107 protein-coding genes and 1 riboswitch (1 of these 108 running past the window's edge) are annotated in these 115,343 nt (G+C 34.8%); of the genes, 75 read left to right on the top strand and 32 right to left on the bottom strand.

All coding sequences use genetic code 11. The features are described 5' to 3' along the window. From CD036_RS06625 to CD036_RS06590, 8 genes are all read left to right on the top strand, one after another. On the top strand, positions 1-151 hold the 3' portion of the coding sequence (locus tag CD036_RS06625) for an NADPH-dependent assimilatory sulfite reductase hemoprotein subunit (protein WP_002509056.1). 1,559 nt of this gene lie to the left of the window's left edge; 151 of the gene's 1,710 nt are visible here — the last part of the coding sequence; the start codon falls outside the window, past its left edge; it ends in the stop codon at positions 149-151. 25 nt (positions 152-176) lie between these two features. Continuing rightward, complete coding sequence (gene cobA, locus CD036_RS06620; RefSeq protein WP_002509055.1) at positions 177-950, top strand: uroporphyrinogen-III C-methyltransferase; 774 nt, start codon at positions 177-179, stop codon at positions 948-950. Positions 951-969: 19 nt separating this feature from the next. Further along, positions 970-1,704: a sirohydrochlorin chelatase gene (locus CD036_RS06615; protein WP_021459439.1), complete on the top strand. Its 735-nt coding sequence runs from the start codon at positions 970-972 to the stop codon at positions 1,702-1,704. Between the two features lie 15 nt (positions 1,705-1,719). After that, entirely contained in the window at positions 1,720-2,331 is a 612-nt protein-coding gene (locus CD036_RS06610; protein WP_002509053.1) for an NAD(P)-binding protein, read from the top strand. Between the two features lie 21 nt (positions 2,332-2,352). Next, positions 2,353-3,246, top strand: coding sequence for a sulfite exporter TauE/SafE family protein (locus CD036_RS06605; RefSeq protein ID WP_103388243.1), 894 nt, complete (start codon positions 2,353-2,355; stop codon positions 3,244-3,246). 33 nt (positions 3,247-3,279) lie between these two features. Then, complete coding sequence (gene sat, locus CD036_RS06600) at positions 3,280-4,464, top strand: sulfate adenylyltransferase (protein ID WP_002509051.1); 1,185 nt, start codon at positions 3,280-3,282, stop codon at positions 4,462-4,464. A gap of 15 nt (positions 4,465-4,479) precedes the next feature. Next, entirely contained in the window at positions 4,480-5,079 is a 600-nt protein-coding gene (gene cysC / locus CD036_RS06595; protein WP_103388242.1) for an adenylyl-sulfate kinase, read from the top strand. A gap of 481 nt (positions 5,080-5,560) precedes the next feature. Continuing rightward, positions 5,561-7,384, top strand: a complete 1,824-nt coding sequence (locus tag CD036_RS06590) for an assimilatory sulfite reductase (NADPH) flavoprotein subunit (protein WP_103388241.1) — start codon at positions 5,561-5,563, stop codon at positions 7,382-7,384. A 125-nt stretch (positions 7,385-7,509) separates the two neighbouring features. Here the strand turns inward: CD036_RS06590 and CD036_RS06585 are convergent, their stop codons facing one another. Further along, entirely contained in the window at positions 7,510-7,692 is a 183-nt protein-coding gene (locus CD036_RS06585; protein ID WP_002509048.1) for a hypothetical protein, read from the bottom strand. An 88-nt stretch (positions 7,693-7,780) separates the two neighbouring features. Here CD036_RS06585 and rbsR point away from each other — a divergent pair, with 88 nt between their 5' ends. The 4 genes from rbsR (at position 7,781) to rbsK (ending at position 11,423) form a co-directional block, all read left to right on the top strand. Further along, positions 7,781-8,791 (top strand): ribose utilization transcriptional repressor RbsR, encoded by a 1,011-nt coding sequence (rbsR, locus tag CD036_RS06580; RefSeq protein ID WP_103388240.1) that lies wholly within the window; start codon positions 7,781-7,783, stop codon positions 8,789-8,791. Positions 8,792-9,162: 371 nt separating this feature from the next. Next, complete coding sequence (gene rbsU, locus CD036_RS06575; protein WP_103388239.1) at positions 9,163-10,044, top strand: ribose/proton symporter RbsU; 882 nt, start codon at positions 9,163-9,165, stop codon at positions 10,042-10,044. Positions 10,045-10,067: 23 nt separating this feature from the next. Continuing rightward, the gene (rbsD, locus tag CD036_RS06570) at positions 10,068-10,472 is read left to right on the top strand and encodes a D-ribose pyranase (RefSeq protein ID WP_021459267.1); all 405 of its coding nucleotides are present in this window, start codon (positions 10,068-10,070) and stop codon (positions 10,470-10,472) included. A 36-nt stretch (positions 10,473-10,508) separates the two neighbouring features. Then, positions 10,509-11,423, top strand: coding sequence for a ribokinase (gene rbsK / locus CD036_RS06565; protein ID WP_103388238.1), 915 nt, complete (start codon positions 10,509-10,511; stop codon positions 11,421-11,423). 55 nt (positions 11,424-11,478) lie between these two features. On the opposite strand, the gene mmuM is transcribed toward rbsK, so the two are convergent. Then, positions 11,479-12,384 carry a homocysteine S-methyltransferase gene (gene mmuM, locus CD036_RS06560; protein ID WP_021459269.1) on the bottom strand — a complete coding sequence of 302 codons (906 nt, stop codon included), beginning with the start codon at positions 12,382-12,384 and terminating at the stop codon, positions 11,479-11,481. After that, positions 12,381-13,727, bottom strand: coding sequence for an amino acid permease (locus CD036_RS06555; protein WP_021459270.1), 1,347 nt, complete (start codon positions 13,725-13,727; stop codon positions 12,381-12,383). The genes mmuM and CD036_RS06555 overlap by 4 nt, the downstream gene beginning before the upstream one ends. A gap of 344 nt (positions 13,728-14,071) precedes the next feature. Between CD036_RS06555 and CD036_RS06550 the strand changes: the two genes are divergently transcribed. The 6 genes from CD036_RS06550 (at position 14,072) to CD036_RS06525 (ending at position 19,356) form a co-directional block, all read left to right on the top strand. Beyond that, complete coding sequence (locus CD036_RS06550; RefSeq protein ID WP_002509039.1) at positions 14,072-15,247, top strand: FtsW/RodA/SpoVE family cell cycle protein; 1,176 nt, start codon at positions 14,072-14,074, stop codon at positions 15,245-15,247. Between the two features lie 82 nt (positions 15,248-15,329). Further along, on the top strand, positions 15,330-15,839 hold the full coding sequence (locus tag CD036_RS06545) for a phosphatase PAP2 family protein (RefSeq protein WP_002509038.1): 510 nt from the start codon (positions 15,330-15,332) through the stop codon (positions 15,837-15,839). Next, positions 15,817-16,728, top strand: a complete 912-nt coding sequence (locus CD036_RS06540; protein WP_002509037.1) for an LCP family protein — start codon at positions 15,817-15,819, stop codon at positions 16,726-16,728. The genes CD036_RS06545 and CD036_RS06540 overlap by 23 nt, the downstream gene beginning before the upstream one ends. 32 nt (positions 16,729-16,760) lie before the next feature. Continuing rightward, a complete protein-coding gene (locus tag CD036_RS06535) occupies positions 16,761-17,546 on the top strand; it encodes a sulfite exporter TauE/SafE family protein (RefSeq protein WP_002509036.1) in 786 nt (261 codons plus the stop codon). Positions 17,547-17,715: 169 nt separating this feature from the next. After that, positions 17,716-18,336, top strand: a complete 621-nt coding sequence (locus tag CD036_RS06530; protein ID WP_037579571.1) for a nitroreductase family protein — start codon at positions 17,716-17,718, stop codon at positions 18,334-18,336. Between the two features lie 171 nt (positions 18,337-18,507). Next, a complete protein-coding gene (locus CD036_RS06525; RefSeq protein WP_225975826.1) occupies positions 18,508-19,356 on the top strand; it encodes a YitT family protein in 849 nt (282 codons plus the stop codon). A gap of 416 nt (positions 19,357-19,772) precedes the next feature. On the opposite strand, the gene CD036_RS06520 is transcribed toward CD036_RS06525, so the two are convergent. The 5 genes from CD036_RS06520 to larA all read right to left on the bottom strand — a co-directional run bounded on the left by CD036_RS06520 (position 19,773) and on the right by larA (position 25,289). Beyond that, positions 19,773-20,966, bottom strand: a complete 1,194-nt coding sequence (locus tag CD036_RS06520; protein WP_103388361.1) for a M20 metallopeptidase family protein — start codon at positions 20,964-20,966, stop codon at positions 19,773-19,775. Between the two features lie 246 nt (positions 20,967-21,212). Continuing rightward, positions 21,213-22,391, bottom strand: coding sequence for a nickel pincer cofactor biosynthesis protein LarC (larC, locus tag CD036_RS06515; RefSeq protein WP_103388237.1), 1,179 nt, complete (start codon positions 22,389-22,391; stop codon positions 21,213-21,215). A 15-nt stretch (positions 22,392-22,406) separates the two neighbouring features. Next, positions 22,407-23,165: a nickel pincer cofactor biosynthesis protein LarB gene (gene larB, locus CD036_RS06510; RefSeq protein ID WP_103388236.1), complete on the bottom strand. Its 759-nt coding sequence runs from the start codon at positions 23,163-23,165 to the stop codon at positions 22,407-22,409. Between the two features lie 23 nt (positions 23,166-23,188). Beyond that, the gene (gene larE / locus CD036_RS06505) at positions 23,189-24,010 is read right to left on the bottom strand and encodes an ATP-dependent sacrificial sulfur transferase LarE (RefSeq protein WP_002509031.1); all 822 of its coding nucleotides are present in this window, start codon (positions 24,008-24,010) and stop codon (positions 23,189-23,191) included. A gap of 16 nt (positions 24,011-24,026) precedes the next feature. Further along, positions 24,027-25,289 carry a nickel-dependent lactate racemase gene (gene larA / locus CD036_RS06500; RefSeq protein ID WP_103388235.1) on the bottom strand — a complete coding sequence of 421 codons (1,263 nt, stop codon included), beginning with the start codon at positions 25,287-25,289 and terminating at the stop codon, positions 24,027-24,029. A gap of 413 nt (positions 25,290-25,702) precedes the next feature. Here larA and coaA point away from each other — a divergent pair, with 413 nt between their 5' ends. The 13 genes from coaA (at position 25,703) to CD036_RS06435 (ending at position 44,687) form a co-directional block, all read left to right on the top strand. Next, positions 25,703-26,602, top strand: a complete 900-nt coding sequence (gene coaA / locus CD036_RS06495) for a type I pantothenate kinase (protein WP_002509029.1) — start codon at positions 25,703-25,705, stop codon at positions 26,600-26,602. Between the two features lie 268 nt (positions 26,603-26,870). Beyond that, positions 26,871-27,953: a GntR family transcriptional regulator gene (locus CD036_RS06490; protein WP_002509028.1), complete on the top strand. Its 1,083-nt coding sequence runs from the start codon at positions 26,871-26,873 to the stop codon at positions 27,951-27,953. A gap of 138 nt (positions 27,954-28,091) precedes the next feature. Continuing rightward, a complete protein-coding gene (locus tag CD036_RS06485) occupies positions 28,092-29,714 on the top strand; it encodes a xylulokinase (protein ID WP_021459682.1) in 1,623 nt (540 codons plus the stop codon). Then, on the top strand, positions 29,692-30,387 hold the full coding sequence (locus CD036_RS06480) for an L-ribulose-5-phosphate 4-epimerase (RefSeq protein WP_021459681.1): 696 nt from the start codon (positions 29,692-29,694) through the stop codon (positions 30,385-30,387). The genes CD036_RS06485 and CD036_RS06480 overlap by 23 nt, the downstream gene beginning before the upstream one ends. A gap of 12 nt (positions 30,388-30,399) precedes the next feature. Beyond that, positions 30,400-31,821 (top strand): L-arabinose isomerase, encoded by a 1,422-nt coding sequence (araA, locus tag CD036_RS06475; RefSeq protein ID WP_103388234.1) that lies wholly within the window; start codon positions 30,400-30,402, stop codon positions 31,819-31,821. A gap of 51 nt (positions 31,822-31,872) precedes the next feature. Continuing rightward, entirely contained in the window at positions 31,873-33,276 is a 1,404-nt protein-coding gene (locus CD036_RS06470; RefSeq protein WP_002509024.1) for a sugar porter family MFS transporter, read from the top strand. Between the two features lie 328 nt (positions 33,277-33,604). Beyond that, positions 33,605-36,241: a pyruvate, phosphate dikinase gene (gene ppdK, locus CD036_RS06465; RefSeq protein WP_103388233.1), complete on the top strand. Its 2,637-nt coding sequence runs from the start codon at positions 33,605-33,607 to the stop codon at positions 36,239-36,241. Beyond that, a complete protein-coding gene (locus CD036_RS06460) occupies positions 36,231-37,049 on the top strand; it encodes a pyruvate, water dikinase regulatory protein (protein WP_002509866.1) in 819 nt (272 codons plus the stop codon). Before ppdK ends, CD036_RS06460 begins: the two co-directional genes overlap by 11 nt. Positions 37,050-37,174: 125 nt before the next feature. Continuing rightward, entirely contained in the window at positions 37,175-38,662 is a 1,488-nt protein-coding gene (cls, locus tag CD036_RS06455) for a cardiolipin synthase (RefSeq protein ID WP_103388232.1), read from the top strand. Positions 38,663-38,854: 192 nt separating this feature from the next. Further along, complete coding sequence (gene gabR / locus CD036_RS06450; protein WP_103388231.1) at positions 38,855-40,240, top strand: MocR-like transcriptional regulator GabR; 1,386 nt, start codon at positions 38,855-38,857, stop codon at positions 40,238-40,240. 186 nt (positions 40,241-40,426) lie between these two features. Further along, positions 40,427-41,740, top strand: coding sequence for a 4-aminobutyrate--2-oxoglutarate transaminase (gene gabT / locus CD036_RS06445; protein ID WP_103388230.1), 1,314 nt, complete (start codon positions 40,427-40,429; stop codon positions 41,738-41,740). Positions 41,741-41,833: 93 nt separating this feature from the next. Then, the gene (locus CD036_RS06440) at positions 41,834-43,213 is read left to right on the top strand and encodes an NAD-dependent succinate-semialdehyde dehydrogenase (RefSeq protein ID WP_103388229.1); all 1,380 of its coding nucleotides are present in this window, start codon (positions 41,834-41,836) and stop codon (positions 43,211-43,213) included. A gap of 94 nt (positions 43,214-43,307) precedes the next feature. Further along, entirely contained in the window at positions 43,308-44,687 is a 1,380-nt protein-coding gene (locus CD036_RS06435; protein ID WP_103388228.1) for an APC family permease, read from the top strand. An 885-nt stretch (positions 44,688-45,572) separates the two neighbouring features. Here the strand turns inward: CD036_RS06435 and CD036_RS06430 are convergent. Together CD036_RS06430 and CD036_RS06425 are read right to left on the bottom strand one after the other, a co-directional pair. Beyond that, positions 45,573-46,466 carry a fructose bisphosphate aldolase gene (locus tag CD036_RS06430; protein ID WP_103388227.1) on the bottom strand — a complete coding sequence of 298 codons (894 nt, stop codon included), beginning with the start codon at positions 46,464-46,466 and terminating at the stop codon, positions 45,573-45,575. Between the two features lie 150 nt (positions 46,467-46,616). Further along, complete coding sequence (locus tag CD036_RS06425; protein WP_002509873.1) at positions 46,617-47,342, bottom strand: class I SAM-dependent methyltransferase; 726 nt, start codon at positions 47,340-47,342, stop codon at positions 46,617-46,619. Positions 47,343-47,552: 210 nt separating this feature from the next. Between CD036_RS06425 and CD036_RS06420 the strand changes: the two genes are divergently transcribed. Beyond that, complete coding sequence (locus tag CD036_RS06420; RefSeq protein WP_103388226.1) at positions 47,553-48,536, top strand: Gfo/Idh/MocA family protein; 984 nt, start codon at positions 47,553-47,555, stop codon at positions 48,534-48,536. Positions 48,537-48,664: 128 nt separating this feature from the next. Here CD036_RS06420 and CD036_RS06415 read toward each other — a convergent pair whose 3' ends face one another. Continuing rightward, a complete protein-coding gene (locus CD036_RS06415) occupies positions 48,665-49,126 on the bottom strand; it encodes a DUF805 domain-containing protein (RefSeq protein WP_021459668.1) in 462 nt (153 codons plus the stop codon). 636 nt (positions 49,127-49,762) lie between these two features. Between CD036_RS06415 and CD036_RS06410 the strand changes: the two genes are divergently transcribed. Further along, on the top strand, positions 49,763-51,367 hold the full coding sequence (locus CD036_RS06410) for a BCCT family transporter (protein WP_103388360.1): 1,605 nt from the start codon (positions 49,763-49,765) through the stop codon (positions 51,365-51,367). Between the two features lie 265 nt (positions 51,368-51,632). Here CD036_RS06410 and cudC read toward each other — a convergent pair whose 3' ends face one another. Further along, a complete protein-coding gene (cudC, locus tag CD036_RS06405) occupies positions 51,633-52,190 on the bottom strand; it encodes a choline uptake/conversion transcriptional regulator CudC (RefSeq protein WP_103388224.1) in 558 nt (185 codons plus the stop codon). Between the two features lie 205 nt (positions 52,191-52,395). Between cudC and betB the strand changes: the two genes are divergently transcribed. Next, complete coding sequence (betB, locus tag CD036_RS06400; protein ID WP_103388223.1) at positions 52,396-53,886, top strand: betaine-aldehyde dehydrogenase; 1,491 nt, start codon at positions 52,396-52,398, stop codon at positions 53,884-53,886. A 38-nt stretch (positions 53,887-53,924) separates the two neighbouring features. Then, on the top strand, positions 53,925-55,610 hold the full coding sequence (gene betA / locus CD036_RS06395) for a choline dehydrogenase (RefSeq protein ID WP_103388222.1): 1,686 nt from the start codon (positions 53,925-53,927) through the stop codon (positions 55,608-55,610). A gap of 124 nt (positions 55,611-55,734) precedes the next feature. Here betA and CD036_RS06390 read toward each other — a convergent pair whose 3' ends face one another. Continuing rightward, the gene (locus CD036_RS06390) at positions 55,735-56,601 is read right to left on the bottom strand and encodes an oxidoreductase (protein WP_002508878.1); all 867 of its coding nucleotides are present in this window, start codon (positions 56,599-56,601) and stop codon (positions 55,735-55,737) included. A gap of 71 nt (positions 56,602-56,672) precedes the next feature. Here CD036_RS06390 and panB point away from each other — a divergent pair, with 71 nt between their 5' ends. The 4 genes from panB to CD036_RS06370 all read left to right on the top strand — a co-directional run bounded on the left by panB (position 56,673) and on the right by CD036_RS06370 (position 59,962). Beyond that, positions 56,673-57,482: a 3-methyl-2-oxobutanoate hydroxymethyltransferase gene (gene panB, locus CD036_RS06385; protein WP_103388221.1), complete on the top strand. Its 810-nt coding sequence runs from the start codon at positions 56,673-56,675 to the stop codon at positions 57,480-57,482. Positions 57,483-57,486: 4 nt separating this feature from the next. Continuing rightward, the gene (panC, locus tag CD036_RS06380; RefSeq protein WP_103388220.1) at positions 57,487-58,341 is read left to right on the top strand and encodes a pantoate--beta-alanine ligase; all 855 of its coding nucleotides are present in this window, start codon (positions 57,487-57,489) and stop codon (positions 58,339-58,341) included. Continuing rightward, positions 58,341-58,727: an aspartate 1-decarboxylase gene (gene panD, locus CD036_RS06375; RefSeq protein ID WP_103388219.1), complete on the top strand. Its 387-nt coding sequence runs from the start codon at positions 58,341-58,343 to the stop codon at positions 58,725-58,727. Before panC ends, panD begins: the two co-directional genes overlap by 1 nt. Positions 58,728-58,822: 95 nt before the next feature. After that, positions 58,823-59,962: a CapA family protein gene (locus CD036_RS06370; protein WP_103388218.1), complete on the top strand. Its 1,140-nt coding sequence runs from the start codon at positions 58,823-58,825 to the stop codon at positions 59,960-59,962. Positions 59,963-60,427: 465 nt separating this feature from the next. Here CD036_RS06370 and CD036_RS06365 read toward each other — a convergent pair whose 3' ends face one another. Beyond that, positions 60,428-61,369 carry a nucleoside hydrolase gene (locus CD036_RS06365; RefSeq protein WP_021459661.1) on the bottom strand — a complete coding sequence of 314 codons (942 nt, stop codon included), beginning with the start codon at positions 61,367-61,369 and terminating at the stop codon, positions 60,428-60,430. 253 nt (positions 61,370-61,622) lie between these two features. Here CD036_RS06365 and CD036_RS06360 point away from each other — a divergent pair, with 253 nt between their 5' ends. From CD036_RS06360 to argB, 6 genes are all read left to right on the top strand, one after another. Beyond that, the gene (locus tag CD036_RS06360) at positions 61,623-63,020 is read left to right on the top strand and encodes an MFS transporter (protein ID WP_021459660.1); all 1,398 of its coding nucleotides are present in this window, start codon (positions 61,623-61,625) and stop codon (positions 63,018-63,020) included. Positions 63,021-63,599: 579 nt separating this feature from the next. After that, positions 63,600-65,243, top strand: coding sequence for an APC family permease (locus tag CD036_RS06355; protein ID WP_103388217.1), 1,644 nt, complete (start codon positions 63,600-63,602; stop codon positions 65,241-65,243). 467 nt (positions 65,244-65,710) lie between these two features. After that, entirely contained in the window at positions 65,711-66,907 is a 1,197-nt protein-coding gene (gene rocD / locus CD036_RS06350; protein WP_103388216.1) for an ornithine--oxo-acid transaminase, read from the top strand. Between the two features lie 41 nt (positions 66,908-66,948). Continuing rightward, positions 66,949-67,980, top strand: a complete 1,032-nt coding sequence (gene argC, locus CD036_RS06345; RefSeq protein ID WP_021459657.1) for an N-acetyl-gamma-glutamyl-phosphate reductase — start codon at positions 66,949-66,951, stop codon at positions 67,978-67,980. Positions 67,981-67,994: 14 nt separating this feature from the next. Further along, the gene (gene argJ / locus CD036_RS06340; RefSeq protein ID WP_103388215.1) at positions 67,995-69,233 is read left to right on the top strand and encodes a bifunctional glutamate N-acetyltransferase/amino-acid acetyltransferase ArgJ; all 1,239 of its coding nucleotides are present in this window, start codon (positions 67,995-67,997) and stop codon (positions 69,231-69,233) included. A gap of 10 nt (positions 69,234-69,243) precedes the next feature. Next, entirely contained in the window at positions 69,244-70,002 is a 759-nt protein-coding gene (gene argB / locus CD036_RS06335; protein ID WP_103388359.1) for an acetylglutamate kinase, read from the top strand. Positions 70,003-70,238: 236 nt separating this feature from the next. Here the strand turns inward: argB and CD036_RS06330 are convergent, their stop codons facing one another. Beyond that, complete coding sequence (locus tag CD036_RS06330; RefSeq protein WP_103388214.1) at positions 70,239-71,468, bottom strand: ArgE/DapE family deacylase; 1,230 nt, start codon at positions 71,466-71,468, stop codon at positions 70,239-70,241. A 375-nt stretch (positions 71,469-71,843) separates the two neighbouring features. Between CD036_RS06330 and xylB the strand changes: the two genes are divergently transcribed. The 18 genes from xylB (at position 71,844) to ulaA (ending at position 90,851) form a co-directional block, all read left to right on the top strand. Beyond that, complete coding sequence (gene xylB, locus CD036_RS06325) at positions 71,844-73,355, top strand: xylulokinase (RefSeq protein ID WP_103388213.1); 1,512 nt, start codon at positions 71,844-71,846, stop codon at positions 73,353-73,355. Between the two features lie 103 nt (positions 73,356-73,458). After that, positions 73,459-73,568: riboswitch (TPP riboswitch) on the top strand. 72 nt (positions 73,569-73,640) lie between these two features. Beyond that, on the top strand, positions 73,641-74,225 hold the full coding sequence (locus CD036_RS06320; protein ID WP_002508864.1) for a thiamine phosphate synthase: 585 nt from the start codon (positions 73,641-73,643) through the stop codon (positions 74,223-74,225). Beyond that, positions 74,218-75,333: a glycine oxidase ThiO gene (thiO, locus tag CD036_RS06315; protein ID WP_103388212.1), complete on the top strand. Its 1,116-nt coding sequence runs from the start codon at positions 74,218-74,220 to the stop codon at positions 75,331-75,333. Before CD036_RS06320 ends, thiO begins: the two co-directional genes overlap by 8 nt. Beyond that, positions 75,317-75,517, top strand: a complete 201-nt coding sequence (gene thiS, locus CD036_RS06310; protein ID WP_002508862.1) for a sulfur carrier protein ThiS — start codon at positions 75,317-75,319, stop codon at positions 75,515-75,517. Before thiO ends, thiS begins: the two co-directional genes overlap by 17 nt. Positions 75,518-75,519: 2 nt before the next feature. Continuing rightward, positions 75,520-76,287: a thiazole synthase gene (locus CD036_RS06305; RefSeq protein ID WP_002508861.1), complete on the top strand. Its 768-nt coding sequence runs from the start codon at positions 75,520-75,522 to the stop codon at positions 76,285-76,287. After that, positions 76,287-77,285: a ThiF family adenylyltransferase gene (locus CD036_RS06300; RefSeq protein ID WP_172606433.1), complete on the top strand. Its 999-nt coding sequence runs from the start codon at positions 76,287-76,289 to the stop codon at positions 77,283-77,285. The genes CD036_RS06305 and CD036_RS06300 overlap by 1 nt, the downstream gene beginning before the upstream one ends. A gap of 577 nt (positions 77,286-77,862) precedes the next feature. Next, complete coding sequence (locus CD036_RS06295; protein WP_037579531.1) at positions 77,863-79,122, top strand: MFS transporter; 1,260 nt, start codon at positions 77,863-77,865, stop codon at positions 79,120-79,122. Between the two features lie 391 nt (positions 79,123-79,513). Further along, a complete protein-coding gene (argF, locus tag CD036_RS06290; RefSeq protein WP_103388358.1) occupies positions 79,514-80,515 on the top strand; it encodes an ornithine carbamoyltransferase in 1,002 nt (333 codons plus the stop codon). Positions 80,516-80,706: 191 nt separating this feature from the next. Beyond that, positions 80,707-81,555: an AhlS family quorum-quenching N-acyl homoserine lactonase gene (gene ahlS, locus CD036_RS06285; RefSeq protein ID WP_021459651.1), complete on the top strand. Its 849-nt coding sequence runs from the start codon at positions 80,707-80,709 to the stop codon at positions 81,553-81,555. A gap of 29 nt (positions 81,556-81,584) precedes the next feature. Next, a complete protein-coding gene (locus CD036_RS06280) occupies positions 81,585-82,718 on the top strand; it encodes a zinc-dependent alcohol dehydrogenase family protein (RefSeq protein ID WP_103388210.1) in 1,134 nt (377 codons plus the stop codon). 131 nt (positions 82,719-82,849) lie between these two features. Next, the gene (gene bioB / locus CD036_RS06275) at positions 82,850-83,833 is read left to right on the top strand and encodes a biotin synthase BioB (RefSeq protein WP_103388209.1); all 984 of its coding nucleotides are present in this window, start codon (positions 82,850-82,852) and stop codon (positions 83,831-83,833) included. A 535-nt stretch (positions 83,834-84,368) separates the two neighbouring features. Next, positions 84,369-85,160, top strand: a complete 792-nt coding sequence (locus CD036_RS06270; protein ID WP_021459648.1) for an amino acid ABC transporter substrate-binding protein — start codon at positions 84,369-84,371, stop codon at positions 85,158-85,160. Then, positions 85,144-85,863, top strand: coding sequence for an amino acid ABC transporter permease (locus CD036_RS06265; RefSeq protein WP_021459647.1), 720 nt, complete (start codon positions 85,144-85,146; stop codon positions 85,861-85,863). The genes CD036_RS06270 and CD036_RS06265 overlap by 17 nt, the downstream gene beginning before the upstream one ends. After that, complete coding sequence (locus CD036_RS06260; RefSeq protein ID WP_103388208.1) at positions 85,860-86,594, top strand: amino acid ABC transporter ATP-binding protein; 735 nt, start codon at positions 85,860-85,862, stop codon at positions 86,592-86,594. The genes CD036_RS06265 and CD036_RS06260 overlap by 4 nt, the downstream gene beginning before the upstream one ends. Before the next feature lie 208 nt (positions 86,595-86,802). Continuing rightward, positions 86,803-88,758 (top strand): BglG family transcription antiterminator, encoded by a 1,956-nt coding sequence (locus tag CD036_RS06255; protein ID WP_308446716.1) that lies wholly within the window; start codon positions 86,803-86,805, stop codon positions 88,756-88,758. Further along, on the top strand, positions 88,749-89,189 hold the full coding sequence (locus tag CD036_RS06250) for a PTS sugar transporter subunit IIA (RefSeq protein ID WP_103388206.1): 441 nt from the start codon (positions 88,749-88,751) through the stop codon (positions 89,187-89,189). The genes CD036_RS06255 and CD036_RS06250 overlap by 10 nt, the downstream gene beginning before the upstream one ends. A gap of 5 nt (positions 89,190-89,194) precedes the next feature. Continuing rightward, on the top strand, positions 89,195-89,479 hold the full coding sequence (locus tag CD036_RS06245; protein ID WP_002508848.1) for a PTS sugar transporter subunit IIB: 285 nt from the start codon (positions 89,195-89,197) through the stop codon (positions 89,477-89,479). A 22-nt stretch (positions 89,480-89,501) separates the two neighbouring features. After that, a complete protein-coding gene (gene ulaA / locus CD036_RS06240; RefSeq protein ID WP_103388205.1) occupies positions 89,502-90,851 on the top strand; it encodes a PTS ascorbate transporter subunit IIC in 1,350 nt (449 codons plus the stop codon). A gap of 220 nt (positions 90,852-91,071) precedes the next feature. On the opposite strand, the gene panE is transcribed toward ulaA, so the two are convergent. From panE to CD036_RS06220, 4 genes are all read right to left on the bottom strand, one after another. Continuing rightward, a complete protein-coding gene (gene panE, locus CD036_RS06235; RefSeq protein ID WP_103388204.1) occupies positions 91,072-91,989 on the bottom strand; it encodes a 2-dehydropantoate 2-reductase in 918 nt (305 codons plus the stop codon). A gap of 335 nt (positions 91,990-92,324) precedes the next feature. Continuing rightward, entirely contained in the window at positions 92,325-93,914 is a 1,590-nt protein-coding gene (locus tag CD036_RS06230; RefSeq protein ID WP_103388203.1) for an ABC transporter permease, read from the bottom strand. A 2-nt stretch (positions 93,915-93,916) separates the two neighbouring features. Further along, positions 93,917-94,813, bottom strand: coding sequence for an ABC transporter ATP-binding protein (locus CD036_RS06225; RefSeq protein ID WP_002508844.1), 897 nt, complete (start codon positions 94,811-94,813; stop codon positions 93,917-93,919). A 14-nt stretch (positions 94,814-94,827) separates the two neighbouring features. Further along, a complete protein-coding gene (locus CD036_RS06220) occupies positions 94,828-95,454 on the bottom strand; it encodes a TetR/AcrR family transcriptional regulator (protein ID WP_103388202.1) in 627 nt (208 codons plus the stop codon). A gap of 276 nt (positions 95,455-95,730) precedes the next feature. Between CD036_RS06220 and manA the strand changes: the two genes are divergently transcribed. Beyond that, positions 95,731-96,666, top strand: a complete 936-nt coding sequence (gene manA / locus CD036_RS06215; protein ID WP_021459639.1) for a mannose-6-phosphate isomerase, class I — start codon at positions 95,731-95,733, stop codon at positions 96,664-96,666. Positions 96,667-96,686: 20 nt separating this feature from the next. Next, on the top strand, positions 96,687-97,577 hold the full coding sequence (locus CD036_RS06210; RefSeq protein WP_021459638.1) for an ROK family protein: 891 nt from the start codon (positions 96,687-96,689) through the stop codon (positions 97,575-97,577). Between the two features lie 56 nt (positions 97,578-97,633). On the opposite strand, the gene CD036_RS06205 is transcribed toward CD036_RS06210, so the two are convergent. From CD036_RS06205 to CD036_RS06185, 5 genes are all read right to left on the bottom strand, one after another. Continuing rightward, positions 97,634-98,089 carry a threonine/serine exporter family protein gene (locus tag CD036_RS06205; RefSeq protein WP_002508840.1) on the bottom strand — a complete coding sequence of 152 codons (456 nt, stop codon included), beginning with the start codon at positions 98,087-98,089 and terminating at the stop codon, positions 97,634-97,636. 15 nt (positions 98,090-98,104) lie between these two features. Next, on the bottom strand, positions 98,105-98,857 hold the full coding sequence (locus CD036_RS06200; protein WP_002508839.1) for a threonine/serine exporter family protein: 753 nt from the start codon (positions 98,855-98,857) through the stop codon (positions 98,105-98,107). A gap of 336 nt (positions 98,858-99,193) precedes the next feature. Further along, complete coding sequence (locus tag CD036_RS06195; protein ID WP_103388201.1) at positions 99,194-100,474, bottom strand: homocysteine synthase; 1,281 nt, start codon at positions 100,472-100,474, stop codon at positions 99,194-99,196. 321 nt (positions 100,475-100,795) lie between these two features. Beyond that, entirely contained in the window at positions 100,796-102,007 is a 1,212-nt protein-coding gene (locus tag CD036_RS06190) for an MFS transporter (RefSeq protein ID WP_103388200.1), read from the bottom strand. Between the two features lie 108 nt (positions 102,008-102,115). Continuing rightward, positions 102,116-102,667 carry a TetR/AcrR family transcriptional regulator gene (locus tag CD036_RS06185; RefSeq protein WP_002508836.1) on the bottom strand — a complete coding sequence of 184 codons (552 nt, stop codon included), beginning with the start codon at positions 102,665-102,667 and terminating at the stop codon, positions 102,116-102,118. Between the two features lie 155 nt (positions 102,668-102,822). Here CD036_RS06185 and CD036_RS06180 point away from each other — a divergent pair, with 155 nt between their 5' ends. The 3 genes from CD036_RS06180 to CD036_RS06170 are packed head-to-tail and all read left to right on the top strand — an operon-like array spanning position 102,823 to position 105,316. Continuing rightward, entirely contained in the window at positions 102,823-103,527 is a 705-nt protein-coding gene (locus CD036_RS06180) for an ABC transporter ATP-binding protein (protein WP_103388199.1), read from the top strand. 2 nt (positions 103,528-103,529) lie between these two features. Next, positions 103,530-104,660: an ABC transporter permease gene (locus CD036_RS06175; RefSeq protein ID WP_103388198.1), complete on the top strand. Its 1,131-nt coding sequence runs from the start codon at positions 103,530-103,532 to the stop codon at positions 104,658-104,660. 11 nt (positions 104,661-104,671) lie between these two features. Beyond that, the gene (locus CD036_RS06170; RefSeq protein WP_021459633.1) at positions 104,672-105,316 is read left to right on the top strand and encodes a TetR/AcrR family transcriptional regulator; all 645 of its coding nucleotides are present in this window, start codon (positions 104,672-104,674) and stop codon (positions 105,314-105,316) included. Between the two features lie 168 nt (positions 105,317-105,484). On the opposite strand, the gene CD036_RS06165 is transcribed toward CD036_RS06170, so the two are convergent. Then, positions 105,485-105,955, bottom strand: coding sequence for a thioesterase family protein (locus CD036_RS06165; protein WP_103388197.1), 471 nt, complete (start codon positions 105,953-105,955; stop codon positions 105,485-105,487). 179 nt (positions 105,956-106,134) lie between these two features. Between CD036_RS06165 and CD036_RS06160 the strand changes: the two genes are divergently transcribed. Further along, on the top strand, positions 106,135-106,341 hold the full coding sequence (locus CD036_RS06160) for a hypothetical protein (RefSeq protein WP_002508830.1): 207 nt from the start codon (positions 106,135-106,137) through the stop codon (positions 106,339-106,341). Between the two features lie 51 nt (positions 106,342-106,392). On the opposite strand, the gene CD036_RS13025 is transcribed toward CD036_RS06160, so the two are convergent. Then, positions 106,393-106,578, bottom strand: coding sequence for a hypothetical protein (locus tag CD036_RS13025; RefSeq protein ID WP_133173731.1), 186 nt, complete (start codon positions 106,576-106,578; stop codon positions 106,393-106,395). On the opposite strand from CD036_RS13025, the gene CD036_RS06155 reads away from it, so the two are divergent. Continuing rightward, the gene (locus tag CD036_RS06155) at positions 106,535-107,170 is read left to right on the top strand and encodes an ATP-binding cassette domain-containing protein (RefSeq protein WP_103388196.1); all 636 of its coding nucleotides are present in this window, start codon (positions 106,535-106,537) and stop codon (positions 107,168-107,170) included. The genes CD036_RS13025 and CD036_RS06155 overlap by 44 nt on opposite strands. A gap of 135 nt (positions 107,171-107,305) precedes the next feature. On the opposite strand, the gene CD036_RS06150 is transcribed toward CD036_RS06155, so the two are convergent. Then, positions 107,306-107,521 carry a YozE family protein gene (locus tag CD036_RS06150; protein ID WP_082435637.1) on the bottom strand — a complete coding sequence of 72 codons (216 nt, stop codon included), beginning with the start codon at positions 107,519-107,521 and terminating at the stop codon, positions 107,306-107,308. A 230-nt stretch (positions 107,522-107,751) separates the two neighbouring features. On the opposite strand from CD036_RS06150, the gene CD036_RS06145 reads away from it, so the two are divergent. From CD036_RS06145 to CD036_RS06135, 3 genes are all read left to right on the top strand, one after another. Then, entirely contained in the window at positions 107,752-108,168 is a 417-nt protein-coding gene (locus CD036_RS06145) for a transcriptional regulator, SarA/Rot family (RefSeq protein ID WP_103388195.1), read from the top strand. A gap of 137 nt (positions 108,169-108,305) precedes the next feature. Beyond that, positions 108,306-108,692 carry a VOC family protein gene (locus CD036_RS06140; RefSeq protein ID WP_103388194.1) on the top strand — a complete coding sequence of 129 codons (387 nt, stop codon included), beginning with the start codon at positions 108,306-108,308 and terminating at the stop codon, positions 108,690-108,692. 43 nt (positions 108,693-108,735) lie between these two features. Then, positions 108,736-109,545, top strand: coding sequence for a Cof-type HAD-IIB family hydrolase (locus CD036_RS06135; protein ID WP_021459616.1), 810 nt, complete (start codon positions 108,736-108,738; stop codon positions 109,543-109,545). Between the two features lie 84 nt (positions 109,546-109,629). On the opposite strand, the gene CD036_RS06130 is transcribed toward CD036_RS06135, so the two are convergent. From CD036_RS06130 to CD036_RS06125, 3 genes are all read right to left on the bottom strand, one after another. Further along, complete coding sequence (locus CD036_RS06130) at positions 109,630-110,052, bottom strand: universal stress protein (RefSeq protein ID WP_103388193.1); 423 nt, start codon at positions 110,050-110,052, stop codon at positions 109,630-109,632. Between the two features lie 167 nt (positions 110,053-110,219). Next, positions 110,220-110,396, bottom strand: coding sequence for a hypothetical protein (locus CD036_RS13145; RefSeq protein ID WP_021459614.1), 177 nt, complete (start codon positions 110,394-110,396; stop codon positions 110,220-110,222). 342 nt (positions 110,397-110,738) lie between these two features. After that, positions 110,739-111,803 (bottom strand): quinone-dependent dihydroorotate dehydrogenase, encoded by a 1,065-nt coding sequence (locus CD036_RS06125; RefSeq protein ID WP_103388192.1) that lies wholly within the window; start codon positions 111,801-111,803, stop codon positions 110,739-110,741. A 201-nt stretch (positions 111,804-112,004) separates the two neighbouring features. Between CD036_RS06125 and CD036_RS06120 the strand changes: the two genes are divergently transcribed. Beyond that, positions 112,005-112,868: a fructosamine kinase family protein gene (locus CD036_RS06120; RefSeq protein ID WP_021459612.1), complete on the top strand. Its 864-nt coding sequence runs from the start codon at positions 112,005-112,007 to the stop codon at positions 112,866-112,868. A gap of 94 nt (positions 112,869-112,962) precedes the next feature. Here the strand turns inward: CD036_RS06120 and CD036_RS06115 are convergent, their stop codons facing one another. Next, complete coding sequence (locus CD036_RS06115) at positions 112,963-113,193, bottom strand: DUF896 domain-containing protein (protein WP_002508821.1); 231 nt, start codon at positions 113,191-113,193, stop codon at positions 112,963-112,965. After that, entirely contained in the window at positions 113,177-114,148 is a 972-nt protein-coding gene (locus CD036_RS06110; RefSeq protein WP_002508820.1) for an LLM class oxidoreductase, read from the bottom strand. Before CD036_RS06110 ends, CD036_RS06115 begins: the two co-directional genes overlap by 17 nt. A 267-nt stretch (positions 114,149-114,415) precedes the next feature. Between CD036_RS06110 and CD036_RS06105 the strand changes: the two genes are divergently transcribed. After that, positions 114,416-115,168, top strand: a complete 753-nt coding sequence (locus tag CD036_RS06105) for a trypsin-like serine peptidase (protein ID WP_021459610.1) — start codon at positions 114,416-114,418, stop codon at positions 115,166-115,168. Positions 115,169-115,343 lie beyond the last annotated feature (175 nt).

Below are 115,343 nucleotides of genomic sequence, written 5' to 3'. Positions count from 1 at the left end.
AAATATTGGTGAAGACGAGATATTAGAAACATTGAAACCAATATTTATACATTATGGTAAAGAACGCGAAGAAGGCGAACGTTTTGGAGATTTTGTTATCCGTGCAGGTTATGTAGAAGCTGTAACAGATGGACAAAAATTCCATAGTTAATATATATCAAAAATGAGGTGGCAGAATGGGCAAGGTATATTTAGTTGGAGCAGGACCTGGAGACCCAGATTTAATAACGGTCAAAGGGGCAAAAGCAATAGAACAAGCAGATGTGATTTTATATGATCGACTCGTCAATAAGGCGTTACTAGATTATGCAGCTGATGGTGCGAGGTTTGTATATTGTGGAAAGCATCCTAATCATCATTCGATGCCTCAAGAAGATATTAATGCCTTACTTGTTGCTTTAGCGCAAAAAGGTAATACAGTCACTAGATTAAAAGGTGGAGATCCTTTCATCTTTGGTCGAGGTGGTGAAGAAGCAGAAGCACTTGCAGCAGAAGGATTAGCATTTGAAGTAGTACCAGGTATTACTTCAGGTGTGGCTGCACCTGCTTATGCTGGTATTCCTGTAACACATCGTGATTATAGTTCTTCTGTGGCTTTTGTCACTGCAGTTACAAAAGATGATGTAGACAATGATGAATATTGGCATAGTTTAGCACGTGGACCAGAAACGTTGTGCATTTATATGGGAGTGAAAAAATTACCAGAAATTAGTCAGCGTTTAATTAATCACGGTAGATCGAAAGAAACACCAGTTGCGTTAGTACATTATGGTACGACAGAACAACAACAAACTGTGACTGGAACACTAGACGATATCGTGGAACGTGCGAAAGCAATTAAAAATCCGGCGATGATTATTGTAGGTGAAGTTGTTAACTTACGAGACAAAATTAGTTGGTTTGAGCAAGAGCAAACACCTGCACAATTATTAGCTGCAACAAACCAATAAGCATTGGAGGTAGAGACCCATGCAAGGTGTGTTATATGTAAGCCATGGTAGTAGAGTGCCTGAAGCTACTCAAGAAGCCATAGAATTTATTACAGATGTTCAACAACAAGTTGATATATCACTACAGACAATATGCTTTTTAGAGTTAGCAGAACCTACGATTGCGGAAGGCGTGGAAACACTTGTCAAACAAGGTGCCACAACAATTGCAGTAATACCAGTATTGTTACTAAGTGCAGGGCATTATTTTAAAGATATACCTCAAGCAATAACTACAATACAACAACAATATCCGCATGTTTCATTTACATACGGTCAACCTTTAGGTGTTCAAAGTAGATTAACACAAATATTACAGACGCGTATTAATGAAACAGCAATACCTATCAACGAAGATGCGCAAATTCTAGTAGTGGGTAGGGGAAGTTACAATCCTCAAACGCAAGTTGATATTACTGCCATTGCACAAGAATTACAAACACTGTTGCCCGTAAATGATATTGAAGTATGTTATTTAGCAGCATGTAAGCCGTCGTTTGAAGATGCATTATCATCAGCATTAGAGTCAGAATATTCACAAATTTTTGTGGTGCCCTATATTTGGTTTACTGGTATTTTAGAACGTCACATAGCACAAACAGTTGACACTACAAAGAGCTCGAGTGACATCGTATTATGTGATCACTTAGGGCATCATCCAGCAATTAAAGAAGCATTGAAAGATAGAGTACTAGAAGCAGTAACGCAAGTGTAAGTTAGGAGTGAGGCTATGGCACATATGCCGATATTATTAGATTTAACAAATAAATCAATAGTCATAATTGGTGGAGGTGCTATTGCCGAACGCAGAGTTAACAAGTTGATGCAGTTTGATGCATATATCACGGTAATGAGTCCAACACTAACTGCGAAACTACAAAAGTTGTATGAACAACAGCAAATTCAATGGCTAGCACAAGACTATAGTATACATCAATTGCCACCTGCTGCATTAGTTGTCGTAGCAACTAATAATAAAGCAGTAAATCGTATGGTTAAGCAAGAATTACCACAACAGACGTTGTTAAACATGGCCAGTGATAGCGAGCAAGGTGATGTAGTATTTCCTGGGATATTAAAGCGAGGTAAATTATCGATTAGTGTCTCGACTTCGGGTGCTAGCCCCAAATTAACTACTGCTATCTTAGCAGAATTACAACAACAATTTCCGCCAGATTATGAACAGTATGTAGACTTTTTATATACCTGTCGGCAACAAATAAAGCAATCAAATATCTCACATGCGGAACAGCAAAAGTTATTAGCCACAGTACTAGATGACAAGTATCAATATAAGCAATTTCAACAACAACTGCTGTCCTGGCTAGCTGAAAACATATAACACGAAAGGAAGGTATTGCTTTTGAAAAAACTACTAATATTTGCACTTGCAGGTTTTTTTGCACAAATGATTGATGGTTCATTAGGTATGGGATTTGGGGCAACATCTTCCTCAATTTTATTAGCAGCAGGTGCTGCACCAGCAATTGTTTCAGCAACAATTCACTTTTCTGAAATTGCTACTACAGCGGCTTCAGGCGTGTCACATTATAAATTTAAAAATGTTGATAAGCGCATGGCTATTAAACTAGCAATACCTGGTGCAATTGCTGCATTTATTGGCTCAGCAGTGTTAAGTAATATACACAGTGATTTAATCAAACCATTTATTTCACTATTTTTACTGACGATGGGGCTATTTATTATTTATCAATTTGTCTTTAAAAAACAACATCAACAACAACTTAAAGAAGGAAAGTTTTCTAAATGGCAAATCATACCACAAGGTATTGTAGCAGGATTTTTAGACACGATAGGTGGCGGTGGCTGGGGACCTGTTAATACTCCATTATTATTATCACGAAATAAGATCGAGCCTCGATATGTTATAGGCACCGTATCTGCTAGTGAATTTTTCATCACATTATCTGCTTCTCTTGGCTTTATTATTTTTCTAGGGTGGGAACAAATTAGCTTGGGCTTAGTCGTTGCCTTAGCAATTGGTGGTGCAATTGCAGCCCCATTTGCAGCATGGATTGTGAAAGTAATGCCTGTGTATATATTAGCAGTATGTGTCGGAGGTATTATTATTTTCACTAATATTAGTACTTTCTTAGGTACTTTTGTAGATAATGCGACAGTTGTTATCAGTGTCAAAATAGCAGTAGTCATCCTGTGGTTTATTTTATTAATTTATACATTATATCAAAATAAACAATTACCATCTGTCATTACGAAAAAACAAACGAACAACTAACATAAATGAAATAAATATAAGGAGCTGAATAAAATGACTTTATCAACAGAACTTTTGGAAAATACTATTAAACCACACGGTGGCGAATTGGTTAATAGACAAGCAGTAGGTGCACAGCGTGAACAACTTATTGAAGTGGCACCACAATTAGCGTCATTAACATTAAACCCTTGGAGTTTATCAGATTTAGAATTAATTGCGATTGGTGGTTTTAGCCCATTGACTGGATTTATGGGGGAAAAAGATTACCATAGTGTTGTAGAAAATTTACATTTAAGTAATGGTTTAGTATGGAGTATCCCTATTACTTTACCTGTTACTGAAGCACAAGCAGATGAGCTATCTATCGGAGATAAAGTAGCATTATACGGAGAAGATAAGCAATTGTATGGTGTGCTCACATTAGAAGAAAAATTCACCTATGACAAAGAAAATGAAGCACAAAAAGTTTATGGCACAACAGAAACAGCTCATCCAGGTGTCCAAAAAGTTTATGAAAAAGGGAACGTATACTTAGCTGGCCCGATAGAGTTAGTAAACCGACCGAAACATGATGAATTTGATGAATTCCATCTAGACCCAAGCGAAACACGTCAATTATTTTATGATTTAGGTTGGAAGACTGTAGTAGGATTCCAAACTCGTAACCCTGTGCATCGCGCACATGAATATATTCAAAAAATTGCATTAGAATCTGTAGATGGGTTGTTACTTAATCCATTAGTTGGTGAAACTAAATCTGATGATATTCCAGCAGACGTTCGCATGGAAAGTTACCAAGTAATTTTGAAACATTATTACCCTGAAGAACGCAACAGATTAGTTATTTATCCGGCTGCTATGAGATATGCAGGACCAAGAGAAGCAATACTGCATGCAACAGTGCGTAAAAACTATGGATGTACACACTTTATTGTCGGACGTGACCATGCAGGTGTCGGTGATTATTATGGTACGTATGAAGCGCAAGAATTAATTAGTGAATACGAAACTGAGCTAGGTATTCAAATATTCAAATTTGAACATGCTTTTTATTGCACAAAGTGTGACAACATGGCGACAGCAAAAACTTGCCCACATGACAAGACAGCACATGTACATTTAAGTGGTACGAAAGTACGTGAAAAATTACGTAATGGCGAACAGTTACCAAAAGAATTCTCACGTCCAGAAGTAGCAGAGGTATTAATCAAAGGTTTACAAGTTACAGAAGCTTAAAAAGGAGACAGGAACATGACGACATCAACAAATATTACATGGCACGATTCAGAAGTTACTAAAGCACAGCGCCAGCAACGCAATCGCCATAAAAGTGCAGTGATTTGGTTTACTGGATTATCAGGTTCTGGTAAGTCTACAGTATCAGCAGCATTAGAAAAAGCACTTTTCGAACAACAAGTACAAACTTATCGACTTGATGGTGACAATATTCGACATGGTTTAAATAACAACTTAGGGTTCAGTCCAGAGGATCGTACTGAAAATATTCGTCGTATCGGTGAAGTAGGTAAACTTATGGTCGACGCTGGCGTATTAACGACAACAGCATTTATTTCTCCTTATGCAGCGGATCGTAATGTAGTACGTGACACTTTAGCGCAAGGTGAGTTCATAGAAGTCTATACAAAATGTAGTTTAGAAGGTTGTGAATCTCGAGACCCTAAAGGTTTATATAAAAAAGCACGTGCAGGAGAAATCCAAGGCTTTACTGGTATCAATGCACCATATGAAGCACCAACAAATCCAGAAATTGAAATTGATACAGAAGCCTTATCTGTAGATGAAGCGGTTGCTAAAATAGTAGCTTATTTAACAAAACATCAATACATTTAAAATAGTAGCAAGACAAATAGGAGACTGGGACAGCGTTGATTCATCCTAGTCTCTTTTCATATTCTCAGTAGATGACTGAACTGAAAATGCGCTGCAAATTAAGCTTTTTCAATTTTAGTCATCTTTGTCGGAGTGGTCGACGAAATCTTTGTAATAAAATTAGATTTCTGCCCCACTCCTATTTTTATGTATTTTGGTAGCTATAGGGCATTGATGTTCGCACCATGAAGTATAGATACTTGTAAAATTTATTTTATAGTAAATTTATATGGTGGTTATTTTGAATGTTTGCTTAATAATGAGTTAAATAATAAAATTATATAAGTGGGATAGATGAAAAACATATGTGTAGAGTGAAAATAACACATATGCTAATAAAAAGTATGGTAATAGTAACAATATAATAAGCGGGCGATATTCAAGGGACTAATAGTAGTTAAATTGTAACAGATAGATTAATCATACGAGAGGTGATGTTCCTTTGCATATCAATGATCAAAACAGTCCATTAACAGAAACCGAAGCGCAACAACTTACTGAAATAATAGCAAAATTAACTCCTGAACAGCGCGCATGGGTTGGACAATATTTAGTAGAAAATAGTAATAATACAACGATTCCAAGTAGTAACGAAGCTACAGAATCTTCACATATAACGAATAGTCCAGATGAAGCAGATAAACCGCGTAGTATTACTATATTATATGGTACTGAAACGGGTAATGCACAAACTGTGGCCGAGACATTAAATGAAAGATTAGTGGAAAATGGTTTTACAGTGACTATATCGGAAATGGACGATTACAAGTTTGATACGTTAGCACAATCCGAAGACTTGTTCTTGATTTCGTCAACTCATGGTGAAGGGGAACCACCAATAAGTGCGATTTCATTTTATGAATTTTTATATAGTGAACAAGCTCCAAATTTGGCAGACGTACGTTATTCAGTTTTAGCACTTGGCGATGAGTCATTTGAATTCTTTTGCCAAGCAGGTAAAGATTTCGATGAGCGTGTTGCTGAATTAGGTGCGACTCGCCTTGTTGAACGTGTGGATTGCGACTTTGACTATGAAGAATCTGCCGAATCATGGATGCAACAAGTATTGTCTGCAGTAGGTGACCAAGACGACAATCGCGTTGCTGCTACAGACAGTACAGAATCTGTACTGTCTATGAAAGAGCGTAAATATTCAAAATCCAATCCATACTATGCAGAAGTGTTAGAGAACATCAACTTAAATGGTGAAGGTTCGAATAAAGAAGTTAGACACATCGAATTATTGTTAGATAATTATGGAGAAGGATTTGAACCTGGCGATAGTTTAGATATCTTTCCAGCAAATGATGACCAACTTGTCATGCAACTCATTGCTATGTTGGGTTGGGATCCATATGAAGATATCATTTTAGATAATGGGGATGCAGTATCTGTAGTAGATGCGTTGACACACCATTTTGAAATCACTAAATTAACGCCAACATTACTGAAAAACATGGCAGTTTTAATAAATGATGATGAGTTGAATAACTTAGTTTTAAATGATACATGGGTTAAAGATTATATTTATGGTAGAGATCTTATCGACTTATTTAGTGAATATTATCCACCAGCTGTTAGCCCTGATATTGTAATAGAAAATTTACGGAAATTGCCACCACGTACTTATTCTATAGCAAGCAGTTATAAAGCAAATCCTAATGAAGTGCATATTACCGTAAAAGCTGTAAGATATGAATCTTACGGTCGTGCACGAAATGGTGTATGTTCTACGCAATTAGCAGATCGTGTGAAACCCGGTGAAAGCGTGAGAATGTGCTTGAAGAAAAATCCAAGTTTTAAATTCCCATTTGATGAAGATACAAAAGTTATTATGATTGGTCCTGGTACTGGAGTAGCACCATTCCGCAGTTTCTTAGAAGAACGAGAAGATTTGAATTTAAAAGGAAATACATGGTTATTCTTTGGAGATCAAAAACGTACTACAGACTTTTTATATGAAGCTGATTGGCAAGCATGGTTAGCAAATGGTACGTTAGCGAAATTAGATTTAGCTTTTTCTAGAGACACTGCTTCAAAATTATATGTGCAAGATAAAATTAAAGAAAATAGTGAATTATTTTATCAATGGTTAGAATCAGGTGCAGCTATTTATATTTGTGGTGATGAAACGTATATGGCCAAAGCAGTTCATGAAGCAATAAGAGAAGTGATAGCAACTGAAAGTAAGTGCAATGAAGAAGAAGCAGAAGCGTATTTAACACAATTAAAAGTAGACAGACGATATCAACGTGATGTGTACTAAAGTACTTAAGCCTCGAAATAGTCGATTTCGAGGCTTATTGTATAAGTTTTTTAAGTAAATAGTAGTCATATAGTTAGTAAACTATATAATTATTTACAAGTGTATTTTATACAGAAATTTGAGCGTTAACTGCATTGTTCATTATATTTCATCATGTTATTTCTAACGACGATCATAGCGACATTAATAAAACAGGCAAGTATGCCAATCAATATGACATAGTTAGAACCTAATGTAGCTATGAATAAACCAGCAATAAAAGTGCCAACAGTAGTACCTAAATTAACAGAAGATAAAAAAGATACCATTAGATAAATCTGGAGTCTCTGTTGCAAGTGTATAAGTTTTAAAGTTATCATTAAATGGACAATTGGAAGATAAGGAGGGTGTTACTACATGAAAAAGGTCTCTATCAAAGATGTAGCTAAAGAAGCAGGTGTATCTTTAACAACAGTATCGCAAGTATTAAACGACAAGCGTGATCGCTTTACTACTGATACTATCGAAAAAGTACTTGCTGCTAAACAAAAGCTAGGTTACTTGCCAAATAAAAATGCGCAACAATTAAGAGGCAGTAAAACTAAATTAATAGGTGTGTTATTACCGAATTTGGCTAACCCATTTTTCTCTACGATGATGCAATCGATGGATGCAAACAAAGAATCTGATGTAGATTTATTCTTTTTGACAGCGCCTGAAGAAGATATTGAAGCAGGTATCATGCATTTAGTAGAACGTGGGATGGATGGTTTGATTATTGCGCAAATGATTAAAAACCCTGAACGTTTAAATAATTATTTAACTACGCATAGAATACCATATGTAGTATTAGACCAAAGTGATGACCATGGCTTTACAGACATTGTACGTACGCATGAAACAGGTGGTGGAGAGTTAGCAGCACGTCATTTGATTGAGTTAGGTCATAAGCAGCTTACAATCGTCCAACCTGCTCATCTAACGAGTAATATGAACTTGCGTATGGAAGGCTTTAAACACTATTGCCAATCACATAATGTGGCAACACCTAAAGTGATTGAAAGCACTTTATCGAAAGCAGGAGGATATGCAGCCGTCGACGATATTATTGCATCACATTCTACGGCAGTGTTTGCAACGAATGATGAAATGGCTATTGGTATTATTAGAGGCTTGGCTGATAAAGGATGGCAAGTGCCTCAAGATGTATCGATTGTAGGCTTTGATGATATCGATATTGCTCAATACATGACACCTGCACTGACTACGGTTGCACAACCGATAGAAACAATCGGAGAAGTGGCTTTGCAATTAATTATGGACAAGTTAGACAGCACATTAACTCACCGTGACCAACAATCTATAGTCTTGCCGAGTGAACTTATAGTAAGAGCGACTACGGCACGTGCCAACTTGGATAACAGTTAAGATAAACACGTATTTATACATAATTAACGCTATTACAAATGAGGTTAAAGGAATTTACATAAAATGTGGTCGTAAATTGAATAATGTAATTGTGCAATAACCTAGTCGTCTATAACGACTAGGTTATTTTTATTACTACAAATTAAATGTTTTTGTGAGCAAAAAACAGTGCGCAAACATTTAGTTTAAGACCCTGTGTGACAACAAAAATAAGCACGATGTAACGTAAAATCAACATGGTAAAATTGAAAAATATTAATGAAAGCGTATACAAAAAATAAAAATAGTGGTATTATAAATCTAGTAAAACGTTTTACTAAATCGTTTTACCTAATAATAAATACACATAATTTTAGATATAGAGGTGTCATATGGATATTATAGCGTTGTTAGTCGGATTAGGTCCGTTACTAGGTTGGGGGTTATTTCCAACGATTGCATCATTATATGGCGGGAAACCAGTAAACCAAATTTTTGGTGCAACTGTAGGAACATTGATTTTTGCAGCAGTTTTTGCATTAATTCAAGGAATGTCGCTGCCGACAGGAATGGATTTAGTATTTTCTTTAATTTCAGGTGCAGGTTGGGCATTTGGACAAATTATTACATTTAAAGCTTTTGCATTAATAGGATCATCAAAAGCAATGCCTATTACTACAGCTTTCCAATTATTGGGAGCTTCATTATGGGGCGTGTTTGCATTAGGCGACTGGCCTGGAGTAACGAATAAAATTATTGGTTTTACTGCATTGCTTGTTATTTTAATAGGTGCGCGAATGACAGTTTGGAAAGAAACACAAGAATCACAATATAGTAAGAATTTAAAACGTGCAGTTATTTTACTACTAATTGGTGAAATTGGTTATTGGGCATATTCTGCTGCGCCACAAGCAACAGATATTGGAGGTATGCAAGCCTTCTTACCACAAGCGATGGGAATGGTAATTGTAGCAGTAGTATACGCATTGATGAATTTAAAACACCAAAATGCATTTACAGAAAGTGTCAGTTGGAAGCAAATTATTTCTGGTTTCTTCTTCGCATTTGCTGCATTAACATATTTAATTTCTGCTCAACCAGATATGAATGGCTTAGCTACAGGATTTGTCTTGTCACAAACTTCTGTCGTATTAGCTACATTAACAGGTATTTATTTCTTAAAACAGAAGAAAACGCCAAAAGAGCTAGTAATTACTATTATAGGTTTAGTATTAATTTTAGCTGCAGCAACTGTTACGGTATTTATAAAATAGTATAATCTAAGGGAGAGAGTGTAATGAAAAAAAATCGAGTATTAAATAGTCATGTGTCACATGCAATAGCAACATTAGGTCATTTTGATTTAATTACAATAAATGATGCGGGCATGCCGATTCCGAATGATGATCGTCGTATCGATTTAGCGATAGAAAAAGAATTACCGACATTTATTGCTATGTTGAGTAATGTGTTAAGTGAAGTTAAAGTACAAAAGGTTTATTTGGCCGAAGAAATTAAAACAGCGAATCCAGATCAATTAGTAGCAATAAAAGAGTTGTTAGACGAAGATGTAACAATTGAATTTATTCCACATGATGAAATGAAACAAAATTTAACACATACTTTAACAAAAGCCAATATTCGTACAGGAGAAATAACACCATTTTCTAATATTGCTTTGGAATGTAATGTAACATTTTAATAGGGATTAAGTTTGAACAGTAAAGGAGAAAACACTATGACGAATAAAGTAGTAATTATCGGTTCTACAAATGTAGATAAAATTATCAATGTAGCACGATTTGCTAAACCTGGTGAAACATTACATGTAGATAATGCGCAAAAAATATATGGTGGGGGCAAAGGTGCGAACCAAGCATTAGCGACAGCACGTTCTAATGCACAAACTACATTCATCTCAAAAATTGGCAGTGATGGAGATGCTAATTTCATGTTAGAAGATTTCCAAGCTGCACAAATGAATACAGATTATATTATTACAACGGATGAAGCAGAAACAGGACAAGCATTTATTACTATAGATGAAGCTGGTCAAAATACAATTCTTGTTTATGGTGGAGCTAACATGACTTTGAATGAACAAGATGTAGAGCAAGCTGAAGCGGCTATTGCTAACGCTGACTATATTATCGCGCAATTAGAAGTACCGGTGCCAGCTATTATTAAAGCATTTACGATTGCACGTCAACATGACGTAACAACAATCTTAAATCCAGCGCCTGCAAGTGAATTATCTAAAGCACTCTTGCAATTAACAGATATTATTATTCCTAATGAATCAGAAGCAGAATTATTAAGTGGTATTCCAGTGACTGATCGTGATTCAATGCATAAAAATGCTGATTATTTCTTATCATTAGGTATGCAAGTAGTATTAATTACATTAGGTGAGCAAGGTACTTATTATGCTACAAAAGAGGATGCTAATTTAATTCCAGCAGTTAAAGTACATGCTGTAGATACTACTGCAGCAGGGGATACTTTTATTGGTGCATTTGCAAGCCGATTGAATATGGAAAACTTTAATATTGAAGAAGCTATTACTTATGCTAATAAAGCGGCCTCTATTGCAGTACAGACAGAAGGAGCTCAAAAATCTATTCCTGAGGAAGTTACTGTGTTAGAGCAATAATAATTAAATAAATAAAGTCCGAGGTAATATGCCTCGGACTTTTTTATTATGAAATTTAACGATTTAATTTTGCAACAATACGTTCGATGGTTTGAGGTGTTGTCTGACAACACCCTCCAATAATAGCTACATTTTGTTGTGCCCAGCTCGTAACACAATCCAAAATTGCTTGTTCATTACTGTCAGAAGACCAAGTTTTCGACTCAGCATCATAATGTGCGCCACCATTAGGATATAAGGCGATAGTTTGCGGTAATGACAATAATCCTCTAGCTATAGTGTTATTAATTCCAGTAACAGTAGAACAATTAATGCCAAATATAGGTAATATAGGGTCGTAATCTTGTAAGTAATCTCGCAACGTTTCGAAAGCTGTTCCGTCTGATAAATTACCGGCATCATCCACTGTTACAGATAACCAAAATGTCTGTTTTTGATTATAAAGAGGGATGATTGCTGTCACAATGGCTTGGATTTCTGCAAAGCTTGGTATAGTTTCGAAAACAAAATCATGCACGCCTTGTGCAATTAGGCTGTCGATGCGCTGACGATGAAAGTCGACATAATCTGACCTAGAGATATTATAAGTGCCAGTGTACTCAGAGCCATCGCTCAAATAAGCACCATAAGGACCTAAGCTACCTACAATAACTTGTTGTTCTGTAGTTGCTTGTTTAACTTGATAAACAGCATCAGCGATTAATGCATCGATAGCGGCATCACTCAAACCTATAGCTGAAAATGTAGCATAACTAGCTTGATAAGTACTTGTCAGCAATATATCCGCACCTGCTTGTGTAAAATCAGCATGGGCTTGTTGGATTTTTGCTGGATCATTTTTTAATATTTCACTCGACCACAGTGAGGTGTTTAAGTTACAACCATATGATTCTAACGTAGTTGCTAGACCACCATCTAAGATTAACGGGCGTTTTAGTAATAATTTATCTTTTAGTCTCATAGATTTGTCGACTCCTTACGGTTGTATTTAAAGTAATAGTAAAGTAGTGCTAGTACAGCAAATGGTATACCGAAATACAATGCTGGCGCTTGATTACTATCAAAAATCATTCCAATACATGAAATGAAACAAAGAATAAAGGCAATGATAGGGACACTTTGATGTATTTTAAGTGAAGGTTCAAGGCGTTTAGCATTAAAGTAAGAAATACAAATACTCATCCAGACAATAACGACTGCCAACCCGGCTATTGAGACTAAAACGACATACAGTGTATCAGCGACATAAACACTAGATAATAATGACAGTAAGCCACCGAGCATACTAAAAAGTATAGCGCGAATAGGTAATTTAGCTCGGTTTAAGACTCCAAACCATTGCGGGAACATGCCCTCATTCGCTAAGCTCCAAATCATTCTACTAGCTGCATATAACCCTGAATTAGCAGCAGACAGTAAGGCTGTAATAATAACGATATTCATAATATCACCAGCAAATGGAATACCAATACGTTGAAAAATCACAACAAAAGGACTTTCTAATGATTTTCCTTGGTAACTAGGAATCAAAATTGAGATGACTACCATTGTGCCTATGAAGAAAATAATAAGACGCCATAGTGTTGCACGAATGGCTTTAGGAATAACTTGTGCTGGAGCTTCAGTTTCTCCAGCAGCAATACCTATTAATTCTGTTCCACTAAAAGCATAATTTACTGCTAACATAGTTAAAAATACTGCGCCTAAACCATTAGGGAAAGTTGGTTGTGTATAACGTTCTATAATAGTGCTACTACCTTGGTAGCCATCATAGTTAATCAAACCAATAATTACAGCAATACCTAAAATAATAAACGCAATGATAGCTATAACCTTAACTAAAGAAAAGTAAAATTCCACTTCGGCATAAAAGCGTGTAGAAATGATATTAAACACTAATACTAGAATAATGGCAATCGTAGAAAAAATATAAACGGGAACATCGGGTAACCATTTTTGCATTAATAGACCGACAGCAGTAAATTCTGAACCTAAAGCTACTGTCCAAGTTAGCCAATAAAACCAAGCTACAATGTAACCTACAGCTGGGTGGATATAACGACTCGCATAAACATGAAAACCTCCGGTAACGGGGTGTTTAATTGCTAGTTGTCCCAAGCACAGCATAACTAGATATACGAGTACAGCACCAATTATATAGGAGAGAACTGTACCTAATGGTCCTGCTTGTTGCAAAGTATAACCTGAACTTAAAAATAATCCTGTACCAATTACGCCACCAAAACTAAGTAACATTAAATGTCGTTGTTTCATGGTGCGTTTAAAACTATCGTGTTGTTGCATAACAGTGCTCCTCACATCGTAACTTAATTAAAAAACGTAATTTTAAATATAATCATCAATTGTATTGTTTTCTGAAAATTTAGTCAATCGCTTTTTGAAAATATTTTTTAAGAAAATAAATTTATTAAGTATATAAAACAATTAAGTTTTTTGAATAATGCAGTATGGGGTGCCACTGATTAGACGAACAGTAGAAATAGTAGTTGTATTGAATAGAGTAGATATATGGTGCAAAACTAATTTTAGCCTATGTTTATAAAAAAGTTAGGTAGTCCTAAAGTATGATTGTGCTAAAACTTGCATTTTGTTTTACTAAAGTATAGCAAATGTACTGAGGTGAGCATATGAAGCAAGTCATTTTGAAAATTTGGGAGAAGGTGAAGTATTTAGATTTTAGTTTAATCCTGTGTTATATCTTATTGGGCTTAGTAGGTGTTGTAATGGTTTATAGTGCGAGTATGGTTGCAGCATCTAAAGGAACATTAACTAATGGATTACCAATTAAAGCCAATCATTTTATGACCAGACAATTAATCTTTTTCGTATTAGGTTTAGGCATTGTGCTATTTTTTAGTTTGTTTTTAAATTTAAATGCGTTCAAACGGAGTGGGACTCAACAATTCATCGTATTAGCAACATTAGCCCTATTATTAATTACAGTGTTGGTTGGTAAAGAAATAAATGGTTCTCGCAATTGGATTAATTTAGGATTTTTTAGTTTACAATCCTCAGAGTTTTTAAAACTAACTTCTATTTTTTATCTTTCTTACATTATTGATCGACGCTTATCATTAAAAATAGATTATAGCGTAAAGCAATTAATTCCTCCATTAGCACTGTTAGGAATTGGACTATTTTTAGTATTATTACAAGGCGATTTAGGTGGAACGCTTTTAACCGTAGCAATTATTGCTTGTATATTGTTGTATTCTGATATCAAAAATAAAATAAAGCTACAAATATTGGGCGTAACGTTAGTTCCTATGTTGTTATACATAATTTACACATTAATCTTTGATGTTAAAAATGTTTACCGTTTAAGGCGTTTACAAGTCGTTATTGATCCCTTCAAATATGAAAATAGTGATGGTTATCAACTTACCACTGCTTTAACTTCTATTGCCAATGGAGGGCTGACGGGACGTGGTTTGGGTAATGGCATTTCTAAACTAGGTTATTTACCTGAGCCACATACAGATTTTATTTTTACAGTTATTTCCGAGGAAATGGGATTGTTAGGAGTGGTCTGTGTATTAATTATTTATGCTGTTATTTTGGTGAAAGGACTTATTTATGCCAATAAAACAACAGATCATTTTTATAAATTAGTCTGTATAGGTATTGTGAGTTACATCTTTGTTCAAGTGTTTATCAATTTAGCAGGTGTCTCAGGGATGATTCCATTAACTGGTGTAACACTGCCAATGCTAAGTTATGGTGGTTCATCCATGTTAAGTATCAGTTTAGCAATTGGCACATTAATGGCAGTTGCCAGAAAAATAAATGCAGGAGGCGCTTAAATTGAAAAACTTTTATTCCATGCTTTCGTTGTGTGCATTACTAATTTTATTACTGATGTGCATTATTACTGGAGTAAGTGACATGATTGATCGTTACGCACATCAACTTGCACTGCACTTACTACCGAATCCATTTTTCAAACAAGGGCTTAGTATTTTGTCCGATATCTTAGCGCCAGTGCATTGTTTGATTTTAGTATTATTAATTTTAACAGGTCTGTACTTTTATCGACGCAAAACATTTTGGTTATATGGTTTTTGGTGTTTTAGTGTGTTTCTTATTGGTACCGTTATGAAATATGCTATTGCTCGACCTCGACCATCAGTTGCTTTTGATGGGTATAGCTTTCCGAGTATGCACGTATTAAGCGTAAGTATTTTAGTAAGTTTAATCATATTAATTACGCATCATAAAGGGGTTAAAGTTATTGGTATTGTGTTAGTTTGTGCAATGATACTGTCACGTGTTTATGTTAATGCGCATTATCTTACTGATACTGTAGGAAGCTTGTTAGTCATAGCTATTATGTTAATATCATTAGCTATGACAGAAACGGAGGAATACCGTCATGAATATAACCAAGAGAAGTAAAATAATAATGATATTATTGATATTATTAATCGTCATAAGTAGTTTTATAATATATAAAATAATTCATTTTAATAATGCGATTCAAGATTCACAACATAGTAAACAAACTGTAGCGACACAGCACAAAATTAAAGCACAAAAACCAATTTCAATAGCCATTTTTGGTGTGGATTCTGATGCTACTCGCGCAAAAACACATACGGGTCAACGTACAGATACTATAGTAATAGCATCTATAAATCCACAGAATGAGAAGACTGAACTAATCTCCGTGCCAAGAGATACATATAGTGAAATACCAGGTATAGAAGGTCATGAAAAAATGGCACACGCTTATGCATATGGTGGGCCTAAATTAGCAATGGAAAGTTTGCGTCAAAATTTAAATGTGCCAATAGATGGATATATGACAGTCGATATGGATGGTTTCCAACAACTCATTGATCTTTGTGATGGTGTAACAGTTACTAGTAATGCAACTTTTAATTACAATGGTTCTAATTTTAAGGAAGGTAAGAAAGTTACATTATCCGGTGATAAAGCATTAGATTACGTACGTAGTCGTAAGGAAACAGGTGCTGGCGGAGATGAAGGACGTACTGCAAGACAGAGACAAGTTATTGAAGCATTAGGTAAAAAATTAAACCAGTCCAACAGTTTGATAACGTTGAACCGTATACTGAAAGTGACAGAAAATAATGTACAAACAAATTTAAGCTTAGGAGATTTAAAATCATTGTATAGTAACTATAAACCTGCACTTAAAAATATGCATAAAGCAACAATAGATGGTGAAAACTTAATTGAAGATGATGGAATTTGGTATTTTGAAGCAAATGAAGATGATAAAAGTGTTAAAATTAATAATTATAAAAATAATTTAAAATAAATTAATGCTATACATATTGAAAGGGTGTAACTATGGCGATTATCATATTGCTTTTAATTGGAGTCGTATCCTCAATTATTGGATCACTGATTGGTGTAGGTGGTGGCATTATTATTGTGCCTACATTAGTATTTATCGGGGCTAATTCTGATATATTATCAGGTATTACAACACAAACCGCAATCGGTATATCATCATTAACTTTAGTATTTACAGGGTTATTTTCCATTTTAAGATATCGTGCGAGTGGTAAAAACTCAATTGATTTTAAACACGGAATAATGTTTTCAATCGGCATTATTCCGGGCTCATTATTTGGCGCATATTTAAGTCGCTTTTTAAATGATGTTTACTTTAACATCATATTTGGCGCATTTTTACTAATTATTTCTATCATTTTAATTATTAAGGATCGTTTAGCAGCAAAAACTGAAGATAAAGAGAAAAATGTACATATACCATTAGCGATTGGTTTTTCTTTCTTTGTTGGTATAACAGCTGGTTTGTTTGGCATAGGTGGTGGAGTTTTAATGACACCGTTAATGATTATCGTCTTTAATTTCACACCACATGTTGCTGTGGCTACGAGTATGATTATTATATTCACTTCCAGTTTATCTAGTTCCGTAGGTCATATTGTCCAAGGGCATGTGTTGTGGGGGTATGGTATCATTTTAATTCTTGCGAGTTTCGTAGGTACGCGAATTGGAGTTAAAATCAATCAAAGTATAGATGCTGCTAAATTATCCAATTTATTAAAAATAGTGTTAATTCTTATGAGTATTTATCTTATTTTTAAAGGTGTGAATGCTTTATAATAACTGAAATATTAAGTTAATTAACACTTTGCTATATGTGTTGTATAGACAACGTATAATGAATCTTGATAGCTGCTTTCTGAACCGAATATATTTATTATACTGATTATGTGAAAAATAAGTAGTTGAGCTACGCATAATTAGAAAGAAGGAAAGTATAGTGACAAAAATGAATGATTTTAAAGATATTTTAGCTGGTCGCAAATCTGTGAAACTTTTTGATGAACAATATAAAATTCCACACGAAGAAATGGAAGATATGATTCGCCAGGCAACGATGGCACCATCTTCGGTAAATATGCAACCTTGGCGCTTTATGGTTGTTGAAAGTGACGAAGGAAAAGCTAAGTTACGTCCGTTAATTAAATTTAATACTAATCAAAATGATACATCTTCTGCCATGGTAGTTATTTTTGGAGATATGGCATGTCATGAAAATGGTGAATTTATTTATAGTAAAGCCGTAGAAAATAACTATATGCCATTAGAAGTTAAAAACCAAATGTTACCGACCGTAACAGAGTTTTATAATAGTATTTCAACGCAACAAATGAATGACATCGTTAAAATTGATAGTAGTCTTGCTGCTATGCAATTTATGTTAGTAGCTAAAGCACATGGTTATGATACGAATCCAATTGGTGGTTTTGAAGCGGATCAAATCGCAGAAACATTAGGCTTAGATGCGACACGTTATGTCCCAGTTGTAATTATCGCTGTTGGTAAAGGTGTTAAAGAAGCTCATGCTTCATATAGAATGCCTGTAGACAAAGTTATGCAATATGTTTAAAGGACTTAATTTGATCTTACAAAAAGCACTTCCACTATAGTGGGGAGTGCTTTTTATTATGTAAATATTATTTTAATATTGCGACTTTATTTTCTTGGGAAAATAAGGTTTTACAGTATCTCTAAATCAGTTATAATTTAAAGCTGTGTGTTAAAAATGAATTAAAGGAGGCTGAAAAATAGTATGAATGAGCATTTAAAAAATATTATCTTTATTGCTTTAGGCGCTTTTTTAGCAGCAGTAGGTATCAATGCATTTGTCATTCCAACAAATTTAGGTGAAGGTGGTTCAATTGGTATTTCATTGATTTTGAAATATACGTTGTCTATTTCTCCGGCATTATCTACTCTAATAATTAATATCTTTTTAATTATCATCGGTTGGAAATATTTAAGTAGAGTAAGTGCGATTTATACTATTTTTACGATTACTTTTATTTCTTTATTTTTAACGTTGACTGAACGGATAAATTTAGGTATTGATTCCACATTTATTGCAGTGATTTTTGGTGGTGTACTTATTGGGATTGGCACAGGTCTGATTTTAAATACAGGAGGTACATTAGGTGGTACATCGGTTATCGCAATGATTATTTATAAGTATTTTAATGTGAAACCTGCCAAAGGATTATTAATATTAGATATCATTGTTGTAGTGTCTGCATTGGTAGCAATTAGTTTTCAAAATGTGTTGTTTACAATTGTGATGCTTTTCATGGTAGAAAAAGCAATGTCTTTCGTCTTAGAAGGTTTCAATCCACAAAAGGCTGTAACTATCATTTCGCATCAGCATAAAGCGATTAGTGAAAGTATTTATCAAGCTACTGGAAGAGGCGCGACGCTATTAAATGGTAAAGGGCAATATTCGCAAAAAGATATGGAGGTCATCTATGTGGTGATTTCTCAAAATCAATTAACACCATTAAAACAAATTATTAATGATATTGATCAAGATGCCTTTGTTGTTGTACATGATGTTCGAGATGTATTTGGTAATGGCTTCTTAAGATTTAATAACTAAAAAGTAACTGGTTTTGTTGGCAGTTTTTGTGCACGCTTTCCGCGGGCACAGCTCAGCCTGTAGTCTTCGCTTGTGCTATTTCCGCAGGAGTCGGCTCAAAAGACTGCCAATATTGAATTAAAGTTCAAACGAATTATCATTTAAAATTTGCCCGTGTTCTAAAACAAGGAAATGGGACATCATTGAATCGTTTCACTCCATGACGATCGATAAAATAATTGGTTTTGTTGGCAGTTTTTGTGCACGCTTTCCGCGGGCACAGCTCAGCCTGTAGTCTTCGCTTGTGCTATTTCCGCAGGAGTCGGCATAAAGCCCTGTCAATATTTGGCCTAAAAGACCATTGGTATTTAATAAAATTAACTAATAGATATAAAAACAAACCTTAGGGGCTCTCTCCTAAGGTTTGTCTGCGTTTGTTATGCGTTTTGTAAACGATCTAATGTGATATCAATGAGTGATTTTGCTGCTACGAGTAAACAATCTTCATTGACTTCAAATTTAGGGTGATGATTCATATAAGGTGTGTCTACATTATATGGTTTGCTACCTATGAAATAAAAGGTACCAGGTATTTGTTGTAAATAATACGCAAAATCTTCTGACCCTGTGACTTGCGGTATTTCTATTAGGTGTTGGAAGTAATCACCTTTGCTTTGTGTTAATACTTTTGCAGCATTATCAGTTTGTGTTGGATGATTATATAACACCGGATAACCAAATTGATAATCAAGGTCATACGTAACGTCAAAGCCAAGCGCAACACTTTGAGCAATTTTTTCGATTTCTTGATACATAAACTGCTCTAAGTCATCATTTAAATAACGGGCTGTTCCTTTTATTGTCACTGTATCTTGAATAACATTAGCAGTTCCCGGTGCGTCAAACGCTCCAATTGTTATTACGCCGGTATCTAATGGGTCTATTCTACGAGAAACTATAGTTTGGATGGCATTGACAAACTGTGTCCCAGCAATTAAAGCATCATGTGTTTTATGTGGACTGGCTGCATGACCGCCTAAGCCTTTAATTGTTAATGTGAATGTTGAACTACCAGCAAATGCATTATTTTTATTATAGGCAATGGTATCAGGTTCTACAGCTGGTACAATATGGATACCATAAATTTCATCAACATCTGTTAAAGCTCCAGTAGCTAAAATTTGTTGAGCGCCACCTGGTGGTAGTTCCTCGGCATGCTGATGGATAATTTTTATAGTGCCAGAAAGTTCTTCTTTAACCTCGATTAGTGCATTTGCAACACCTAATAAATAGGCAGTATGGGCATCATGACCACACGCATGCATGACACCTTCATTTTGTGATTTGAAGGGCACTTCTGTTTCTTCTGAAATTGGTAAAGCATCAAAATCAGCACGTAAACCAATCGTTTTACCAGGTTGACCTCCTTTAATTTCAACGATAATCGCATGTGCATCTGATACAGGTTGTTTGAGTGATACATCCTTATTGTGATAAAAGTTTTTGATATACTCTGCGGTATTACTCTCTTGAAATGATAATTCAGGATGTTGATGTAAATGTCGACGTATCTGAATCATTTCTTGTTCTTGATCTTCCACTAAATGGAATAACTTGTCTTTCAAATTCATAAACATACACGCTTCTTTCACTTTTGAATAACTGCACAATCAATAATTTAATAGTTTGTTATTTAATTATGCATGATATAAATATTAAATTAAATCTTTTATTATTTCAATTATGAAAACAAATGTATTTTTTAATAGTTTGAATTTAATGGGGGATTTATCTCAGTTAAATGTAAAAAACAGACGTACCTCTCATTCAATTATTGGGTACGTCTGTGTTCTAATATATTATTGATATGAAGATATTTAGTTAAGGTGACCATAGTGTTGATGAATTTCAGCACTAATTTCTGAATATAATTGGTGTAACGGCTGTCCAGTTTCATGCGCAATACGGCGCATGTCACTAAATTCAGGCTTTATTTTTATTGTTTTGGACCCAAGCTTAGCAATTTTAATAGTTATATCCCCGTATTGTGTTGACAGCGTGTCGAAATCACGTTCGAGTACACGTCTTTGGACAGTACTGCTTCGTACGCCCAGTGTTGTAGTATGTAGCAAAAGGTAGTCTTCGAAAAAAGGCTTGTTTGCTAGTTCGCATATTACGGTTAAGGCGATAGCAGGGCGATTTTTCTTCATAGAAATTGGCGTGTAATATACGTCTAATGCACCTTTTGCTAATACACTATCTAAAAAATCTCCTAATGTTTCGCCTGTCATATCATCAATTTGGCATTCTAACACTTGCACTGTATCTTGTTGTGCAGCTGATGCTGTGAATTGAACAAGCCTTAACACATTTGGAAAGTCAAAATCTTTTGTACCTGCGCCATAGGCTATATTTGTTGGTATGATAGCAGGCATAGGACCGAAATGTGTAGCTAAACTTTTAACTATAGCCGCTCCCGTAGGTGTAGTTAATTCGCTTTCAACGTCAAAATTTGCCAGCGGTACACCTGTTAATATTTCGAGGGTTGCTGGTGCAGGTACAGGGTAGATACCATGTGCAATATGTATTCTACCATGGCCAGTTGGAATGGTTGAGCAATATATTGAATCTATATTTAAATCTTCTAAAGCCAGACAACAACCGATAATATCGATGATAGAGTCCATTGCTCCTACCTCATGAAAGTGTACTTCTTCTATTGGCATGCCATGTATTTTAGCTTCTGCTTGTGCAATTTCAGTAAAGATTTGTGTACTACGTGTTTTGACACGTTCAGGTAATGTACTTTCTGTTATAAGTTTATAAATATCAGCAGCTTTACGATGGTGGTGTGCTTCGGTAAAGTCGATAGTTAAAGTTTGGGCATTGATACCTTGTTTGACTTGTTTGGTAAAGCTTAAATCAAATGTATCAATAGGTAACTTCTGCAATTCAGCAGTAATATATTCAGGATCTGCACCTAAATCTACTAAAGCAGCTAAAAACATATCACCGGCAATACCAGCATGGCAATCAATATAAATTGCTTGTGTCATACTAAAACTCCTCTTTTAATCTTTTTCGAGCATCTTTATAAGTTGGGCAGCATTATAGCCACCACCAAAACCATTATCGATATTTAAAACACTTGTGCCTGGTGCACAGCCATTGAGCATAGCTAAAAGTGTAGTTACCCCTGATAGGTTTGCACCGTAACCAACACTGGTCGGGATTGCATAGACTGGATGGTCTACTAAACCTGATACGACGCTACTTAAGGCGCCTTCCATACCCGCTACGACAACGGATACTGAACTATTACGAATGTCTTCGATACTTTCAAATAGACGATGTATACCTGAAACACCAACATCATAAAAACGCTTAACTGCAATGCCCATGACTTCTGCAGTGAGTGCAGCTTCTTCTGCGACTGGCAAGTCAGAAGTGCCAGCACAGATAATAGCAGCATAATGCGTAGAAGGAGTGATAGTTTCAATGGGTGTACATATAATATTAGCCTGTGCGTGATATGATAATTCTGGATGACGTGCTAATACATACTGTGCTTTGCTTTCAGATACACGTGTAGCTAATATCGTTTGGTCGTTGGACTTTAAACTGTGTATAATATCATCAATTTGTTCAGCACTTTTTCCATCGCCGTAAATAATTTCGGGAAAACCTTGACGTTGTGAACGATGTAGGTCTATTTTAGCGAAGCCCAAATCATCAAATTGTTTAAGCTGACTTTTAGCATCGTTAATCGATAATTGCTTCGATTGTACTTGTTGTAAAATTGCATCTAGATCGTTTGTCTTATCGGTCATGTTCTAACGCAGCCTTTCATAACTTAATGTGATGCAGAGGAATTTAAAACTTCATTCATACTACCTACACGATAACCGTCCATGTCGATTGTTACATAGTCAAAACCTAATTCTTTTAACTGTAAACTAATAGCTTGACGGTGTTGTACTAAAGTCGCAATATCTGCGTCAGCAACTTCAATACGTGCGATATTGTTATGGTAACGTACACGTACATGATTGATATTTAAATTTAAAATGATTTTTTCTGCTTCATTCACTTTAGTTATTTTGTCCATAGTTAAAGTTTCTCCATAAGGTATGCGTGATGCTAAACTACATAATGCTGGTTTATTCCACACTGGGAGGTCAGCTTGTTTGCTTAATGTTCTGACTTCATACTTGTAGAGTTCAACTTCTTGTAAGACACTGCGAACGGAGAAATCATCACGAGCTTGTAGTCCAGGACGATAATCATCTAGGTCATCCATAATCATACCGTCTAACACATAAGCACAATGATATTTATGTTTAAGGTCGTCTAATTGTGCATACAATAAACGTTTGCTGTAATACCAACTTTGTGGAGTATTGTTGACAATATTTGCGTCTTGTAATTCTTCAATTTCTGTTTCAATTACGTGCGCACCTAATTGTTGTGCTAGCTCTGTAGCTTGTGTGAATTCTTCATGGCGGAAAAGTTCTGACTTCACGATTACACCAATAACATTATCTGATCCTAAAACTTCAATCGCTTTATGCAATACTAATGTGCTATCGACCCCACCTGAAAAAGCGACTATAACACGTTTCATTGATTGTAAGACTGTTGTTAGTTGTTTGTTTTTTTCTTCTAATGTTAGCATTTTTAATCCTCCTCTTTTATGATTCAACGTAAGGTATCGTAAGTGGACCTTGTGGCATGACACCGATAGTTAAAGGTTTGCCTTTTTCTCTTGCTAATGACTCCAAGGTTTTCTCAATATTATCAGTAGGTTTCAACATGGAATCTAGTAACTGTTGGTCTGTCAATTTTGAATAAACATAAACGTTAGCGAATGTTTGAATGCTAGCTTGTTTTTGGACTTGCCATTGATCCATTTCTTGGAAATTAGGGTCATGTATTATGTCTAAAATACCTTGTGGCGTTTCTGCTAATTTGAAAATTTCAGCAAATTTACCATGATCTGGAAAGCCATCAGCACATTCGGATACCATGATGATGGTACCACCTTCTTTCACTATTTTATGAGCAGCACTCATACCTTTTACAGTTTGATATAAGTTTTGGTCAAGCGGGTAACCTGAGTTGGAAGCTATGACAACATCAAAACGTTCGTCACATTTAAACATAGCGTGGTTTTTGACGTAGTCACATCCTGTATCGTGTGCTTCATATAACTCACCTGCAAAGACTTTGGTAATTGCTTTATCTTTGTTAAGTGCTACATTGAGCATGAAATCTGGTTTACACATTGCATTAATTTCACGAGTCATATCTTGAACAGGGTTATCAATCATATTGCCCCATGTAGAACGAATATCACCAATCATTTGAGCATTGTGAAAGGTCATGATTGTTTCGAAACCAGCAATACCTGGCATAATACCTTTAGGACCACCTGAAAATCCGGCGAAAAAATGCGGTTCGATAAAACCAGTGACAATTTTAAAATCAGCTGCTACATAATCCTTGTTTAAATAAACATCACAACCGTACTTACTGTGACCAACTTTGGTCAAACTATCATAGTCGTGGCAATGGTTATGCACAATGCGTATGTTTGCTACAATATCTTCACCTAACATTTGGACCAGCTCTTCTCTTGTTTGGTCTCTATGTGTACCTGTTCCATTAATAATGACGAAATTTTCTTTAGGAACATGACTTAATGCGCGCAACAAACATGGTACTAAAATGTGATTAGGCGTAGGTCGTGTAATGTCACTAATCACAATAGCTACTGTATCTGTTGCTTTAACCATAGTATGTAGTGGTGGTGAGGCAATGGGTTGCGTTAAAGCGTCCATAATTGACTCAACATCATTATCTAGTGGTGGTATAGTGCTAGGTTCAATAAGAGTACTGTGATCTGGTACATCGATCTCTACGTCAGATTTACCATATAGAACTTTTGTCTTCACATTCATCACTCCAGTAATGTAGTTGTTAAAAATGTAAGTGTTTACATTATAGTACTAATTGCACTAATTTTAAAACTTTAGTATTTCTCATAATTTGATATTGCAAGAAAAACAAAATATAAATAGCAGCGATTTTGAAACGTGCTGACGCCCGGGGAAGTAGTATGAGTGAGAAACTACAGGCTCAAACTATGCCCTAGGCAAGCATGCACGTTCAAAATAGTATTAACCATTAGTGAAAATATGAGTTTCTGTTCTCTCTATACTAGATTAAAGCGGATACATTAAATTTCGAAATTATCATTGAAACCATGAGAATGTTACATTATACTTGTTGAGATTGATTATATTGAAGTGAGTTATGTCAAAGTGAATGAATTGGTATAACAGTTTGTATAAAGGGAGCTAGGCTTGTGGAATTTTCTAAAGAAGAATGGCAAAAAGTGCAAAGTTCAACAAATATAGAGTTAGATGATATTAACTTAGAAGAAATACTTAGTTTCAACGATTATGCAACAAAACAGGAAATTAAATCCTTGTATTTTCCTCTAATAGATTTATTGTCAGAAAAAGCACAGCGCCATATGGATTATATTAGTTATGTACATAATAAATTACTTAATAAACACCACAAAACACCATTTATTATTGGGGTTTCTGGTGGGGTGGCTGCTGGGAAGAGTACGATAGCGCGATTATTATTGGAATTATTAAAAAAAGAAAATCCAACGTGGAAGGTAGATCTGATTACGACAGATGGTTATATTTTACCTAAGCAACAACTGTTAGAGCAAAATATAATGTCAAAAAAAGGTTTTCCAGAAAGCTATGAAACTAAAACACTCATCCAACACTTAAAAGCTATTAAAGCTGGGGAAAAAGTTGCAACTTATACGTATTCCCATTTAACGTATGATCGGTTAGTCGAGCAATTTCATTATATTCATCAACCGGATATTTTAATTATTGAAGGAGTGAATATATTTCAAGTTCATAGCCAAGCATCAGAGCTTGTAACTGATTATATAGATTATAAAATTTATCTTGATGTCGCTTTAGAAGTAATGAAAAAGTGGTATATCGAACGGTTCTTAAAACTACAGCAAAGTGCTTTCCAAAAACCAGAATCACATTTTTATCAATATAAAGATTTAACGGAAACAGAAGCAATAGCAATTGCTAAACAATTGTGGACAAATGTAAATGAACCTAATATTTTGCATAATATCTATCCTACTAAAAATAGAGCTGATTTAGTGTTACACAAAGCTGAAAATCATACGATTACGCGCTTAACTTACAATAAATTTTAGTTACTATTTTGACTTATAGCAAAGTGCACGCATTACGTGAACATATTAAATTTAAATTGCTATTGGTTCATACAAGTAAGCAGACTTGAACGCCTTTTTAAAAAGGTAGTCAATTCTGCTTACTTTTTCTTTTCGTGCATTTATGACACAATATTAACTATCTGTCATATTTTATATAACGTGCTAGATAAATATAAAAGTGCGTTAAATAGTTATGCTATACTAAATGTGTATGAGAAAATTAGGTAATACTAGGAGATCGTCAGATATGAATAAGCCCAAATATCAAGTAATAGCCGATGAAATTAAAGGCAAAATTCTCGATAAGAGTTATCACGTGGGTATGTTGTTACCGACGGAAAAACAATTTCAAGATAATTATCAAGTTAGCCGTTATACAATTCGACAAGCAATGGATATCCTTGTGGCAGAAGGCTATATAAAAAAAAGAAAAGGTGCTGGCTCATATGTGAGCTATAGTTTTTTAAATGCGCAGCAAACAACAGGAACTAAAAAAATTGGTGTTATTGTGACGTACTTATCCGACTATATTTTTCCCAGTATTATAAGAGGTATTGAACACGTGTTACGTGATAATGGTTATTCTTTAATATTAGCGAGTACAAATAATAACCATGATGAAGAGCGCAAATGCTTAGAAATGATGTTAAATCAAGGCGTGACAGGATTAATTATCGAACCGACGAAAAGTAATGTTTATAACCCTAATCTATCTTATTATTCTATGTTCAAACAACGGGATATACCAATACTTATGATTAATGCTACGTATGATGAGCTAAACTTACCGTATATTGCAATTGATGATATTAAGTCAGGCTATTTAGCAACACAATATTTAATTGATCATGGTCATGAAGATATCGCATTAATTACTAAGATTGATGATAATCAAGGAAAATTACGAATGAAAGGTTATTTTAATGCCTTCGAACATAATAATATTATTTTCAAGGGTGAGCATATTTACACTTATGATACTGAAAATAAACGCCAAGTAGTAGAACAGATAGTCCAACACATTCAACAACAAAAAATATCAGTTTCTGCAGTTGTCTGTTATAACGATGAAATCGCGTATCAAATCATTCAACGTTTAAGACAACTTGGATTTAGTATACCGAATGATATTTCGGTTGTTGGGGAAGACAATTCTGTATTGAGTAGATTAAGCGATATGAATTTAACAACCACATCACATCCGCAAGAGTTGTTAGGAGAAAAGGCAGCTAACTGGATGATAGAGACTATTGACACAGATAAAATACAGCCAGAAGAACGTATCGACACATATATTATAGAACGTAATTCAGTTAAAAAAATAAATTAAGCCCCCAAATCAACAGCCGCGTTGGTTTGGGGTTTTAATTAGCTGATATTTGTACGGACAAAAATATAATTATATTGACATGTACGGACAAATGTTTTATATTTATATTGAAAACGGTTACAGTAATGGGGTGTTGAAATGAGAGTAAGTACGCAAGAATTAAAGCAAGAAGATATATCGATTGGTATTGAATTAGGATCGACTAGAATTAAAACTGTAGCAATAGATAGTCACTTGCAAGTAGTAGCATCAGGTAATTTTGATTGGGAAAATCAATTGAAAGATGGTTACTGGACTTATTCGCTTAACGATGTATGGGTTGGGTTACAACAAAGCTATCAAATGATGGCAAAAGAGTTAAAAAGCACATATGATATTACGTTGAAGCGAGTTAAATCTATAGGCATCAGTGCAATGATGCATGGTTATTTAGCTTTTAACGAACAAGAAGATATCCTTGTACCATTTAGAACTTGGCGTAATGGTAATACTACTGCAGCAGCAAAGGAATTAAGTAATGCATTTAACTTTAATATTCCTGAACGTTGGAGTATTGCTCATATTTATCAAGCGATGTTGTCAGCAGAACCACATACACATCAACTAGATTATGTGACAACTTTAGCAGGATATGTTCATTGGTATTTAACAGGAGAAAAGGTCATAGGTATTGGTGATGCATCAGGAATGTTTCCAGTAGATCCACAAGAAAAAGCTTATAGACAAGATTTATTAGAAATTGCGAATAAGCTATTTGCAAGTCATGGCTACACACAACAATTAGAACAACTGTTGCCAGAAATACGATTAGCCGGCGAACAAGGTGGAACATTAACTGACATAGGTGCCAAATTACTAGATCCAACAGGTGAACTTGAAGGTGGTTGTATCTTATGTCCACCTGAAGGAGATGCTGGCACAGGTATGGTTGCTACAAATGCAGTAACAGTTAATACTGGCAACATCTCAGCAGGTACAAGTTCTTTTGCGATGATAGTGTTAGAACAAAGTTTGCAAGCAATGTATCCAGAAATTGATATTGTAACGACGCCAGCAGGTGATGAAGTTGCTATGATTCATACAAATAATTGCACATCAGATATCAATGATTGGATGCGACTGTTTAACGAAGTCTTACAGACTTTAGGTATCGATATTTCACATGAACAGTTGTACGGACAACTTTTTGAAGCATCATTAGCTAGTGATGATGATGTTGGTGGTCTATTATCTTACAACTATATTTCTGGTGAGAATATTACTGATGTTGCAACTGGATATCCTTTATTCTTACGGGAACCAACAAATAATTTTAATTTAGCTAATTTTATGAAAATGCATTTATATAGTGCTTTTAGCACATTGAAAATAGGAATGGATTTGTTGCAAACGCAAGAATCAGTCACTGTAAATAAGTTAATTGCACATGGTGGTATTTTTAAAACGAAAAAGATAGCTCAACAAGTATTAGCATCGGCTGTAAACAATGATATTACAGTTATGGATACGGCGAGTGAAGGTGGTGCATGGGGCATTAGTATTTTAGCTTATTATAGTGCAGTACAAGAGCCAATATCATTGGAAGCATTTTTAAATGACTATGTATTTGAAGATGCAAGTGAAGTGACAATGACGCCTTCACCACAAGGGGTTGTTAATTTTAATAACTATGTAGCAAAAGTAAAACAAGCATTACCGATTGAACAAGGTATTGATAAATACTTAGGAGGCGAAGCAGATGCTCGAACAATTAAAAGCTGAAGTTTATCAAGCAAATCTAGAATTACCTAAGCGTGGATTAATTAAATATACATGGGGAAACGTCAGTGCATTCGATACTGAAACACAATTATTTGTTATTAAACCAAGTGGTGTAGATTACGCAACGATGCAACCAGCTGATATGGTGGTTTGTAATTTACAGGGTGAAGTTGTAGAAGGCAGCTTGAGACCTTCATCAGATATGCCTACACATGCAGTGTTATATCAACAATTTGGAGATATCGGCAGTGTGGTACACACACATTCACCGTGGGCTACTACATGGTCACAATCTGGATTAGATGTACCTGCTATGGGAACGACGCACGCTGATACATTTTATGGTTCCATCCCATGTGCACGATTTTTAAACTCCGATGAAATCAACAATGATTATGAATTGGAAACTGGAAATGTCATCGTTGAAACGTTTAAGAATCAAGGTATTAATCCACATGATGTACCTGCAGTATTATTACATGGACATGCACCATTTGTCTGGGGAGAAGATTGTGAGCATGCAGTAATGAATGCAGTTGTGTTAGAAGAAGTATGTAAAATGAATATCTTTACACGACAATTAAACCCATTTGCGGAAGCGCTTCCTCAAGAAATATTAGACAAACATTTTGAGCGCAAACATGGGGCGAATGCTTATTATGGGCAAAATTAAGGAGGAATAATAATGGCAGAGAATAAAAAATTTTGGTTTGTGGTAGGATCACAAGCTTTATACGGTGAAGATGCATTAGACCAAGTTAAGAGCAACGCACAAGATATAGCAAATGAATTGAATAATAAAGCAGACTTGCCGTTTGAAATTGAATTACAACCACAGTTAGCAACTTCTGCAGATGTAATTACTCAAATTATGAAAGAAGCTAATTACCGAGATGATATTTTAGGTGTTATTACATGGATGCACACATTTTCACCAGCAAAAATGTGGATTAGAGGTACACAATTATTACAAAAACCTTTACTGCATTTAGCGACGCAATATCGTAATGATATAGATTGGCAACATATCGATATGGATTATATGAATTTACATCAATCAGCACATGGCGATAGAGAATATGGCTTTATCAATCGTCGTTTAAATAAGCAAAATGAAATTATTTTTGGTGATTGGCAGAACACCGAAATTCAAAGCCAATTAAAGGCATGGATGCATGTGGCATATGCTTATAATGAAAGCTTTGGTCTGAAAGTAGCACGATTTGGTGATAATATGCGTAATGTTGCTGTTACAGAAGGCGATAAGATAGAAGCACAAATTCAATATGGCTGGACTGTAGATTATTATGGAATTGGTGATTTAGTTAGCTATGTTAACGAAGTTAAAGAAGAAGAAATAACTCAATTATTTGAAGTATATCAACAACAATATGATTTTGACTATCGTAATTATAGTGAAGACGATTTTAATGCATCTGTTATTGAACAAATCAAATATGAGATTGCGATAAAACGATTTTTAGATGATGGCGGTTATAGCGCGTTTACGTCAAATTTTGAAGATTTACATGGCATGAAACAGTTGCCTGGCTTAGCGGTACAGCGTTTGAACGAACAAGGTTATGGATTTGCAGGTGAAGGTGATTGGAAAACGGCTGCACTAGATAGATTATTGAAAATCGCTGCACAAAATGAAGCGACAGGGTTTATGGAAGACTACACATATGATTTAAGAAAAGATCAAGCACATATTTTAGGGTCACATATGTTAGAAGTAGATCCTACACTGGCAGCTACTAAACCTAAAATTGTAGTTAACCCTTTAGGAATTGGTGACAAAAACGATCCAGCGCGATTAGTTTTTGATGGTAAAGCAGGTGATGGTGTAGTAGTCACGATGGTTGATTTAGGAACACATTATAAGTTTATTGTGAATGATATTACCGCCAAACAGTTAGATGAACCTGCCCCACATTTACCAGTTGCACGAGTGTTGTGGGAAGTGAAACCGTCGTTAACAACTGGTGTGAAAAGATGGCTTGAAGAAGGTGGCGGGCATCATACGGTTTTATCTTTAGCGTTAACTAAAACACAAATTTTAATGCTATTAAAAATGTTTAATGCTGAATATACGATAATAGATTAATTTCACTTATTACGCATAGCACTTGGCTTATTAAAAAAGAAGGTGAATGGGATGAAAGTACAAAGTAAAGTATCAAATCAATTTATTTATTTTTTCGGTGCATTTGGGGGTATTCTGTTTGGTTATGATATTGGTGTTATGACCGGAGCATTGCCATTTTTACGTGAAGATTGGGGCATTAATAGTGGGTTTATTATTGGCCTTATAACATCTTCAGTCATGTTAGGAGCAATATTTGGTGGTATTTTAGCAGGACGTTTATCAGATAAATTAGGCAGACGGAAAATGATTTTACTGTCAGCAATCGTGTTTATTATAGGGTCAATTTTATCAGGTATTGCACCTCATAATGGCAACTATTTCTTGACGATTTCACGTGTCATATTAGGTTTAGCTGTAGGGGCAGCATCTGCATTGGTGCCAGCTTATATGTCTGAAATGGCACCTGCCAAATATCGTGGTCGCTTGTCCGGTATGAACCAAACGATGATCGTTTCAGGTATGTTATTATCTTATATTGTTGATTATTTTTTACGTGGATTACCAATTGAATTAGGATGGAGACTAATGTTAGGTATTGCGGCATTACCAGCTGTTATATTATTTATAGGTGTGTTACGATTACCAGAATCTCCACGCTTTTTAATTAAAAATAATAAATTTGAAGAAGCTAAAACTGTATTGAGTAATTTACGTCATAATCAAAATATCGATGTAGAACTACGAGAAATTCAAGATACAATTGCTAAAGAGCAAAAAACACAAGTTAATAATACATTAGCAACTTTATTTACTGGGAAATATAAATATTTAGTAGTAGCAGGGTTAGGTGTCGCTGCCTTCCAACAATTCCAAGGTGCCAATGCTATATTTTATTACATTCCGTTGATTGTGGAACAGGCAACTGGTAATTCAGCGAGTAATGCTTTAATGTGGCCAATCATTCAAGGTGTCATTTTAGTTTTAGGCTCATTATTATTTATCGCAATTGCGGATAAATTTAACCGTCGTACTTTACTCATGTTGGGCGGTACAGTTATGGGGTTATCATTTATTTTACCAGCTGTGATTCATATGATTGCACCTAATACTAATCCAATTTTAATTGTGGTCTTTTTAAGTATTTATGTAGCATTTTATTCATTTACATGGGCTCCATTAACTTGGGTTATTGTCGGTGAAATTTTCCCACTAACTATTAGAGGATTTGCATCTGGTGCAGCTTCATCATTAAACTGGATCGGATCATTCTTAGTAGGTTTGTTATTCCCAATAATGACAGCTTATTTCTCACAACAAATTGTCTTTGCTATTTTCGGAGTAATTTGTATCTTAGGTGTACTATTTGTGAAAAAATGTGTGCCTGAGTCACGTGGTCGTACTTTAGAAGAAATTGAAGCAATTGGAGAACAACAAAGTGTAAAACAAACAACTGCACATGTAGAAAAAATATAATTAACATTATATTGGAATAATTTAACTAAAGAAGTAGCGTCAATTTCTATTGAGATGATATAGAAATTGACGTTTTTTGTGTATTTATAAAATTTTGTAGCATTACAGAAAGCAATATTTTTGTGCAGTAAGGTTAATAATTTTACTAAGTGATAAATAAGATATATTAATAACTCGAGCGCTTTGTTATAACTTATTACTGGTTAAATCTATTATCAAAAAATAGAATTTTCTGTAAATATTATACATTTTAGTTGTCTTTTTACCATTAATATGACATACTCTTATTCATTAGTATGACATATTAAACAATTAGAGGTGATATAGTATGACAAAATTAGTATATGCTTTTGATGAAGGACAAAAATCAATGAAAGATTTGTTAGGTGGTAAAGGGGCCAATTTAGCAGAGATGAAACGCTTAGGTTTACCTGTACCTGATGGATTTACGATTACGACTCAAGCTTGCATTGAATATCTTGAGCACGGAAGTAAGTTATCTGAGGAAGTGGTAGCACAACTACAAACACAACTTGACTTATTTTCACAACGTACGAGTAAATCATTTTCATCAGATGAACAATTGTTACTTGTATCTGTGAGAAGTGGCGCCAAAATATCAATGCCTGGTATGATGGATACTATTTTGAACTTAGGATTAAATGATGACAATGTAAAAAAATTAGCGCGCAAAACCAATGATGAACGTTTTGCTTATGATTGTTACCGTCGACTGTTACAAATGTTCGGTGAAGTGGTCTATAATGTGCCAATGACAGCATTTGATGCATACTTTGATAAATATAAAACGGACCATGGCTATGACAATGATGCAGATATACCAGCTGAAGGTTTGAAAGAAATTTGCGAACACTACAAATCATTATATGTTGAAAAAGTTTATAAACCATTTCCTCAAGAACCAACAGTGCAATTAACAGAGGCTATCGAAGCTGTTTTTAAATCGTGGGACAATGATCGTGCACGTGTTTACAGACAGTTAAATGACATACCGTACGAAATAGGGACAGCAGTCAATATTCAAGAAATGGTCTTTGGTAATAGTGGGGAACGTAGTGGTACTGGGGTGGCATTCACACGTAATCCAGTAACGGGTGAAGCGAAATTGTTTGGAGAGTATTTATTAAATGCACAAGGCGAAGATGTGGTGGCAGGCATACGTACTCCTAAAGATATTGCTTCATTAGAAGAACAAATGCCTCATGTACACCAACAATTTGTCAGCGTGTCACAACAGTTAGAACAACATTATCGAGATATGCAAGATATAGAATTTACAATCGAAAATGAGCAACTTTATATTTTACAAACACGCAATGGTAAACGAACGGCAAATGCTGCGGTAAATATTGCCGTCGACTTGGTCAATGAACAAGTGATAACAAAACAAGAAGCGCTGACTAAAGTTGAAGTGAAATCAATTGAGCAACTACTTCATCCAAATTTTGATGATGAAGCTTTAACAAAGGCAACTGTTATTTCAACAGTAGGATTGCCAGCCAGTCCTGGGGCTGCGAGTGGGAAGGTTGTCTTCTCGGCTGAAGAAGCAAAAGAACAACATGAACAAGGTGAAAAGGTTATTTTAATGCGACCAGAAACATCACCAGAAGATATTGAAGGTATGGTTGCCAGTGAAGCAATTGTGACAACGCATGGCGGTATGACTTCACACGCAGCAGTAGTTGCTAGAGGTATGGGCAAATGTTGTGTTACAGGCTGTGCAGATTTAGAAATTAATACAACGGAAAAAGTTGTTACATACCCTGGTGGTACACTAGCTGAAGGGGATATTATTTCAGTTGATGGTGCCAAAGGTGATATTTATGTAGGAAAAATAGCAACGATTACTGCTGAACACAGTGAAGCATTTGAACAATACATGACTTGGGCACAAGATATTGCACGTTTATCAGTACGTATGAATGCGGAAACGGTACCTGATATTATTGCGGGCTATCAATTTGGCGCTACAGGTATTGGTTTAGTGCGGACGGAGCATATGTTCTTTGCACCAGAACGATTAATTGAAATGCGTCGTTTTATTTTAGCGCATACACAAGAACAACGTATTACAGCTTTAAATACAATTGGTGGTTATCAAACGGAAGATTTTGAACAAATATTAAGACAATCTGGTGAAAAACCTACGATTATTCGACTACTAGACCCACCATTACATGAATTTTTACCACGTTCTGAGTCGGAAAAAGCGCAAGTGGCTGAACAGCTTGGTGTCACTGTGACAACACTTGATAAACATATTGAAAGCTTAAATGAAGTAAACCCGATGTTAGGACATAGAGGGTGTCGTTTAGCTATCACTTACCCAGAATTATATGTGATGCAAGCTGAGGCAATAATGAAAAGTGTAATACGCCTAAAAGAGGAAGGTATCGATACAAATCCAGAAATTATGATTCCGTTAGTGTCAACTGTTGAAGAATTTACTACATTGAAAACATTGATTACAGAACGTATTGAAGCATTAGCACAAGAAACAGGACAGGATTTACATTACTTGATTGGCACAATGATAGAAACACCAAGAGCATGTCTAATTGCAGCTGAGTTGGCAACAGTATCTGACTTCTTTAGTTTTGGGACGAATGATTTAACACAATTGACTTTTGGTTTTTCACGTGACGATTCAGGTAAGTTTATAAATGCTTATAGCAATCAAGGTATATTAGAACAAGATCCTTTCCAAACTATAGATAAATCTGGTGTGGGAGAATTAATTAAATTGGCTTCAGTGCAAGCAAAACAAGTGAATCCTAATATAAAAATTGGTGTGTGCGGAGAACTTGGGGGAGATGAGAAATCTATTCACTATTTCAATGATTTAGAAATTGATTATGTTTCTTGTTCACCATATAGAGTACCGGGAGCTATTTTAGCAACAGCACAAAGCGAAGTAGAAAGCGGGCGATTGAGTGTCAAATAATGTTCAAACAGCACAACTAAGTATTTTTGTCATTTCTGATTCTATTGGTGAGACAGCGCAACGTATGGTTCATGCTACATTATCACAATTTCCTGAATTGAACCAAGTCGCGATTAAAAAGTTTCCATTTATTCAAAGTAAAGAAGAGCTTATGAATATTTTAGAGTTGGCAGTTGCAGAACATGCAATCGTCATTACGACGCTGGTCAATCCTGAATTTAATGCACTCGGTAAACAATATACACAAGCACATCAATTACAATATATTGATTACATGACAGACTTAATTGATATGATTCAACAACGGACTGAGAGTCAACCGATTTTGGAAAGTGGCGCACTTCGCAAACTGGATGAACAATATTTTAAACGAATTGAAGCTATTGAATATTCAGTGAAATATGATGATGGCAAACACTTTACAGATATAGGTGAAGCGGATGCATTGATTTTAGGTGTGTCACGGACGTCTAAAACACCACTTAGTATGTATTTAGCGAATAAAGGATATAAAATAGCTAACATTCCGCTAGTGCCAGAGGTCGCTATTCCAGATGAAGTATTTAAAAATAAAAAATTAAAAGTATTTGGCTTAACTGCTAGTCCCAATTATATTATGAATATTCGTAATGAACGAGTAAGAGTGCTTGGTTTGAGTGGTCCTACGAATTATAATAGCGTTGAACGCATTAAAGAAGAATTGGCATATGCTGAAGAAATATTTCATAAGTTAAATGCTGAAGTCATTAATACGGAATATCGTTCAATTGAAGAATCAGCATTTCATATTGAACAATATTTAACATAAAAGGCGAAAAACAGTTGTAGTCATAAAATTGCTACAACTGTTTTTTTTGCGTGATCTATAATGTTGTGTTTAGATAATAAAGGGTAATAACAATGATATAGCTTAGAGATGGCGAGGTGTTAGCAATGCAAATCATATTAGATCCAGGTATTAGTCCTATTTATAAAGGAATATTACTATTTTTCTTTGTGATTAATTTAGGATTAGCTTTTATTATTATATTTTTAGATCGTGACCGGCGTGACGCTACTGCTACGTGGGCATGGCTGTTATTATTATTTGTAATGCCAATTTTTGGTTTTATAATGTATATATTCTTAGGCAGAATGGTGAAGCAAAAACGAGCACTAAGTATTAGTGAAGGTAAATTAATTGAAGATGATAAACAACGAGTGAATCAACAACTTGAAGATGCAACAGATTATGTGGTTGATACGGAGCATCAAATTACTAAAAAACATTCTGATATTGTGCATACATTATTAACACGAGAACAATCATTTCTTAGTAATAATAATAAAGTTGATATATTTACTGATGGACGTAAGTTATTTGAACAAATGAAAGAAGATTTAAGAAATGCACAAACATACATTCATATGGAATATTATATTTTAAAGTTAGATGGTATTGGTAATGAAATCCTTGAAATATTGGAACAAAAAGCGAGTGAAGGATTAGAAGTTAAATTATTGTACGATGCAGTTGGTTCAAAGTCATTACATAAATCGCGATTTAAGCAATTTCAGCAAAACGGTGGACAAGTAGAGGCTTTCTTTAAAGCGGTAATTATACCTGTGAACTTTAGAATAAATAATCGAAATCACCGGAAAATATTAGTCATAGATGGTCACAAAGGTTATGTTGGTGGTTTTAATATCGGCGATGAGTATTTAGGAAAAGATAAACAAATTGGTTATTGGAGAGATACGCATTTAAGAATTCAAGGTGATGGTGTTGATGCATTACAACTTAGTTTTATAGAGGATTGGAATTCACAATCACGTCGAGAACAATTGGATTATAGTGATAAGTACTTTCCGAATAATGCTCAATCTGAAGGTAATGTGATGATGCAGCTCGCGCTAAGTGGACCTAATGATAATTGGCATCAAATAGAGTTTGGCTATTTAAGAATGATTATGAGTGCGAAAAAATCGATTTATATCCATACCCCGTATTTTGTTCCAGATCGAGGTTACATTAACGCTTTACGGATAGCTGCTAAATCAGGTGTAGAAGTCCATATGATTATACCGAATAAACCGGATCAACCATTAGTTCATTGGGCAACTTTAGCAAGTGTTGCATTATTAATTGAAGACGGTGTCAATGTCTATACGTATGAGAATGGTTTTATTCATTCGAAAATGCTCTTGATAGATGAAGAAGTAGCGAGTGTAGGTTCTGCAAATATGGATGTACGTAGTTTCGAATTAAATTTCGAAGTGAATGCATTTATATATGATGAAACCATTACACAACAATTAAGAGCAGCTTTTAACGAAGATTTAAAAGTATCACAAAAATTAACGCAAGAACGCTATGAACAACGTTCAGGTTGGGTTAAGTTCAAACAATCAATTGCTAAATTAGCTTCGCCAATATTATAAAAAAGCTAAGTATTAAAGCTGAAAGCTGCAATTAATAATAGTTAAAGTTAACAGTACAGAAGAGATCCAGATGATAGAATCAACGTTTAGTCAATTGGTTACTGTCTCGTGGGTCTTTTTATTGTACGATAACAGTTGTCGTAAGCGTAAAAATCGCTACAATGATAAGTAAGTCGGATAAGGAGGATACATATGCAAGAAAGTTCAGTGAATTACATTTATCGCCAACTGTATAATGACTTGAAGGATGATATTTTGGCATATAAATATGAAAGCCATGAAAAATTACCATCTAAAAGAGCAATGGCACAACACGCTAATATTAGTGTAAATAGTGTGAAGGCAGCATATGAGCAATTATTGGAAGAAGGCTATATTTACACCCAAGAGCGCAAAGGTTATTACATCGAACCTTTAGAACAATTAATTGTAAAACCACAAACTCAAATTCAATTGGAAGATTACTATAGAGAAGCAGCACCACAATATCAATATTCTTTTTCACATATGAGTACTAATATCGAAAACTTTCCGATGGAGACATGGTTAAAGTTACAAAAACAAGTGTTTAGACAATTTACGTCACGACTGTCTTCGATACCTGAGTTTAAAGGGCCTATGGAACTAAGACAAACTATTGCTAAATTGGTATCTTATAAACGTGGCATTCATTGTCATCCAGAACAAATTATTATTGGGTCTGGGACGAATGTACTACTCAAACAGTTGTTAGATGTAATGGAAGAAGATAGTAAAATTGCTGTAGAAAATCCTGGTTATTCCAGATTTAGAGATTTACTCAATCGATCACAAAAAGTAACCATTCCTGTATCGTTAGATAATAAAGGTATCTCAATAAAAGCTTTAAAAGCATTAAATCCTAATTTAGTAATAGTCACACCGTCACACCAATTTCCGATGGGGACAATTATGCCGATTTCTAGACGTATAGATTTATTAAACTGGATGACACAAACGAATGGTTATATAGTAGAAGACGATTATGACAGTGAATTTAAGTATAATACTGATAATATTCCATCTTTGTATAGTTTTGATAAAAGTGGACGAGTTATATATTTAGGAACATTTTCAAAAACATTAATGCCCGGCTTACGCTTAAGTTATATGATTTTACCAACGTCGTTAGTCAAACGCTTTGAAACTACGAATCATAATGTAATTCCAGATTTTTCAATGCTGAACGCACTAACATTATACATGTTGATTAAAGATGGACATTATGAACGCTATATTAAAAAAATGCACCATATTTATGAAGAAAAAAGAATAAAGTTAATTAGAGCATTGAAAAAAGAATTTAAAGATAAAATTACTATTAAGGATACGAAAGCAGGCTTACATTTCATTGTTGAAGTGAAGACGAATTATAGTTACACGGAAATAGAAAGTCGTGCGCACGAACATCAAGTTGAGTTATATACAATAAATAGATTTACGGTGGAACCTGTAGGCGAAACGACAGCAACCAAAACATTGATTATCGGTTTTGCCAATATAGATTTGACTACAATGAGTAAGGCTGTGTCAACATTAAAAGCGATTCTTATCAAGTAACTGGTACCATATATTTTAGCTATCTGGTCCTTTACATCATACCAAGAATATTTTAAATTTTTAGAAAATAGATAAATTTCCAAATGGGATAACCATCTGTTTGGGTAGTATCGTAAAGATACGTTAGTGGAAATGTAACCGCTTTTTTGGTGGTTCATATTATAAACAGAAAACGGGGGTCTAGATATGACTAAAAATTCAAATGATTATCAAGCGCTAAGAGAAACATATGTGGCAAGAGGGGTAGGCAATGGTAACCTACACGTAGCAGATTATGCTAAAGGTGCAACTATTACTGATATTGAAGGCAATGACTTTATTGACTTTGCAGGTGCTATCGGTACATTGAATGTAGGACACTCACATCCAGAAATTACCGCACATTTAAAAAATCAGTTAGATAAATTTATACATCCAGGATTTAATGTCATTATGTATGAAAGTTATTTGAAATTAGCAGAAAAACTTGCACACATTACTCCAGGTGATTTTGCTAAAAAGACAGTATTACTGAACTCTGGTGCAGAGGCAGTAGAAAATGCTGTGAAAATTGCTAGAAAATATACAGGCAGACAATCAGTTGTTTCTTTTGTCAGAGGTTTTCATGGCCGAACAAACTTAACTATGTCTATGACTAGTAAGGTACGTCCGTATAAACTTGGATTTGGACCTTTTGCACCTGAAGTTTACCAAGCACCTTATCCTAACGTAGCAGAAAAAGCTGATAATGTATCGCAAGAAGATTTTGAAGCACAAGCTATTGCACGATTAGAAGACTTCTTTATTGAAACTGTAGATCCTGAAGAAGTAGCTTGCGTCGTTATGGAACCAGTACAAGGTGAAGGTGGTTTTATTATTCCGCCAAAATCATTTGTACAAGCAGTGAAAAAAATTTGTGAAGCGCATGGTATTATTTTTGTAGCTGATGAAATCCAAACTGGTTTTGCACGTACGGGTAAATTATTTGCCATTGAACATTTTGATGTTGAGCCAGACTTAATGACTGTATCTAAATCTTTAGCAGCAGGTTTTCCTTTAAGCGGTGTCGTTGGTAAGGCTGAAATTGTCGATAGTGCAAACCCTGGAGAAATTGGTGGTACCTATGCAGGGAATCCATTGGCATGTGAAGCGGCGTTAAAAGTTATTGAAATCATTGAACAAGAACAGTTAAACGAAAAAGCAGAAACAATAGGACAAGCTATCGAAGATAAATTGAACGCTTTAAGTGCGACACATAATTTTATACAACATACACGTAGGTTAGGAGCAATGGTTGCTTTCGAAGTTATCGATCCTCAAACTGGTAAACCAGATAAAGCATTGACTGCTAACATTGTAAAAGTTGCTAATGAACAAGGCTTGTTATTGTTGTCTGCTGGTATTAAAGGTAACGTCATACGCTTCCTAACGCCGTTAGTGATTACAGATGAAGAACTTACACGAGGCTTTGATATTTTAACGGCAGCATTAAACGAAGTAACTTCAACACAACAAGTATAATATAAGTAAGACAGTATTGTGGCTTAAACGTATTGACAATTATCTGTTTCAATATCGAGCTTTACTGTTGAAATAATAAAGGGGGTCATTGTGATGACAAAATTAGAAGTAATTAATCCAGCAACAGAAGAAGTAATATCTACTTTAGATTATACGCCTGAAGTTGAAATCAATGCTCAAATAGATCGTGCTCAAGAGGCATTTCAATCGTGGAAAGTCATAGATGCACATGAACGTGCAGCAACATTATATAAATGGGCGGAACTCATTGATAATAACATTGATGAATTAGCAGAGCTTATCACATTAGAAGGTGGCAAGCCGTATGCAGAAGCTAAAGGTGAAGTAACTTACGCTAATTCGTATGTGAAATGGTATGCCGAAGAAGCTAAGCGTGTGTATGGACGCACAATCCCTGCCAATACATCAGATAAAAAGATTCTCGTAGATAAATTTCCTATTGGTGTAGTAGGAGCTATTACACCATGGAATTTCCCTGCAGCTATGATTACACGTAAAATTGCGCCTGCAGTAGCGGCTGGTTGTACAATTATATGTAAGCCAGCTGTTCAAACGCCACTAACGACAATTAAGTTAATTGAATTAGCACATGACGCAGGTTTTCCAGAAGATGTTATTTCTTATGTCATTGCATCAGGTAGAGATGCAGGTGAGTTATTCACGAGTCATGAAGCCATTCGTAAAATCACATTTACCGGCTCTACACCAGTCGGCAAAAAATTAATTCAACAAGCGTCAGAATCGGTGAAAAATGCAACTATGGAATTAGGTGGTTTGGCACCATTTATTATTCATAGTGATGCGGATATAGATGCAGCAGTTGAAGAAACAATTGCCTCTAAATTTAGAAATGCAGGCCAAACTTGTATTTGTGCTAACCGTATTTACGTTCATCAATCCATCGTAGACGAATATACCAAAAAATTAACTGCGAAAGTACATGAACTTAAAGTAGGTAATGGCATGGATGAAGGTGTGAAAGTTGGCCCATTAATTAATAGTGATGCAGTTGCTAAAGTTTTAGATCAAGTGACAGATGCATCAACCAAAGGTGCTTCTATTTCACGTTCACTTGATGACATGACAGCGTTAGGTGGCAATTTCTTACGACCAGTTGTGATAGCGAATGCCACTCAAGATATGAAAGTAATGAACGAGGAAACATTTGGTCCATTAGCACCAGTTATGGCTTACGATGATATTGATGAAGTCATTCGCATCGCAAATGACACACCATTTGGCTTAGCGGCATATTTCTTTACTAATGATTATCGCACAGGTTTAAAATTCTATAATGAACTTGAATATGGCGTTATTGGTTGGAATGATGGTGGGCCATCTGCAGCCCATGCACCATTCGGTGGTGTCAAAGAAAGTGGTTATGGTCGAGAAGGTGCAACTGAAGGCATAGAACCATATTTAGAAACTAAATATTTATCTATCAAACAATAACTATAACACGACAACAAGTGTGTTAAGCTATCACATCGACACGCTTGTTGCCATTTATGTGGATTAATAGAATTTAATATAAGGGGTACGATATATGAAATCTCAGTTTAATAAAACAATGAATATCGTAGATGTACTGTTTTTAGCAATCGGTGCAATGCTCGGTTGGGGTTGGGTAGTATTGTCAGGTGAATGGGTTTCTACGGCTGGTTTTATCGGTAGTATTATCGCATTTGTTATCGGTGGTATTTTGGTCATTGTCATAGGTTTGACCTACGCTGAATTAGCTTCAGCCATACCAGAAACAGGTGGTGGTTTTGTTTTTGTAAAAAAAGCCTTTGCACCTGGCGTTGCTTTTATTTCAGGGTGGTCTGTGTTGTTTGGCTATGTATCAGTCATTACGTTTGAAGCAGTTGCATTACCAACAGTGATAGACTATGTTATCCCATTTCAACATCAAGGATTACTCTGGAATGTTGCAGGCTGGGATGTGTACTTAACTTGGGTACTCATCGGTTCGCTTGGTAGCATTATTTTAACATCGCTTAATTATTTTGGTGTAAAACCTGCAGCGGTATTGCAGACCGTTTTTACGATATTTATTGTAGCGGTAGGCTTGCTTTTAGTAGGTGGTGCAGGATTTAATGGTGATTTTAGTCAGCTAAAACCATTTGAAAATGGTGCAGGTGGCACATTATCTGTGTTAATGATGATACCATTTTTATTTGTAGGTTTTGATGTTATACCGCAAATTGCTGAAGAAGTAAAAGCACCAGCCAAAAAGATAGGAAGCATTTTAGTAGTTTCAATTATTGCTTCAGTTATTTTTTATTTGTTAATTGTTTTTGGTGTAGCGACAGGATTAACACCGAAAGAATTATCAACGAGTAGTTTAGCTACTGCAGATGCTATGGTAAATCTATTTGGTAGTGGTGGATTTGGTGTGTTACTTGTATTAGGTGGTGTTGCCGGCATTATCACAAGTTGGAATGCGTTTATTATTGGTGGTAGCCGTATTTTATATGCTATGGCTAAAAATGGTATGATTTCTGAGTGGTTTGCTTATATTCACCCTAAATATAAAACACCTACGCACGGCATCCTATTTCTAGGTGTCTTAGCATTTGTAGCTCCCTTATTAGGTCGTCCGGCATTACAATGGATCGTCAATGCTGGTGGAATTGGGGTCGTGTTAGGTTACTTACTTGTAGCAATTTCTTTTGTGAAACTAAGAAAGTCTCAACCAGACTTGGTCAGACCGTATCGTATTAAAAATGGTATAGCGATAGGTGTGACTGCGATTGTATTAAGTATTGGTTTTATCTTAATATATATGCCAGGTATGCCATCCTCGTTATCATGGCCATCAGAATGGTTGATTGTGTTAGCGTGGTATGTCATTGCTGCGGTGTTATATTTCACGCAGAAAAGAAAAAATTCAGTTATTACTTATCAAGCTGAAAAAACAAATTAATATATCAACATACGAGTTAAAGTGAAACTCGCTAATAAAAAAGACTAATCCTTTTTCAAGGTTAGTCTCGTACTGTCAACAAAGTTACTGGCTTTGTTGGCAGTTTTTTTGTGCGCGCTTTCCGCGGGCACTGCCTTAGCCTGTAGTCTTCGGCGAGTGCTATTCCCGCAGGAGTCGGACCAAAGCACTGCCAATACTATAGAAAAGTCTTTAGGAGAACTAATATTTAAAGTCTGTTTACCGTCAATAAAACAAAAGGGTACAGGTCAAATTTCTGGCTTTGTTGGCAGTTTTTTTGTGCACGCTTTCCGCAGGCACTGCCTCAGCCTGTAGTCTTTGGAGAGTGCTATTCCCGCAGGAGTCGGCCCAAAGCACTGTCAATAATATAGAAAAGTCTTTAGGAGAACTAATATTTAAAGTCTGTTTACCGTCAATAAAACAAAAGGGTACAGACCAAATTTCTGGCTTTGTTGGCAGTTTTTTTGTGCACGCTTTCCGTGGGCACTGCCTCAGCCTGTAGTCTTCGGCGAGTGCTATTCCCGCAGGAGTCGGCCCAAAGCACTGCTAATATGATACTAAAATATTACTTATACAAAGGCTATGTAGCATAAAATTAACGAGCCAAAGAATTCAAGAAATAGAAATAAATGTAGTTATCGTTTGTACTTGGCTATAGCTTTTAGATAAAGTACTTCATTTTAGAATTTTAAGTAAAAACTATACGTGCTTTTTACGATGCAGAGGGATTAAAAATGTTTTCAAGTATACCAGCTGATTTGTGCTACTATTAATCTAAAAAAAAGACTAATCCTTTTTCAAGATTAGTCTTTTTTGAGTCTTTATAGAAATTGATAATAATATTACTTAGGAAATATAGTGACGGATTTAGGCATTTTTATTTACTGAAGCATCGTAAATTGATTCAATCGTTTCGCCTAAAATACGGTCGAATTCTTCGTCACTTTGATTTACATTTAAATCATTAATCAATGCACGTGAGAAGCTTGCGATTAGTCCATCATTGGCTTTAAGTAAATTGTTAGCTGCTTCTCTACTATAACCACCAGATAATGCAACGACACGTACGACATTTTGATGGTTAATTAATGTTTGATATTGATTAGGATTAGTAGGAATCGTTAATTTCAGCATGACTAACTGGTCATCATTTAACTTGTTTAATTCAGTTAAAATAGAGTCAGCTAAATATGCTTCAATATCAGCTTTGTTTTCTGCGTTTATGTTGACTTCTGGTTCAATAATTGGGACTAAACCAGCAGCGATAATTTGTTTAGCTACATCAAATTGTTGTTTAACGACTAAATCAATGCCGTCTTTATTTAATTCAAGAATGTTAGAACGCATCTTAGTGCCAAAAATTTTATGCTCATTTGCGCGACTTAATAAACTATCTAATTCTGGCATTGGTTTCATTAATTGAACACCGTCTTTTTGTTCAGCCAAACCTTTATCTACTTTTAAGAATGGTACAATGCCTTTATCTGCAAGGTAATCACCAGTGTGTTTACCTTCGACTGTACGATCCATTGTTTGTTCGAATAAAATTGCTCCGACAATTTTGTCTGAAGTAAATGCAGGTGAAGCGACGATGCGAGTACGCATATCATGAACTAAATTGAACATTTCATCTTCACTATCATATTGATCTTCAGTCACGCCATAATCTTTAAGTGCTTTTGGTGTACTACCGCCACTTTGGTCTAACGCCGCAATAAAACCTTTTCCAGTTTTGATTTTTTCAAGTTGTTCTGTATTCATTACTTTCACTCCTTATATTTTATTCTCTTCTAGTATGATAAAAAATTTCGAATAACGCAATTGTTATACTATACAGTTGTAAAAGAAAGCCCACGTTTAAAAAATTATAGTTATTTACGATGTAGTGTTCGGCAAGCATAGTTTCGCTATTTATTTACGCACGCTTAGCATAAAGACAGGTGCTGGATTGTAAAAGGCATCTTGATGCTGATAAACACGTCCATGTACGGAAGTATCTGCAGTAATGTCTTCGTAACCTAACTCAAGTAATAATTGAAAGTCATAAGTAGGTCTAGGTTGTTTATTAATTGTTAAATTTTGTTTGATGGTCTCACTTTCTGTTAACATATCATCTCCGAGTTTTGCATGGGCATGGTCATTCGTGAAATCTTGATAAGATGTGAAGCTATCTTGGCCATAATTAGCATCGATATTGATTAAAATACCATCCTGTTTTAAGACACGCAGCCATTCTTGATATGCTGCTTTTGGATGTGGTAGTAACCACGTCACATTGCGTGCAATGACTACATCAAATGTTTGATTATCAAAGTTTAAAGATTCTGCATCCATAATTTGAAAATCTATAGTTTGTTGAAAACGAGCTGCGTTCTGTTGCGCAGAGTGAACCATCTCAGGAGATAAGTCAATACCGTTAACAGTTGCACCTTGTTGTGCGCATAAAATAGCTAAAAAGCCAGCGCCTGTACCAATATCTAAAATACGCATATTTGGACGAATCGTAATATAACGTGAAATTTCAGTTAACCATGATGTTGCATGGTCACTTTCCAATTCAGCTTGTTTATCTTCACTAAAAGTGGTGGCACGTTTATTCCAATAATCAATAATTTGTGTTTTGTTCGTTTGTGTCATATAACAACCTCATTAATATAAAATTTTAAGCTATGTAATGTGTAAAAGACGATTCTATTATAACAAATTGAAGTGTTCCAATGTTAATTGGTAACATGCATAAGCATATTTAGTTGCATTTTAGTAATGAATCATGAACTATAGAAAGTAAGCGCGTTACAAATTGTATTACTGTAACGATAAAATAAAACAAGGGTAGGAGATGCTGTCATGAAAATAGGGACAATTGGTACTGGTTTTATAGTCGATCGCTTTTTGTCAGCGATTGGTGAAATTGAAGACGTTAGTTGCGTTGCTATGTACACACGTAATTACGATAATGCTAAGGTGTTAGCGGACACTTACGGTATTGATACGATACATACAAATATAGATGCTTTTTTTAATGATAATACTATAGATGTAATATATATTGCTTCACCTAATAGTTTGCATTATAAGTATGCAAGTGAAGCACTCAAACATGGTAAACATGTTATTTGTGAAAAACCATTAACATCAACAGTAAAAGAAGCAGAAGCACTTATCCAATTAGCACGTGACCAAAAACTAATGCTGTTTGAAGCCATAACGACGATACATTTACCCAACTATCAACTAGCAAAAGCGCAGTTACATAAATTAGGACATATTAAAATGATTCAATGTAATTACGGAAAATATTCAAGTAGATATGATGCCTTGTTACGTGGAGAGTCACCGAATGTTTTTAATCCTAAATTTTCTGGAGGGGCGCTAGCGGATATTAATATTTATAACTTACACTTTGTGCTCAGCCTCTTCGGAGAACCTCGAGACGTGCAATATATGGCAAATAAACATGCCAATGGTATTGATACTTCTGGTATATTAACCCTGCAATATGATGATTTTCTTGCCACGTGTGTTGGTTCTAAAGATACGAATGGTATAGATTTCATACAGATTCAAGGTGAAGAAGGATTTATGCATATAGAGAATGGTGCAAACGCTTTTGATAAAGTAACATTGCATCTTAAAGATGGTCAGTATGAGTTAAATAATCAACTCACAGACAATTTGCTATACTATGAGACTGTTGATTTTAAAGAGATTTATGATCAAAGTGATTATACAAGGTGCTATGACTTGTTAACACATTCACTAGCAGTGATGAGAACATTTGAACAAGCAAGACAGACTGCTGGCATTGCTTTTGCGTCTGACCAACAATAGTTTATTAATACAAACAAAAAGCTGGAACATATGTCATGTTCCAGCTTTTTGTTTGTATTGACGGTAATCATAAATCATAAACTGAATGTTCAACAATGTAACATAATAAAGTTAGAGTTTAAAAACACTTAAAAAATATGATGTACGCGTGGATTTGAACCGTAATCATTTACCTGCTTATCTCCTGGTAGTAAAGAAAAAATCAATATCAAAATTGATACGACTAAGGAAAAAATACTAATAGGGAAAGTGATGATGATTGCAAACGTCCCTGTTGGTGCAATATAGCTCAGTAACTGCGTATACAGTATTGTAATACCGAATAATGTTGGTAATAACATTGTTCTTCCAGAATCATGTAATCTACGTGTTGATACAGCATAATCAGGAACAAAAAAGATTAAAGCGAGTAGTGTGTTTACTATTGAAATACTTTGTTCAGAAAAACTTAAAACAGTAGCACAAAAAATATTAATCACAGCTGTAAAAATAACATGATTTAATAATATTGGATACCACAGTGCTTTACGTCTAGAACGCCCCTTAAAGTTTAAAGCATTGCGCCAATATTCAGCATAAAAAGTCCACATAACATTCCCTCGTTTCATAGATAAAACAATTTTTATAATACCAATACTACTTAAAACGTGTGTCCTTGACAATAACTATTCGCTTATTGAAATAAAAATCATGGAATTTATTAATTTTTATGAGTAAGAAATAATGTTACCACGCAAAATACGAAATATTTACTTTCCGAGAATAATAAAATACATCGATAAATATGGACATATGATGTTTTGCAGAAGAAATAAAATTAGCAAGAAAATGAAGATGATATGTCAAATTGAGTTTAGGCAGTGCATGCAAAAAATAGCGTGTATTTTAATTTTTTTAAATGGATATTTATGCTATAAAAACGAATAAAAATTCATCATTGCACCGTTGTAAGATTTGTTCATTTCGTTAAATTAAAATTTAACACTATGATTGTGGCGATTTTTATGAGAAAGAAAAATATGTAATATATATATTTATTCATCGTGAAAGATTCTGAAAACTGTATGCAATTTGCATTATTATATATTTTTAGTTAACCTCATGTTTGTGAATTAAATCTTATGCATTTGTTTTCGCGCTAGCGTAATGAAATGTTTGGAATATGAAAATCAATTTGATTGGGGGACCCATTTTTGGATAAAGAAAAAGAACGTAGAAGTAAGGTTATGGATTGGACAACCTTCATAGGTGCTTTTGCTATTTTATTAATTTGTGTTATTCCTATGATGGTTTTTCCAAAAGCAAGCGAAGTTTTTATTACTCAATTAAATGATATAGTGACTACCAATTTAGGTGTCGCATACATAGTTATCGGTTTGGCAGTATTAATTTTTGTACTGTACATTGCATTTGGTAAGTATGGAAATGTCACGTTAGGTCGTGCGAATGACCGACCTGAGTTTAATACATTTAGTTGGGCAGCAATGTTGTTTTGTGCTGGAATCGCTTCTGATATTTTATATTGGGGATTAATAGAATGGGTTTATTATTTCCAAGTTCCACCGCATGGGGCAAAAGGTAAGTCAGCGGAAGCTTTAGAATATGCCACAATGTATGGCATGTTCCATTGGGGACCAATTGCATGGGCATCATTTGTATTGCCAGCATTAGCTATTGGTTATTTGATTTTTGTGAAAAACAAGCCAGTTTATAAAATTAGTCAAACGATGAGACCAATTTTAAAAGGTCACACGGATGGATTTATTGCTAAAATTATTGACGTATTATTTATACTTGGTTTAGTTGGTGGAACGGCGACGTCATTAGCATTAGGTGTGCCAATGGTTTCAGCCGGTTTGGAAAATCTTTTTGGCGTTGACGGTAATAGTATGATTACCAAAAGTATAGTTTTATTAGGTGTTACTGCTATTTTTGCTTATAGTTCATACTCGGGTTTGAAAAAAGGTATTAAAGTTCTCAGCGATGCCAATGTGATATTAGCATTTGTTTTACTAGCATTTGTACTCATTGTCGGGCCAACATTGTATATTTTAGAAAATACAGTGACAAGTGCCGGTAATATGTTTAAAAACTTTTTCCAAATGGCGACTTGGTTAGAACCAGAAGCGAGTATACCTGGTAATAAAGATACGAAATTCCCTGAGTCATGGACAGTATTCTATTGGGGTTGGTGGTTCGTTTATGCGCCATTTATCGGCTTATTTATTGCTCGTATCTCACGTGGCCGTACACTGAAAGAAGTTGTTTTAGGAACGATAATATATGGCACATTCGGTTGTATGTTGTTCTTTGGTATCTTTGGAAACTATGCAGTATATTTACAAGTTTCAGGTACTTTTGATGTTGTAAGTCATATCAATTCGATGGGACCAGAAGCAACCATAATTTCAATTTTAGATCATTTGCCGTTAGGTAAGGTTGTCATTGTATTATTCTGTATCTCAGCTATTTTATTCTTAGCAACGACATTTGATTCAGGAGCATATATCTTAGCTGCTGCATCACAAAATATGGTTATTGGAGAGCCAATCAAAGCCAATCGTCTATTTTGGGCTTTTGCATTATGTTTACTACCATTTTCATTAATGTTAGTAGGTGGTGAGGAAGCGATGACCGTACTTAAAACGGCCACCGTAGTTTCCAGTGTGCCACTGCTAGTCATATTTGTGATGATGATGTACTCGTTTATTCAAACGTTAAATAAAGATCGATTGAAATTACAACGTCGTGCTGATAAATATAAAGAGATAGAACGTCGTTCATTGCGCATTACGCAAATTGGTGAGAAAAAGCAAGATGATAACTTATAAATAACAGAAGCGCAAAAGTATTAGTTATAGCGCTAAGCTGTCGACAATGTCACTGACCTTGTCGGCAGTTTTTTTTGTGCACTTTCTGCGGTCACTGCCTCAGCCTGTAGTCTTCGGCGTGTGCTGTTCCCACAGAAGTCGGCCCCCGGCAATGATGACTAGTATTGAAAAAAGCTTGGTTTGAAGCGCATTTGCAATGCAGTCAGCTACTGCCAATATAACAAAAGACTAGGACAATCAATATTGTCCTAGTCTCTTGTCTACGTTACTTAATTTCTTTTTGCTCTGGAATTGGGAAATATTCAAAAATTTCACCTGATTCAATTGCGTCACTTAAATTTGCTAACCATTCATAGTAAGGCAACGTATCGATAAGTTGTTGCTTTATTGTTTCAGCTTCGGTTTTAGTAGTTGCGTCTACCTGTTCATCATTGATGAGCTTATCTAAAAGTGCAACAGCTTCATAAACACCATCACGATTAATTTCAATTTCTCGATTCCATTTATGAGGGAAGAAGTTACTGAAGAAATTGAAAAAGTTTTTTTCTGCAATAAAGTGTTGTTTTCTACTACCACGCGTGAATTTTTGTTTCACGATATCGTATTCTTGTAAACGTTTGACACCGGCACTCATACTAGGTTTACTCATTTGAAGTTGTTGACGCATTTCGTCTAAAGTCATGCTTTCTTCAAATAACATCGTGCCATACAAATTTCCGACGCTCCGATTAATACCATACAAGTCCATAGTTGCACCGATTGCATTGATAACAATATCTTTAGCTTGGTCTACTAACACTTCAGGTTGTTCTTTATTCACCATAAGGTGCACCTCCAAATCCATTCATAATATTATTAATAAAATAAGACGCGTTGATACCAATATTACCATAATACTACATGATATTTTGATGTATAGCGTCGATTTTAATAATTAAATGCGTTTGACACACTTTCAATTACTATGCTAACATAAGTTTGTAAAATTCGTTAAATAAAAATTTAACAAAGTTAACGGAGGTATTTTGATGGAACTTGTAAACAATTTATCTCGTCGTCAATATATTGATGGTGAGTGGGTAGATAGTGCAAATAATGAAACACGTAAAATTATCAATCCATATAATCAAGAAACAATTATAGAAGTTGCAGAAGGCACAGCCGAAGATGCTGAACGCGCAATTTTGGCAGCGAGAGAATCGGTTGAATTAGGTGAATGGACTCAAGAAACAAGTGAAGTCAGAGCACAGAAAGTAAGAGCAATTGCAGATGCAATCAAAGCGAATAAAGAAGAATTAGCAAGACTAGAAACATTAGATACTGGTAAGACTTTGGAAGAATCATATGCTGATATGGACGATATCCATAATGTCTTTATGTATTTTGCAGGTTTAGGCGATAAAGACGGAGGTGAATTAATCGATTCACCAATTCCAAACTCAACAAGTAAAGTTGTAAAAGAGCCTGTAGGAGTGGTGACACAAATTACACCATGGAATTATCCTTTATTACAAGCTTCATGGAAAATTGCACCAGCATTAGTAGCTGGTTGTTCCTTAGTTATGAAGCCAAGTGAAATTACGCCTTTAACAACGATTCGAGTATTCGAATTAATGGAAGAAATAGGTTTCCCTAAAGGGGTTATCAACTTAGTCTTAGGTAAAGGATCTGAAGTAGGAGAACCGTTATCTTCTCATCCAGAAGTAGACTTAGTTTCTTTCACAGGTGGAATTCAAACTGGTAAACACATTATGAAGCAAGCAGCGGACCATGTGACAAATATCGCCCTAGAATTAGGTGGTAAAAACCCTAACGTCATCTTTGACGATGCTGATTTTGATTTAGCAGTGGATCAAGCTTTAAATGGTGGTTATTTCCACGCAGGACAAGTATGTTCCGCAGGTTCTAGAATTATTGTGCATAACGATATTAAAGATAAATTTGAAGCAGCACTAATCGAACGTGTAAAAAATATCAAATTAGGTAATGGCTTTGATGAAACAACAGAAATGGGACCAGTCATTTCTGCAGAACATAGAACGAAAATTGAAAACTACATGGAAATTGCTAAAGATGAGAACGCAACAATTGCGATTGGTGGTAAACGTCCAGAGCGTGAAGACTTACAAGATGGTTTCTTCTTTGAACCAACTGTAATCACGAACTGTGATACATCAATGCGAATCGTGCAAGAAGAAGTCTTTGGCCCAGTAGTGACAATCGAAGGTTTTGATACAGAAGCAGAAGCAATCCAATTAGCGAATGATTCGATTTATGGCTTAGCTGGTGGCGTCTTTACGAATGATGTTGGCAAAGCAGAACGCGTTGCGAGTAAGTTGAAAATGGGTACGGTATGGATTAATGATTTCCATCCATATTTTGCACAAGCACCTTGGGGCGGCTATAAACAATCAGGTATTGGTAGAGAATTAGGGAAAGCAGGTCTAGCAGAATACCAAGAAGAAAAACATATATTGCGTAATACTAATCCAGAAGCAGTGAATTGGTTTGGTAAATAAGCGCACAATCAAGACAAACTTAGGAGGTTTTTACACACATGAAACAATCTTATGATTATATAATTATTGGTGGCGGTAGTGCTGGTTCAGTACTAGGCGCACGTTTAAGTGAAGATAAATCGAAAAACGTATTAGTGTTAGAAGCAGGACGTAGTGACTATTTTTGGGATTTATTAATTCAAATGCCAGCAGCGTTAATGTATCCAGCAGGTAATAAACTATATGACTGGATTTACGAAACTAATGCAGAGCCATTTATGGATGGACGTAAAGTAGGACACGCCCGAGGTAAAGTGCTAGGCGGTTCAAGTTCTATAAATGGTATGATTTATCAACGTGGGAATCCACTTGATTATGAAAAATGGGCAGAACCAGAAGGTATGGAAGGCTGGGACTTTGCACATGTTTTACCATATTTTAAACGATTAGAAAATACATTTGGTGCGTCAAAAGACGATAAGCATCGTGGTCATCATGGGCCGATTAAATTAAGACGTGGACCAGCAGACAATCCATTGTTCCAATCATTTTTTGAAGCTGGTGTAGAAGCAGGCTATAATAAGACACCAGATGTCAATGGTTATCGTCAAGAAGGTTTTGGACCTTTCGACAGTAATGTAAGTAATGGTCGTCGTGTGTCAGCTTCAAGAGCATACTTACACCCTGCAATGCGTCGTAAAAACTTAGATGTTGTAACACGTGCATTTGTTACGAAAATCAACTTTGAAAGTAATAATAAAGTTTCTGGCGTTACATTTAAACGTAATGGTAAAGAACAAACGATAAATGCGAAAGAAGTTATTTTATCAGGTGGTGCCATCAATACACCACAATTATTACAATTATCTGGAATTGGTGATGCAGAGTTCTTAAAATCTATGGATATCGAGCCACGTATTGATTTACCTGGTGTGGGTGAAAACTTTGAAGACCATTTAGAAGTTTACGTACAACATAAGAGTAAAGAACCTATTTCATTACAACCTAGTTTAAATAAACTTAAAATGCCTTGGATTGGTATGCAATGGCTATTTGCACGTAAGGGTGCGGCAGCATCTAACCACTTTGAAGGTGGGGGTTTTGTTCGTTCAAATGAAGACGTAGATTATCCAAACTTAATGTTCCACTTCTTGCCGATAGCTGTAAGATATGATGGTCAAAAAGCACCAGTTGCACATGGGTATCAAGTGCACGTAGGACCAATGTACTCTAACTCACGTGGACATTTAAAAATTAAGTCCAAAGACCCATTTGAAAAACCAGAATTTATCTTTAATTATCTATCAACAGAAGAAGATAAGCGTGAATGGGTAGAAGCAATTCAAGTTGCGCGTAATATTTTAAATCAATCAGCTATGGATCAGTATAATGGTGGAGAAATTTCACCTGGGCCAGAAGTACAAACACCAGAAGAAATTATTGACTGGGTTAAACGTGATGGCGAAACAGCATTACACCCTTCATGTAGTGCGAAGATGGGTCCGGCATCAGATCCAATGTCAGTAGTTGATCCAGAGACAATGAAAGTACATGGTATGGAAAACTTACGTGTTGTGGATGCTTCAGCAATGCCACGTACAACAAATGGTAATATCCATGCACCAGTATTAATGATGGCAGAAAAAGCAGCAGACATAATTCGTGGTAAAGAATTATTAGCACCTGAGTATGTTGACTACTATCAACACGGTGTTAGTGACAAAGATGCTGGAACAATTAAATAATAGCGTCAAAGCTGTAAAATAATTGTAGAGTAAAAGAACTTGGAACGTGTTTAATGTTCCAAGTTCTTTTTGTATATCTATAGTAAGTGACGATGTAAAATGTTAATTTAAATAGTTTTATGCTTTATAACTTTACATGTTGTTGATAGGCATGAAGTAATTTATAAGTTGTACGAATTGTAGGTATTGCTAAATTGTGTTTAATTCCCTTATGAAAGATAAAACCCTGTATGGCTTCTACTTCTATAGGACGTGAGTGTAAATAGTCATAATACATACTTGTACCCATTTCATCAGGATAACCATTATAAATAGAAAAGATGTCATCAACAATAGTTTGAGGTAACTGAATGCCTTCAGCTTTAGCAACTTGTACACCTTCAAGTAATAAGTCACGACATAATTGTTTAGCCTCTTCAGTTTGTAATACTTTGGCAGGTGTTTGTGTTAACGCAGTAACTGTATTAATACCCAAATTAACAAGCAATTTATACCAAATTTTAGTAGTGATATCGTCTTCTAAAACTAAAGTGAGTTGTGTATGTTGAAGTTGTCGTGCAAGTGCTTGTGTATGTGAATCTTTTTGAATATGAAGTATTTCATCTCGATAGTGCAACACGTTATCGTGCTGCTTTTGGCCACTAATATAGACTACTGCTTGATAGATATGCGGTAGCTGTAAACTATCTGTATTGACGTAACCATTTTGCGCTAAAATTACAAGTGTATTAGAGGAGCAAATCCGTTGTATATGAGGCATTACAGAATCTAATTGATACGTTTTGACAGCAACAAATACAACATCAACCTTACCTTTAGCTTCGGTTAATGGTGTGACATTTAGCGGTTGTGCTACATTATTATCTCCCGGGTAATAATTGATCGTCTTATGTTGACGTCCTAATAAACTTACAGTAGAAAAAGATTTTTTGAGTTCATAAGCGATAGTACAACCTACAGCACCTGGTCCAATTACAGCAAATTTTGTCATATCTTACTACTTCCTTTTTGGGTATGATTTTTATATACTATTGCTAATATTATAACAAATGGGGTTAAATGATGGTTAAAACTATAAGTGATTTATTAACAATGAAACAAAATAAGGAAAAGATATCTATGCTCACTGCCTATGACTATCCAAGTGCCAAACAAGTAGAAGCAGCGCATATTGATACGATATTAGTCGGTGATTCTTTAGGTATGACAGTGCTTGGTTATGACAGTACAGTTCAAGTTACTTTAGACGATATGATACATCATAGTAAAGCTGTGAAGCGAGGCGCACCGAATACGTTTATCGTTGTTGATATGCCTTTTGGGACGGTGGGCAGTAATCCAGACCAAGATATAGCTAATGCAGTTCAATTATATCAACAAAGTGGGGCACATGCGATTAAAGCTGAAGGTGCACATATTGAATCATTTATTATACGTTGTAAAGCATTAGGCATCCCAGTCGTACCCCATCTTGGGTTAACACCACAAAGTGTCGGTATTATGGGTTATAAAATGCAAGGTGCTTCGACTGAAGCAGCACAACAGTTAGTAGCTGATGCACAACGCATGGAACAAGCTGGCGCAATTATGCTTGTGTTAGAAGCTGTGCCTAGTGACTTAGCACGTAAAATTAGTAAGACTTTGACTATTCCGGTGATCGGTATTGGTGCAGGTGTTGGTACAGATGGGCAAGTATTGGTCTATCACGATGTTTTAAATTATGGTGTAGACCGACATGCTAAATTCGTCAAACAATATGGTGATTTTGCTATAGGTGTTGAAGCATTGCAACAATACCATACAGAAGTGAAAAAGCATGAATTTCCATCAGTTGAACATACGTACAAAAAGAAAGTTTGGGACGAGGAGTAGAACAATGACACAAGTTATTTCAAATATTCAAGAGATGCAATCGTTAATGCTACAATTAAGAAAATCAAATAAATCTATAGGTTTTGTACCTACAATGGGTGCACTACATGATGGTCATTTAACCATGATGCAACAATCTGTGAGAGAGCAAGATATCACTGTTGCGAGTGTATTTGTAAATCCTTTACAGTTTGGGCTTGATGAAGATTTTGATGCATATCCAAGGCAAATTGAACAAGATGTCAGTTTAGTAGAGACTGTAGGTGTGGATTATGTGTTTTATCCATCAGTTGATGATATGTATCCAGCTGAATTAGGTGTAGCGTTAAAAGTAGGTAGACTTGCTACAGTGTTAGAAGGTGCACAACGACCAGGTCATTTTGATGGTGTCGTTACAGTGGTAAATAAATTATTTAATATTATTCAACCAGATGTTGCTTACTTCGGCAAAAAAGATGCCCAACAATTAGCTATTGTTGAAAAAATGGTAGCAGACTTTAATCATAATATTCGTATTGTAGGTGTTGATATTATTAGGGAAGCAGATGGTTTAGCTAAAAGTTCACGCAATATTTATCTTACTACTCAAGAACGTGAAGAAGCAGTACATTTATACAAAAGTTTGTGCTATGCTAAGCAATTATATGATGAAGGTGAACGTCGCAGTGACGTGCTCATAAAAGGTGTGACACAATGTTTGACCTCTCATACGAGTGGTAATGTAGAAGAAGTTGCTGTATACAGTTATCCAGAATTAAAGGAACAAAAGTACATATCAGGACGTATTTTTATTTCTTTAGCAGTGAAATTTTCTACAGCACGCTTGATCGATAATATTATAATAGGAGAGGTATTTTAATGATTAGAACAATGATGAATGCTAAAATTCACAGAGCCAGAGTGACAGAATCTAATTTGAATTATGTAGGCAGCATTACGATTGATAAAGATATACTAGAAGCTGTGGATATTTTACCTAATGAAAAAGTAGCGATTGTAAATAATAATAACGGTGCGCGTTTTGAAACGTATGTTATTGAAGGTGAACGAGGTAGTGGCAAGATTTGTTTGAATGGTGCTGCGTCACGTTTGGTTGAAGTGGATGATATTGTAATTATTATGACCTATGTTGCTCTGAATGAAGAAGAACTCCAGTCACATGTTCCTAAAGTAGCTGTGATGAATGAATATAATCAAATAACTCAAATGTTGCATGAAAAAGAGAGTCAAACGATTCTAGAATAATATAATAAAAGTAATCATATTAAACAAACTTATGTTTTTATGATTACTTTTTTTAATTCATTATTATAATCACACATATATAAGGGGATAATAAAATGAAGAAATATAGACTAACGTTCAGTTTAGTGATTATTTTATTTTTGTGTGTTGGTTATACAACGTTAAATGAACTGAAATATTTGGACAAACATACCTCTGTTGTGGCAGTAGGTGACAACTTAATCCATCCTGTAGTTTATAATGATGCGAGTCAACAAGATGGTACGTTTGATTTTAGTGAAATGTATAAACCAGTAGAACAGTATATTCAATCAGCAGATATAGCGTATATTAATCAAGAATCTCCTATGGGTGGAGATGATAAAGCATTTTCAGGTTTTAAACGTTTTAATACACCAAGCCAGTTAGCACAAAATGTAGTAGCAAGTGGTTTTAATCTTATTAATGGGGCTAATAATCATGCTTTAGATCAAGGAGTAGCTGGATTGGAACATCAAATTGATTTATGGAAGCGTCATCGTACAATGTACACTGGTACATTTAAGTCGTCCGAAGATCGTAATAATATTCCAATTAAAAAAGTTAAAGGTATTAAAGTTGCTATGCTGAGTTATACATATGGTACGAATGGTCTAAAGCGTAAAGCGCCTTATCATATTAATTATTTCGATGAAGCGGTGATTAAACGTGATATTGCTAAAGCGCGTAAATTAAGTGATGTAATTATTGTATCCGCGCATTGGGGCAAAGAAGGCAAAAGTAAGCCTAGTAACAAGCAACGGTATTATGCACAATTGTTTGCAGATGAAGGTGTTGATGTTGTTTTAGGTATGCATCCTCACGTTATACAACCAATGGAATGGGTTGAAGGAAAGCATGGTCAGCGTACTTTGGTAGCCTATTCACTGGGAAATTTTCTTAATGGCCAAGAAACAGGTGACGAGAAAAATATCCTTGGTGGAAGTGTGAATTTTGATATTAACAAAAGTCCTAACGGGGTGTCGATTGAGGATGTACGGTGGAAATCATTAGTCATTCATAATGAAATTGTAGACCCTGGCAATAGCGATAGCAGATATAATTTTGCTGTATATCCGTTACATCGATATCCAACTAAGTTAGCAGATAAACATTCTGTACAGTTTAAAGAAGATAGTGATATGTCTGTAGCGCATTTACAACAACATACACGTTCGATTATAGATGAACAGTTTTTAACTCCAACAAGTTATTGACAGTATAAAGGTGAGCGAGAGGTGTCTAGGAATCATTTCAGTGGATGTAGTGAAAACCGATTTTGTTAGCAGTTTTTGTGCACGCTTTCCGCGGGCACTGCTTCAACCTGTAGTCTTCAGCTAGTGCTATTCCCGCAGGAGTCGGCTCAAATTACTGCTAATATATAGAAAAATCTTTTGGAGTACTAATGTTTAAGGTCTGTTTACTGACAATAAAACAAGAGGATACAGACAAAGTTTTCGGTTTTATTGGCAGATTTTTTGTACAGACTTCCGTAGGCGTTGCCTTAGGCTAGTGTCTTTGGCTAGTGGGCTTTCTTCTGTAATTGGCCAAAAAACTTTCAATATTAAACGAACCTTAGGTGAAAGTAGCCTAAGGTTCGTTTATGTTTAAAGCAAGAGATTGAGACGACAAAATTTTTAATGACACTAGGTCTTTGTAGCGCTTCCTATGTGTGTTGTAAGTTAGTGTGTAACTTTTTTAGCTAAATCAGTAATATATAAGAAAAAGTCATCATGATCAACATGAGTAACAACGTCTACTTCTCGACCGTTAGTTTCATCTTGGTAAATTTTACCTTGGCTAGGACCATCAGTGATAACAGCGGCTTTCACAGTGTATTGATGTACTAATTCAGGTTTACCAATATAAGCAGTTGTTAATACATCCCATAAAAAGTAAGTAGAGTTTGTTTGGAAATGTGTTAGTGGTGGAACTGCTGCGTAACTAACTCCTAAGAAATCAACCCCGATATGATGACGTTCGTCGGCCCATTGTTGTCGAATAGCAGGTGTTAACGGTACTTGATTGGTACTTTCAAGCGCAACCATATCAATTGAAATAGTAGTATTAAATACTGCAGCTACAGCCTCAGGGTCCCAAAAAGCATTCCATTCGGCACTGCCATCATGTTCCGGCTCTTCAACATTACCTTTAGATAAGAATGTGCCTCCCATCCATACTAAACGTGCAATATTGTGTTCTATAGTTGGATTTACTGCTAAAGCTTTAGCTAAATCAGTTAATGGTCCAGTAAATAATAAGGTTACAGGCTCAGAAGATTGACTTACTTTGTCAATAATATCTTGATAGGCGTCGGTATCAAGTATTGTAGACTGTGAAGCGGTAGGTTCATTTAAAATAGGTAAAGCATCCATAAAAAAGGCATGCATACGCCAATCTTTAGGGAATGGGTTTTTGCCACGTTCTTTAGAAGCGGCAACATCTATCTGTGTAGTTGAAAAGCGATTGATAATTTTTTGGGATGCACTCGTTGCAGGTTCTACATAACTATCTGCGCCAATTGCACTTACACCAATAAGATTAATGTTTTCCATTTGTAATAATAAGAATAATGAAATTAAATCATCCACGCCACCGTCATGATTAAAATAAAGTTGTTTCATATGTTTGCACCTCCAAGTTAAATATAACTACTTTATTATACCACGCTAAAAAAAGTGAATTAAGTTGCTTAACCCTTTAATGAACTTATTTATGATTAGTGTTTTAGCAACTTAGTATTAACTTTAAGTGCATAAATAACGAAAGATATTTTAATTTAGCAAAAGTGTGTAAAATTAAAATTTCTAATTTGGTGTTTATATTTATCTGTATAGGTTATTTGTAAAGGTAGATACAAATAAGGGGTGTTTTTGTGTGAAATTCAAAAAGGAAAACGTGAATCACGTTGATTCAAGTAAAGCCAAAAAAACAGTCGTTGCCACGGGTATTGGTAATGCAATAGAGTGGTTTGACTTTGGTTTGTATGCCCAGTTGGCAGTCATACTTAGTGCAAACTTTTTTGGTAATTTACCTCAAGAAATGCAAATCATTTCAACTTTTGCAGTATTTGCATTTGCTTTTATAGTAAGACCAATAGGTGGTATTTTCTTCAGCCACCTTGGAGATAAATATGGTAGAAAAATTGTATTATCTACTACAATTTTATTAATGGCCGCATCTACGTTGATGTTAGGTCTGTTACCAACACAAGATCAAATAGGCATTTGGGCACCTATTTTGTTACTTGTAGTTAGAATGATACAATCCTTTTCAACAGGAGGAGAGTATGCAGGCGCCATGACTTTTATTGCTGAGTCTTCACCTGATAGTACTCGCGGTAAATTAGGAAGTGGCTTAGAAATCGGTACATTGGCAGGTAATATTTTGGCAGCAATATTGGCTGGTACAATGTATGCTTTATTATCAGACCAACAAATGGCTGATTGGGGTTGGAGAATACCGTTTATTATTGCAGCTCCACTAGGTATTGTCGGTATTATTCTGCGTAGTAGTTTGGATGAGAGTCCGGCATATGAATCTACGTTAGAAGAACAAGAAGAATTAGAATATTCTTATTTAGATATCTTCAAATATTATTGGAAAGACGTTATTGTGTGCTTTACTGGTGTAGCATTTTTAAATGTTGCTAACTACATGGTGCTGTCATACATGCCATCATTTTTAAATACCACAATTAATCTAGGTGGTACGATGGGATCTATATTAAGTACGATAACCATGGCACTTATGATACCGGCAGTCTTTTTCTTTGGTTGGTATAGTGATAAAGTGGGCAATAAACGTACAACGATGTTTGGACTTGCAGGATTTAGCTTATTTTCAATTTTGGCATTTTGGCTAATGACTATACCATCCATTCCAGTTGTAATTATAGGTCTCTTTATTATTGCACTGTTTATGTCAACGTTTGAAGGTGTTATGCCTTCAGTGTTACCAAGTATGTTCCATACTAAAGTAAGATTGCGAACATTATCATTGGTATATAATATTGGTGCTGCTATTTTTGGTGGCCTAACGCCATTCATTTTATCAACTTTAGTGGAAACAACTGGCCAACAAATTGCACCATCTTATTACTTAGTAGCTATTAATGTTATTGGTTTATTAATCTTTGGCTTTATGTTCAAGTCAACGTCAAATAAATCATTACGTGGTGCATATCCGAATGTAGAAAGTCAGTCAGAGTATGAAGAAGTTATTAAGAATCCTAAAGATGCACTATGGTGGACAGAAGAAGATAAGCCTCAGTAATGGCTTAGCATATTAAAAAGTAGATAAATATGGGGTAGCAGAGTAATCTTTTGAAAATAAGATTGCTCTGCTCTTCTTTTTTATGCTTATTCGTAGCGTGTAGAATTTTACGGCAGCGTATTTGTGTTACATTAAATCGTACAAAATAAAGGCTAATTTCGTGAGAAAAAATGCATATATCACTCGCAAAGTGTAAAATATATTATTATAGAGAAAAATGTACCAAATTTATAATTTATATGATTATGTAAACGGTTAAATGTTGTTATAAAGGGCTGTATGAGACAAAGTATTGTTCAGTGGAAAGCATAGAAATTATAAAATTTATGAATAAATAAGTTACATAAGCAAGTGCCGATTTATTGACTGTACGTATAGCATAAACGAAGTTAATTCAAAAAAACGATTATGCATCAATTAGCTATATAACGTATTTTTATACAATTAATGTTATATATTGTTAGCTGTTTGACTGGTTTTTAAATAAGTGTATAATAATCGACTATACAATAAAATGTATATTGTGTATAACAAGAATAAAGATGAGTATAAAAGACAAAAAATGTTATAGGGGTTTGTATGGAAAAACAGAATAAGAGTAATAAGATTAATTTAGCGCAACTCGTACTACTAGGCTTAGGATCACTTATTGGTTCTGGTTGGTTATTTGGTGCGTGGGAAGCATCTTCTATTGCTGGACCAGCAGCAATTATTTCATGGATTATCGGTTTTGCGGTTATTGGCTCAATAGCGTATAACTATATTGAAATTGGCACGATGTTCCCTCAATCCGGTGGTATGAGTAACTATGCACAATATACACATGGTTCTTTGCTTGGTTTTATTGCAGCTTGGGCCAATTGGGTATCCCTTGTAACAATTATCCCGATTGAAGCAGTCTCTGCAGTACAGTATATGAGTTCATGGCCTTGGGATTGGGCTAAGTTTATGGGCAATTTAATGGAAGGAGGCTCAATAAGTAATATTGGCTTATTGGCTGTCTTCGTTATTATCATCATATTTTCATTATTAAATTATTGGTCTGTTAAATTATTAACCTCATTCACTAGTCTGATTTCGGTGTTTAAATTAGGTGTTCCATTATTAACAATTATCATGTTAATGATTTCTGGCTTCGATACTGGCAATTATGGGCACTCAGTTGGTACATTTATGCCTTATGGCAGTGCGCCAATATTTGCAGCTACAACAGCTTCTGGAATTATTTTCTCATTTAATGCATTTCAAACTATCATTAATATGGGTTCTGAGATAGAGAAACCAGAAAAGAATATTGCTAGAGGAATTGCCATTTCATTAACATTAAGTGCAGTGCTTTACATAGTGTTGCAAAGTACCTTTATTACATCAATGCCAAGCGATATGCTCCACGGCAATGGTTGGGCAGGTATTAATTTCAACTCACCATTTGCTGATATGGCTATTTTACTTGGATTGAATTGGCTAGCTATTTTACTTTATATTGAAGCAGTGGTTTCACCATTTGGTACTGGTGTATCATTTGTGGCCGTTACAGGTCGTGTGTTACGTGCAATGGAAAAAAATGGACATATACCGAAATTCTTAGGACAGATGAATGAAAAGTACAAAATTCCACGTGTTGCAATAATATTCAATGCTGTTATAAGTATGATTATGGTAACTTTATTCCGTGATTGGGCAGTATTAGCCAGTGTAATTTCAACTGCAACATTAGTCGCGTATTTAACTGGACCTACGACGGTTATTTCATTACGTAAAATGGCGCCGCAAATGCATAGACCATTTAGAGCAACCATGTTGAAATTTATGGCACCATTTTCATTCGTCTTAGCTTCACTAGCAATTTATTGGGCGATGTGGCCAACTACAGCTCAAGTTATTTTCATTATTATATTAGGTTTACCAATTTATTTCTTTTATGAATACAAAATGAATTGGAAAAACACGAAAAAACAAATCGGTGGTAGTTTATGGATTATTGTGTATTTAATTACTTTAGCCTTCTTATCGTTTATAGGTAGTAAGGAATTTAAAGGATTAAACTTAATACATTATCCATATGATTTTGTAGTTATTATAATCGTAGCTTTAATCTTCTATAAATTAGGTACGACGAGTTACTTTGAAAGCATCTATTTTAAACGTGCAAAAAAAATTAATAAAAATATGACTGCACAATTAAAAGCAGAACAACAACTAGACTCAACAACCTCAAAGTAAATATTAATAGAAGTATGAAATAACTCATGCATAAATCCAGCAAATAGCATATGTTCATTTGTCGGATTTATTATTATCTTGAAACTTGCATAAATTGTGTATGTAAATTTGAATGTAACTTTACGTTAACAACAGTTGTAATAGTTTGAGAGTATGTTATACTTATTTTTTTCAGAATATTAACAATTTTTAGAATTTCGTGTGTGGCACAACTTATTATACATTTGGATTTTGAAATATTAATTTAAAAGAATTGCTATGACTTTGTTTTTAATGAATGAATAAAGCATGAGCAATAGTTAACACGTAACTAGAATTTAATAATAGATGCAACGTTTATTAATAATTCAAAGCGTGTTTTATAACAGGAAATAAGCTGAAATTTTATTTGACTTATTAACTTCTGAGGTGTATGATAACGAATATTAATTCATTTTTAAGAATAAATATAAAGAGAGAGGGTTTTGATGAACGATTTAAAGAACGATGTAATTACACATACAGATAAGTATAGTTCGATCAATTATAGTCCAATGAATCTAGTTCTATCCAAAGGTAAAGGTGCGAAAGTTTGGGATATTGAAAACAATGAGTACATTGATTGTATTTCAGGATTTTCAGTTGTTAACCATGGGCACTGCCATCCCAAAATCATAAAAGCATTTCAAGAACAAAGCGAACAGATAACGATGGTCTCTCGTGCTTTATATAGTGACAATTTAGGTGTTTGGGAAGAAAAAATTTGTACATTAGCTAATAAAGATAAAGTATTACCCATGAATACAGGTGCTGAAGCAGTAGAAACTGCGATAAAAATTGCACGTAAATGGGGCGAAGATGTTAAAGGTGTGCCAGAAGGACGCAGTGAGATTATTGCAATGAACGGTAATTTCCATGGCAGAACATTAGGAGCATTGTCTTTATCATCGCAAGAAAGTTATAAGCAAGGTTTTGGACCTTTATTAGATAACATGCATTACATTGATTTCGGTGATGTAGCACAGCTAAAATCAGTAATTAATGAACATACATCTGCAATTATTTTAGAGCCTATTCAAGGAGAAGGTGGTGTGAATATTCCATCTGATAACTTTATTGCTCAAGTACGTGAACTTTGTGATGAACATAATATTTTATTTATTGCAGATGAAATTCAAGTTGGTCTAGGTCGTACAGGTAAAATGTTTGCAACGGAGTGGGAAGGTGTAACAGCTGATATATACTTGCTCGGTAAGTCATTGGGTGGAGGATTATACCCGATCTCGGCAGTATTGGCAGACGAGTCAGTCATGAATGTACTTACACCAGGTACACACGGTTCGACTTTTGGTGGTAATCCACTGGCATGTGCAGTGTCTACTGCTGCTTTAGATGTATTAATAGAAGAAAAACTTATCGAAAATTCAGCGACATTAGGTCAACAGTTACTGAACAATTTACAGTTGATTGATAGTGATGTAATCGTCGATGTGAGAGGTAGAGGATTGTTTATCGGGATCGAATTGACAGAAAATGCACAACCTTATTGCTTAGAGATGATAGAAAAAGGTGTGTTATGCAAAGAAACACAAGGTAATATTATTCGAATTTCGCCCTCATTAGTTATTGATGAGACAGAAATCACTAAAGTTATCGATGTAATTACTGAAGTATTACAAAAATAAATTAACTTAAAAGACGGAATATTCTGAAAGGACTGAACTAAATGATTGAAGTTGGTATAGTAGGCGGAAGTGGATACGGTGCGGTAGAACTTATTAGATTGCTCGCACATCATCCTAGTGTAAAAATTAAATATATTTTTTCACATTCTAAAGCAGGAGAACTCGTATCTGGAACTTTTCCTCACTTAAACCATTTACCCTATCGTTTTGAGTCTTTAGAAAATAATAATATTACATGTGATGTTGTGTTTTTTGCTACGCCATCAAATATAAGTAAACATTTAGCACCGAAATTTTTAGCACAAAACATTAAAGTCATTGATTTATCAGGTGATTTTAGATTAAAAGATAGAGCGGTGTATGAACAATTTTATGGAGAAACAGCAGCACCGCAATCAGCTTTGGATTCAGCTCAATACAGTATTGCAGAATGGTCGACTATTGACGCTTCTAATACACAATTGATTGCCAATCCTGGTTGTTTCCCTACAGCTACTTTATTAGCATTACACCCATTAGTAGATAGCCAAATAATTCATAATAATTCTATTATTATAGATGCTAAAACAGGTGTTTCCGGTGCTGGAAGGTCACTTGCCCAACATGTGCACTATTCAGAGATGAATGAAAATTTCAGTGCTTATGCTATAGGTAAACATAAACATAAGCCAGAAATTGAACAATATTTAACACAGCTTGCCGATGAAAAAATAGCGGTAACGTTTACCCCACATTTAGTACCGATGACACGCGGTATTTTATCAACGATTTATGTTCAATTAAAAGAACATACAACCACTGAATCCTTGCATGCACAATTTCAGCGTTATTACGCAGATGCGCCCTTTGTACGAATTAGAGACATAGGAGAATTTCCGAAAACGAAAGAGGTAGCAGGTAGTAATTTTTGTGATATTGGTGTGTACGTAAATGAAGAGAATAACCAAGCTATTATTGTGTCAGTCATTGATAATTTAGTAAAAGGTGCTAGTGGTCAAGCAATTCAAAATTTAAACAAACTTTTTGGCCTTGATTCAGCTACAGGATTGAATCAATTGCCAGTATATCCATAGATGGGAGAGATGGGATGGAAGACTATAGTAATGTACAAGTAAAAAGTAAATTAAATGTAGATTTTGAAGGTGATGTCAGCTCACCTCTAGGATTTATTGCTGGTGGTATGCATGCAGGATTAAGAAAACAAAATAATGATTTTGGGTGGATTTTTTCTACTACAGAAGCGCAAGCTGCTGGTGTGTATACGTTAAATCGTTTTAAAGCTGCGCCTTTGATCGTGACACAAGAAAGCATAGCTCAAAATCAAACATTACAAGCCATCGTAGTTAATTCTGCTAATGCCAATGCCTGTACAGGTGAACAAGGGCTGAAAGATGCTAAAGATACGCAACAATGGGTGGCAGAACAATTGAAAATTTTACCGACCAATGTTGGAGTTGCTTCCACAGGCGTGATAGGTGAATTTTTACCTATGGATAAAATTTATCATGGAACACAGAATGTATTAAAAGAACAATATAATAATAGTGAGTATTTTAATGAAGCTATTTTAACTACAGATAAATGTACTAAAAATTTAGCTGTTCAAGTAGAAATTGATGGCACAACCGTTACTATTGGCGGAACAGCCAAAGGCTCAGGTATGATTCATCCTAACATGGCCACTATGTTAGGTTTTGTAACTACTGATGCTAATATTGATGGTGAAACATTAAGCCAAAGTTTAAAAATGACGATTGATGATTCTTTTAATATGATTACCGTTGATGGCGATACAAGTACAAATGATATGGTGCTTTGTATGGCTAATGGCCAAGCGAATCACGCTCCATTAACTACTGAACACCCAGATTGGCAAGAATTCCAAGAAGCAATGCATTATGTTTGCCAATATCTTGCAAAAGAAATTGCTAAAGATGGTGAAGGTGCAACGAAGTTAGTTACAGCCAAAGTAACTGGAGCCGTTGACGATATCGATGCACGTAAAATAGCTAAAAGTATCGTGTCATCTAATTTAGTAAAAACAGCAATACATGGTGAAGATGCCAACTTTGGACGTATTGTTGCAGCTATGGGTTATGCTTCTGATCAATTTGAACCAGATGACACTTATGTTTCATTGTGTGATACAGACGTTGTTCATCAAGGAATGTCAGTAGCCTTTGATGAAGTTACGATGAAAGCAAAGCTTGAGCAAGATGATATTGTCATTGAAGCTAAAGTAGGAGATGGTCATGGTAACGCTGTTGCTTACGGTTGTGATTTGACTTATGATTATGTGCGCATAAATGCGTCATATAGAACGTGAGGATGATGAAATGAGTTATATTGTAATTAAAATAGGCGGTAGTACATTAACGAATTTAGATGATTCAATTATCCAAGATATTTATAGGTTAAAACAACAAGGTTATCAGCCAATAATAGTACACGGTGGAGGACCTTTTATTAATACAGCTTTAGCTCATAATGATGTAGCACCTGAATTTAAAGATGGGTTACGCGTAACTTCTGAACAAGTATTAAGCATAACGAGTCAGACACTAATTGGGAAAGTGAATCCTGAATTAGTAAGTAAATTTAATGTACAAGGACAAGGTGCACTTGGACTTAATGGTATAGATGCCCAATTGTTTGATATTGAACCTTTACATCAACAATATGGCTTTGTTGGTGAACCGATCAATATTAATACTGTTGCATTGAATGTGCTAGCATCAGAATTTATTCCAGTTATTGCTTCAATAGGATTGAAACAAGGTACAAAACAACAGTACAACATTAATGCAGATACTTTAGCATATAAAATAGCCGAAGTTTTAGAAGCGCCAATTTATATTTTAAGCGACATTCCAGGGGTGCTTATTGACGAAAAAGTACAGGCGTCACTCAATGCTAAAGATATTCAAAAATATATTGAACAAAAAGAAATCTATGGTGGGATGATTCCAAAGGTTCAAGATGCTGTATTAGCAATTCAACACGGCTGTCAAAAAGTAGTTATTGCAGCAGGTTCGGAAACACACATTGTGGAAAAAGTGCACAAAGGTGATACCGTTGGAACCACTATACATTGATGTATTATTAATAGATAAAAGAGGTTGGGACAAATCAATATTGTCCCAACCTTTTTTATATTATGAAGTTTTAGAGTTATTATGGGCGACTCCAGTGGGAAAGCACTCGCCGAAGACTACAGGATAAGGCAGTGCCCGTGGAAAGCGCGCACAAAAAAACTGCCAACAAACCTGAAAACTTTGTCGACAGTCTGAAACAATCACTACGATTTAGTGAGAGTTTGTTTGGATATTATTTATTGTTGATTATAAGTTGTTAATAATTCGATATAAAAATCAATAAATGTTAAATATTTTTCTTTACTTACACATTCATCTAATTGATGTGGATTTTCACCAGGACCGAAAACTAACAATGGGAATGATTCATCTTTACTTCTTAATAAATTAGAAGCATCTGTAACAGCTACAGTTGGTTCAGCTTGTAAATCTGTAGCAAATATACGATCTCCGATATTTTTAGCTGTATCAATCAAACTATTTTTACCAGTAGTTAATACTGGGTCTAAATCGAGGTATAAATCACTGACCAAGTTAGCGCCTGATTCATTATGTTTTGCTAAAGTATTGTTGAATAATTGTTTAACTTGATTATTGTCATATTCTGGTATAGTTCGAATGTTAAACTCAGCTTCAGCAGATTCTGGGATAGAGTTTACTTGTACGCCACCTTTAATCAATGTATTACTTACAACAAGTCCACTTAATACTTCTTCTACTTGAGCTGCTTGTATGGCTTGTGGTAACTGTTGACTAAATTTAGAAATCATATTAGAAAAATCAAATGCTGTGCCTTTAACTTCTTTAGCTATTTGTGTTGATGTAGTATCGATATCTTGAATAAATTCAATTAATGGTTTAATAGCATTTTTACCTAAGATAGGTAAGGAACTATGTGCAGACACACCATGTGATGTAATACGATAATCCATAGAGCCTTTATGTGCATAAACTAACATGTTTTGACATGGTTCAGCGATGATTAAAGCTTCTACATCATCCATATAACCTTGTTCATATAAACTTTGAGAACCGAGTTGTTCCATTTCTTCACCCGAAGTCGCTAGAAATCTAATTTTCCCGTAGTTTAAAGTATTGCTATTGTTGATTTCTATTAGGGCAATGGCAAGTGCAGCTAAACCTGATTTCATATCTGCAGCACCACGACCATAAAGGAAACCATCATTTTCCGTCAATTGGAATGGTTCATAGCTCCATTGACTACGATCACCTTCGGAAACTACATCCATATGACCTGAAATACCAATAACAGGTCCTGTTTCACCGATTTCAGCAATTAAATTGGCACGACGTTCATCCACTTTTTCAATCGTTGATGTAATGCCGTGTTGTTGAAATAATTTTTGGAAGTATTCACATACTTCAATTTCATTATCATTAACTGTATTCATAGCTACAATATCAGATAATATTTGTACTTTTTCATCAGTTGAAAATGTACTCATGATATATCACTCCTTTGACAAACTATATAAATTATACAGCTATAACAATTGTTTGATAAGCAAAAAGACTTAATGAAAGATTTATTAATATAATTATACAAAATGAAAACGGATTAAAAGTTTTTACAACAGTTTATTATGAACCTCGATAAATGATGATTTGAAAATTTTAGTTGTAAGGGTGAAGTCCTTGTTAGCACTGATAGTCTAAATTGAATTAGACTCCGGGAGGTCTTAAATTCATTTTTAGCGCAACTATAATAGTAAAAAAGAAGTAACAAGTAGTGAAATTTAAGCAGTTGCCAAATAGTGGAGATTACTGTATTAATTTAGGTGACGACAATGTCAATTTACAAAAGAAAGGTTAGAGGTTACATGGAAAAAGTAGTACTCGGTGTAGATATCGGTACGAGTGCAGTTAAAACAATTGTGGTTAACCAACAAGGACAAGTGTTAGCCAGTGCCAATAAGCCAATTACAACGCTACACCCACAAGCAGGATTTAGTGAACAACACCCAGATGAATGGGTGCAAGCCACTAAAGATACATTGCAGACCATTAGTGAGATGGAAAGTATGAGAGTAGTACAAGTAGAAGGAATGTCGTTTTCAGGACAAATGCATGGTTTAGTCCTTGTCGATCAATATGGTGAAGCAATTAGACCAGCCATTTTATGGAATGATACACGAACGACTGAGCAGTGTGAAATTATCAAAAAACGCTTAGGACAATATGTGCTAGGTAATCCTGTGCTAGAAGGCTTTACTTTAACTAAAATGATGTGGGTAAAACAATATGAACCTAGCAATTGGGAACGAACTTATAAGTTTTTATTACCTAAAGACTATGTTCGTTTTAAATTAACTGGAGTATTGTCTATGGAAGTGTCTGATGCTTCAAGCACTTTATTATTAGACCCGAAAACGCAACAATGGTCATATGATACTGGAGCCTTGTTTGGCATAGATGCTCAGATCTTTCCGGATCTAACTTCAGCAGAATCATATGTAGGTAATGTAAAGCCGGATGTAGCAAAGTCTCTCGGTTTGAATACTAATATTCAAGTATTTGCAGGGGGTGGTGATAACGCCTGTGCTGCATTAGGTTCAGGTGTAGTTAAGCCTCATGATACGTTATGTAGTATTGGAACCTCTGGTGTAATTTTGACTTGTGAAGCGAATGCTGCAAGCTATGGTCAAAATATGCACTTATTTCAACATGCTTTACCGCATGTATCCTACATTATGGGGGTAACTTTAGCTGCAGGAGATAGTTTGGCATGGTTCCAAAAAACACTAGCACCAGAGCTTAGCTTTGATGATATTTTGTTACTAGCTCAACAATCATCTATAGGTGCTAACGGTTTATTATTTACACCATATCTTTCAGGCGAACGTACACCTCATGGTGATGCGTATATTAGGGGGAGTTGGATTGGACTTAGTAGTTTGCATACACGTAGTGACATGGCACGTGCAGTGATTGAGGGGATTAGCTATTCCTTGTATGAGTCAATATTATATTTACGAGAAAATGGCAAGTCTTTAACACATATTACTGCTACTGGAGGTGGAGCTAAAAGTGATTTTTGGTTGCAGTTACAAGCAGATATTTTTAATGCGTCTATGCGCAAATTAAGTCATGAAGAAGGTCCGAGTATGGGAGCAGCTATTATTGCAGCAACAGGTGTTAACTGGTTTGATAGTATGGAAGCATGTAGTCGTGTTTTTGTAACTTATGACAAAGAATTTCATCCTGATAGTGTCAATCATCAGCAGTATAAGCGATATTTTGATATTTATCGTCAAGTTTATACACAAAGCCAACCACTAACGGAACAATTACTAATGATAAGTGAAGCACGAGACAATGAAATAACGCATTAGGAGCAATAAGCAACGATAAATGGATTTGCATTTTATTAATGATTAGGTTAAATTAACAATAACAATGCATTGTTGAAACAGTAAGATTAAAATTATATAGATTAGAGACCACTGGAAGTGCCTTTGAAAAGGCTGAGACTAAAGTAGTGAACTTTGGGATTCCTGGAACCTGATCCAGTTGATACTGGCGTAGGAAAGTGGCGTTGATAACATGACTAACTTTTGTGATATAGACGTTATTTTTCTACCCAGAAAAATAACGTTTTTTTATTGAGGTGTCTTTTTTTGTTAGTTGCTATTACACAGTATAAACATTTAACACATGCTGATATCGTACATTATCAACGAGTGATGCCATATATAGACTATTTGATAGTGCGTACGCCTATGACATCTACTGAGTTAATTGCATGGATACAATTAGCTATAACGTATGGAATTTCCCGCTCTAAAATAGCTATACATAGCGATATTTATGTATTAGAACAATGTGGATTAAGCGCGATTCATTTCTCAGAACGAGCAAGAGAAATACAGACGATTAAGAAAAAGTTTCCTAATGTAGTGGTAAGTATGTCGACACACAATGTCGATAGTGCACAATTTGCCTTGCAACATCATGTTGATTATATATTGTTTGGCCATATATTTCCTACAAGCTCTAAACCAGGTCAAATCCCTAGAAAGAACAAAGAGATTCAAGCAGTTTTAGCATTACCGATACCAGTAGTAGCGCTCGGAGGTATTAATGAAAATACGGCTCAACAATTATCAACTGAGTTCTATGGTATAAGTGGTATTAACTTATTTCTCGAAGCTTCACAGTTAACATTAAAAACTTTGAGTGAGGTGTGGCGTAATCATGTATGATGTACTAATTATTGGCTCAGGTGTAATGGGGATGTCCATTGCACGTGCTTTGAATAGCGAAGCTTATCGTATAGCAGTTATAGATCGTGATATACCGGGAAAACATGCCTCTTATAAAGCAGGTGGTATGCTCGGTGCACAAAATGAATTTAATAGTGATAGTGCTTTATATCGTTTAGCGTTAAAGTCTCAGCAATATTTTGAACCATTAGCACATAGTATAGCTGAAGAGGTTGGTATCGATATTGAATATAGACAAAGTGGATTGTTGAAAATAGCGGCTGAAGCACAACATAGTCATCAAGTGCTAGAGCAATATGAATTTTTACAGCAACATAATCCGCAAGTGCGATTACTGACAAATAAAGACATACAACAATATAGAAACTATGATATTTCTTTTCCAACAAATACAGCATTTCATATTCCAGAGGATCATCAAATCAATGCTAATCGTTATACAAAAGCATTATTAGCTTCATTACACAAACGTCATATAGAACGTATATTTTCTACAGAAGTCACCGACATCCAAGCAGGCCATGAAGGTTATAGTGTTTGTACTAATAAAGGTAAATTTGCAGCTCAAAAAGTAATCGTAGCTGGTGGAGCATGGAGTCATTATTTGTTGAATGGTCAGCTGAAAGCCCATGAACCTACTGGTGTCAAAGGTGAAGTGATGTTATTCGAATCACGGGATATACAATTAGCTACTACATTATTTTTTACTGATGGCTGTTATATAGTACCTAAAATGAAACAGCGTTATTTAATTGGTGCGACTAGTTATTTTAATGATTATTCCGTAAATGTTACTGCCGGAGGAATGCAGTGCTTGTTACACCAAGCACTAACATACGTGCCAGCATTGGGGAATGCTACTATTATAAAGCATTGGTCTGGTGTCAGACCGTATACCAATCAAGAAAAGCCGGTCATGGATGAGATACAACAGGGCTTATTTGTCATTACTGGACATTATCGCAATGGTATTTTGTTGTCTCCGGTAGTAGGTGAACTCATTGCGTTGTGGTTGAAAAGTGGTGTGAAACCTGAAATTTTAAATGATTTTAAATTAGGAGGTTGTACGAGTGGAAGTTATTATTAATGGCGATACATTTCATTTTGAACAAGAATTATCCATTGTTGCAATACTCAAGGAATTAGAAATAGATGAGAATAGAGTTGTCGTTGAACACAATCAACAATTAATACAACAAGCACAGTTTCACAATCAGATGGTGAAATCATCAGACCGATTAGAACTATTAGAATTCGTAGGAGGCGGTTAAATATGTTAGAAATAGGTCCATTTAAATTGAAGTCACGCTTATTATTAGGTACTGGGAAATTTGATAATGAACAAATACAGTCAGCAGCGATTACAGCTTCTGAAACTGAAGTATTAACGTTTGCAGTAAGAAGAATGAATTTATATGATAAGGAATTACCTAATCCATTAGCTAACGTAAATTTATCAAAATATATTACATTTCCTAACACTGCTGGTGCACATACTGCAGCCGAAGCAGTACGTATTGCTGAAATTGCCCAGCATGCAGGTGTTTGTGACATGATTAAAGTAGAAGTGATAGGGGATGATGACACATTATTACCGGATCCACTTGAAACATATGAAGCTTGTAAAATTTTATTGGATAAAGGTTATATTGTATGTCCTTATATCTCTAATGATGTAGTGTTAGCCAAACGATTAGTTGAGTTAGGGGTTCATGCAGTTATGCCTCTTGCTTCACCTATTGGTACGGGGAGAGGTATTAATAATCCTTTAAATTTACGTTATATTATTGAAAAAGTAACAGTGCCAGTAATTGTTGATGCTGGTATTGGTTCGGCAAAAGATGCATGCCATGCTATGGAACTTGGTGCAGATGCTATTTTGCTTAATACAGCTATTTCAAGTGCTACAGATCCGGTGAAAATGGCTGAAGCGATGCGTTATGGGATAGCAGCTGGTCGTTTAAGTTATGAAGCGGGACGTATTCCAATACGTTATACAGCGCAAGCTTCTAGTCCTACAGAAGGTATTGGCTTTTTATGATTCAACGTTATGAAAGACAACTGCGCTTTCCACAATTTGGTGAAACAGGGCAACGACAATTAATGGCGCTGCATGTGATGATAGTTGGTGTGGGTGCCTTAGGTAGTCATGTTGCGGAAATGTTGGCACGTATGGGGATTGGCAAGTTAACTATTATTGATATGGATATTGTAGAGTTGTCTAATTTACACCGTCAAACTTTGTATAATGAACAAGATGCTGAACAAGTGTTGCCAAAGGTTGTGGCACTTGAAGGCCACTTACAGCGTATCAATAGCTCAGTTACTGTTGAGTCCTATGACTGTGAACTGACTACTACGAATATAGAAGGGATATTACAAGATACTAATCCACATGTTGTAATTGATGGTATGGACCACTTTCGTATTAGGTATCTGATTAATGAGGCATGTCATAAGCATCAAATACCATGGATTTATGGTGCCGCCGTAGGAAGTAAAGGGACGGTTTATGGTATTGATTTTCAAGGCCCGTGCTTAAAATGTTTATTAAATACTATCCCTGACACAGCAGAAAGTTGTGCCGTTAATGGTGTTTTACCAACTGTAGTGACACAGGTGGCGAGTTTGGAAGTGAGTGAATTAGTGCGCTATGCTGCTGGTGTTGGGTTTTCTGGTAAATTACTGACGGTAGATACATTTAAACTTAATCATCAAGGTATTAATGTTACAACATTGAGAGACCACAATTGTCCTGTTTGTAAAAACCAACAATATGAACTATTGAATAAACCAATGCAACAGCGTATTGAAGCGTTGTGTGGTAATACTTACTTGTTTAGGTTTGAAGCATCTGCTTTTAAAAATGCTCAGTATTTACCAGGTCAGTTTATTAAAGCAAATCCATTTGCCAAAATTTTCTCTTATGACCACGTGCAATGTACTTTATTTCAAGATGGTAGAATGAATGTCTATGGGTTGTCTGATGATAATGAGGCACAACAATTGTACAGTCAATTTGAAAAATCAATAAAGTAATTAATTTGATGGAAGTACTATCTGTATAAATATAGTGTTCTCAGACTGCCGACAAAGTTTTTAACTTTGTTGGCAGTATTTTTGTGCGTACTTTCTTCCAGAGTCGGGCACAAAGACCGACTATATAAATTAACAACAATGGTTTTTATGTTGTGATGATACTGGGAGGATATTGATTGTCTTAGTCTCTTTTTCATATGGGCAGTAGCTGACTGCATTGAAAATGCGCTTCAAACCGAGCTTTTTTTTAACGCTAGTCATCCTTGCCGGGGTGGGACGACAAAATCATTTTTTCAAAATCAGATTTCTGTCCCACTCTCTTTATAATGTCTAAATGGTATAGTTTTATGCTAAGTGAATAGTAAAACAAAGAGAAAGTGAAAATAAACGAAAATAAATGAAAATAAATTTGCATTATAAGAAAAAATGCAATAGAATTACACTAACAAATGAAAACGTTTTCTTTTAGGTTGTTTAATTTATAGTGAGAGTAACGAATGACGTTACTGGTGTGGAATTGCATAGTGCGTTCCAACACTACGTAAATGAATAATATACAATAAAGGGATGTGTTAGTATGAATAACAAATTGGCGAAGGTGGGAATGCCACCGACACTATTATGGGGGTATATCGGTGTATTAATTTTTATGATGGGTGATGGATTAGAGCTTGCATGGATTAGTCCATATTTAGTAGATCAAGGATTATCAGTTCATCAAACCGCGATATTAACGACATCATATGGTGTTACAATTGCTATTGGTTCTTGGCTATCTGGAGTGTTAGTAGAAAGTTTTGGTCCACGGAAAGTAATGCTGTTAGGAACAGGACTTTATATTATTGGTCATGCGATATTTGTAGGGTTTGCAATACCTGCATTAAATTATGAACTTATGATACCATCTTATGCAATTAGAGGGTTTGGTTATCCATTATTTGCATATTCATTTTTAGTTTGGGTAGCATATCGTTCACCACAAAAACGCTTAGGTGCTGCTGTAGGTTGGTTTTGGTTTGTATTTACAGGTGGGTTAAGTGTACTAGGTGCATACTATTCATCATTTGCAATTAACGTATTTGGTCACTTTGCTACATTATGGACAGCGATTATTTGGGTTTTAATTGGTACATTCTTAGCTGTTTTCGTGAATAAAGATGAATTTAATTTAGAAGAAAGAGAAGGCGGAGCAAAAGCACATATATCAGAAATGCTTGCAGGAATTACTATTCTAATAAGAGAACCGCGAGTTGCAGTAGCATGTATCGTGCGTATTATTAATCAAGCTGCACAGTATGCATTTCCACTATTTTTACCTATATATTTATCGACTAAAGGTATTGAAACGACGACATGGTTAAATATTTGGGGAACTATATTTGTCGCAAATATTATTTTTAATCTTATTTTTGGGGCATTAAGTGATAAGATTGGTTGGAAAAATACCATTTCCTATATCGGAGGAATTGGTTGTGCCATTTTCACATTAGGTTTATATTTTATACCAGAAATGTTCACAGGTAATGTCTTTATAGTTGGACTAGTTGGATTTTTATGGGGAATGTGTTTAGCCGGCTTTGTACCTATTTCAGCACTTGTACCATCTTTAGTTGGAGATGGTGATAAAGGACCTGCGATGGCTATTTTAAACTTAGGCGCAGGACTATGTGTATTTGTTGGACCTGGTTTAGTAGCATTATTTTACGATGCTATAGGTGTACAAGGTATGATGTATTTATTATTTGGATTATATGCTGCAAGTGCTATTATGACTCGCTTCCTCAAAACACCAGAAGAAAGATCCGGAGGCAAACAACTAAAAGAAGAAATATCTTAATGACAAGTTTGAGACATAGTAAATAAAACAATAACAGTGACGTGATTCCACAATAACTATTTAGGAATCACGTCACTTTTTTATGTGTACTATTTTTTAGCAAGATAATTGAAATGTAATGAATTAGAAAAAGTCTGATTAAAGATGTATATAAAAACGTGTAAATTAACTCTATTATGGTTGGTGTCGTTATTTATAAAAGCTTTTATTACAGTATTTTGATGTTATTTGCAATATTTTAAACTAGTAATGGATTAATTGTTATATTAAATATATGCAAATTTTAGTATATTTATACTTGATTTTTCACGCTATCCCGTTTAGTATTAAATATAATCTTAGGATATTGGAGAGTGATCTAGTTGGGGCGTACACAACAGAATTAAACAAATTGCAAAGTTTTAAAGGACAAAGTTTTTTAAAAACGTCAGATTTTACTGCGGATGAATTGTTAACTTTGATTGACTTTACAGGTGAATTGAAAGAAAAGAAAAACAGAGGTATCCCACACCCTTATTTAAAAGGAAAAAATTTGGCGTTATTATTTGAAAAACCTTCGACGCGAACACGTGCTGCTTTTAGTGTTGCTGCATGTGATTTAGGAGCAACTGCTGAATATTTTGGTCAAGGTGATATTCATTTAGGTGTTAAAGAATCTACTGAAGACACTGCTAAAATATTAGGTAGAATGTATGATGGCATTGAATTTAGAGGTTATTATCAACAAGATGTTGAAACATTGGCTAACCATGCAGGAGTACCAGTGTGGAACGGTCTTACAAACGAATGGCATCCAACGCAAATGATAGCGGATTTCTTCACATTAAAAGAAACGTGGGGCACATTCGAAGACAAAACTTTAACTTACATTGGCGATGCACAGAATAATGTAGCTCAAGATTTATTAGTGACAGGTGCAATTTTAGGAATAAATGTTCACATTGCAGCACCTAAAACGTTGCAACCAGATATTAAAATACAAGAATTAGCGCAGTACCATGCTAATAAGTCAGGTAGCAAAATATTAATTACTGAGGATGTGCAACAAGCTGTTTTTCAAACGGATGCGATTTATACAGATGTGTGGTTTTCTATGGGCGATGACCAATCTGTATATCAGTCACGTATAGAACAATTATTGCCATATCAAGTAAACGAAAAAATGCTAACAACTACAATGAATCCAGATGTTATCGTATTGCATTGTTTACCTGCCTTCCATGATTTAAATACAGAAGTAGGGCAAAAAATATATGAGCAATTTGGCATTACCGAAATGGAAATTACAGACCAAGTGTTTAGAGGCGATCATTCAGTTGTTTTTGATCAAGCGGAAAACAGATTACATTCTATAAAGTCCATTTTGTCTGTGACTTTAGGTGACATTTTTTAAGTAGTAACGCAATCTAATAATCAAGTAAGTGAATAAAATATAGCGCAAACTGGTAGTTATCATAAACAGATAACTACCAGTTTTTATTGATCAAAGTAAAAAGACTAAGTTCAATGTAGACATGGATAATAATTGAAAAAGCTAACAAATACAATTAAGATGTAATTATACACATAAAAGGGGTGAGTTTGATGGTAAATGTAAAAAAAGAACGCATGAAGATTTATGTTTTAGACAATGGACGTATGAAAATGGATAAAAATTTGATGATTGCTAACGCGAATCAAGCAACATTAGATGCGCCTAATGCACCAAACGAAATGCATGAATTTCCGATTTATACAGTGTTTATTGACCACCCAGATGCCAAAATACTTTTTGATACTGCTTGTAATCCAAATGCTATGGGAGAGAATGGGCGCTGGATATCTGCAACACAAAAAGCCTTTCCTTATTTTGCAGATGAGTCATGTCATTTACCCAACAGGTTAGAGCAAATCGGAGTTGATCCTAAGGAAGTTGATTTTGTAGTTGCTTCGCATCTACATCTGGATCATGCAGGGTGCTTGGAATATTTTACCAATGCGACAATTATTGTACATGATGATGAATTAAGTGGTGCTATGAAAACATATGCGCGCAATCAACAAGCTGGGGCATACATTTGGGCAGATATAGATGCCTGGATTAAAAGTAATTTAACGTGGCGCACCGTCTCCAAAGAAGATGACAATCTCAAATTGGTTGAAGGCGTGCGTGTTTTAAACTATGGTAGCGGACATGCATGGGGACTTATTGGTTTAGAGATAGAGAGTTCAGAATTAGGCACTATTATTTTAGCATCAGATGCCATTTATACGAAAGAAAGCATGGGGACACCTTTTAAACCACCTGGCATATTATATGATTCAATTGGTTGGACGAAGTCTGTAGAGAAAATAAAAAAACTAGCAGACGAGAAAAATGCTCAAATATGGTTTGGTCATGATGGAGAACAATTCCAAGGTTTCAGAAAATCTACAGAAGGATTTTATGAATAATTTAAATTTTGTAGTGAAGGGTGATATTAATGCAAACGAAAGCAGCATTGTTAACAGAAATGGGCAAAGAGAAACCATATGCGCAATCGCAGCCATTATCAATAAAAACGGTAGAATTAGCAGAACCTCAAAAAAATGAAGTATTAATTAAAATTGGGGCAACAGGTCTATGTCATTCTGATTTATCCGTGATAAATGGAAGTAGACCAAGGCCAATGCCTATGGTGCTGGGTCATGAAGCTACAGGCGAAGTGGTTCAGCTTGGTAAAGATGTCGAAGATTTTGACGTCGGAGATCATGTAGTGTGTACCTTTATTCCTAGTTGCGGCAAATGTTTACCGTGTAAAGAAGGAAGACCAGCTTTATGTGAGCGTGGCGCAAAATCAAACGAACAAGGTGAAATGTTAGGCGGTGGTTATCGTTTATCCTCCGCAGAAGAAGATACTATACATCATCATCTGGGCGTGTCAGGATTTTCTGAATATGCGGTCGTTTCTACACATTCAATTGTTAAAGTAGATAAATCGATACCATTTGAAATGGTAGCAATTTTTGGGTGTGCAGTAATCACAGGTATTGGTGCTGTAGTTAATACTGCACAAGTACAAGCAGGCAGTACAGTGGCGGTCGTTGGATTAGGTGGTATAGGTTTAAATGCCATTATGGGAGCGAAATTAGCAGGGGCGAGTGAAATTATTGCTTTAGATATTAATGAAGATAAGTTTGATTTAGCCAAAAGTTTAGGTGCCACTGCCGTATTTAATTCTGGTGATGACGATGTCGCATCAGCAGTTAAAAAATATGTACAAGGTGGCGTTGATTATGCGTTTGAAACTGCAGGGGTAGTTCCTGCTATGGACGTCGCATATGCCATTACCAAACGTGGTGGGGTGACTACGACAACAGGCTTGCCAGATCCGAGCCATCAATTTTCACTACCACAAGTAACGCTGGCTGCTGAAGAACGTACAATCAAAGGTTCCTATGTAGGCAGTTGTGTTCCTGAGCGTGACATACCTCATTTTATAACTTTGTATAATCAAAAACGATTGCCAGTCGATACTTTATTAACAGATGTTATAACATTGGATGATATTAATGAAGGTTTTGATCGGTTAGATCGTGGAGAAGCAGCACGTCTTGTAGTGAAAATGCCGACTTAAAACAAGTTTGAAGTAATGCGCAGAGGCAGTTAACCATGGTCGCGGATAAGGACTACTAAAACAAATGTAAACTTAATTATATAAAAGGTTTACATTTGTGGTATACTATTCTCATATTTAGGGGGGATAGTATGGAAATCGCGCATAATATATTAGCAGGTCAGCACTTAACTGCAGAAGAAGCGTATGAATTATATCAAGATAATAATATCGATACCATGGATTTAGTGTATGAAGCTTACCAACTACGTCAGCATTTTTATGGTAAGAAAGTGAAATTAAATATGATCTTAAATGCCAAAAGTGGTATATGCCCAGAAGACTGTGGTTACTGCGGACAATCACGAGATATGAAACAAAAACAACGTTATGCGCTAGTGTCACAGGAAGAAATAGAACGAGGTGCAGAAGCTGCCAATAATCATCAAATTGGGACATACTGTATCGTAATGAGTGGTAGAGGGCCGAGTAATAAAGAAGTGGATCATATTGCACATACCGTTGAAAGTATTAAGGAAAAACATCCGCAATTAAAAATTTGTGCGTGTCTCGGCTTAGCAAATGAGGAACAAGCAGAACGTTTAAAAGCTGCGGGAGTTGATCGTTATAATCACAACTTAAATACTAGTGAGCATTATCACAGCGAAGTGGTCTCTACCCATACGTATGAACAACGTGTACAAACAGTCGAACTTATGAAGAAAAATCAAATTTCGCCATGTTCAGGTGTGATTTGTGGTATGGGGGAGAGCCATCAAGATCGTATTGATATGGCTTTTGCACTAAAACAAATCGATGCCGATAGTATTCCAATTAATTTTTTACATCCTATTAAAGGTACTAAATTTGGAGAAATGGATGAGTTAACCCCATTGAAATGTCTAAGAATTTTAGCGATGTTTCGTTTAATTAATCCAACTAAAGAAATTCGTATAGCTGGTGGTCGCGAGGTGAATTTAAAATCATTGCAACCTACAGCATTGTTAGTAGCTAATTCAATATTTGTAGGTGACTATTTAATAACAGGTGGACAACCTAATCAGCTTGATTTTGACATGATTCAAGATATGGGATTTGAAGTTGATTACGATACCAATATACCTACGACATCTTAAAATAAAGGAGCTAGCGGTGAGACCAAATAAGGTAATGATGTATTGCCAAGGTTGCAGCACCTCTAGCTCCGTTTAATTCGTGATAAGGAACAATTTCGAAATTAATGTCATTACTTTTATCATACAGATGTTTGTGATGGTTATATTCTTCTAGTATTTGCGATGTAATATCATTATTAAAAATAGGCCGTGTAAATAAATTTTGGTGCATCAATTAATAAGGTAAGGTTATTTAAGGTAATTGATACAGCTTGCATTGCTTCTTTTAATGACTTAGCAAAAATATTATAGAACTATATCAAACGATACAACAATCATAGTTTTTATTTTAAACGCACTATACAATGTGAGAATCATTTGATAGTGCGTTCTTATTGCGGAAATAACACCTCTCTAACATTTGCGTCTCACTGTGTTGCTGATATTAAGTCACAGGCAATTTTAAAATAAATGAATACTGAGTAGTTGACTAATTGTGGGTATGGGTCTAAACTATCTTTATTCCGATTAGAATAATAAGGATGGAGGTTTTGTGATGAAGAAGATTTTTTATGGTCTGGTTGCAGGAGTTATTGCAATGACGTTAACAGCTTGTGGCAATGAATCATCTGATAAGAAAAGTGATACGAAAACCGTAAGTGAGGATAAAACATTTGTCGTAGGTACAGAAGGAACATATGCACCTTTCTCATTTCACGATAAGAATGATAAATTAACTGGGTACGATATTGATGTGACAAAAGCAGTTGCAAAAGAAATGGGTTATAAAGTTAAATTTAAAGAAACACAATGGGACTCAATGTTTGCTGGTTTGGATTCAGGACGTTTTAATGTTATAGCAAACCAAGTAGGTATTAATAAAGAACGTAAAGAGAAGTATAAATTTTCTGAGCCATACACTTATTCACATGGTGTGTTGGTTGTAAATGAAAATAATAAAAAGATTAAATCTTTTGATGACGTTAAAGGTAAAAAGTTAGCACAAACATTTACATCAAATTATGGAAAATTAGCGAAATCTAAAGGTGCTGAAATTACGAAAGTAGATGGTTTTAACCAAGCTATGGATTTATTACAATCTAACCGTGTTGAAGGTACGTTTAATGATAATATTTCGTATTTAGACTATAAAAAACAAAAACCAAATGCAAAAGTGAAAGCAATCGAAGGAGATGCAGAAAAGAGTCAGTCTGCATTTACATTTAGTAAAAAAGAAGATGACAAAACAATCAAAGAAGTAAATAAAGCTGTTAAAAAATTAAAAGATAATGGCGAACTAGCGAAAATAAGTAAGAAATGGTTTGGCGAAGATGTTTCTAAACCTTAATGATGAACAACAACATGCATTAAACGCAGCAGGGCAAGCATTTTTACCTATGCTGGAAGGTCTTGTGAAATATTCGATTCCAATAACTTTAGTAACGTTTGTATTGGGGTTAATCATTGCACTATTTACTGCATTGATGAGAATATCCACAAGTCGTGTGTTGAGAGGTATCGCACGCTTTTACATTTCAATTATTCGTGGAACGCCAATGATTGTACAATTATTTATTATCTTTTATGGAATTCCGGAATTAGGTCGGTTAATAACGAACAATTCAGAGAATCAATGGACTTTAGCACCTGTTGTAGCAGCAATTATAGGACTATCCTTAAATGTTGGTGCTTATGCCTCAGAAATAATTCGAGGGGGCATTATATCTATTCCTAAAGGCCAAACGGAAGCGGCATATTCTATAGGGATGAATTATAGACAGACAGTGCAACGTATTATTTTACCTCAAGCCATTCGTGTATCAGTACCAGCTTTAGGTAATACATTTTTAAGTTTAATCAAAGATACGTCTTTATTAGGATTTATCCTAGTTGCTGAAATGTTCAGGAAGGCTCAAGAAGTTGCATCTACAACATATGAATATTTAACTATTTATATTTTAGTTGCTATTTTGTACTGGGTTGTATGTTTTATCATTTCAATCGTACAAAACTACTATGAATCTTACCTAGAAAGAGGGTATCGTACATGATTGAATTGAATAATATTCACAAAGCTTTCGGGACTAAATCAGTCATCAAAGGTATTGATTTATCGGTAGAACAAGGAGAAGTGGTAACACTGATTGGACGTTCAGGTTCTGGTAAAACAACTTTACTACGAATGATCAATGCCTTAGAGTTACCATCTGAGGGAACAGTGTATGTCGATGGTATAACTTATAAAAATGACGATAAAAAATCACAAATTGCGGTACGCCAAAAGTCAGGTATGGTATTCCAAAGTTATAATTTATTTCCACATAAAACAGCAATTGAAAATGTCATGGAAGGTTTAGTGACTGTAAAAAAATTAAAAAAAGCAGAAGCGGAACAACAAGCGCTTGCGCTATTAGAAAAAGTGGGATTAACTGAAGTAAAAGACCAACGACCATTAGCATTATCTGGTGGACAACAGCAACGTGTCGCAATCGCTCGTGCATTAGCGATGAAGCCTAAAGTTATGTTGTTTGATGAACCAACTTCTGCGTTAGATCCTGAGCTCGTAAATGATGTCTTAAAAGTTATTAAGGATTTAGCACAAGAAGGTATGACTATGGTGATTGTTACACATGAAATGCGTTTTGCTAAAGAAGTGTCTAATAAAATCGCCTTTATTCATGATGGAGTTATTGGGGAGCAAGGTGCACCAGATCAAATCATTAACCATCCACAAACAACACAATTACAAAGATTTTTAAATGTCATTAGAGATGTAGAGTAGAAAGTTCAATATTAAATAATGACCCTTAAGGGATAAGATAGTTAATCAAATGTTAATATTTGATTACTATCTTATCCCTTTTTTATTATAATAATGTTTAATTATAGATGTGCACTCTTTCGGATTAGATGACGAATGAGATTACACATCTATATCCTTAAGAAAACGGTTACAATAAATATGTGAGGAGGCAATTGAATTGTTAAGTATGAGGCAACGTAAAATTGTAGATTATGTGGTGGCACAAGCATCTTTTATAGCAATTCATGATTTAGCAGCACAATTAAAAGTGACGAATCGTACAATTCAATATGATTTAGAAATGATTGAAGCTTCAGCATCAGACTTAGACTTGAAGATTGAACGGAACAAGTCCAAGGGTGTAAAAATGACGAAATTGAATGTGACTAATGCTAAATTAACTCAATCTGCTGTGCGACCGACACTTCATTATGATAAAAGTGAACGCATACTTTACATTACTTTAAAATTATTTGAATCATCTGAACCTACATCCTCACAAACATTTGCGGCAATGGTCTCAGTGTCTAGGAGAACGATAGTCGAAGATTTAAAGGTAGTTCAAACTTGGTTAGAAAGTAATGGATTGTCACTCGTGTATAAAAAGAATAAAGGTTTTGTAATTGAAGGTGAAGAAAGCAATTTTCGCAAAGCATATGCAGCACGGGTTAATGAATATTTTCAAACGCATACACATTATATGGGGAATCAATTATTTTCTAATGATGAGTTAAAACAAATTCGTTTAGCAGTTATTTCTACTTTGTCAGACAATAATTACCATTTGGTTCAAAGTGCAATCGATGGATTGATTTATCATATTTTAATTGCCATTCATCGTACACGTAGTAATGATGTATTTGAAATACCTACAATAGAATATGACAAATTAGTACAAACGGAACAGTTCCGTATTGCTATGGAGTTGACTGACAAATTAGAAACCGCATTTTTAGTTGAATTTCCACCTAGTGAATCTGCATTTATTACATTACATTTACTTGGGGCCAAAAGTGTCGCAGAAAATGATGTCTTTGAAGATGCTGATGAATTAGAAATATTAACGCATCAATTAGTCGAACTTATGAGTGGTGAACTAGGGGTTAATTTATTATCCGATAATAAATTACTCGATGGTTTAGTCGTTCATTTGCGACCTGCCATTCATAGGATGAAATTTAAATTGACTCATAAAAATCCTTTGAATGATGAAATTACTCAGCAATACGCGAATATTATTCAAGCTTTAAAACATCATGTCTGGTTGATTGAACAAGCATATAATATTGAATTTGAAGCGGATGAGTTGTCTTATATTACTATTCATTTTGCTTCCGCAATTGAGCGCTTATCATCAAGTACAAAGCCAGCAATTAAAGTAGTGTTGTTATGTGGTTCTGGTATCGGGACATCGCAATTATTAAAAAGTAAGCTTAAAAATATATATCCAGAGTTAGAGGTAATTGATGCATACTCAGTATACGAAATCGATGATTCAGAGTTACGCAATGAGCGTATAGATTATGTGATTTCGACAGTAGAGGTGACACAATTATCTGTTCCGATAGTTAGAGTTAGTCCATTTTTAACTCAAGAAGATCGCATGCAATTGAACGAAATTATTAATGCCTCAAGAGAAAAATATGTCAATGATGTCAAAATGTTAGGTCCTGATTTGCAGGATGTCTTACCTAAAGAGCACATCATCACTCATCAGCCAAAAGTAACTAGAAATAGTGCAATTCAACAAGCAGTAGACATATTAGTTGCCAAATCAATTGTAGATATAAATTACGGTCAAGATATTATCAATCAATTAGATGCGTTTGGTCCGTATATGGTTATTAGTCCACATATTGCGTTAATACATGCGCAACATAAACATGTACGCCAAGGTGTCGGATTTAGTATCGTCCACTTTGCAGAAGGTATTAAGTTTGACCATGAACAGTATGATCCGGTAAACGTAATTATTACGTTAGCCACCGAGCAACCGCAAATACATTTGAATGCCTTGCGACAACTAAGCGAATTAATTATGGATGAAACTACGAGAACACATTTATTACAAGGAGATAAGCCACAAATTATTGAAGCTATCAAGCAAATTAGTATTAAGGAGGATATTGCTAAATGGCCTTAGAGATTTTAACGTCAGATAAAGTGCAAATTAAAGATCATGTGGAGCATTGGTCTGAAGCTATAGATATTGCAGCACAACCATTGTTAAATCAACGCTATTTTGACCAACCTTATATTACGGCAATGATTAACAGTGTGAAATCATTAGGGCCCTATATTGTGATTGCGCCTGAAATTGCAATTGCGCATGCACGACCCGATTCACATGTGCATAAAGTTGGATTGAGTTTACTAAAACTTAATCAGCATATTAACTTTTCAGAAGAAGGACATTTTGCGTCGTTAGTTTTTGTACTAAGTGCAGTCGATAATACAGCACATTTAGAAATATTAAAACAATTAGCACAAATTTTAGGCGATAAGCAAACAGTCGAAGAATTACTATCAGCACAAAATAATACAGAGATTATTAATATATTAAAAGGAGAATGATGAAAATGAAAATTTTAGTAGTATGTGGTCATGGATTAGGTAGCAGCTTTATGGTGGAAATGAATGCACAAGAGGCTTTGAAAAATTTAAATGCACCTACAGATATTACAGTTGAGCATAGTGACGTTATGACTGCGAGCCCAGATATGGCCGAATTATTTATTTGTGGTCGTGACTTAGAAGAAAACACTAAAAATTTAGGTGACGTACTGGTTTTAGACAATATTTTAGATAAAGAAGAATTACAAACTAAATTAAATGATAAATTGCAAGAACTAGGTAAATTATAAACCATTGATTGGAGGGGATGTTATGCAAGCAATATTAGATTTTATTGTAGATGTATTAAGTCAACCTGCTATTCTTGTTGCAATGATTGCATTAATTGGTCTGATCGTACAAAAGAAATCAGCAGTTGATGTTACATCAGGAACAATTAAAACTGTATTAGGCTTTTTAGTGTTAAGTGCTGGAGCTAGTGTAGTCACACAATCATTAGAACCTTTTGGAAAAATATTCCAACACGCTTTTGGCGTGCAAGGGGTAGTGCCAAATAATGAAGCAATTATCTCTATTGCGTTAGAAAAATATGGTACGACAGCAGCATTGATTATGGTGTTTGGAATGATTGTGAACATATTAATTGCACGCTTTTCCAATTTGAAGTATATATTTTTAACTGGGCACCATACGTTTTATATGGCAGCATTTTTAGCAATTTTATTATCTGTCGGCAAAATTACAGGTACATTAACAGTTGTGATTGGTGCGATTATTTTAGGTTTAATTATGGCCATATTACCAGCCTTAGCGCATCCAACGATGCAAAAAATTACCGGTAATAATCAAGTAGCTTTAGGACATTTTGGGACAATTAGTTATTGGGCTGCAGGTGAAGTCGGTAAATTATTTAAAGGAAAATCAAAATCAACTGAAGACATTAACTTTCCGAAAAGTCTTGGTTTCTTAAGAGAAAGTACGATTAGTATTTCAATTACGATGACCTTACTTTATTTTATAGCTTCACTATTTGCTGGACCAGCATTTGTACATTCAGATATTAGTGATGGGCAAAACTTCATTGTATTTTCATTAATACAAGGTGTTACATTTGCAGCCGGGGTATTTATTATTTTAACTGGAGTACGTTTGATTTTAGCTGAAATTGTACCAGCATTTAAAGGTATTTCAGAGAAACTTGTACCAAATACGAAACCAGCATTAGATTGTCCGATTGTCTTTCCATATGCACAAAATGCAGTGTTAATTGGCTTTTTTGTAAGTTTCATTGTTGGTGTAATAGGAATGTTTGTCTTGTTTTTATTTGGTGGTGTAGTTATTTTACCAGGCGTTGTTGCACACTTCTTTTTAGGAGCAACATCAGGTGTATTTGGTAATGCACGTGGCGGTATTCGAGGCGCGGTAGCAGGTTCAGCACTAAATGGCTTGCTCATTACGTTCTTACCATTATTGTTCTTACCTTTCTTAGGTGACTTAGGTGGTGCAGCCACAACATTCTCAGATACTGACTTTTTAGCGGTAGGTATAATTTTTGGGAATGTAGCCAAATATTTAGGTGTAATTGGCATTGTAGTACTAATTATTATTTTAGCAGTAATTTCAATATTGATTCAAAAACGTACGAATCAAAAAGAGGCATAATAAAAAAGAGATACTCACATGAGTATCTCTTTTTATGTACGCTTTCCGCGGGCACTGCATTAGCCTTTAGTCGGTCAAATCACTGACAATACTATAATTTATAAATTATCAGTGGTAGTTATTATGTTGAATCAATCAATGAGTCAAACAACTCAAGAAATAGAAAAAATGAAGCTTTATGTCGATAATTGTACTATAGTTTTATAGATATTATGCTAATCTATGAGAGCATTTCATTATAGACATTTAAGTTTTGGTAAACGGATGTTAGTAATGGCGCAGGGAAATCGTATTGATTCGCTAATGATAAAATATAGCCTTGAATATGTTGACCTTCAATATTTAACCCACGCTCCATATCACGTTGCATGGATGTTTTAAAGTGATAGGACAGATTATCTAACGACTTCATATACCGTTTCACTATATCTTCTGAAATAGGCGCTTGATGTGCTTGCATGATACTAGCAACTTCTTGATACATTGCTTCAATATACGGCTTACCACCTTCGCTATCACGAATAGGGCCAATTGGTGCATGCATTAATGTAGTTACACTAGACAGTACAGTAATCATTAAGTATTTATGCCACATATCACGCTTGATGTGCTCACTTAAAATAAATTTTGCTTTCGTACCTGCAAAAGCATCGGCGATTTGTTGTACGCGTTCTGACGTGGTTCCATCAAGCTCACCAAAAATAAGTTGATCAAAATCACTCGTATGGCTCACTTCACCTAATGGATCTAACGTAGTTTCAATGATACATAACCCACCCAAAATACGTTCACGACCAAATGCTTGTTGGAGTGTGGCAATATGAGCAATACCATTGAGTAAGGGGATAATGACTGTATTTGGTCCAACGAAAGGTCGTAAATCTTCGATAGATTGTTCTAAATGATAAGCTTTAGAAGACAATAACACAATATCAAAAGGTTCTACATCTTGTTGTGCCGTTATTAATTTTGGTTGGAAAGCATAATTACCATTTACGCTATTAATGACTAAACCATTTTTTTCAAGCGATGCTTTACGTTTGGGGCGGACTAAAAAGGTAACATCTTTACCTTGTTCAGCTAATCTACCTCCGAAATATCCGCCAATGCCGCCTGCACCTAATACTAAAATACGCATAGAAAACACTCCTAAAATATGTATTTTTACTGGATGACACTAGTGTTTGAACGTGAATAATGATTCACATAAGTTATTGGAATTATATTATTTTTACCCCAAAAAATCGAGATGTAACGAATTTTAATAAAAATTGTGATTAATTCTCTAAAAATAAGCATCAAGCTAATAAAATGTGGAAGCTCTTTACATTGATTAGTGCTGGAGTACTGTTCCATGTGAAACAAAAAGTAACGTAGCATACAATGGTTTAGAGTATGTACGTTACTTTTCTTTTAGGATTAAATATCATTTTACATACTTATTTCATGTAATTTTGTGCAATTTAGCAACAATTATAAATCTTTACGTTGAAATAATAAGAGCCCAAAAACAGTTATACATAGTGCTAATATTATTAAAATAATTAAAGGTAATACTGTAAAATCGTCTATCGGTATTTGTGGAATATGATGAAAGGGTGTTAAATTTTTCAGCCATTCACGTACATTGAGCAAGTTACCTATATAGACGACTACAAAACAGTAAGCAAGATAAGCATAGACAATTGATGTCAATTTGTTTGAGACACCTAATATTAAAATACCTAAAGCTACAAAAGCTAAAATAGCAGGAATATAAATGATACCTGAACTGATGACTGAGATAAAAGATAACGGTTCATCCATGACAAAATATTGACCAATATACAATCCTAAACTTGCTAAAAAAATCATCGTAAATGCGTTAATAATACTTAAAATAATATAAGTACCAAAATAAGTAAGACGGGTCATTGGGTTTGCTAATAGCATTAATGTGTATCCGTGATGATTATCCTTTTTGAACTTAAACAATGAAATTAGCGTTGGTATTGTGGCGACCATAGCCATGACTACCATTAATGTTGGTAAAAATTGTTCAGCATAGTTATCGCCTTTGCTGACTAGCATTTGCTTTAATAATGGATTATCTTCAAAGAATGTATCTAAAGTTCCAAAAATTGAACCATAGGATAACCCAAGTAACAACATGCCACAAGCAAAGGAAATGAAAAGGGTGCGTTGTAAACGAATTTGTAATCCTAATGGTGATTTCATATAACGTTTAATGTGAGTGTGACCAGATTTTTCGGGTAAATAACCTGAGTTAATGTCTCGTTTGATTTTTAATATCATTGCGCTTGGTAGACAAATAAGTGCTAGTATCATTATGAAAACGAGTGGCCACCAATTATTTTCAGCGTACGGAAATGTTCTCGACAACCAGCCCAGTGGTGATATCAAAGACAAATCATTATCTAAACCATCGCCAATGGCTCTTATAAAATAGGACAACATTAAAATGCCAATTGTAATACCAGTAGTCCCACTGACGGTTGTTGCAAGTTGGGCTACAACTAATGTAAGAAAACCAAATAGCACTCCAATTGCGCTTAAATTCAGTGCATAAAGTAAAGAGCTGATTGTTGAAAAGCCATCTCCTGACATAACTAGTAAACCACTACCTATAGGTATAAATAGAGCAAGGTTTAATATTATAATATTTAACATAACACTCATTATTTGAGCGTGTTTACCTATAGGTAAGGCGTTTAATAATATGAGGCGTCCTCGCTCTTCATCACCTCGTGTTTGTTGTCCAACAAATAAAATGTTCATTATTGCTACTACAATTGCTGTAAATAAAAGCATTTCATGCGCAAAAACAGTAGCTATATTAACGTCATCTAATTTTATCGGGCCTAACATTGTTTTTACTGCAGGATTATCTAGCATGGGAATGACAGTATTTAATTCGCGTTGTGTTGGGTACATCGCTTTAAAAGCAGGTGGAATAATTAATGTTAATAATGCGATGCTAATGACCCATAGTGCATTAGTTACTAAATTGCGTTTGAAATAAAAGAGTGTTAAGTGTAATGTTTTGTTGAAATATTGGCGCATGACTACTCACCTTCTTCTATTGTGTCACCATAATGTCTGCGGAATAAGTCTTCTAACGTTGGTGGCTTACTTTCTAAATATGTCAAAGTAAATTGACTCAAATATTGAATAAGAGGCGTTAACTTATTTGAATCAACATCAAACGAATAACGTGAACCAGATTGTTGTATATTATGCACACCTGCTATATTAGGAAGATCATGTAAATTATGTGATGTTTCAACGATGAAGTTCATACGTGTTAAGTGGCGTAACTCAGCTAAAGTACCATTTTCTATTATTTTGCCTTTCCGAATAATGGCGACACGATCACATAGTTTTTCAACTTCACTTAAAATATGACTAGATAATAATACAGTACCATTATTAGCTTTAATTTCTTTAATACATGATTGGAATACATCTTCCATTAACGGGTCTAACCCAGATGTTGGCTCGTCGAAGATATAGAGTTCAGCATCGATACTTAATGCGGCAATTAATGCTACTTTTTGACGATTTCCTTTGGAATATGTGCCACACTTTTTACTAATATCTAAATCGAATTGCTCAATGAGACGCTCTTTTTTCGCGTAGTTGGCATGCTTATGCAAACTTAAAAAGAAATCTATAACTTCTCCTCCAGTTAAATTAGGCCATAAATTGACATCACCGGGAACAAAAGCCAAATGTTCATGTATGGTCACTACTTCTGTTAGAGCATCTTTGCCAAAGATTTCAATATTACCGGAACTAGGTGTAAGTACACCTAAAATGATTTGTAATGTTGTTGATTTACCAGCACCGTTAGGTCCAATAAAACCAAAAATTTCTCCTGGTTGTAATTTTAAATCTATACCGTCTAATGCTTTAAACTTGCCAAAGCGTTTGGTTAAGTTAGTGATATTAAGTACAGTCATTTGTGACACCTCATTTATTTATAAAATAATTTGCGCATTTCCGCTAAATATACTTCGAATTCATGAAAATAGTATGTGTAGTTATTATTAGTAATATCGTCGACAGTAAGGTGCTGTTTGACGGATTCACTGTAACCCGTAATCATAAACTGAATTAACTGTAAGGCGTGGGTTGGATTTACGTCATTTTTGAAATAATTATAATCAATATTTTCAGTCATTACATCATAACTTTGTTGTTCTAATTGTTTAATTTTGGTTACTAAGTCGTCGCTAAGTTCGTTGTCCGTAGTTGCAAGGATAGGTAAACTTAAAAAATTAATAATAGTAGGATGACTTTTTAACATTTTCATTTTTATTATCATCATAGCTTGAATTCTGTTGAAAATATCTTGCTGTGACATATCAACTTTATTAAGATACTCTTCACGAACAAACTCTAAAGCATAGTCAATTAAATAATAATACAAACTTTGTTTATTTTTAAAGTAATAAAATAATGTTCCTTTGCTAATGTTGGCAGCACTGACGATAGCATTAGTTGAAGCGTCATGAGGTCCTTTTTGCGCAAATTCATTTAAAGCAGCGTTAATAATTTGTCGTTGTTTTTTGGAATCTAGTTTGTAAAAGGCTTGATGCATAGAATCACTTCCATTATGTTAAGTGGTAATTTTACTCTAAGTATAGAACTTTTGACCATGTTGGTCAAATTAACTCTAAACGGAGCTTACTTGCTAATGATATTAATTGTAGCTACAATTAATATCATTAGTATAGATAGGTTTCTTGACTATTTGTAGAAAGGCACATTAAGTCAATGTGTTTAGTTGCTCATAATCAGCAGACATTAAAATTATTGAACAATTGTTGAAAATCTATCGGTAACTAAAACTAATATAAGCAATAGGTGGGATAGTATGGTTTTATTTTTACAGCCTGTATTTCAAGAACGCATATGGGGAGGCACACAGTTAAAGAACTTTAATTATAATATTCCTTTTGACCACACTGGTGAATGTTGGGCGATTTCAGCGCATCCCAATGGTCCCAATGTAATTACGAATGGACCTTATCAAGGATATACATTAGACCAAGTATGGGAACAAGCACCGTCATTATTTGGGGCTAGTGGACAACAGAATTTTCCTTTATTGACGAAAATTCTTGATGCCAATGATAAATTGTCAGTCCAAGTACATCCTGATGATAATTATGCACAAAAATATGAAGGGGAAAATGGTAAAACAGAATGTTGGTATATTCTAGATGCCGCACCTGATGCTGAAATTATCTATGGTGTTAACGCAGACAACCAAGATGAATTAAATCAAATGTTAGACCAAGGTGATTTTGAAACATTGTTTCATCATATTAAAGTAACAAAAGGTGATTTCTTCTATGTTCCTTCAGGGACAGTGCATGCAATTGGTAAAGGTATTATGATTTTAGAAACACAACAATCTTCTGATACTACATATAGAATTTATGATTATGAACGTACTGATAGTAATGGCAAGCAGCGCGAATTACACTTAGAACAAAGTAAAGCTGTGATTGATGTCGACCGTCAAATTCCGCAGACGAGGTTACCGAAAGAACAATACGAGCAATATACGTATCAACAACTAGTATCGACGACATTTTTTACTGTAGAAAAATGGGATATACATCAACAATTAGCATTTGATAAACAGCAACCTTATTATTTAGTGTCAGTAATAGAGGGCGAAGGTGTACTGTATATAGGACAACAACACTTTGATTTGGAAAAAGGCGCACATTTTATTCTAACTACTGAAGATCAAGATATTTATTTTACAGGAAACTTTAGTATGATCGTTAGTTATGTTTAGTGTTAAAGGGGGAGAAAGAAATGTATAGAATAGCCGTAGATATCGGAGGAACAAAAACTATTGTAGGCGTCATTGATGCACACATGACCGTTGTAGATCAGCAGACTTTCCCAACAATAACAGAGAGTCCTGAAGCAGAATTTGACCAAATACTTGAGCATGCACAAGCATTGCTACAAAAATATCAACAAATTGAGCAACAAACGTTAAATATTGCGATGCCTGGTCCGTGTGATTATCACCAAGGGATATTTTTAAATCCTCCTAACCTACAAGCGTATAAAAATTTTGATGCTGGCGCATATATAACAACACGTAGTGAATTCAAACCAGCTTTTGTAAACGACACTGATGCCGCAATACGTGCTGAAAAAAGAGCGTTGCCTGAAACAACATCTTCATTTGTATATTTAACAATTAGTACAGGTGTAGGGATGGCACTAGTCTATAATGGAGAAGTATTAGCTGGAAGCGATGGTAATATGGGGGAAATTGGACATACAATGATCAAAAGTAATAGTGACTATCAATGTCCGGTGTGCCAGCAATATGGCTGTGTGGAAAACGAAATTTCAGGCTTGGCTATTAGTCGTAAAGCGAGTACCATTTTAGAGCGTGAAGTATCGACCCAAGAAGCTATAAAGTTATATTTAAACAATGACAATGATGAAATTACTGCGATGATGGAAGAAATAATGCAAATGACAGCGCAATTATGCACTAATATTTACAATATTTTTAATGTGTATACTATTGTTTTAGGTGGTGGGGTTACACAAAGTCCCTTACCTTACGAAGAATGCATTACTACGTATGCGCAAGCACACATTTTAAATACCAATAAACCTATCAATGTAGAAGTAAGCAAATTAGAAGCAAATGTATTAACTGGTTTGTATGATGTCACGTAATATATAAAAAGCACAAGTATTTATGCAAATAATACTTGTGCTTTTTATATTGATAATTACAGGCGGTTTTTCTTAATGTGCCAATATTTTCTAATGTTTAAAGTTTTAGACAATTGATCGGATATTAGCAGACCAAGTGCAATTGAACCAGCAATTAAAATAGCGCGTATAAACGTATTACCAGCATCTGTAAAGTTCAAAGTTACTAGCTCTTGAGTTGCTCTGAATGCTAGACTTCCAGGTACAAGTGGAATGATGCCGGGAATCATAAAGATCACAACAGGTGCTTTTAATAAGCGACTTAATATGTGACTGATTAAACCTAAGGACAAACTACCTAATAAACTCGTATAAATGGTATCCATTTGAAAACTTAAATTAAAGATAAAATGTACCATATAGCCACAAGCACCAGCTAATCCAGCAGGTATAAATAATTTTTTTGGAGCATCATATATTAATGCAAAGAAGTAAGAAGCCATAAAGCTAAATAGACAGGAAAATAGTATCATAATTTTGTGGCCTCCTTAATAGATTAAATAGGCAATTGCAATACCTGAGCCTATAGCAAAGGCGATTACAAGTGCTTCTAAAAATTTTGCAGTAAACATTAACATATGACGACTAAACAAATCTTGTATTGCTGTAGTAATGACTACACCAGGCACAATAGGCATAACCGAGGCGATCATTGTCGGTCCTAACGACTCGTACGTATGTATCATCTGAGAACCTAAAATAACGATTGAGCCTAAAATGAATGAACCTACAAACTCTGGTATAAACATAGTCAATGATTTACTTTGCATATATTCAACTATTAAATAACCAATAGCTCCTGCAAGTAGTGTAATAGGTACGTTAATCCACTCGCCATTAAGTAAATATAAAAAACTGAGAGAAATTATACCTGCAGCGATTACTTTTTGCCAAAGCGGACTACTTAAAGAGGTGCGATCAATATTTTGTAGTAAACGATGCGCTTCGTAAATAGACAGTGTGTTACTAGAGAGTTGTCTAGAGATAGTATTGACCTGAAAAATTTTCAATAAATTGGTAATGTTTTTATTGATTCTGACGATACGTGTATCGTGATCTTCACTTAAGGAAAAATTAATAAAAACATTAATGACGTACCCTTGACTGTTATAATAACCCATACTGATAGCCATACGACGCATGGTATCTTCTACGCGCGATACTTCAGCGCCTGATGAGAGTAGTATTTTACCCGCAAGTAAAATGACAGTCATGGTGATTTTATCGCGTTCACTGTTCAATAGTCCGTCCTCCTAGCCAATAGATATTAACATTATTATGGCAGTGGTTTTGTATAAATTCAAAAAGAAATGGTTGCCTAAAGTGAAAAAATTATAATGTGTTGCGGGTAGTCTTCTGGTTGTCTGAAGCCAATGTGCCGTCACACTAAAGGGAGTGGGACAGAAATCTGATTTTGAAAAAATGATTTCGTCGTCTCACCCAGGCAAGGATGACTAGCGTTGAAAAAATGAGTTGTAGTGCATTTTCAATATAGTTAGCTAATACCAATATGAAAAGAGACTAGGACGAATCAAAATTGTCCCAGCCTCTTAGTAAAATGAGTCATCTAACAGTAATTAAACTTCTTTTAAGGCGTTTTCCAAATCAGTTAAAATATCATGGATATTTTCAGTTCCAACAGATAAACGCACAAGATCGTTTGTAACACCTGAAGCTAATCGTTCTTCGTCAGATAATTGCTGATGAGTAGTACTAGCTGGATGAATTACTAGAGACTTTGAGTCCCCAACATTTGCGAGATGAGAAAATAATGATAAGCCATCAACAAATTGTGCAATCTCAGCAACTGTGCCATCAATACCAAATGTTAGTATCGCACCTTGTCCGTTTGGTAAATATTTTTGACCAAGATCGTAATAAGCATTACTTGTTAAGCCTGGATAATTGACCCATTTTACTTTTGGATGTTGTTCTAAATATTCTGCCACTTGTAATGCATTTTGAGAATGACGCTCTAAACGTAAGTGTAAAGTTTCTAAGCCTAGTAAAAATTCATGTACATTAAATGGCGAAACGGCAGAACCTAAATCACGTAATAATTGTACACGTGCTTTAGTAATATATGCTGCTGCACCTACATCATGAGCATAGGAGATGCCATGATAACTTGCATCAGGTTCTACTAAGCCAGGGAATTTACCATTGTCCCAGTTAAACTTACCACTATCAACAATAACACCGCCTATTGATGTGCCGTGACCTCCAATAAATTTAGTCGCAGAATGAACAATAATGTCTGCACCATATTCAAATGGACGTAATAAGTAAGGGGTAGGGAAAGTATTATCAACAATTAATGGAATGTTATTGTTATGTGCAACTTGAGCTACTGCTTCAATATCTAAAACATCTATGCGTGGGTTACCAATAGTTTCAGCATAGACGGCTTTAGTTTTTTCTGTGATTGCTTGTGCAAAGTTTTCAGGATTGCTTGGATCAACGAAATGCACAGTAATACCTAACTTCTTAAAAGTGACATTTAATAAATTATAAGTTCCACCGTATAAGTTTGAAGAAGCAACAATTTCATCGCCGCTTTCTACAATGTTGAGTAAAGCTAGGTGAATCGCAGCTTGGCCAGAAGAAGTTGCAAGGGCACCTACGCCTCCTTCTAATGCCGTTATACGTTCTTCAAAGACATTTTGAGTTGGGTTCATAATGCGAGTATAAATATTACCTGATTCTGCTAATGAAAATAAAGCTTGAGCGTGGTTTGTATCATCAAAAACATAACTTGAAGTTTGATAAATAGGTACAGCTCTTGATTTTGAAAAGTCATCGACTTCTTGTCCTGCATGAATTGATAAAGTATCTAAATGCCATTTATTATTAGTCATAACGAAGCTCCTTAATTTTAAAATATTCTGATAATTCACACTATACACATAATATAATTATAAATCAATAAAACATACTAAAAAGATAGGGATTAAATATGAAAAATTTTAAAAACAAGGTTAGACTTATAACTTAACTAGTAATAGTGTTTAACTACAATAAAGTAAAGAGCCATGTTCAATTAAAATGAATTCACCTAAGCGGAACTATGGTTGGCCACTTAGGTGAATGATAGTAGCAATTAAAATTGGAATACATTAAAACGCAAATCATAAATGTAGTGGAAGTCAGTTATGGAGAGTAGATTTAGTTAGTAGTATTTAATTATGCTGTTCATAGTAGTCGAGTATTTCTTTATTGCTTTGTTGTAACTTGTTATATTTGCCTTTAGGTTGTGGCTTAGCTTTAACCTTAATTTGTGGATATAGTAATAACGCTAAATAACCAGTGATACCGAATATAATAAATGTATTTTGAAAGTTTACGGTATCAATGACGATACCTGCTAATGATGACCCTATAACTTGGCCAACTGCTAATAATAAAAAAGGTATGCCTATACCTAATGAAGCATTTTTGGCGAAAATTTTAATTCCCCACACTAACAATACACCTGTTAAATAAATATAACTAAATCCAAATAAGCCTGAAGAAATAAAGGCCAATAACCAAATATTAGGTGTAAATGCTAATAATAAGGAAGAAGTAGCAAGCATAATAACGCCTAAATTATAAGCGAAATGTATACCTCGTTTATCAATCATAGCGCCTGAAACTCCTCCGATAATACCAAAAAGTCCAATAAGTATCCAAAATATAGAAAGTTCTAAATCTGTATAATGACCTGTCTGTTCTATAAAGGATTTTGAAAAGGTCCAAAAAGGTGCTGTAGCAAAACCTAAAAGTAAAGAAGCTAGGATAATGCGCTTACTATATGTGATATCACGTATATTAAATGAACCTGTTGAAATATTTAAATTATGTTGTAATGGTGGAATATTTTTGAAATTCCATAATAAAACAACAACAGCAATAACACCATATATAAAATAAGTTGCGCGCCAATCTAAAAATACTACCATTGCAGTTAATCCTGTAAACATTAGTCCAAAGCTTGTACCGGAATTGATCCAAGTATTGGCTTTACCTTGATCGGTCATACGAATCCATAAAGAAATAGTATAACCATAAGGTGGTGAAACAAGGCCAGTACTAGCACCAGCAAAAAGGACACCTAAAGATAGTATTAACGCATTTGGCGATATACCAATAGTAAATAAACCAACAATAACAGATAATCCAGCAAGCATAATCATACGTTTGGGGCCTATCGTAGCTGTTTGAAAAGTAGTATATATAATCGTAAAACAATAAGCTAAATAAAATAAAGATGAGATAATACCAGCTTGTGATGTTGTCATCCCGATATCTTCAGTTATGGAAGGCAAAAATAAACCAAAACTAAAGCGCCCAAGTCCGTAAGTAGTAGCAATCATGGCTATACCAGGAAAAACTAATTTAGAAAAGTGCACGTTAATACCACCTTGTAAATTAATTTATATTAGATAGAACGTTCATTCTATTTAAGGGAATTAAGAAACGAGGCACACCTGATTACAGCAATTACCTCGTAATAATGATTATTTGTATGCTTCATTGAGTAACATCCGTGCCATACTCAAAGCCTGGGCAGTCGCTCTTTTAGCATTAATAAGCGCAGTCATAGAAGTCGTCCCCTCTAATAAAAGCGTGAATTGAATTGCTAAGTCTTCACCATTCGTAATACCAGCTTCAGTTGCTAAATTTTCCAAATAATTGAGTAGACGTTGTTTATGGCCACGAGCAATATTTTCAATTTTGTTATCTTGATCTGCATAATCTTCAATCGCTCGAATAAACATATCGCCTTGAGAGGAATAATCATTTAACCACTGACAATGCGCTTCTACAGCGGATAAAAATGGGTACTGTGGATTACGTGCTACATGACTATCAAGATATTGCCAATAGCGAGATTCACGTTGTTGTAATACAGCTTCTACCAATTTATCCTTCGAATCAAAATGATTATATAATGTCATTGTAGCAACATTGGCTTCTTGAATGATTTGTTTTAAACCAACGCCTCTAAAGCCATAATCATAAAATAAACGTTCTGCAGCTGTTAAAATATCTTGCTTCTTTTGTGACATCATATTTCACACCTTTGGATAGAATGACCGTTCTACTTAATGATAACAACAGGTCAGTATTAAGTCAAAATAAGATTACCTTTGACTTAATTACTAAAAAAATGTAATGTGTAACTGAGAAATGAGTATTCACTCACTTTTAGGGGGTAGTTTAATTGATTGAAGTAAACAATGTGAGTAAGGCTTTTAAGAAACAACAAGTGTTAGAAGATATTAATGTTAATTTTGAACCTGGTGAAATTGTAGGATTAATTGGTCCTTCAGGTACAGGAAAAACGACGTTGATTCAATGTATACTTGGCATGGAGCATACTGATACAGGATGGGTTACTATAAATGAAAAGTCGATTCCCAATAGGAAGGTATTGAAAGATATCGGTTATATGGCACAAAGTGATGCACTATATGAAGATTTGACAGGTAAAGAAAATTTAAAATTTTTTGCAGGTATTTATATTAAAAAACGAAAACATATTCGTGAACGTGTGAAAATTTGTAGTGAAATGGTCAACCTTGAGGACGCCTTAAATAAAAAGGTGAAACATTATTCAGGCGGGATGAAGAGACGCTTATCCTTAGCTATTAGTTTTTTACAAGACCCAGCGGTGTTAATTTTAGATGAACCAACTGTAGGCATAGATCCAAAACTTAGACAAGCAGTATGGCATGATTTAAATCTAGCCAAAGAACAAGGGAAAAGCATCATAGTTACCACACATGTATTAGATGAGGCGACAAAATGCGACAGGTTAGTACTAATGAATCATGGCCGTATCATCACAACCGGCACTCCGGAAGAAATCAAACAACAATATCATACAGATACGATTGAAGGCGTATTTTTAAATATGGAGGAATAATGATGAATGCATTACACATTGCAAAGCGTATTGTAAAGCAAACACTAAGAGATAAACGGACACTTGCATTATTGATCATTGCACCGTTACTTATTTTATCATTGTTATATTATATTTTTTCCGTATCGGATAATTCGAATGGTGTTAAGTTAGGTGTAGCTGAGGCACCAAAAACATTTATTAATGCTGTAGAAAAAGAAGGAATAGATATTCGCTATTATGATAATAATAAGGATATTGCTAATAAAATAAAATCGGGCGATTTAACTGGTTTTGCTACTGTTGAAGACAATCAACTACATGTTACATATGCGAATGATAATCCTACACAGTCGGGAGTGTTGGCTTCACTAAATCAAAAGTGGTTGATTAATCAAAACATGACACAAATGAAAAATAATGCGAAGGAGTTGCAAGATGCATTAGCAAATGTACAGCAACAAGCAGGAGCTACTGATGCTAGTCAAAGCTCTCAAAATAACGTACGACCGTATGAAATGAAGACAGATTACTTATATGGTTCAGCAAGTTCAACATACTTTGATATGATTAATCCGATATTAATTGCATTCTTTGTGTTTTTCTTTACTTTTTTAATTTCGGGCATTGGTTTATTAAAAGAACGTACATCAGGCACATTAGAACGACTGCTAGCTTCACCCATCAAGCGTAGTCAAATTATATTTGGTTATATTATTGGTTACGGTATCTTTAGTATAATTCAAACGGTAATTGTCGTACTTTTTGCAGTATATGTACTGAATATTATAGTAGAAGGATCAATTTTGGTCGTTCTTTTAACAACTATACTTACAGCACTTGTAGCATTAACCTTTGGTATTTTATTATCAACATTTGCAGCATCAGAATTCCAAATGATTCAATTTATTCCACTCGTTATTGTGCCACAAGTACTGTTTGCGGGTCTGATTCCTATAGAATCTATGAGTAAAATATTAGGTTATATTGCTCATATTATGCCACTTTACTATGCAGGACAAACGATGCAAGATGTCATGATTAAAGGATTTGTACTAGAAGACGTATACTTAAATTTGCTTGTATTATTAGCATTTTTCCTTATATTACTCGTATTAAATATCATAGGCATGAAACGTTATAGAAAAGTTTAGGGTGAATAGTCATGAACAGTTTAAAAGCAATAGTAGAGTCAATTATGCCTCGGCTTGAACATCTGAGTGAACGTCAAAAAAGAGTGTTGCAAAGTGCAGTTATATTATTTAGCGAGCAGGGCTATGATAAAACAACTACTAAAGATATTGCGCAGCATGCACAAGTTGCAGAAGGGACAGTTTTTAAACATTTCAAAAATAAGCAAACACTACTATATGCTGGATTAATACCTATTTTAAAAAATAATGTTATTCCTGTAGCGCTTACCGAGTTCAAAACAGAACTTACATTGACTAATGATTTGAAAACATTTATCGATAAGTTCGTCGATAATCGTTCACAATTTATTTATGACAATAGAGTGTTAATTAAAGTATTACTCAATGAAGCACTGACTAGTGTACAGTTACAAACAATAGTCATAAATTTGTTTACTGAAAATTTGCTCGCTCAATTAACCCCATTATTGCAAAAGTTGATTGATCAAGGTTATATGAGAGACGTGAACAAAGAATATGCTATACGAACTATAGTTGCACAGACGTTCAACTTGAATTTGCCGATGATTATTGACGCCAATAAATCACGAGATAAAGCATTTGATGAATTTGCGACTTTTGTAAAAGACAGTTTGTATTATAGTTTAAAGGTATAGTAAGTAAAAAGGCTGGGGATGATTGATTCAACCCAGCCTAATTTTATATTGTAGGTAGATGGCTATATTGAAATTGTACGTCAATCCTGCTTTTTTCAATGTTAGTTATCTTTTGGAGAGGTGACACAATCTTGTTAATAACATTAGATTGCTGTCTCACTCTTTTGTTTATTTTCGTGGTATTTGAATAACATGACCTAATTGTTTTGGTGGAGTGAAAGCAGCTTGCGTTTCATATTGTTGTTGAATAGTCGTTAAAATATCTTCGGGGAAGATCGTGCTTTTACGTGTTTGATAATTGACAGCCATCATGATAATTTCGTATGTAGCAATCGGTTCGTCTAGTGCGTTGTACATAGATAAAAATAGATGAACACGTTTAGCATCATAATCATAAATATGTGGTTGGACATAAAAAGACTCATCTAAGACTAATTCTTTAAGAAATGTTATATGAGCTTCTAAGCTAAAAATAGTTATATTTTGATCCTTACGACGACTAACTGAAAAATCCATCGCTTCAAAGAATGCTACCACGCTATCGCTAAATACAGCATAATATTGTGCATCGTGCATGTGATTGTTATGGTCAATCCATGATGGTTGAACAGTGTTTCGGTAAAAATAATTGACTGTCATGTGATATACCTCCAATGTGTACGTTCTAAAAAAATAAATAATTTATTATATTAAGTACTATCATCTCATGATGATAAAGAGAAAATCAACCTGTGGCTATAATATAAGGGGTATTGGTCGTTTGAATGATAAATCCATGATAAATTAGTTATTAATAACATCAAGGAGGTAATCTAACGATGGTAATAATTGCAATTATTTTATTTATTATATCTCTTGTCTTACTTAGTTATTCTATTGCATTGCTAATCGGTAGAGATGGCTCGTTATTTAGTTTGTTTTCTAAAGAAGAAAAATCAGCAACAAAGGCTGAAAAATTAAGTATTTATCTAGCAACATTAGTAATTTTGACCTTGAGTGTGATTATGTTATTACAGACAATTTAAACAATAAAAAGGTTCAAAGCAATTGCTTTGAACCTTTTTATGAGTAGCACCTTAATATTTTCTTAAGAATGGTGTAGATCGATGGAACATTCGTTCTACTACATAAGACTGTACCTGTGAAAACAAATGTTCAATGATATTTGTTTTATTTGATAACACACGTATGCTTAATCCATGAGTAGCTAATAAAGTAATACCAACGCGACAGTCATATTGTTTTGCAAGTGGTTCAGGCAAAACGACTCTGGCGCATATATTACTAAGGCTAATACTGCCAACCAAGGGACAGTATAATGCACATAATTTGACGATGTTGCCGATTTTTCAACACGCTATTGAAAGTTTCAATACCCACTTAACACTGGCACAATCACTTGCAGAACCTAAAAAATATTATAAATCTATTAATAGTAATATTGATTTGACGTTACAACATTTAATGACCCAATTGAATTTAGACCCAGAGTTATTACAAGCAAAACCTTATCAATTAAGTGGGGGACAATTACAACGCTTTAATATTTTACGCACATTAATGTTGCAACCTGAAATATTAATTTGTGATGAAATTACTTCAAATTTAGATGTATTACTAGAACAACAAATGAGCAATGTACTATTAAATTATTATGAAGAAACTCAGCATGGAATGGTTATAATTTCTCATGATATGGCGTTTATTACCGCTACTGTAGAACGCATAGTGGTCATGCGTGATGGCGAAATTGTAGATGATTTTCACAAAAAATATTTGTTTAGTGCAGAAAGACATCCATACACACAGCAATTGCTTGCTGTTTATGATGTAGAGTGGCGAAGCAAGAAATAGTAAAGATATTAAAAACTACAGGCATCTATTACAGCCAGTAGTTTTATTATAGGTAAATTTTAATAATAATTGATATCAGTCAACTAAAGTCTAGAACGAATTTAACGTTCTAGACTTTAAATGGTGATTTGCCTATTAAGATTTAGCAGTTTGAAAGTAAATAGAGAAGGCTCTTTTTACAATTTCTAAATGCTTATTGTTATAATAAGGCGAAGTGCTAAAATATACTAAAATTTCACTTTTTGATTGCACGTTTATTGGAAAATCAGCATCTGTAGATACCAAATCTGCTAGTTCTCCTAGTGGCGTATTATCACCAGTAAAATTTCGTATAAATTCATAAAAACTCAGAAAACCACCTCATTTATTGAATATAAGTTATTATAACTTAAAAATTTAAAGTTGTGCAATACTGAAAATTGTGAAATTTTCTTGTGCACCTTATAATGAAAAACAATAGCAGTTGGAAATATAAATAAAAGTTATTATAATGTTATAGTTAATTATTATATGAATTCACAAGTGATGTTAGAAATGTAAACTAAAATACACGTGTAATCTAAGAGAGAGGAGGTATAACTATGCAAGCTAGCACAAAGATAGATAACTGGATGGAAATTACAAAGTACGTACGTTATATCGACACTATGATCGAAAATGTATTAAAAGAACAATTTGATATAAGTCTAAGAGAATTTTATGTGTTGTATGAAATCTATAACAGTAAAGGTAAGAAATATAAAATTAATGATTTAATTAAAGTAGTAGATTTAAGTCAAAGTGCCATGTCTCGGTTGATTGTCAGACTAGAAAAAATGACTCCTGCTTTTGTTTATAGACAAGAATGTGTAGAAGACCAACGTGCCATGTATATATATTTGACAGCTGAAGGTGCTGAGCAAACTGTAGCTGCGATGAATAGTTATAATCAACTTATTAAAAAAGTTAATTTAAGCCAAATTCAGCATTTAGCCCGTATTACGAATGATAGTCAGTAATTTAGTTCAACTATAGGTACAACCAATCATCATGAAAAAGTTAATTTAGTGTGCATTTAGTCCCTATTTTCAAAGTAATAAAAATCGATTTGTATGATTATTTTAGGGTATTTAAGTGATAAAAGGATGGTGTTTTTATGAATATTACATCAAATTGGTTGAATTTAGCTGTGGCAGATTTATCAGTGAGTGAAGGATTTTACCAAGCACTAGGTTTTACTATTAAACACAATGAAGCAATGCAAGCAAAGATGTTAGGCATAGAAACAGCAGATGGAAAAATTATTATGTTAATAGAGCAGCAACAATTTAAAAAAGCTGCGAGTCTTGATAATATTCCAAAGATAGATGGAGCTTTAATTTCACTATCAGTAGCAACGGAAGCGGAAGTTGATGACCTATTAACGCTAGTAAACCAAGCAAATGGCACAGTGTTGCAACGAGGAACTAAATTAGAAGGTTATTATGGAGGACTATTTAGTGATCCGGACGGCCACCGCTTTAATGTTATTGCGATGAGCTAAAGAGATGACAGCAATTGAATAATTCAGGAAAGAGGGATTAAACTTGATTAAAGCAATAGCAGTCGATAAAGACGGCACTTTTTTTAAGTCGGATCATACATATGATCTGGCTTATTTTGAACAATTATATAAACAAATGGAAAAGCAACAAATAAAATTTATTGTTGCAAGTGGAAATCAATATGAGCAATTGCGTTCATTTTTCCCAGGTAAAGATCAAAAAATTGTGTATGTCGCTGAAAATGGTGCATTAACTTATTTTAACAACGAACTCTTGGCTAAAGAGGCTTTTGTCGATAGTGATATACATAATGTAATAAAGTATTTACAACAAACTTACCATATTGAAAATATTATATTAGGTGGAATTAAAACAGCATATATGCTGAAAGGCACAAATCAAACCTTTATAGATTATGCACAGTTATACTATAAAAATATTACATTTGTGGATAATTTTAGTGAAGTAGTTGATGATACATTTATTAAAGTCGCTATGCGCATTCAAGATACAAATTTAGTAACTACGATTACTGAGGATTTACAACAACGGTATTCAGATATTGTCAGAGCAGTAACAAGCGGTAATGATAGTGTGGATTTACTAGTACCATCAGTGAATAAAGGTAAAGCAATACAAACTTTGCTCGACGACTGGGGAATAGCGAACCATGAATTATTAGCTTTCGGTGATGCTAACAATGACATAGAGATGTTGCAACTGACACCACACAGTTATGCTATGGCATCGTGTAGCCCTGAGTTAGCAAGAGTTGCACAATACCGTGCACCATCGAATGACGATTCTGGTGTGTTACAAGTGATTGAACAGTATCTTCAAGCCCAAGATTAGTTGATAGTGAAAAACTCAATGATTACAGATGCTAACTTCCAATATTAATAGGAAGGAGATCTGTAAAAATTGAGTTTTTTTATGTTATTTAATTATTAATACAGGTATCTCTGCGCTGTTAGCAATTTTATGTGTAACATTGCCTAGCACATTACCTAAATTAGCCTTATCGCGTTTATTACTCATGACAATAATGTCATAGGCGGAATCTTTAAGTTCTTTTAGTAAGGTCTGTTTAATAGGTCCGGAACTGAATTTTACGTTAACAGAGACACCGGTAGCTTCTAACTCTTCAATAAATGGATGTAGTTGATGTTCTTTTTCCTCAGCTATATCTTCTAAGTGTTTATTATTGTAACGCACTGAACTTTGTAATTCCGCTTCGGATATTACATTATAAAGCGTTACAGTAACATTGTCTCTTCCTGCAGCTAAGCTTTCAATTTCTTTTGGCACATTTGTAAATGAGTTGTCAAAGTCATATGCTAATAAAATATTATTATACATAGTCATTGCCTCCTTTTACTTGTTAATACCCTATTAAAAAAATTATAATGACTTAAATTTGGTATTTTGCAGTGTATAAAGTTTATATAACTATTAAAAACATAGGGAAATAGTATAGAAAAAGGCGTGTGGTAATTAGTAGTATTTACTTAGATTGCATGCTTAAGTTATTCAATATTACTTTTTAATTTATTGTCCATATCATTAGCGACGTATTCCAGTAATTGGTTAATTTCCGTTTCATCCATTTCAGGTGCTGCTTTTATTTTAATAATTAAGCCTAAATTCGTGCGAACATGAAAAGTTGGTTTATTATCTTCAGTAGTTTTTCTTAAAATTTCCATTAAAATCACTCCTGCTTATCAAATTTACGTAGCTATGAAGGAGAGGGCTGCTAACTAACGATATATGGCACGGCAAAAATAGTTTGTGAGAATAAAAGTATCAATATAAATTTATTTTACCATTTTTTGTGTGTGCATAATAGTTTCATGAATTATATAACAAAATAATAGAAAGGGAGTGGACAGAAATCTGATTTTGAAAAAATGATTTCGTCGTCCCACCCCGGCAAGGATGACTAGCATTGAAACAAGCTTGATTTGAAGCGCAATTTCAATGCAGTCAGCTACTGCCAATATAAAAGAGGCTAGGACGAATCAATATTGTCCTAGCCTCTGGACTTACTATGCATCTAAACCAACAAGCTCTTGAATATTATGATAATTATTTTGTTGTAAATAGCTAGCTAAAGCTTTATTCATTTTTTTAGTAAGTGTAGGACCTTCAAAAATAAGGGAACTATAAATTTGTACAAGTGATGCACCATTACGCATCATACGAATGACATCATCAGCAGTAAAAATACCGCCAGTACCAATAATAGGGAAGTCTCCGTTAGTGTGTTGGTATGTCCATTTAATCAATTCTAAATTACGTTCGAATAAGGGCTTGCCACTTAAACCACCAGTTTCATTTTGGTTGTTAGAAGTAAGTGATTCACGGCGTTGTGTAGTATTAGCCAAGATAATACCATCAAATGTATCAACTATTGTTGGTAAAATTTGACTTAATTCAGTTGTGGAAATATCAGACGTAAGTTTAATGAAAATAGGTTGTGTAATATTTTGAGATGCCTGAAAGTATGTTAATGTATTACAAAGCATCGCAAATTCATCTTTATCATGAAAGTTTTGTAAGTTTGCTGTGTTTGGTGAACTAATATTCACAGTGAAAAATGTCGCATCATATTTAAAAGTTTCCATGACCTTTAAATAATCTTGATAGCGTTCTTCATAAGGAGTTGTTTTATTAACGCCTATATTAATACCGATGGGCACATGATAAGCATATTTACGTAAATTACTTAATGCTTTATTCATACCAATATTGTTAAAACCCATACGATTGATAATGGCTTGGTCATCAATTAAACGATACATCCGTGGCTTAGGATTGCCAGGTTGAGGTTTAGGCGTTATGCCACCTAATTCCAAGGCACCAAAACCAGCCATTTCAAGGACTTTAGGTACTTCGCACGACTTGTCAAAGCCAGCAGCTAAACCAATAGGATTATTAAAAGTTACGCCAGCAATTTGTTGTTGTAGCGTGTCTTGTTGATAATCAAAACAGCTTTTAACTGCTGAAAGCAATTTATTATGTTTTTGGATAAATTTTAAAGCATTAATGGTCATACCATGAGCTTGTTCTGGATCGATGTTAAAGATAAGTGGTTTGAGTAATTTGTACATGATTTACGCTCCAATAGAAAAAGTTTAGTTTTGAAAAATGAAAGTTGATGTTACGACTAATTTATAAAGTTATTATTATTTTACAATAGAGTAATGATTTAAATAAAGGTTAAACGTGAAATACATTAATATGACTTGCTAATTTGGTACTTATATTGGACCACAGAGCGTATAATTTTCACGAAGGAAAGTAGGGATACGATGGATAAACAATGGATAGAACAGTTGAATATAGCAAATATAATTTCAATTACACCAATCAGTGGTGGTGATGTCAATGAGGCGTACAAAGTAGATACTAGTGATGAACAATATTTTTTACTAGTACAACGTAATCGAAACTCAGATTTTTATGCGGCAGAAATAGCTGGACTGAAACAGTTTGAAGCTGCAGGTATTCAAGCACCTATAGTAATTGATTATGGTCAAATAACAGATGATGCTTATTTATTATTAAGTTATCTAGATGAAGGAATCGAAGGTCAACAAAGTGATTTAGCGCGCTTAGTTGCCAAAATGCACCAAAATAAGCAACCAGAGGGTCAATTTGGTTTTGATTTACCGTATCAAGGTGGAGATATTACTTTCGATAATGCTTGGTCTACACAATGGCAAGATATTTTTGTGAAACAGCGTTTAGATCCTCTGAAAGACGCATTAGTGGAGAGAGGGATGTGGCAAACAGCAGATATTCAACAATATGAACAAGTCAGAGCAATTATTAATCAAAGTTTAGCTGAACATCACAGTGAACCTTCCTTGTTACATGGTGATTTGTGGGGTGGCAATCACATGTTTTTAACAGATGGCTCACCAGCATTATTTGATCCGGCACCTTTATATGGTGATAGAGAGTTTGATATTGGAATTACTATGGTATTTGGTGCTTTTAATCAGAGTTTTTATGAAACATATCAACAAGTGTTACCGTTAGCTGACGGTGCGGAACTACGGTTAGAATTTTATAAGCTCTATTTATTAATGGTACATTTGTTGAAATTTGGAGGTATGTACGCTAGCAGTGTTGAACGTAGTATGTATAAAATTATTCAAGCTAAAGCGTAAATTGGTTTTTAAGAACGTTAATACGCAATGTAATTGTTAATAAAGCACGAAAAAAGACTGGGCAATCAATGTGCACCAGTCTTTTTATTTGTAGTTACAAATCTAAAGTATCCATTTCTTTTCGTAATTGATACACTTTGTCAGGTGTTACATCTTCACCTAATGGATCTACTACTTTTAATGTTGAAAACGTATTAACAACTTGTCCTCTAATCATTTTCAAATATTCTTGTCTTAAATGATGTTGCTCGCTTTTTTCTGCAGTTGTTAGTGTAGTTACTTTTTCTTTATTTGCTAAAGCATTGATTCTATCTAATAATTCCATGTTTGTGTTCCTCCTGTATTGAATGTGGTAAGAAATAGGGAATAACATGTTCACCTATTTCCAAAATCATATCTTCATAAGTTCGATTATAATTAACGAAATGAAGCATAATATGGTTTGTTCCTATTTTTTCATATTGTTTTAACATTTGTAATAACGTATTACGTCCTAAATGATAGCCGCCTTTAATAGGTTTTAAAAGTGCATTAGGATTACTATCTAAGTCAATGGCTAAAGGATGCATAAATGGTTTGAAGTGTGTTGAATCATGCCATTCAGCGAGTAATGCTTTTTGTTGTTGGAATGCTTGTGGATAGAACATCCAACCATCCATATGCTTTTTAATCCACGTCATCGTTTGTTGTGCATATCCAGTAGCAAACATTGGAATATGTCGGTGTTTGGGTAGCACTTGCAATCCACTTTCTTCATATAGGGAAAATAAATCGTTATCGATGTGTGGTGAATGACTCTGCCACATTGACTGTAATGATTCGATTGTTTGTTGAAAAGTTGTACTTAACTGGTCGCTATCAATGTCAAAGGCAGGAAATTCAAATTTTCTATCACCTGTAGCCATACCTAGTAACAGCCGTTCATTCGATATTAAATCTAATGATGTTGTTGCTTTAGCTAGATGGATAGGATGACGTAACGTTGCTACAATACTTGAAGTACCTAAAGCAATATTAGTTGTATGTGTACTTAAATACGTTAAAAAGACAAATGGATCATAATTTGTCGTTACGTCTCCCAGATGTGGGCTATATAATGGGTTGTCTCTGACAAACAAACTACTAAAGCCGACATCATCAGCTAGACTAGCTAATCGTGCTTGTGTTGCAAAAGCATACGCATCATGAGTTGCATTGTCAAATGGCACAATTAGTCCTAACGTTAACTTCTGTGGCTGAAAAGTACGCTGAAATGTCTCGTGTTCTTCTGCTAATGTCACGTCATTACCTCCAATCTAATAAAATTAAACAACAACCATTAACTAAATAACATCTGTTGTTTAATTGGTATTATAGCACCTTTGGCTGTAAAGACAAACGACATGCTCTAGAAGAAGTTGTCTAAACAACATAGTATTAAAAACGTTGAAAAGATAAAAATTAGCATAAATTATTTGTTTTTAATTTAGTTTGATTACCAGCAAATGTTTGAATAATAATAAAATAAAATATAAATTGAACATGCAGGTCAATTTTAAGGAGGAATTATGATTTTGAGAAAATTTATTACACGAGTCATGTCAATCGCGATTATGGCATTGGCAATTGTGTCTGGCAGCTTTGTATCACAGGCACAATCTACTTCTTATCCAATTAGCCAAGACGATAAAGAAAATACGCAAGAAGTCATATTACCTAATAACGATAGACATCAAGTCGAAAACACAACTAGTGGACATTATCAGGCGGTAGGCTATGCAGATTTAGGTCAAAACATAGCTACTGGAGTGGTTATTGGTGAAAATACAGTGTTGACCAATAAACACGTTGTGAACTTATCAAATGGTAATATGAAATTTTCACCTGCTGCTTCAGATGCCTCTACATATCCAAACGGTACATTTGAAGAAAAAAGTGCTGAACCTTATCCAGGGAATGCAGATTTAGCAGTAGTACACTTCGAACCAAATGAAAATGGGCAACATGTAGGAGATGTTGTGCAACCGGCAACAATCGGTGATGCAACACAAGCTCAGAAAGGTGATGATGTTACAATAACTGGTTATCCTGGAGATAAAGAATTAGCGACAATGTGGGAAAGTAACGGTCAGATTATATCAAATGGTGATGGTGATATGACATATGATGCGAGTACTTACGGTGGTAATTCTGGTTCTGGAGTCTTCAATAGCAGTAATGAATTAATCGGCATCCATTATGGTGGTGTTGAAGGACAAAGTAATAATGCTGTGCCTTTATCTGGCGACGTATTAAACTTTATTAATGAACATAATCAATAAGGAATAATCACAGTTATCCAAAAAGACGCTAAACATATATAAATAACTTGTTAGATTGTGTTAAAGAGGCTGGGACAATATTGATTTGTCCTAGTCTCTTTTCATATTGGTAGTAGTTGACTGTTTGGTATATTGGCAGTTTTTATGCACGCTTTCCGTGGGCACTGCCTCAGCC

It is taken from the genome of Staphylococcus arlettae (genome assembly GCF_002902345.1).
In the GTDB taxonomy this organism is placed as follows: Bacteria; Bacillota; Bacilli; order Staphylococcales; family Staphylococcaceae; genus Staphylococcus; species Staphylococcus arlettae.
Note: the sequence above shows the minus strand (reverse complement) of the source record. Positions and strands in the feature narration are given on the sequence as shown.

Coding starts and splice junctions, on each gene's coding strand:
- cobA (WP_002509055.1), top strand. CDS start 177: ATGGGCAAGGTATATTTAGTTGGAGCAGGACCTGGAGACCCAGATTTA.
- CD036_RS06615 (WP_021459439.1), top strand. CDS start 970: ATGCAAGGTGTGTTATATGTAAGCCATGGTAGTAGAGTGCCTGAAGCT.
- CD036_RS06610 (WP_002509053.1), top strand. CDS start 1,720: ATGGCACATATGCCGATATTATTAGATTTAACAAATAAATCAATAGTC.
- sat (WP_002509051.1), top strand. CDS start 3,280: ATGACTTTATCAACAGAACTTTTGGAAAATACTATTAAACCACACGGT.
- cysC (WP_103388242.1), top strand. CDS start 4,480: ATGACGACATCAACAAATATTACATGGCACGATTCAGAAGTTACTAAA.
- CD036_RS06585 (WP_002509048.1), bottom strand. CDS start 7,692: ATGGTATCTTTTTTATCTTCTGTTAATTTAGGTACTACTGTTGGCACT.
- rbsR (WP_103388240.1), top strand. CDS start 7,781: ATGAAAAAGGTCTCTATCAAAGATGTAGCTAAAGAAGCAGGTGTATCT.
- rbsU (WP_103388239.1), top strand. CDS start 9,163: ATGGATATTATAGCGTTGTTAGTCGGATTAGGTCCGTTACTAGGTTGG.
- rbsD (WP_021459267.1), top strand. CDS start 10,068: ATGAAAAAAAATCGAGTATTAAATAGTCATGTGTCACATGCAATAGCA.
- rbsK (WP_103388238.1), top strand. CDS start 10,509: ATGACGAATAAAGTAGTAATTATCGGTTCTACAAATGTAGATAAAATT.
- mmuM (WP_021459269.1), bottom strand. CDS start 12,384: ATGAGACTAAAAGATAAATTATTACTAAAACGCCCGTTAATCTTAGAT.
- CD036_RS06555 (WP_021459270.1), bottom strand. CDS start 13,727: ATGCAACAACACGATAGTTTTAAACGCACCATGAAACAACGACATTTA.
- CD036_RS06550 (WP_002509039.1), top strand. CDS start 14,072: ATGAAGCAAGTCATTTTGAAAATTTGGGAGAAGGTGAAGTATTTAGAT.
- CD036_RS06545 (WP_002509038.1), top strand. CDS start 15,330: ATGATTGATCGTTACGCACATCAACTTGCACTGCACTTACTACCGAAT.
- CD036_RS06540 (WP_002509037.1), top strand. CDS start 15,817: ATGAATATAACCAAGAGAAGTAAAATAATAATGATATTATTGATATTA.
- CD036_RS06535 (WP_002509036.1), top strand. CDS start 16,761: ATGGCGATTATCATATTGCTTTTAATTGGAGTCGTATCCTCAATTATT.
- CD036_RS06530 (WP_037579571.1), top strand. CDS start 17,716: ATGAATGATTTTAAAGATATTTTAGCTGGTCGCAAATCTGTGAAACTT.
- CD036_RS06520 (WP_103388361.1), bottom strand. CDS start 20,966: ATGAATTTGAAAGACAAGTTATTCCATTTAGTGGAAGATCAAGAACAA.
- larC (WP_103388237.1), bottom strand. CDS start 22,391: ATGACACAAGCAATTTATATTGATTGCCATGCTGGTATTGCCGGTGAT.
- larB (WP_103388236.1), bottom strand. CDS start 23,165: ATGACCGATAAGACAAACGATCTAGATGCAATTTTACAACAAGTACAA.
- larE (WP_002509031.1), bottom strand. CDS start 24,010: ATGCTAACATTAGAAGAAAAAAACAAACAACTAACAACAGTCTTACAA.
- CD036_RS06490 (WP_002509028.1), top strand. CDS start 26,871: ATGAATAAGCCCAAATATCAAGTAATAGCCGATGAAATTAAAGGCAAA.
- CD036_RS06485 (WP_021459682.1), top strand. CDS start 28,092: ATGAGAGTAAGTACGCAAGAATTAAAGCAAGAAGATATATCGATTGGT.
- CD036_RS06480 (WP_021459681.1), top strand. CDS start 29,692: ATGCTCGAACAATTAAAAGCTGAAGTTTATCAAGCAAATCTAGAATTA.
- araA (WP_103388234.1), top strand. CDS start 30,400: ATGGCAGAGAATAAAAAATTTTGGTTTGTGGTAGGATCACAAGCTTTA.
- CD036_RS06470 (WP_002509024.1), top strand. CDS start 31,873: ATGAAAGTACAAAGTAAAGTATCAAATCAATTTATTTATTTTTTCGGT.
- ppdK (WP_103388233.1), top strand. CDS start 33,605: ATGACAAAATTAGTATATGCTTTTGATGAAGGACAAAAATCAATGAAA.
- cls (WP_103388232.1), top strand. CDS start 37,175: ATGCAAATCATATTAGATCCAGGTATTAGTCCTATTTATAAAGGAATA.
- gabR (WP_103388231.1), top strand. CDS start 38,855: ATGCAAGAAAGTTCAGTGAATTACATTTATCGCCAACTGTATAATGAC.
- gabT (WP_103388230.1), top strand. CDS start 40,427: ATGACTAAAAATTCAAATGATTATCAAGCGCTAAGAGAAACATATGTG.
- CD036_RS06440 (WP_103388229.1), top strand. CDS start 41,834: ATGACAAAATTAGAAGTAATTAATCCAGCAACAGAAGAAGTAATATCT.
- CD036_RS06435 (WP_103388228.1), top strand. CDS start 43,308: ATGAAATCTCAGTTTAATAAAACAATGAATATCGTAGATGTACTGTTT.
- CD036_RS06430 (WP_103388227.1), bottom strand. CDS start 46,466: ATGAATACAGAACAACTTGAAAAAATCAAAACTGGAAAAGGTTTTATT.
- CD036_RS06425 (WP_002509873.1), bottom strand. CDS start 47,342: ATGACACAAACGAACAAAACACAAATTATTGATTATTGGAATAAACGT.
- CD036_RS06420 (WP_103388226.1), top strand. CDS start 47,553: ATGAAAATAGGGACAATTGGTACTGGTTTTATAGTCGATCGCTTTTTG.
- CD036_RS06415 (WP_021459668.1), bottom strand. CDS start 49,126: ATGTGGACTTTTTATGCTGAATATTGGCGCAATGCTTTAAACTTTAAG.
- CD036_RS06410 (WP_103388360.1), top strand. CDS start 49,763: ATGGATTGGACAACCTTCATAGGTGCTTTTGCTATTTTATTAATTTGT.
- cudC (WP_103388224.1), bottom strand. CDS start 52,190: ATGGTGAATAAAGAACAACCTGAAGTGTTAGTAGACCAAGCTAAAGAT.
- betB (WP_103388223.1), top strand. CDS start 52,396: ATGGAACTTGTAAACAATTTATCTCGTCGTCAATATATTGATGGTGAG.
- betA (WP_103388222.1), top strand. CDS start 53,925: ATGAAACAATCTTATGATTATATAATTATTGGTGGCGGTAGTGCTGGT.
- CD036_RS06390 (WP_002508878.1), bottom strand. CDS start 56,601: ATGACAAAATTTGCTGTAATTGGACCAGGTGCTGTAGGTTGTACTATC.
- panB (WP_103388221.1), top strand. CDS start 56,673: ATGGTTAAAACTATAAGTGATTTATTAACAATGAAACAAAATAAGGAA.
- panC (WP_103388220.1), top strand. CDS start 57,487: ATGACACAAGTTATTTCAAATATTCAAGAGATGCAATCGTTAATGCTA.
- panD (WP_103388219.1), top strand. CDS start 58,341: ATGATTAGAACAATGATGAATGCTAAAATTCACAGAGCCAGAGTGACA.
- CD036_RS06370 (WP_103388218.1), top strand. CDS start 58,823: ATGAAGAAATATAGACTAACGTTCAGTTTAGTGATTATTTTATTTTTG.
- CD036_RS06365 (WP_021459661.1), bottom strand. CDS start 61,369: ATGAAACAACTTTATTTTAATCATGACGGTGGCGTGGATGATTTAATT.
- CD036_RS06355 (WP_103388217.1), top strand. CDS start 63,600: ATGGAAAAACAGAATAAGAGTAATAAGATTAATTTAGCGCAACTCGTA.
- rocD (WP_103388216.1), top strand. CDS start 65,711: ATGAACGATTTAAAGAACGATGTAATTACACATACAGATAAGTATAGT.
- argC (WP_021459657.1), top strand. CDS start 66,949: ATGATTGAAGTTGGTATAGTAGGCGGAAGTGGATACGGTGCGGTAGAA.
- argJ (WP_103388215.1), top strand. CDS start 67,995: ATGGAAGACTATAGTAATGTACAAGTAAAAAGTAAATTAAATGTAGAT.
- argB (WP_103388359.1), top strand. CDS start 69,244: ATGAGTTATATTGTAATTAAAATAGGCGGTAGTACATTAACGAATTTA.
- CD036_RS06330 (WP_103388214.1), bottom strand. CDS start 71,468: ATGAGTACATTTTCAACTGATGAAAAAGTACAAATATTATCTGATATT.
- xylB (WP_103388213.1), top strand. CDS start 71,844: ATGGAAAAAGTAGTACTCGGTGTAGATATCGGTACGAGTGCAGTTAAA.
- thiO (WP_103388212.1), top strand. CDS start 74,218: ATGTATGATGTACTAATTATTGGCTCAGGTGTAATGGGGATGTCCATT.
- CD036_RS06305 (WP_002508861.1), top strand. CDS start 75,520: ATGTTAGAAATAGGTCCATTTAAATTGAAGTCACGCTTATTATTAGGT.
- CD036_RS06295 (WP_037579531.1), top strand. CDS start 77,863: ATGAATAACAAATTGGCGAAGGTGGGAATGCCACCGACACTATTATGG.
- ahlS (WP_021459651.1), top strand. CDS start 80,707: ATGGTAAATGTAAAAAAAGAACGCATGAAGATTTATGTTTTAGACAAT.
- CD036_RS06280 (WP_103388210.1), top strand. CDS start 81,585: ATGCAAACGAAAGCAGCATTGTTAACAGAAATGGGCAAAGAGAAACCA.
- bioB (WP_103388209.1), top strand. CDS start 82,850: ATGGAAATCGCGCATAATATATTAGCAGGTCAGCACTTAACTGCAGAA.
- CD036_RS06270 (WP_021459648.1), top strand. CDS start 84,369: ATGAAGAAGATTTTTTATGGTCTGGTTGCAGGAGTTATTGCAATGACG.
- CD036_RS06265 (WP_021459647.1), top strand. CDS start 85,144: ATGTTTCTAAACCTTAATGATGAACAACAACATGCATTAAACGCAGCA.
- CD036_RS06260 (WP_103388208.1), top strand. CDS start 85,860: ATGATTGAATTGAATAATATTCACAAAGCTTTCGGGACTAAATCAGTC.
- CD036_RS06255 (WP_308446716.1), top strand. CDS start 86,803: ATGAGGCAACGTAAAATTGTAGATTATGTGGTGGCACAAGCATCTTTT.
- CD036_RS06250 (WP_103388206.1), top strand. CDS start 88,749: ATGGCCTTAGAGATTTTAACGTCAGATAAAGTGCAAATTAAAGATCAT.
- CD036_RS06245 (WP_002508848.1), top strand. CDS start 89,195: ATGAAAATTTTAGTAGTATGTGGTCATGGATTAGGTAGCAGCTTTATG.
- ulaA (WP_103388205.1), top strand. CDS start 89,502: ATGCAAGCAATATTAGATTTTATTGTAGATGTATTAAGTCAACCTGCT.
- panE (WP_103388204.1), bottom strand. CDS start 91,989: ATGCGTATTTTAGTATTAGGTGCAGGCGGCATTGGCGGATATTTCGGA.
- CD036_RS06230 (WP_103388203.1), bottom strand. CDS start 93,914: ATGCGCCAATATTTCAACAAAACATTACACTTAACACTCTTTTATTTC.
- CD036_RS06225 (WP_002508844.1), bottom strand. CDS start 94,813: ATGACTGTACTTAATATCACTAACTTAACCAAACGCTTTGGCAAGTTT.
- CD036_RS06220 (WP_103388202.1), bottom strand. CDS start 95,454: ATGCATCAAGCCTTTTACAAACTAGATTCCAAAAAACAACGACAAATT.
- manA (WP_021459639.1), top strand. CDS start 95,731: ATGGTTTTATTTTTACAGCCTGTATTTCAAGAACGCATATGGGGAGGC.
- CD036_RS06210 (WP_021459638.1), top strand. CDS start 96,687: ATGTATAGAATAGCCGTAGATATCGGAGGAACAAAAACTATTGTAGGC.
- CD036_RS06205 (WP_002508840.1), bottom strand. CDS start 98,089: ATGATACTATTTTCCTGTCTATTTAGCTTTATGGCTTCTTACTTCTTT.
- CD036_RS06195 (WP_103388201.1), bottom strand. CDS start 100,474: ATGACTAATAATAAATGGCATTTAGATACTTTATCAATTCATGCAGGA.
- CD036_RS06185 (WP_002508836.1), bottom strand. CDS start 102,667: ATGTCACAAAAGAAGCAAGATATTTTAACAGCTGCAGAACGTTTATTT.
- CD036_RS06175 (WP_103388198.1), top strand. CDS start 103,530: ATGAATGCATTACACATTGCAAAGCGTATTGTAAAGCAAACACTAAGA.
- CD036_RS06170 (WP_021459633.1), top strand. CDS start 104,672: ATGAACAGTTTAAAAGCAATAGTAGAGTCAATTATGCCTCGGCTTGAA.
- CD036_RS06165 (WP_103388197.1), bottom strand. CDS start 105,955: ATGACAGTCAATTATTTTTACCGAAACACTGTTCAACCATCATGGATT.
- CD036_RS06160 (WP_002508830.1), top strand. CDS start 106,135: ATGGTAATAATTGCAATTATTTTATTTATTATATCTCTTGTCTTACTT.
- CD036_RS06145 (WP_103388195.1), top strand. CDS start 107,752: ATGCAAGCTAGCACAAAGATAGATAACTGGATGGAAATTACAAAGTAC.
- CD036_RS06140 (WP_103388194.1), top strand. CDS start 108,306: ATGAATATTACATCAAATTGGTTGAATTTAGCTGTGGCAGATTTATCA.
- CD036_RS06130 (WP_103388193.1), bottom strand. CDS start 110,052: ATGTATAATAATATTTTATTAGCATATGACTTTGACAACTCATTTACA.
- CD036_RS13145 (WP_021459614.1), bottom strand. CDS start 110,396: ATGGAAATTTTAAGAAAAACTACTGAAGATAATAAACCAACTTTTCAT.
- CD036_RS06125 (WP_103388192.1), bottom strand. CDS start 111,803: ATGTACAAATTACTCAAACCACTTATCTTTAACATCGATCCAGAACAA.
- CD036_RS06120 (WP_021459612.1), top strand. CDS start 112,005: ATGGATAAACAATGGATAGAACAGTTGAATATAGCAAATATAATTTCA.
- CD036_RS06115 (WP_002508821.1), bottom strand. CDS start 113,193: ATGGAATTATTAGATAGAATCAATGCTTTAGCAAATAAAGAAAAAGTA.
- CD036_RS06105 (WP_021459610.1), top strand. CDS start 114,416: ATGATTTTGAGAAAATTTATTACACGAGTCATGTCAATCGCGATTATG.